Below are 115,343 nucleotides of genomic sequence, written 5' to 3' on the forward strand. Positions count from 1 at the left end.
TTTGAAACACAATCTAAAGAGTTAGAGCAGTTTTTAACCCACAAAGGTAATCCGCAAAAATTTATCTTACCTATTTCAAGTCTTAAAAAAACAGGCTTAAAAGAACTTACTTTTACACTTTTTACTGCTCTTAAAGCATAAATCTTACAAGAGCGATTCATTTTCAAATAATCACTCTTGTAATGTAACAATTTTTTATATAAACATCTACTCCTATATTTTGTTTTAAGCAAAAATGAGAAAATTAAATGTAATGTATTTACTTTTTTGGAGGATTTAAATAATATTCATATTAGGTGCATCACTACTCTGCTTTGAATAGCTTTGTGCTAACAAAAGGGTTGTATCTTTGGAAGTAAATGTGTTTTGGATTCTATTTTAGAATCTTTAGGTATTAAACATTCTCTTTAACGCCCCCCCCCACAGATAAGTTTAAGGGTGCTAAAATGACAGAATCTAAGCCATTATTTTGTTTAGGAAAGCTTGGAGGCGCGGAGTTTTTGGGGATTCAAAAATCTCTGTGGGTGTGCCTTGCTCTGTTATGTGTCCATTTTCCATAAAAATAATGCGACTAGCCACTTCTCTAGCAAAGCGCATTTCGTGCGTTACGCAGACCATACTCATACCCTCACTTGCTAAATCCCTCATCAAATCAAGCACCTCGCCCACCATTTCGGGATCAAGTGCGGAAGTTGGCTCATCAAAAAGCATAATCTCGGGTTTATTCATTAGTGCGCGAGCAATTGCCACCCTCTGTTTTTGCCCACCGCTTAGGCGTGAGGGATAAGAATCTTGTTTATCAAGTAAGCCTATGCGCTTAAGGAGCTCCTGTGCTCGTGTAATAGCCTCATTTTGGCTAAGTAATTTTAAAAATGTGGGCGCAAGGGTGAGATTCTGTAACACATTGAGATTGTTAAATAAATTAAAATGCTGAAACACCATTCCCATTTTTGTTCGCGCCTTATTTATGTCCCAGCTTGAAGTATCTTGCGGGAACAAAATCTTATCATCAAGATAGATTTCCCCACTGCTTGGGACTTCGAGGAGATTTATACATCTTAGTAAAGTTGATTTGCCCGAACCACTCGGTCCTATAATGACGACTTTTTCACCCATTTTGATATGTAGATTAATGTCTGTAAGCACTGGTTTATCATCAAAATACTTGTGTAATTGCTTAATATGTATCACTTGCACGCAACCTTTTTTCGTAGAGTTTGACGAGATAGCTCGCGCATATCACGAGCAAAAGATAGGAGAGGGCGAGGAAAAAATACGGAAACATATATTCGTAGTTTGCCCCGCCTATGCTTTTAAAAGCGTAGGTAAGGTCGTGAACGGTGATGTAGTTTGCTACTGAAGTTTCTTTTAGAAGCGTGATAAACTCATTACAAAGTGCGGGTAAGGCATTTTTGAGTGCTTGAGGAAAGATGATATAGCGCATACTTGCTCGTGCGCTTAGTCCTAAAGCCCTCGCTGCTTCATCTTGCCCCCTATCTACGCTTAGAATCCCACTGCGCACGATTTCGCTCACATATGCACCGCTATTTAAGCCAAAGATTGCTACCGCAACAAGAAGTGCGCTTACGCCCTTTAGCCCAAAAGCGGGGAGAATCACAAAATAGATAAAAAGGAGTTGCACGACAATGGGAGTACCACGAAAGAAACCCACATACGCCTTGAGAAACGCGCACAAGATTTTATGCGGGAGTGGAGGATTCCTATAAGTAATAGCAATCGCCACCAAAGTGCCCACAATCACGCCAATAAAAAGTGCTAAAATAGCGAGAAGCAAGGTCGTGCCAAGCCCCTCCAAAACAAGCTTGTATCCACCATTTGTGATGAGCTGATGAGTGAAAAGAGCGTATTTTTGTGCAAATTCCATTCGTTATTTTCCTGTGTAGTAAGCCTTGATAATATTTTCAAGTGTGCCATCTTGTTTGAGTTCATTTAGAATCTCATTAATAGAATCCCTAAGCTTTGGTTTGTCTTTTGTGATACCAATGGCGTATTTTTCATTGGTGAGTGCGATTTCAATAATTTTCGTTCCGCTATTTGCTTTGACAATCTCGTGTGCAGGCATTTCATCAATAATCACAACATCAATTTGAGCATTTTTCATCGCAATCGCTGCGAGTGCGCCATTTGAAAAGCTTTTTGTGGTGGCATTAGAAAATCCTTCAAACCCCCAATCCGCATCACCTTTAGCGTAAAAAAGCCCTGTTGTGCCTACTTGCACACCGATTCTAAGATTTGGAATCGCCTTAAGCGCACTCACAAGATCTTTTTTTGTGGTAATGTTATCAAAGCGCGTATCATCACTAAGCGTGATAAGCATTTGTGAGGCGTTAAAATAAGTGTTACTGAAGTCAATGACTTTTTCGCGTGTGTCATTTATAGTCAAGCCTGAAAGTGCAATATCTGCGTTGCCTCCGGCAAGTGAAGTAACTACCGAATCAAACTCCATATCCTTAATAACAAGCTTTTTATCAAGTTTTTGAGCAATGACGCGCGCCAAGTCCATATCAATGCCTTTAAATTCCTGTCCCTCGACATACTCAAATGGTGTAAAATTCGCTGCAGTCGCCACGACAAGTTCATCATCTTTACACCCATTGAGCGCAAAGATACCGAATATTGCAAACATCACTGCCACTATGACTCTCAAATAAAACCTTATAAAATATGATACGCGCATATTATCCCTTTAGCCAAAAGTAAAAGCACGTATTCTAATCTTTTTAAACTTAAATTAAAATGGACGTGCGGAGTTTAAGATATAGTGTGCCATATAGTGATAAATCCAAATGTGTTAGAATCTGTAAGGCAAAAAAGGAGCGTAAATGTGGTTGGCAGGGATTGATGAGGCAGGGCGGGGCTGTCTGTGTGGGAGTTTATTTGTCGCTGGTGTGATAGGCAAGGCACATATTATTAAATCTTTTGGTGCAAAGGATAGTAAGAAACTCTCACCTAAGCGGCGTGAGATTCTCTATGAGGCGATGTGTGAGGCGCGAGAAAGGGGCGATTTAGCTTTTTTTGTGGTGGAAATAGATGCAGAGGAAATAGATGCAAATGGTTTAAGTTCCGCTATGAGAAAGGGTATAGAATCTGTGATGAGTGCGATTGGGAATTATGCGCTGGCAGGGCAGATTCTGCAAAAAAGTATCTTTAAGATGGCGCAGGATTCACAGGATTGGCAAGTTTTGCAAGATTCTAAAGAGAGTGTAGATAGAGTAGAACAGGAGAAAGCGCAAGTCAGCGAGAGTAGTCAATGTAATGTGGTACACAATAGCGCAATAGGTGCAAATGAGCTTGTTGTTATAATAGACGGGAATACGACTTTTAAGGCGCAGATTCCGCAATATTTGCTGAATGCAGGGCTAAAAATGCAAACTTTGGTTAAGGCAGATTCGTTATTTGAGGTCGTATCGTGCGCTTCTATCGTGGCAAAGGTGCATAAAGACAGGCAAATGTGTGAAGTAGATAAGATTTATCCCCAATATAAACTTGCTCAAAACAAAGGCTATGGGACTTTGGAGCATAGAAAAAGTATTGTTGAATATGGATATTGCCCTTATCATCGCAAGAGTTTTACATTTTCACTTTGATACACTATGCCTAAAGAATGCTCGGTTTTAACTTTGGTTTAAATTAAAACAATATAGAATCCCAAGAAGTTTTAGCAAGATTTAGAAATTGCAGAGGGGAAGTGGGCTTATGTTGCCAGAGTGGAGTGATAAGTTTAGCGTCCATAATGAGATTATAGACGAGCAGCATCAAAGGCTGTTCGAGTTGGCTCATCGTGCCTACAAGGTAGCGAATAGGCATACTGATAGAGAGCAGATTAGGGGTATAATTGCCGAGTTTTTTGACTATATGAAGACGCACTTTAGAGATGAAGAGCAATATATGCACGCTATTGGTTATTCGCGCTTGGAGGAGCATAAAAAAATACATCGTGCGATTGTAGCTGATATGGCGAGTATGGTAAAAAATGTCCGCTCTACAAATGAAATCAAGGACCAGATTCTTATTATTGCAAAAGATTGGCTTTTGACACATATTTTGCAAGAGGATATGCAAATTGAGAGATTTCGCAAGGCACATACAAAATCAACCGATAAGATATATACTTACATTTGCGCGTGTCCGGGCAGAGAGCATAAGCTTACAGAATCTATGCATATTTTTATTAAAAGTAGTGCGCGAAAAGTGCTATGCAAGGAGTGTCAGCAACCTATTGTGCCTAAAGATACATAAGCACTTCATCTTAACACAAAGGGGCAAGAATGTTACCAGATTGGAGCAATGAATTTAGCGTTCATCACGAGATTATAGACGAGCAGCATCAAAGGCTGTTCGAGTTGGCTCACAAGGCGTATCGTATAGCAAATAGCCAAAGCTCTGCCGAGGAAGTGAAAGGCATTCTTACAGAGTTTTTCAATTATATGAAGACGCACTTTAAAGACGAAGAACAATATATGCATACTATTGGCTACCCGCGCCTCGAAGAACATAGGAAGATTCATCGCACAATCGTGGCTGATATGGCTGGTATGGTAAAACACGTATCCTCGCTTGAAGTGATTAAGGAAATGATTTCTACAATCGCGAAAGATTGGCTTTTGACACATATTTTGCAAGAAGATATGCTGATTGAAAAATATCGCAAAGAGCAGTTAGAGAGTGGGGCGACTTGCGAGGTAAGAGAAGTGAGATACTATTACTATACTTGCGCGTGTCCAGGCAGAGAGCATAAGCTTACAGAATCTATGCACCTCTTTGCTGAACGCTCATCAAATCCTATCACTTGTAAGGAATGTCGCCAACAAATTAAATTTAAAGAAACGCGCGTGATAACCCAGCCCTGATGAGCTACTTTTAGATCGTCATCAAAGATGTGCGGTAGAGCAGATTCTAAACTTAGAATCTGCTTTTTCCTTAGCCCGCTTTGAGGCGGTTTGATTTGGGGTAGCCAAAAAGCTACAAATTTAAAAAATTACAGAATCTACAAACCAATCTTGATATCACTTTTTCCCTGCGTGATGATATTCATATATTCTTTGTAGATTGATTTATAGTTTTGTAAAATAGTATTATTTAGCTCACTAAACCACATCAGCTTGAAATTCTTAAACTGCGCGTTGTAGTAGGTATAGATAAGCTCTGCGCGTGGATTTGAAAGCTTGACTTTGCCGTCCTTTACCTTTGTAATCTCTACACTGCCTAGCATACCAATGCGCTTATTTGTGCCTCTCTGCCCCGAGATGAGATTCCCTAGTGAGTAATACACCAATGTATCGCCTATCCATTCCGCAGGTTGCACCACGTGCGGATGTGTGCCAATGACTAAATCCACACCAAGCTCGGATAGAAGCTTAGCATATTGTTTTTGCTCGGCACTTGGGGCAAAGTCATATTCAATCCCCCAGTGCATTGACACCATTAGAAAATCCACTTTCTCGCGCACCGCGGCAATATCTTTACGCAACATCTCTTTCGTATAGACATTGACAAGATATTCTTTGCCCTTTGGCAATGGAATACCATTTGTGCCATATGTGTAGGCTAAAAGCGCATAGGTGATACCATTTTTTTTCAGAATCTGCACTTGATTGCGCTCGTTGAAACTGCCATAACTTCCTGCTGTGAGCGCGTTTTTACCACGCCAAAATTCAAGCGAAGAGAGCACTGCCTTTTCTCCTCTATCAAGTGTGTGATTATTTGCTAAAGAGACGAGATTAAAGCCTAAGGAGAGCATATTATCGCCAAATTCTTGAGGCGAATTAAACGCCGGATAAGTGCTTAAGCCGAGCTTTGTGCCGCCTAGAATCGTCTCTTGATTATAAAAAGCCAAGTCGTATTTTTTTGCGATTTCAAGCGCAGTAAGCATTTTGCTAAAGTCATAGCTGCCATTTTCTTGTTTTGCATCATTATATACAGAAGCGTGCAGTAGCGCATCTCCTGCCATAATGAGCTTTAATGAGCCATTACCCGCCCCATACACACTTCCACATAGGATTGCGTAGCATATCACTAGCACAGAGAGAAATTTTTTCATTGCTATCCTTTTATTTGAGTTGTGGCATTTTACTTAAAATCTAATGAGATGAAGCTTTTTTGGCTTGATAGGATTCTATGGTATGCAAAATCATTTTAATTTTATCTATATCTTTCACACCCGGCACACTCTCCACGCCCGAGCTAATATCAAGCATTGTAGGAGAGAGGGAAAGAAACTCATTGATATTATCCGCACTAATGCCCCCAGCGATACACAAATATCGCTCTTTAAGATGACAAAGCACATTTGTGTCAATCCTTTTCCCAGAGCCGCCGCCTTGCGCACTTTGAGAATCTACAAGACAAAATGCCCCCTCATAATCAGCGATAAAATCCTCTGCCTTAGCGATATTTTGCACTCCATAGAAGCAAAAAGTTGCCTCTTTAAGCGGGATATGCGCAAATGTATGCGGTGTGAGCGAGTCTAGTCCGTGTAACTGAATCGCATCAATATGCCCCTGCTCATAAAGTGTTTTTGCCTCATTGAGTGCATTTTTATCATCTTTTACAACCACTACGCGCAAAATATGCGGATAAAGCGAGTGCAGAGCCTTACTTATCTCCTTTATGCGCTTAGATTCTATAAATCGTGGGCTATTTTGGGCGAGGATAAAGCCCAGCATAAAAGTAATTTTGTGTTGATATTTTGTTGCCTCTTCCGCGATAAGTAGCGCGTTATCAAGATTTGTGATACCGCAAACTTTAAGCAGGATTTGAGAATCCCCCACCTGTGCAGATTCTATTTTTGTAGATTCTATATTATGGCGCGTGAGCGTGGGGAAAGTGTAGCGATAAAAGCGCGGTTGCTGATTTTTACCGATGAGAAAGGCATTTTTGAGTGATTGTAGGGCGCGAGTTGGATTATTGTGAGCGACAAGATAGCTTCCGCATAAAATCCCACTAAAGCCAAAGCTTCCCACGATAAAGGCGGAGTGGGGGGAGTTTATACCAGATTCAAACATCACTTGCGTGTGGGGCAGGGTGCTTGTGATTGCACTTTTGAGTGCGCACGCCTGAATAATATCAATCTCTAGCGTGTGGAGATTCCGCGCATTTATACCTACTAGCGTGGGATTGAGCGGAGCGATAAAATCAATCTCTTTTTGCGTATGTACTTCAAGCAGCGGCGTAATGCCATATTTGAGGCATTCCTCATAAATTGCTTGAAGGTGTATAAATCCTTTATCCTCATTTATAAACATTGCTGCGATAAGTAGCACCATATCTGCTCCAGCGCGATAGCTTATCTCAATTTCTTGGGGATATTGGATAAAGTCCTTGCGTAAAATACACGCATTAGGATATGCACTCTTAACTGCCATTAAATCCGCTAGAGAGCCTTTAAAATGCCGCTCCTCACAGAGCACAGAGATTGCTCCAGCTCCGCCATTGAGGTAGTCTTGCGCGAGTTTGATAGGCTCATCTATCTTGCTTAAATCCCCGTGCGAAGGCGAAGCGCGTTTAATTTCAGCGATAAAAAATGTGCTATCAAGTTTTGGCTTGATAAGCGGGTGGATTCTAGATTGAGGCACATTATGCCCGAGTGCAAAGCCTTTTTGAGTAATATCTTGCGCTCGCTCTTGTGTGATTTTATGCAGAATCTCAATCATTTTTCTTTCTTGCATTTCTTTCCTCGCATTATTGTCTTAAATCAATGTATTGTGTGGCTCTAAAAAGGCGCATTGTAGCATTTTATTAAAAATAATACGAGAGCGAAAGTGTGCCAGAATAGCTCTTAAAGTCTTTGTAGGATTGCGCATAAAGCCCATAAAGGATTAGGGAGAAATTTCGGTGCAGAGGCACAGAGCCGCCTAAATGCAGTGTGTAGCCTAGCGTATGTGCTACATCATTTTCAAGTGCTACATTACCCACATACGCCTTTGTCTGTGGATTCTGTATAAAGGCGTATTGCACATTGAATCCACCAAAAAGTATGTGTCGCTCTCCAAAATAATAGCGCATTTGCGCACCAAGCTGCGCGGCTAGAGTGTGATTTTGTGCAGCATTGCGCGAGAGGGCAAGTGCGCTTGAAGTGCCCTGCTCCTTGAGCGAATCTTGCAAACCAAGCGTATATTCAAGCCCCAAAAATGGCTTCACATAAAGCTTATTCAGCATAAGCGGATAGCCTAGTGTGCTTTGTAGCCCCATTTCCGCATAAGCAAAATTCGATTCAAATGTGCTTTGATTGATAAATATCTCTCGTTTGCTTTTGTGCGCTGTCCTGCCATAATAGCCAAGCAATGTAAGCTCAAGTCTTGAAAGAAAGAATCTATCATACACGCCCACAAGAAAAGTATTTGAATCAAGATGAGTTTGTGCGTGAGAGATCTTATTTGAACTTTGAGAAGTGCCATAGGTGGCAAAGGCACTCAAATGATGAATTTTCCCTTGTATTGAGGCATTGAGACTTGCGCCATAACTTGGAATGGAGAGGTTGGCACTTGAGCCATTAGCGGCAAAGGGCGTAATACTCACACCTCTTGGCTTATTTGGTGCGTAAAGAAGAGGCAAAGTGTTGCTTTGTAGCATACTCCAAAGGCTAAGACTAGAATCTTGTGTAATAAGCGGTGCGCCAGAGTTATATACATCATCGCTTAGTTGTGTGAGATAGGCTCTATTGCCATAGGTATAAACGCTTTGTGTAGAGGATTGCGCATTAAAGCTAGATTCAAGTGCGTCAAGAATTTGATTTTGCGTTTTTGACACACTGCTTAGAAAGTTATTGATTGCGGCGGTGTTTTTTTTGGATTGAGAGGGAATTGCCCTGCATTGTGGTATTGATAAACTCACTTTTGCGTCCATTGGTAAGAATTTCAAAATTTGTATTGCCTGTAACGCTCCCCGTGATAAGCTGATGAGAGCCTAGATTTGCTCCAGCTATATTAACTTGCACTTTGCCTTGATTCACCAGATTGCCTTCAAGCTTCCCTAGTACACCATTATATGCGCCAAAAATGAGCGTATTACCAGCATTATTTTCCATACCACCTCTTACGATGATACTTCCACCATAGATTTGCACACTAGAGCCACGAGTTTGCATATAATGGTTTAAGGCTTGATTATTTGTAAGCTTACCGCTAATGGTAATTGTCCCGCCATAGTTTATAAGATTCCCAGCACCCGGATTTGCCACATCAAAAATGCCATCGGCAGTTGGGTTGCCTCCATTTTGAAAATCCCCTGTGATATTTATCGTGCCATAATTTACTACCGATGAGAGTGTCAAATCTGTCTTTCCTGCACTTTGGTAGCCGGTATTTTCTACTTTGCCACTTAGTTCAATACTGCCATTGTTTTGGATTGCATTATGGAATCGTATTATGCCTGTATCTACGATGAGTCGTGTATTATTGCCAACGATTGTTTTGCTATTTGCAATGAAATAATCGCCATTGCTCACATTGAGCGTAGAGCCATTGCCAAGATATAAGTCATTTGCAGTTCCAATATAAACTTTTGATGAAGGTCCATATTCACTCGCGGGAATTCTTTGTCCTTTTTGTAAAATCACTTCAAGGGTGGCATTTTCATCAAGGACTAAGCCGCGTTGCACGGCGAGTGTGTGAAAGTCTTCTATGGTAAGCTTTGATTGGGTGCCAATGTGGAATCCTCCTACCATAAATACTGAATTTCTAAAACCATAGGGGTTTTGTGGTGTTTTACCAAAAAAGACAAGCGAGGAGGAACCACCATTAGTTGAGTAGCTAAAATCAAAAGCCCTAGGATTAAAAAAGCCGGGTGTGCCAAAAGTGCAGTATTGATTCCCACAAGTTGCGGTGAGATTATCAAATCTTCTTTCTCCATTTTGTAAAATAATTTGACTTGGAAGATTATTTGTATAATCTCGTGCCACAAGAGAAAGAGGCAGGATAAATAAGCACAAGATTAATGAGTAATATAGAATCTGCAATATTCTATTCATTCTGCCCCCCCCCCCTTAATTTATAAGCCTTATGTAATAATGTGTCATTTTACCCAAATAAATGATAATAAGACTTAACAAAGAACAAAGCAGGAAATACCCTTGATGTTACTAATCTGCATTAAGAAGACAAAAAGTTAAAGACTTCTTTAAATTTTAGCGTGGCTTTAAGTTTGAAGTATTTAGACTTTAAGGGCATAAATATTTTAAAAATGCGAAGGAGAGTTATGAATAAGATTCTAAGTATTGGCTTGTGGGCGGCGGTATCGCTGCTTGGTGCGTGGTGTTTTGGCGTTTTGGCATTACACACGGGAGAGACTATCTCGGCTGTATGGATTGTAGTCGCCGCAGTATGTATTTATGCGATAGGCTATCGCTTTTACTCAAAGTATATCGCATATAAGGTGCTAGGGCTTGATGATAATCGTGCCACACCCGCAGTTGTAAATAATGACGGACGCGACTTTTGTCCAACAAACAAAATCGTGCTTTTTGGACATCATTTTGCCGCTATCGCTGGGGCTGGTCCGCTTGTAGGTCCTATCCTTGCTGCGCAAATGGGATATTTACCCGGTATGATTTGGGTAGTAGTGGGCGTTGTGTTAGCCGGTGCGGTGCACGACTTCACGGTGCTTTTTATCTCTATGCGCCGCAATGGTAAGTCTCTGGGCGAAATTATTAAACTAGAGCTTGGTAAGCCTATTGGCACGATAGCGATGATTGGGATTTTAGGCATTATGATGCTTATTATTGCGATTTTGGCGCTTGTGGTGGTAAATGCTCTGGCTGAATCTCCTTGGGGATTATTTACGATTGCTATGACAATTCCTATTGCGATTTATATGGGGCTTCATATGCGTTATATCCGCCCGGGCAAGATTGGTGAAGCAAGTATATTGGGCTTTGTGCTTTTGCTTTTGGCTCTTTACTTTGGACGCGATGTCGCAGCAAATCCTACTTTGGCGGAGATTTTTACACTTACTCCAGTTACATTGACTTATGTAATGATTGTGTATGGATTCATCGCAGCGATTTTGCCTGTATGGTTCTTGCTCGCACCTCGCGACTACCTTAGCACATTCTTAAAAATCGGTGTAATTGTGCTTATGGCTGGTGGAATTTTGATTGTTAGACCTGAAGTGTGCTTTGAGAGTGTAACAAAGTTTGTAGATGGCACAGGACCTGTGTTTAGCGGGCAGCTTTTCCCATTCCTCTTTATTACCATTGCTTGTGGGGCGATTAGTGGATTCCACGCGCTTATTTCAAGCGGGACAACACCAAAAATGCTAGAAAAAGAATCTCACGCAAGAATGGTAGGCTATGGCTCAATGGTTATGGAATCTGCTGTGGCAGTTATGGCTTTGATTGCTGCGGTGATTCTCACTCCGGGCTTGTATTTCTCTATCAATGTCGCTCCTGCTGGGCTTGGCACGACAGGCATTAAAGATGTAGCAGAGGCAGCGGCTGTCGCGGCACAGACGATTAGTGCTTGGGGCTTTGTGATAACGCCTGAAGAAATTTTGGGTATGGCAAGAGAGATTGGCGAGAATAGCATTCTAAGCAAAACAGGTGGTGCGCCTACATTTGCGATTGGACTTGCTACTATTATTGCTCAAGTGCCTCTTTTTAATCAAGGCTCTGTGGCATTTTGGTATCACTTCGCAATTTTGTTTGAAGCACTCTTTATTTTAACTGCTGTTGATGCAGGAACTCGTGCTGGACGCTTTATGGTGCAAGATGTGCTAGGAAATGTATATAAACCTATCGGTAATATTCACTCATTATTCTGGGGCATTGTGGCAACTTTAATTTGTGTGGCTGGGTGGGGATATATCCTCTATCAAGGTGTTACTGACCCACAAGGTGGAGTAAAATCGCTTTGGACGCTCTTTGGTGTATCAAATCAAATGTTAGCAGGTATTGCATTACTCACCGTTATCACGGTGCTTTTCAAAATGGGTAAAGCAAAACAAGCGTGGGTGGCTATTTTACCTGCTGCTTGGGTGCTTATCAGCACACTATATGCGGGTGTATGCAAACTTCTCCCTGCAAATGGTGAGAGAGTTCACGATGCAGTGAGTCATATCGCACTTTGGCAAAACAATAGTGCAAAAGCTGCTGCTGAAACTGACCCTGCGTTGGCTGAAAGATTTGCGACTATTGCTACAAATAACCTCATCAATGCTTCACTCTGTGCGTTGTTTATGTGCGTTACTATCTTAGTGCTTATTCAATGTGTAAGAATCTGTTTGCGTTGCTCTAAAGGCACAAATGATATTCCACTTGCTGAAACTCCTTATCGCAAGGTAAGCGATTTTCAAGGACAACTAGCAAGTTCGCATTAGAATATGCCCCTTTTGGGGTATAAACCTTTCTTGTTTATTTTGTGAGAATCTTTGCATTTTGCGAGATTCTCGCTTTTCTCTTTTATCTCTTAAATATATTTTCACAAGCGCGTAAAATACTAAAAATATGTGGTGCAAAGTAGGCGAGTTTCTTTGAGGAGCCTACCCATTTTGTGTATGGCTCTAATGGTTTTAAAAGTGTGCGGAGATTTCTAGGGTCAGATTCTAATTTAAGTGCTCCAAAAGCCCAATCAATATATTTTGAAATAAATATGTTGAGTTTGTCTCTCATATCTTTTTCGCTCGGCGGTAATGTATCAATAAAGGCTAAAATACCTAAACATATATAAGCAATAGAATAAGAAAAATAGTATTGTTTTATTTTGAGATTGTTATTAAAGGTATTTGCGATGTCTGCTATATACGCAGGATAGGATTTTAGAGACTCACTTTTACTAAAAGCATAGTCCCCAGTAGAATTTGCTCTTATGCGATAAATATAAAGTGCAGATTTTATAACTTTTATAGAATCTGTCTTTACAAATAAAACCATACCAAACAAGATGTCTTCATTTCTCATATTTGGGCTAAAACGCAAGTTATCACAAAGTGATTTGTGAAACATACCGCCACATACAAACCAAAATAGATTTGCTTCTGTCCATATCTGTGTTGTGGATATATAATCTTTTCCAATATATTTCCTTAAGTGCAAATGATCTAAAAAATTGCCATTTGTGTGCGGGGTTATGCCATCTTCATAGAGTTTTTGCATATCCGTGTATAAGCATTTTTTTATCCCCAATTTCTTGCACACAAGTAGCGATACAATCATTTGTGAGCATATCATCTGAATCAACAAAGTATATATAGCTTATATCATTAGGTGGTGTGTTTGTGTGGGAGAAAATAATGCAAGAATTGATACTATAATCAATAGGTTTAAAGGGGATAGATAGGCTTAGGTTTTTTCTATGCCCCCCATTACACATTCTAGTGGCTCTCCTGTAAAGTAATTGATATTATTTGCGCTTAGGGCATTTGGCTTAAGCGTGGCTTTAAATGCAAAAGTAGGTAGCTTGTGAGATTCTAAATCTTGCCCTGATTCTATGATTGGTGTGAAATTAAAGCCATTGCTTATATATTCTAGCCCCATATTTCTTGCGCTTCCTTGCTCTCCATTGCTTTTGCAAATAAGTGTAATGCGATGATCTTTGTTAAAATATGTTTTTGCAATTTCTATGCTTTTATCACTGCTCCCATCATCTACAAGGATAATATTAAGATTCTTATAGCTTTGATTGATAATAGAATCTAGGCAATCTGCAAGATATTTTTCTACATTGTAGATTGGCACGATGAGTGCTACCTGTGATGCTTGCATAAAAGTCCTTGTATTTATATTTAAGCCTACATAATGATAGCACATAATTATTAAAGGAGCTTATGTGTGTAGTTAAACTTAATACACTATCATTGTGCGTGAGATTCTATGAACGCGGTGGGTTATGAAAGAGACAGAAAAAACGCGCGGCGGGAATTTTTTTAGCCTATGGTGGCAGAAGATTAAGTTGCTCTATAAACGTAGCGATAGGTTCTTGCACTTGCTTGTAGGAATGCCAAGCTATGATAAATATGTAGAACATATGAGAATCCACCACCCTGATGAGATTCCCAAAACGCAAAAAGAATTTTTTGCCGAAGCTTTAGAGGCAAAGTATGGTGCAGGCAGCACAAAATGCTGATAGAGAGATGTCGCAAGGTTTGCGAAAACAAATCTCTCTCCTTAGTAACATTTGGGCGAGATTCTATAAAACTTCTAAGGTATAGAATCAAAGGCAAGAGTTGAGTTTGTATCAAAGTAATTCAGTGAGACTTGGCGTGAAATTGAGTGTGGTAGTTAGAAACTTGTAGAATTTTAGAATCTTAAAAATAAGCGCGAGATTCTAAAGATTTTCAATAAAAGCTTCGTTAGGATTAATCAAGTTTAAATTAGACTTGATTAAGTTTGGGTGAAAACTAAAAGTATTGAGTGCGAGAATATGTGAGGTCAAATGCTAGGCTATATACTAAAACGCCTTATTCTTATTATCCCTACGCTTATAGGTGTTATTAGCATTAATTTCCTCCTTATGCAGCTCTCCCCGGGCGGTCCGGTTGAGCAGACGATTGCAAAGATTGAGCGCGCGGGGCAGGGCAGTGAAGCGAGTGTGGGGCAAAATAGTCTCTATAAAGGCTCGATTGGACTAGATATCGAACTCATTGAGGAGATTAAAAAACTCTATGGTTTTGATAAAAGCCTCGGTGAGCGGTATCTGCAAATGCTATGGAATTTTGCGAAGTTTGAGTTTGGAGAGAGTTTTTACGCGCAAACTGATGTGCTTACTCTCATTATCCAAAAGCTCCCTGTCTCTATATCTCTAGGTGTCTTTAGCACTCTTCTTATCTATCTTATCTCTATTCCACTAGGTATCGCAAAAGCCCTACACAATGGCTCTAAGTTTGATATGATAAGTAGCGTGGTGATTATTGTGCTTAATGCCATTCCGGCTTTTATGTTTGGCGTGGTGGCGATTGTGCTTTTTTGCGGTGGGAGCTATTTTGAGATTTTCCCTTTGCGTGGGCTTGTGAGTGAAAATTTTGATACTTTAAGCACTTTTGGCAAGATAAAAGATTATTTATGGCATTTGTTTTTACCTGTGCTGTGTATTTCTATTGGTGGATTTGCAACTTTGAGTATGCTTAGTAAAAATTGCTTTTTAGAGGAGATTCACAAAAGTTATGTAATATGCGCGCGAGCAAAGGGCGGGAGCGAAAATCACATTTTGTATAGGCATATTTTCCGTAATGCTATGCTTTTAGTGATTAGTGGATTCCCCGCGGTGTTTGTGGGAGCGTTTTTTAGCGGGAGTTTGCTTATTGAGATTATTTTTAGCCTTGATGGCTTGGGGCTTTTAGGCTATGAAAGCGTGGTTAATCGCGATTATCCCGTTGTCTTTGGCACACTCTATATTTTTACTTTTATCGCCTTAGTGCTTGGTATCATCACCGATGTGCTCTATTATTTCATCGACCCGCGTATTCACTTTGGGGGTAAAAATGCCTAAAGTAGTGCAAGATTCACATATAAGCATAGCGCGTATGCGTTGGCATATTTTTAGGCAGAATAAACGCGCCTTTTACTCGCTTATCTTATTTTGCATTTTCTTTATATTGAGTTTTGGAGCAGAGTTTATTGCAAACGACAAGCCCCTTTTTATCTATAAGGATTCTCAAATGTATTTTCCTGTATTTGTGGATTACCCCGAGAGCACATTTGGAGGGGATTTTGAAACAAGCTGCGATTATTTGGATAGCTATGTGAGAGATGAGCTTTTAAAAGATGCTTTTGTCCTCCGCGCACCCATTCCATATAGCTATGATAGTATCGTAATGGATTTAAATGCACAAGCACCCACAGGTCCGGATTCTAAGCATTGGCTTGGCACTGATGATAAGGCGCGAGATGTGGCGGCAAGGCTTATTTATGGATATAGAATCTCCATTATGTTCGCGCTCATTTTGAGCGTGTGTAGTGTGGTAATAGGCGTGTGCGCGGGAGCGATGCAGGGCTATTATGGTGGAATGGTGGATTTGGTGGGGCAGAGACTCATTGAGATTTTCAATGCTGTGCCTATTTTGTTTGTGATTATTATCATATCAAGTATGTTTGAGGCGAGTTTTGGCTGGATTTTGTGTGTGGTGTTAGCTTTTTCGTGGATGATACTTGTGAATCTCGTGCGGGCAGAGTTTCTCAAGGCGCGTAATCTCGAGTATGTCCGCGCGGCAAAGGCTATGAATGTAAGCGATATGCGTATTATGTTCGTGCATATTTTGCCTAATGCGATGAGCGCAACACTCACTTTCGCGCCCTTTATTATGGCTGGAAGTATTGTAACGCTTTCCAGCCTTGATTTTCTAGGCTTTGGTATGCCTGTGGGGAGTGCAAGTCTAGGAGAGCTTCTTGCGCAGGGTAAAAATAATCTCTCTGCGCCGCATTTGGGTATCACTGCGTTTTTTGCCCTGTGCGTATTGCTTTCGATACTTGTTTTTATCGGTGAGGGTTTGCGCGATAGTTTTGACCCGCATATCAAATTACACAGAGATTCTATAAATCTCGCAAACATTACACAGCCTATAAGTGCGGATTTTATAGAATCTACAAATGCCACAAGCGCGGATTCTGCAGGGAATTGTGTAAATACAGAATCCATAAAGGCAAACTATGCTAGAGATTAAGAACTTGAATGCGAGTTTTGCGCACTCTGGGCATTTTAGGCTGAAAAATATCGCGCTAAGTATCGCTCTAAAGGAGAGGGTGGCACTTGTTGGCGAATCTGGCTCGGGTAAAAGTATGCTCGCGCAAATGATTTTGAATCTTCAGCCAAATATTGCAATTCAAAGCGGCGAGATTTGCTTTAATGGCAAAAATGTGTTGAGCCTTAGCCCAAAGCAAATGCGCGTCTTGCGTGGAAATGAGATTGCCTATATTCCACAAGAACCGCTTTCAAGCCTCAATCCTCTCCAAAAGGTAGGAAAGCAGATAATGGAGAGTTTCTATCTCCACGCGCCCGCACTGCAGCCACATTTGCGCGGTAGGGCATTGCAGATAAAGGCGCAGGAGAGGCTCGAAGAGCTTTTATGCTTAGTGGGGCTAGATTCAAAATTCGCACACAGCTATCCATTTGAACTTAGCGGAGGACAAAAGCAGCGCGTGGCTATTGCGATGAGTATTATTAATAATCCCACACTTCTTATTTGTGATGAACCAACAACAGCGCTTGATGTGCTGGTGCAAAAGCAGATTATGGGGCTACTCTCAAACTTAGAACTAAGCGCGATTTTGTTTATTAGCCACGATTTGGGCGTAGTGCGGGACTTTTGCGATAAAGTCGTGGTGATGAAAGATGGAGCGGTGGTGGAGCAAGATAGCACGGAGCATATCTTTAACGCCCCTAGCCACGCTTACACGCGCTTTTTAATAGAATCTCTTACCTTGCCAAAGAGAGAGGGTAAAATATCGCAGAAGATTCAAAGCAACGATAAAGAGGCGTGGAATGGGGAGATTCACAATATAGGGATTCAAGACAAAGACACACAAACGCTTTTAGAAGTAAAGAATCTAAGCGTGGGCGTCTCTATGCGGAAGTTTTTCAAAACTTCTTTTAAAAGCCTTGTCTCAAATGTAGATTTTACTTTGCAAAAAGGGGAGATTCTAGGCATTGCTGGGGCTTCTGGGAGTGGGAAATCTAGCCTCTCGCTTGGGCTTTTGGGGCTTTTACAGACACAGGGCGAGATATATTTTCAAGGGAGATTGCACGAACGGACAAAGGATTTTTATATGTTACGCAATGCTATAAGTATCGTGTTTCAAGACCCTTTCTCCTCGCTCTCGCCGCGTCTAAGTATCGGCGATATTATCGCGGAGGCTTTGGGTGAGGCATTGAGTATGTGTAGGGATAAAGTGCAATGGGCTTTAGAATCTGTGGGGCTAGATTCACATTATATGCAAAGATACCCATTTGAACTTAGCGGAGGACAAAAGCAACGCGTGGCAATAGCGCGTGCTATCGTGCGCAAACCTGCTATCTTGCTCCTTGATGAGCCTACTTCTGCGCTTGATAAAAGCTCCCAAAAGCTTATTTTATCGCTCCTTTTGGAGCTTCAGGCACAACTGAATATGAGCTATATTTTTATCACGCACGATTTGGAGATTTTACGCGCTTTGAGTGATGAAGTGTTGATTTTGCATAATGGGCAGGTGGTGGAACAGGGCGTGAGTAAAGAAGTCTTTGCTAATCCACAAAATGCGTATGCAAAAAGCTTAATTGAGACATTTTTTAATAAGATTTTGGTAGAGAAGTGAGGGGTGATGATAGAATCTAGCTTTGATATATTAAGGGTGCTAAAGTCTCGTGGGCTTTTAGAGGGGAAGCCAAGCTGGTGGTGGGAAGGAGCAGGAAGCTTTGAAGTGGTTCTTGGAGCAATTTTAGTGCAAAATACGCAGTGGGCAAAGGTAGAGCAAATGCTTGAATCTATGGCAAAGGCTGGGATTCTAAGCGGGGATTGTCAAAAAGATTTAGAATCTATGGTGCGGGTGGATTCTATGATTTTACAATCACATATTATTGGTTTGCAGAGACAAAAATCAGCATATATTATCAATATTTCACGCGCGATTATAGCGGATTTTGGGAGTTTTGAAAGTTTTAAGGAAAATGTGGATTTTGAATGGCTTATAGCTCAAAAGGGTATAGGGCGCGAGAGTGCGTATGCAATTTTAAACTATGCTTGTGCGCGTGAGGTAATGGTTGTGGATAGATACACTTACAAGCTGCTTTGTGCGCTTGGTAGGGAAATAGAGGATTATGAGGAATTAAGGGCATTTTGTGAGAATGGGGTAAGAGAGAATCTTAGCGATGTATATGCACTTTATGCGCAGGATAAGGATTTGCAAGATATGAGTTTAGCGCAGATTTTTGCGCGATTTCACGGCAAGATTGTAGAGTTTAGTAAGCTTAAATGCGATATAAAGACACTTAAAGATAAGAAAAGATAAGAAAATTTTTGGAGGGAGTTAATAATGAAAACAATGCAAAAATTTATCCTTTTAGCCATAGTATTTGCTACGCAAGCCTACGCAGTAGTGCATAGCCACTCTGAAATGTCTTGCTTTGATAATAAAGGTAATGTTGCAAAGAATATACCACAGAGACAACAAGCATCACAGCTCCTCATTGTGTAGATGTGCGCTATGATGATTATCCTGCTGGGAAACATTGTATATATAAAAATTCATCAATATCAGCCTTAAGTGATAGGTATAATGAGTTAAGAAAAACACATTTGTTTTTGCCATCAAAACTACCTCAAAATAAAACTCAATTTTACAACAAAGAAAACGCAGTTGAAGTGATTATAGAGCAACCTACAAGCAATCAAATTTTTATTTATTTGGGCTTTGATGGCGATGAGGATAGTCATTTGATTACCTATGATGAATAAACTCACACAACCACACATACTACTTGTGTAGTTATGCCTTGATGTGAGGGAAGGAAGCGACAATAAAAATTTTTTTTGCCTTACACTTTCTTTTGTGTGGGCAGAGTATAGTTGCGATGAGCTCAAATGCACAGATTATAAAGTCGGGCTTGGTGCATTAGCTGGGATTCACAACACTTCTTTACACGACATATCAATACTTGGCGGGACATTATTTTTGGCTAGAATTTGGCTTTGGATTCAATAAATGGCTATAATTTAAAGCGTTTTTTACATAGAGTAGGGTAGAATTTATCTGTTTTATTCAAACTACAAGGAGGAAGGAATGAGAGAAGTGCGATTTGAGGATATTAAGTCCGCTGTTGCTAAGCTTGCCATTAATGCGTGCTGTATCCAAACGCCGGATATTAAACGCGCTTTTAGTGCGGCAAAGGGAAGTGAAAAGTCTGCACTAGGGCAAAATATCCTAGATACGCTCATTGAAAATGGCAAGATTGCGGAAAGCAATATGATGCCTATCTGCCAAGATACAGGTATGAGCGTGGTGTTTGTAGAAATCGGGCAAGATGTGCATATCACAGGAGGCTACCTTGAAGATGCCATTAATGAGGGTATTAAAGAGGGCTATACGAATGGTTATTTGCGTAAATCTGTCGTAGAAGAGCCACTCTATGAGCGCAAAAATACGACAAATAACTCTCCTGCAGTCATTCATACGCGAATAATCAAGGGCGATAAGTTGCATTTAAAAGTTTGCCCTAAAGGCTTTGGGAGCGAGAATAAAAGTGTGCTTAAAATGCTTGTCCCAGCCGATGGCATTGAGGGTGTGAAAAAAGTCTTTACCGAAGCGGTGAAACTCGCAGGTCCCAATGCTTGTCCTCCTATGGTGATTGGCGTAGGTATTGGTGGGACAATGGAAAAAGCAGCAATTTTAGCCAAACAGGCGGCTGTGCGCGAAATAGATTCTAAAAATAAAGACCCACGCTATGCCAAGCTCGAAGAAGAATTGCTTGAAATTGCAAATCAAACAGGCGTAGGACCACAAGGATTAGGTGGCACTACGACTGCGTTTAAAGTCAATGTGGAATGGTATCCTACACACATTGCGGGGCTTCCTGTGGCAGTAAATATCAACTGCCACGCCGCACGACACGCTGATATTGAGCTTTAAGGAGGAAAAAATGGGAGAGCCAAAAAAAATCACTGCACCTATAAGTAAAGAAGTGGCAAAAAGCCTCAAAGCAGGGGAGAGCGTTTTGATTAGCGGGACGATTCTATGCGCTCGTGATGCGGCACATAAGGCATTGACTGAAGCATTAGCTCGTGGAGAAAAGCTCCCTGTGGATTTGAGTGGCGAGACGATTTATTATCTTGGACCCACTCCTGCAAAGCCGGGCAATGCGATTGGTAGCGCAGGTCCTACAACAAGCGGGAGAATGGATAAATATACGCCGACAATCATTGAGCAAGGCATTCACGGAATGATTGGTAAAGGCTATCGCAGCAAAGAAGTCATAGATTCTATGGTTAAGCACGGCGTTGTATATATGGTGGCTGTGGGTGGTGCGGCAGCACTCATTTCAAAATGTATCACTAAATATGAAGTCTTAGCTTATCCTGAGTTAGGACCTGAAGCGGTTGCACGACTTACAATAGAAAACTTCCCTGCGATTGTGGCTATTGATGCGTCAGGCAATAATTACTACGAAGTTGGACAAGCTCCTTATAAGAAAATTTAACATTTTTCTCATAGATTCCTTATATTTTAGGGAATTTATGGGTTACTCTACTATTTTAAGATAAGTCTTTACTTTTTTTGAGAATTCTATCATTTTGGATTGTATTATGCTTAAGTGTTGTCTTCTTTATTTAATAAAATTCAAATTTATTTTTATATTTTTTAATATTTTTGCTATAATTCAAAGTTTAAAAATGTAGTGAGGATACAAAATGAGTTTTTTTCGTTCTTGGAGTATTGGTGCAAAGATTATACTTTGTTTTTCAAGTATATTGGTTGTTTGTATGTTTATTGTTACAACGATTACTGTGATAATTTCTCATAATATTCAAGAAGAAGAATCAAACAAAATGCTTATCAATGCTGCTAAACGTGAGGCAAATTGGGCAGAGGGGATTTTTAATGGAATCTATACTGCTATGAATGCATCAAGAGGGTTTATATTGCGTGATGTGCAAAATGGTGCACAGGCTATTTTAGAAAATGATATTATGGATATGTTTGATAGTAATGAATGGGGAAATTTTGCCTATGTTTATATCACTAAAGATGAGCGATATAAAGGCACAAATATCGCTAATTCCAAGCATAAATTGCCCAATGGTGATTTTATGGTTTTAGCCATTGCTGATGAAAATGACCAAAGCCATGTTATTCAATCAAGTGAATCAATTGCAAATTTTAATAGTGTCAAAAAAACCTTAGAGACAGGGAAAGCAGTGATAGGTTCACCTTCGTGGCAAACTATTAATGGCAAAGAATATTTTGGTGTGGGGATTAACCAGCCTCTTATTGACAAAAAGGGTGTTGTGTATGGGGTTTTAGGTGTGTTTATTGATTTAGCAAGTGTTTCAGCAATACTCCAAGACCAAAAAAACTCTATTTATAAGGGCGACTTTAAAGGGATGTATGCGACAGATTCAACCATTGCTGCTCACGGAAGAAAAGAATTCTTGGGTAAATATTTGCGTGAGGTAAATCAAAGTCCTACAATGAATGAGCTTAAACACGCGATTGAAAATCAAATTGAGGGAATTTTTAGCTATATCAATTCATTAGGCGAGATGAGTTACACCGCTGTGTCAAATATCTATATTGGTGATAGTGATGATATAGCAGCAGTATGGACAATAATTGTTTCGGCTCCGGAGAGTTCTATTTATGATTCTGTTTCAAAGCTTAGAAGTGTAATGGTAGTTGCAAATATTCTTGTTGTCATTTTTGTAACATTCGTCATATTTCTTTATGTTCGCACGCAAGTTGTTGCACGATTAAGAAATATTTCACACTTGCTTTTTGACTTCTTTAAATATATCCGCCACGAAGTGGATACGCTACCAACCTTAATAACTCCAAAGGCAAACGATGAGTTTGGACAAATGGCAAGAGAAATTAACGAAAACATACAAAATGTGCAAGAAGGTTTAGATAAAGACAAAAAAGCAGTGGAACAATCAGTCGCCACAGCCAAGACTATTGAATCTGGCGATTTAAGAGCAAGAATTACAGAAACACCTCATAATCCACAGCTTAATGAACTTAAAGAAGTGCTTAATCATATGCTTGATGATTTACAAACAAAAATAGGAAGTGATACCAATGAAATAGCAAGAGTATTCGATAGCTATACTAAACTAGACTTCACCACAGAAGTAAAAGATGCAAGTGGTAGAGTAGAAGTTGTTACAAATACTCTAGGCGAAGAGATTAGAAAAATGCTCTCTACAAGTGCTGCCTTTGCTCAAACATTAGGTAATGAAGCACAAGGCTTACAAGAAGCAGTGAATAAACTCACAAATCTTACAAACTCTCAAGCAAGTAGCTTAGAACAAACAGCTCAAGCAGTAGAAGAAATTACTTCATCTATGCAAAATGTAAGCAGTAAGACAAGTGAAGTCATTCAACAAAGTGAAGATATTAAAAATGTCATTGGCATTATTAGAGACATTGCAGACCAAACAAACTTACTTGCTCTTAATGCAGCAATAGAAGCTGCACGTGCAGGAGAGCACGGAAGAGGATTTGCTGTTGTTGCTGATGAAGTAAGAAAACTAGCAGAGCGCACTCAAAAATCTCTAGGTGAGATTGAAGCCAATACAAATCTCTTGGTTCAATCTATTAATGATATGGGTGAATCTATTAGAGAGCAAACAACTGGTGTTACTCAAATTAATGATGCTATATCACATTTAGAATCTGTAACACAAGAGAATGTTGAGATTGCTAATGCAAGCTCAGAGATTAGTGAAAGAGTAGATAAAGTAGCTAAAGATATTCTAGATGATGTGAATAAGAAGAAGTTCTAAGCTCTAAGTAGGGCTTAAAAGTTTGCTTGGCTCTAGTAGCTAAGAGTCATCAAAAACTAGGGCTTTATCTAAAGACTTTAGCTCTATGGGCTATGAGCTAATAGATGAAGTTTTAGACTAAAAGTCTCTAGTGGCTCTTATGTCCTCTATGATAGAAAAATTTAAAGCAACCAATTTGCTTTAAATCCCAAAGACTACTCTTGCCCTAGTAAGTATGCTATTGGATAAAAGAAATGCTTAACTCATTAAAATAGGGATTGTGCCTAAGATAGAAAGAGCACTAGCCATAGCTCTTGCGAGATTCTATAAAGATTTAATATTCTTTAGGGTAGAAAGAAAAGAGCAATCTAACCAAAAGAGGCTTTATTATAAAACACACAAAAGATTATCTCAATTCCCCAAACATCATTAGCCATAAACCAAAGTAATAAGATAAGATTGTTAAGCTTCCCAAAACTCATAAAGGCTAAAATAACGATGTATCCCATAAAAACTATAACTAAAATAATTCCTAAAGGGTTTTTATGATGCTTCAAGACTCTTGGGCTTCTTTGAGAAATGCCACTCCATATATTAAGATGAATAAATAATGCTACTTACTCAAAATGGAATTTGTGTGCTATGAGCTTGGCTCTTTGAAAATGCTCCTTATTTAAAGATTCTTATAAGATTTATCAAATCTCACTTCTTTTAGAAACTTTGCCAAAGTATATTAGAATAAGAAAGACATTAAAGCAAATAAGTAAATGCTACTTATTTGCTTTACCTACCTTTTTTTCCTTACCTTACTTCACTTTGACTTTGTTTTTATATAAAAATTGTGGGAGAGGAGTTGAAACTGCATTAATGCAAATTTATTAAATGAAGATGCTTTCAATAAAAAAGCTGTTGATAGGTTTGGTTGTAGCTTTAGGATTATTAATATCTGCTCTTGTGAATACCGAAGCATTTGATGAGATTCCTAGTAATATACCAACAACTAGGACGAGCTTTGATTTTGCCCTCGATTTTTAGTGATTGTTAAACATCGTGATATAGAGATTACTGCTTCCCAAGCGACAGGGAATCTTATAGTAGGATATAAATACGATGTCAGTGTGCGCTATATTTATAACTTCTAAGCATTATAATCTACTTAAGATTTGAGTCTTAAGTAGATTAAAGGAATGGAAGTGCTAGAGTCTTGATGCTTGGGTGGGATTCTATAAAATGTGAAATACCTCTTGAGGCAAAAAGTATAACACTTTATGGATTTAAAATATCCTTTTACACAAAATCGGGGTAAGGTTGCTATATTGACTTACTCTCCAGATTCATACATTTATGGATTCTATACATTGAATCCGGCACTGATAATAATAAAATAAGTAAAAGCACCAAGGAGCGCAGATACTGGCACCGTGATAAGCCAAGAAGCAATAATCTTATTAATAGCACTTCGCTTTACAAGCTCCTGCTTATAGGCTTTTTTGAGTGATTTGCGCTCTTTTCTATCAAGGCGAGGCATTGTGTTAAGACTCTTATTGTTCTTCAAAGCTTCAAGCATTAAGCCTTTTTTCTTAATACTCGCCTTATTGAATCTCTCTAAAAAAGCTTCCACTTCCTGCGCGTCTTTACCCTTGTGTGCTTCGATGATTGTTTGCTGCATCTCGTAGTAACGCTTTTTTAAATACTCTCTTAAGAATCCAACACCAAAAATTGCACCAAGCGCAATGTGTGTTGAGCTGACAGGTAAGCCAAGTTGAGAGGCAAGAAGCACGGTAAGTGCCGCACTCATAGCAATACAAAATGCTCTCATTTTGTCAAGTTCTGTAATTTCGCTTCCAACGGTGCGTATGAGCCGAGGACCATAAAGGGCAAGTCCCAGTGAGATTCCCAAACCTCCAATAAGCATAATCCAAAATGGCACAGGAATTTTAGCAGCGACTGCATCGCTAACCATAGACTGCAGTCCCTCGCTAATAGCCGCGAGTGGTCCAATAGCATTTGCCACATCGTTCGCGCCGTGTGCAAAGCTTAGGAGTGCGGCTGCAAAGATAAGCGGTATTGTGAAAAGCGAGTTTATATCCTCTTTTGTATTGAGGATTGAATCTGCTTTTTTTGCAACAATTGGGCGCACGATAAAAAATGTTATCACCGCTATGACAAATCCAACCCCTGCAGCTATGCCAAAGTCAATTTCTGGCAAGACTTTTTTCAAGCCCTTAATGATGAGATAGAGGCTAAAAGCCCAAGTCATAATGAAAATAAGGATAGGCACAACACGTTTAGCGGCTTCGCGCTTATCTTCTTTATAGGTAATACTTTTTTTGATAATGATGAGGAAAAGCACAGCAATGACGCCACCAAGCACCGGTGAAATTACCCAGCTTGAAGCAATGCGTAAAAGTTCACTCCAATTTACCACTCCAGCTCCACCAGCTACGATACCTGCCCCCAAAATACCTCCTACAAGCGAATGTGTAGTAGAGACAGGTGCACCGATAATAGTGGCGAGATGAAGCCATACCGCAGCAGAGAGTAGGGCGGCTAACATAAGTGCGAGAAAAATTCTAGATTCTGTAATTTGGCTAGCATCTACGATACCGGATTTGATGGTGCTTACCACCTCTCCACCAGCGATGATAGCTCCCATTGCTTCACAAATAGCCGCTATGATAATCGCGCCTACAAGCGTTATGGCTTGAGAGCCCACAGCTGGACCGACATTATTTGCCACATCGTTCGCGCCAATATTCATCGCCATATAGCCGCCTACGATAGTAGCAAACACGAGCAGAAGTGTGTTGTGTCCTGTATGAACAAATATAGCAATGAGCGAAATGACTAAGAAAAATATGAGGACAACAAATATCTTAATGCCGTCTTCGCGATTAAATTTCTGCGCTTTTTCTATGTGCTTTATGTCTTTGAACTCCATAAAACCTCCTTTAGCTTGATTAAATTTGGTTTGGCAACCAGAGAGAGATTTGCGGGATATATGTAATAAGTAGCAAGCCAACCAGCATCACGCAAAGCCAAGGCAACACGGCACTTGTTACATCCTTGAGACTTAGTCCAGTAAGTGAGCTTGCCACAAAAAGATTTAGTCCCACAGGCGGTGTGAGCATTCCTAGCTCCATATTGACAACCATAACGATACCAAAGTGTATGGGGTCAATACCTAAGGCTAATGCGATAGGTAGGAGTAAGGGTGTCATAATCATAATGACAGAGCTTGGCTCCATAAACTGCCCCATAACAAATAGCACGAGATTAACAAGTATGAGGAATGCCCACCAGCTCATATTTTGTGCCACGAGGAATTCGGCGATGAGATGAGGGATTCTCTCATTTGTCAAAAAATGTGCGAAAACGACAGCGAAGCCGATGATGAAAAATATCATCGCAGTGGTAATTGCCGCGTCTAAAAAAACACCATAAAGTTCTTTAAACTTAATGTCTTTATATACAAAAACAGAGATGATAAACGCATACACCGCGCTAATACCCGCGGCTTCTGTGGCGGTGAAAATACCCCCATAAATACCACCAATGATGACAAAAATGATAAGTAAAGCCCAAAACGCTTCGCGGAATTTTTTAAATCTTATTTTAAAGCTTTCAGGTTTGCTTGCTTTGAATCCCAGCCTTTTTGCACCTATGTAGGCATAGAGCATCATCATAGCACCTATCATTACACCTGGGACTATCCCAGCTATAAATAGCTTCTCAATCGATACTTCGGCAGTTACGCCATAGACAATCATTACCACAGAAGGCGGAATAAGAATCCCCAAGCTCCCCGCGGAGGTGACTGCACCCACAGCATAGCTTTTAGGGTAACCAGCGTTTTTAATAGCCACAAACATCACTGAACCAACAGCGATAACGGTTGCAGGAGAGCTGCCACTTACCGCAGCAAAGATGATACAAGCCAAAATCGCACTCATAGGCAACCCACCGGGCAAATGCCCCACAAGCGAAGTAGCAAAGCTAATAATGCGTTGAGCTGAGCTACCTTTGCTCATCAAAGAGCCAGCTAAGATAAACATAGGAATTGCCATAAGCGCAGGTTTCAAGCCATTAAACATAATTTCAGCCGAGCCAACAATATTATATGAAGTAAAAAAGAAAAGCGCACTTATGGCACTTACGCCTAAGGCAATACTTACGGGTACTCCCAAAAGAAGCAACCCAAACAACACAAGCAATAAATATGCGACACTCATTGATAGCCCTACTAATTTTTTATGACTGAATCGTGTATCATTTCAGTTTCTGCGTTTCTTACAACCTTGTCTGCGTCTGTCCAAGATACTTCATAGATTTTTTCAATCGAACGATAAGTTGCGCCAAAAAAAGCAAAAGGTAAACAAAGCAAGAAAATCCATAAGGGCACATTATGCAGAGCCTCGCTCATATAGCCAAGCATATAATTATCATAGCACACCATAATCCCAGCATAAGCCATAAATGCAAGAAAAAGAGAATTGATGATATGTATAGATATTACACAAGCTTTAGCGAGCTTTGGAGGAAATTTATCTAAAAGCATAGTTACGCTAATATGCACACCTTTTCTAAATCCATACGCTGCGCCAAAAAACGCCGACCACAAAAAGCAATAGCGCGCAACTTCCTCTGCCCAAGTAAGTGAGAGCTGGAAAGTATCGGGAAAAAGCCCTGTGAGGTAGCGGCAGAATACATTTATTGCTGTGATAAGCACACCAATGGTTAAGCCCATTACCGCAATAGTTTTATTGATAGAGGCGATAATCTTATCTAAGATAGCAAAGATTCGAAGAACGCGTGGGTTATGGTGAGCCCACACAAATGGTTTAGCAATAAAAGAAAGCATTTTTCAACCTCAATTACCCTTATTCTACTTGCAATACTTTTTCAATCAAGTCTTGTCCCACGATGTTATAAAACTTAGGATAAATAGCCTGCATATTCTCTTTCCAAGTAGCGATTTGCTCGTCTGTGAGGGTAAAAATCTGTGTTTTTGTTGCATCGTCTTTTTTTAGCTTTTCTAATAGAATCTTTTCCTCTTTTTCACTCTCTATGCGTTCAAACTCTGTAGCCTCGTGTAAAGCTTGAGTGAAAATATCTTTTAAATCATCAGGGAGTTGCTTCCAAAATCCATCACTTACAACTACCAAATAACCCAAATAGCCGTGGTTTGAGAGTGTAACAGAGCTTTGCACTTCATAAAACTTTGAGTTATAGAGGTTTGAGAGAGGATTCTCAGCCGCATCGACCACACCGGTAGAGAGTGCAGAATATACTTCGCCAAAAGGTAACACTTGTGGAATCGCACCAATTGCCTTTGTTTGCTCCTCTAGCACTTTTGAGCTCATAATACGCATTTTTTGCCCTTTCGCATCTTCTGGGAGGACAATAGGCTTTTTATTCGTGCTAAATTGTTTAAAACCTGCGTCCCAATAATCTAATGCAACAATGCCCCGCTTAGAAATTATATCTTTTAGAATCTGCCCCACTTCACCATCCATTACCTTATGCAAATGCTCTGTATCGCGGAATAAAAACGGCACATCCCAAATATTAAACTCTTTCGCGATAGGGGTAAATTTTGAAAAGCTCGGTGCTGCCATTTGCACATTATTACGCGTAAGCTCTTGAAAGACTTTATCATCATCAACAAGTTGTGCGCTCGGGAAAACTTCTACCTTGATTTTGCCATTACTTAGTTCCTCTACGCGCTTAGCAAAAAAATCAGCAGCTTGACCTTTGGGTGTGTTTGCGCTCACTACGTGGGCAAATTTTACCTTATAAACATCTTGCTTTGCTTGTTTTTCGCCCTCACCACAGCCTATAAACCCTAAACTTATTGCACTGATTAGGGCTAAAATTGAAAGTTTTTTCATTGCTACTCCTTTTGAGTTTTGTTGCATTCTATATATAAAAAGCATTAAGATTCATTATAAGAGCGGAATTTGATATGAAAATGCGCTTCTTATGTGTGATTTATAAACAATTCTACACTCTTAATTATACGCTATGAGGCAAAAAATGGCATTTGATAAGTATTTGAAAAAATAGGCTAGAATAGGTTTTTCTAGCAATGAAACAAAATAAAATGAAGATTCTTAAGGAGTTATGGTGTTTCCATTTAGTGATGAAGAACTGCAAATGCCCGTTGAAATGGTGATACAGAAGGTTCGACCAACATTAACATTAGATGGTGGCGATATTACTCTGCTTGGTATTAAAGATGCTAAAGTGTATGTGAGGCTTGAGGGTGCGTGTAAGGGCTGTCCAAGTTCAGCAAATACGCTCAAGTATGCTATTGAAAATCGTTTAAAAGAAGAAATTCACCCCGATATTGGCATTGTGAATGTTAGGCACGGAGAAGAAACTACATTATAAAATTTGCGAATCTTGTGGGCAGAAAGCACAGAATAAGCGAGGCAGTATGGAAGCGATAAAATTAACAGATATACGCACAAGACGTGAAGTCAATAAAAACAATAAGAGAGCTTTTGCACTTTTTATACAAAAGCAATACAAACAAGCCTTTGAGCTTTTCTCACACAATTTACAGCTTGATTCGGAGAATACAGAATCACTTATCGGGCTCCTTTTAGCGGATATGGCGCAGGACTTTGAGGAACAAGCTCTAGGCATATATGAGTATTACCAAATTTTACTTTCACAAGAGATAAGCAAGACAAAGGCTAGGGCGCAGATTCTAAAAACAATTCAAAGTCTTGATAAAAGCACAAATAAGATTTTTTCGTTTCTAAGAGGCATAGAGAATCTCCGTGCAGACGCGATTGATGGGATTTTGTATCAGGATTTTAAGCGCATAGCTAAGGATAATTTTAAACGAGCCTTTGAGGATTTGATTTTCAGCACGAAGATTATTTTTACAAACAAGGGTGATTTTTACGAGTTCCTTAATCAATTGGTGGAGAATGATTATCAAGATATGTCGCTTGAGTATATAGAATCTCTTAAGAAAAATATTATGTACGACAAGGAATTTGAGAAAATACTGCAAAAGGTTGGCAATGATATTCACAAAAAACATAAAGCATAGGGGCAAAGTTTATAACGCACTAACCGATGATACACGCGTGATTGAGGCGTTTTTGAGTAATCAAGTAGCGCAAGATGAAAAACTAAAACTCGATTCCTTACTCCTTGTGAAAACCAAGCAAAACACGCCATTTGTGGCAAAACTCCAAGAGCACATAGCCTTGCAAAGCACGGAGGGTGATTTAGAATCTAATGTGGATTCTATGGATTCTCAAGGAGATGAAGTTTCCAAAAAAGGCAAAGTTTGTGTAGATTCTAAGGGGCTTATGAAAACTCCCTGTTCGCAGATTCATATTATAGAGGCAAATGAGCTTTATGATGTGCTTTTTGCCAAATCCGCAATGCAAATCGTAGGGATTACGGGCACAAATGGCAAAACAACAACCGCGGCGATTATCTACTCGATTTTGCTTGATTTGGGCTATAAGGTGGCGTTGCTTGGCACGAGAGGATTTTTTGCAAATGACAAGCAGATAAGGCAAAAGGGGCTGACAACGCCCGGTTTGCTCGAGCTTTATGAGGATTTGTGTATCGCACAAGAAGAGAGTTGTGATTTTTTCATTATGGAAGCAAGTTCGCACGCCATTGAGCAAGAGCGCGTAGCAGGACTTAAGTTTGCCTTGAAGATTCTCACAAACATTACGAGCGACCACTTGGATTATCATAAAAGTATTGAGGAGTATCGCCGAGTAAAAAATAGCTTTTTTGAGGGCGAGGGTGCAAAATTGCTGAATGCTGATGAGCCACACGCGCGATGTGCGGATAAGGAGGCGTTTTACTATGGTGTGGAAAAGAGAGGGCATTTGAATGTTTCTGCCTATGCTTTAGAATCTGGCATAGACGCGCATATCGTGTGGCAGCATAAGAATGAAGTGGATAAAAGCGCGATAGAGGCGCATTTATATGGCAAACATAATTTGTATAATATTCTTGCTGGTATTGCTGGAGTGAAGATTCTCACCCATACATCTTTAGAATCTATTGCCGCGACTTTGGGGAATTTTGGCGGTGTAGGTGGGCGTATGGAAGTCGTGCATACAAAACCGCTTGTGATTGTGGATTTTGCCCATACACACGATGGTATGAAGCAGATTTTTGAAAGTTTTAGGCATCAAAAACTTGCCGTTGTCTTTGGTGCAGGGGGCGATAGAGACAAAAGCAAACGTCCTAAAATGGGTGCGTGTGCGGCATATTATGCCCATAAAATATATATTACAAGCGATAATCCGCGCACAGAATCCCCGCAGAGCATTATAGATGATATTTTAAACGGGATAGAAAGGAGTGAGCGCGTATGTGTAGAGATTAATCGTAAAGAAGCTATACACCGCGCCCTTGATGAACTAGCAGATGATGAAGTGTTGCTGATTCTAGGTAAGGGCGATGAGGATTATCAAATCATCGGCACACAAAAAATACATTTTGATGATAGGGAAGTGGTGAGAGATTATTTTAAAAAAAGTAATGCGAGTAAATAGACGCACATAAGGCTCTTTATAAAAAAGATTTAAAGTCGCAATACGCACTTCTTAAGCTTAAGGGTATTGTAAAACTATGCTACAATACGCACTTATTTTGATACAAGGAGATTTTATGCAATGTCGTAGATATATGAGATATATGAAAAATATCATTAAGATGCCATCTCGGGTTAAAGCTATATACGAGACACAAGACAAATTGCTTCATTCTCTCATCTCGGCACAAATGGTGGCTCATATCGACAAACTTGATGTTGTGCTTGAGCTAGCAAAGAGCTTTAGTAAAGCAGAGATAATACGCAACAAAGAAAAAGCCCTTGCTTATTTCTCACTTATAAATCCCGTGCGCTCACTTTCATTTAATCTTGTGCGTATCGGCGGGCAAACTGATGGTGGGTATGTTCTTTTATAGCCATACCGCAGCAGAGAGTAGGGCGGCTAACATAAGTGCGAGAAAAATTCTAGATTCTGTAATTTGGCTAGCATCTACGATACCGGATTTGATGGTGCTTACCACCTCTCCACCAGCGATGATAGCTCCCATTGCTTCACAAATAGCCGCTATGATAATCGCGCCTACAAGCGTTATGGCTTGAGAGCCCACAGCTGGACCGACATTATTTGCCACATCGTTCGCGCCAATATTCATCGCCATATAGCCGCCTACGATAGTAGCAAACACGAGCAGAAGTGTGTTGTGTCCTGTATGAACAAATATAGCAATGAGCGAAATGACTAAGAAAAATATGAGGACAACAAATATCTTAATGCCGTCTTCGCGATTAAATTTCTGCGCTTTTTCTATGTGCTTTATGTCTTTGAACTCCATAAAACCTCCTTTAGCTTGATTAAATTTGGTTTGGCAACCAGAGAGAGATTTGCGGGATATATGTAATAAGTAGCAAGCCAACCAGCATCACGCAAAGCCAAGGCAACACGGCACTTGTTACATCCTTGAGACTTAGTCCAGTAAGTGAGCTTGCCACAAAAAGATTTAGTCCCACAGGCGGTGTGAGCATTCCTAGCTCCATATTGACAACCATAACGATACCAAAGTGTATGGGGTCAATACCTAAGGCTAATGCGATAGGTAGGAGTAAGGGTGTCATAATCATAATGACAGAGCTTGGCTCCATAAACTGCCCCATAACAAATAGCACGAGATTAACAAGTATGAGGAATGCCCACCAGCTCATATTTTGTGCCACGAGGAATTCGGCGATGAGATGAGGGATTCTCTCATTTGTCAAAAAATGTGCGAAAACGACAGCGAAGCCGATGATGAAAAATATCATCGCAGTGGTAATTGCCGCGTCTAAAAAAACACCATAAAGTTCTTTAAACTTAATGTCTTTATATACAAAAACAGAGATGATAAACGCATACACCGCGCTAATACCCGCGGCTTCTGTGGCGGTGAAAATACCCCCATAAATACCACCAATGATGACAAAAATGATAAGTAAAGCCCAAAACGCTTCGCGGAATTTTTTAAATCTTATTTTAAAGCTTTCAGGTTTGCTTGCTTTGAATCCCAGCCTTTTTGCACCTATGTAGGCATAGAGCATCATCATAGCACCTATCATTACACCTGGGACTATCCCAGCTATAAATAGCTTCTCAATCGATACTTCGGCAGTTACGCCATAGACAATCATTACCACAGAAGGCGGAATAAGAATCCCCAAGCTCCCCGCGGAGGTGACTGCACCCACAGCATAGCTTTTAGGGTAACCAGCGTTTTTAATAGCCACAAACATCACTGAACCAACAGCGATAACGGTTGCAGGAGAGCTGCCACTTACCGCAGCAAAGATGATACAAGCCAAAATCGCACTCATAGGCAACCCACCGGGCAAATGCCCCACAAGCGAAGTAGCAAAGCTAATAATGCGTTGAGCTGAGCTACCTTTGCTCATCAAAGAGCCAGCTAAGATAAACATAGGAATTGCCATAAGCGCAGGTTTCAAGCCATTAAACATAATTTCAGCCGAGCCAACAATATTATATGAAGTAAAAAAGAAAAGCGCACTTATGGCACTTACGCCTAAGGCAATACTTACGGGTACTCCCAAAAGAAGCAACCCAAACAACACAAGCAATAAATATGCGACACTCATTGATAGCCCTACTAATTTTTTATGACTGAATCGTGTATCATTTCAGTTTCTGCGTTTCTTACAACCTTGTCTGCGTCTGTCCAAGATACTTCATAGATTTTTTCAATCGAACGATAAGTTGCGCCAAAAAAAGCAAAAGGTAAACAAAGCAAGAAAATCCATAAGGGCACATTATGCAGAGCCTCGCTCATATAGCCAAGCATATAATTATCATAGCACACCATAATCCCAGCATAAGCCATAAATGCAAGAAAAAGAGAATTGATGATATGTATAGATATTACACAAGCTTTAGCGAGCTTTGGAGGAAATTTATCTAAAAGCATAGTTACGCTAATATGCACACCTTTTCTAAATCCATACGCTGCGCCAAAAAACGCCGACCACAAAAAGCAATAGCGCGCAACTTCCTCTGCCCAAGTAAGTGAGAGCTGGAAAGTATCGGGAAAAAGCCCTGTGAGGTAGCGGCAGAATACATTTATTGCTGTGATAAGCACACCAATGGTTAAGCCCATTACCGCAATAGTTTTATTGATAGAGGCGATAATCTTATCTAAGATAGCAAAGATTCGAAGAACGCGTGGGTTATGGTGAGCCCACACAAATGGTTTAGCAATAAAAGAAAGCATTTTTCAACCTCAATTACCCTTATTCTACTTGCAATACTTTTTCAATCAAGTCTTGTCCCACGATGTTATAAAACTTAGGATAAATAGCCTGCATATTCTCTTTCCAAGTAGCGATTTGCTCGTCTGTGAGGGTAAAAATCTGTGTTTTTGTTGCATCGTCTTTTTTTAGCTTTTCTAATAGAATCTTTTCCTCTTTTTCACTCTCTATGCGTTCAAACTCTGTAGCCTCGTGTAAAGCTTGAGTGAAAATATCTTTTAAATCATCAGGGAGTTGCTTCCAAAATCCATCACTTACAACTACCAAATAACCCAAATAGCCGTGGTTTGAGAGTGTAACAGAGCTTTGCACTTCATAAAACTTTGAGTTATAGAGGTTTGAGAGAGGATTCTCAGCCGCATCGACCACACCGGTAGAGAGTGCAGAATATACTTCGCCAAAAGGTAACACTTGTGGAATCGCACCAATTGCCTTTGTTTGCTCCTCTAGCACTTTTGAGCTCATAATACGCATTTTTTGCCCTTTCGCATCTTCTGGGAGGACAATAGGCTTTTTATTCGTGCTAAATTGTTTAAAACCTGCGTCCCAATAATCTAATGCAACAATGCCCCGCTTAGAAATTATATCTTTTAGAATCTGCCCCACTTCACCATCCATTACCTTATGCAAATGCTCTGTATCGCGGAATAAAAACGGCACATCCCAAATATTAAACTCTTTCGCGATAGGGGTAAATTTTGAAAAGCTCGGTGCTGCCATTTGCACATTATTACGCGTAAGCTCTTGAAAGACTTTATCATCATCAACAAGTTGTGCGCTCGGGAAAACTTCTACCTTGATTTTGCCATTACTTAGTTCCTCTACGCGCTTAGCAAAAAAATCAGCAGCTTGACCTTTGGGTGTGTTTGCGCTCACTACGTGGGCAAATTTTACCTTATAAACATCTTGCTTTGCTTGTTTTTCGCCCTCACCACAGCCTATAAACCCTAAACTTATTGCACTGATTAGGGCTAAAATTGAAAGTTTTTTCATTGCTACTCCTTTTGAGTTTTGTTGCATTCTATATATAAAAAGCATTAAGATTCATTATAAGAGCGGAATTTGATATGAAAATGCGCTTCTTATGTGTGATTTATAAACAATTCTACACTCTTAATTATACGCTATGAGGCAAAAAATGGCATTTGATAAGTATTTGAAAAAATAGGCTAGAATAGGTTTTTCTAGCAATGAAACAAAATAAAATGAAGATTCTTAAGGAGTTATGGTGTTTCCATTTAGTGATGAAGAACTGCAAATGCCCGTTGAAATGGTGATACAGAAGGTTCGACCAACATTAACATTAGATGGTGGCGATATTACTCTGCTTGGTATTAAAGATGCTAAAGTGTATGTGAGGCTTGAGGGTGCGTGTAAGGGCTGTCCAAGTTCAGCAAATACGCTCAAGTATGCTATTGAAAATCGTTTAAAAGAAGAAATTCACCCCGATATTGGCATTGTGAATGTTAGGCACGGAGAAGAAACTACATTATAAAATTTGCGAATCTTGTGGGCAGAAAGCACAGAATAAGCGAGGCAGTATGGAAGCGATAAAATTAACAGATATACGCACAAGACGTGAAGTCAATAAAAACAATAAGAGAGCTTTTGCACTTTTTATACAAAAGCAATACAAACAAGCCTTTGAGCTTTTCTCACACAATTTACAGCTTGATTCGGAGAATACAGAATCACTTATCGGGCTCCTTTTAGCGGATATGGCGCAGGACTTTGAGGAACAAGCTCTAGGCATATATGAGTATTACCAAATTTTACTTTCACAAGAGATAAGCAAGACAAAGGCTAGGGCGCAGATTCTAAAAACAATTCAAAGTCTTGATAAAAGCACAAATAAGATTTTTTCGTTTCTAAGAGGCATAGAGAATCTCCGTGCAGACGCGATTGATGGGATTTTGTATCAGGATTTTAAGCGCATAGCTAAGGATAATTTTAAACGAGCCTTTGAGGATTTGATTTTCAGCACGAAGATTATTTTTACAAACAAGGGTGATTTTTACGAGTTCCTTAATCAATTGGTGGAGAATGATTATCAAGATATGTCGCTTGAGTATATAGAATCTCTTAAGAAAAATATTATGTACGACAAGGAATTTGAGAAAATACTGCAAAAGGTTGGCAATGATATTCACAAAAAACATAAAGCATAGGGGCAAAGTTTATAACGCACTAACCGATGATACACGCGTGATTGAGGCGTTTTTGAGTAATCAAGTAGCGCAAGATGAAAAACTAAAACTCGATTCCTTACTCCTTGTGAAAACCAAGCAAAACACGCCATTTGTGGCAAAACTCCAAGAGCACATAGCCTTGCAAAGCACGGAGGGTGATTTAGAATCTAATGTGGATTCTATGGATTCTCAAGGAGATGAAGTTTCCAAAAAAGGCAAAGTTTGTGTAGATTCTAAGGGGCTTATGAAAACTCCCTGTTCGCAGATTCATATTATAGAGGCAAATGAGCTTTATGATGTGCTTTTTGCCAAATCCGCAATGCAAATCGTAGGGATTACGGGCACAAATGGCAAAACAACAACCGCGGCGATTATCTACTCGATTTTGCTTGATTTGGGCTATAAGGTGGCGTTGCTTGGCACGAGAGGATTTTTTGCAAATGACAAGCAGATAAGGCAAAAGGGGCTGACAACGCCCGGTTTGCTCGAGCTTTATGAGGATTTGTGTATCGCACAAGAAGAGAGTTGTGATTTTTTCATTATGGAAGCAAGTTCGCACGCCATTGAGCAAGAGCGCGTAGCAGGACTTAAGTTTGCCTTGAAGATTCTCACAAACATTACGAGCGACCACTTGGATTATCATAAAAGTATTGAGGAGTATCGCCGAGTAAAAAATAGCTTTTTTGAGGGCGAGGGTGCAAAATTGCTGAATGCTGATGAGCCACACGCGCGATGTGCGGATAAGGAGGCGTTTTACTATGGTGTGGAAAAGAGAGGGCATTTGAATGTTTCTGCCTATGCTTTAGAATCTGGCATAGACGCGCATATCGTGTGGCAGCATAAGAATGAAGTGGATAAAAGCGCGATAGAGGCGCATTTATATGGCAAACATAATTTGTATAATATTCTTGCTGGTATTGCTGGAGTGAAGATTCTCACCCATACATCTTTAGAATCTATTGCCGCGACTTTGGGGAATTTTGGCGGTGTAGGTGGGCGTATGGAAGTCGTGCATACAAAACCGCTTGTGATTGTGGATTTTGCCCATACACACGATGGTATGAAGCAGATTTTTGAAAGTTTTAGGCATCAAAAACTTGCCGTTGTCTTTGGTGCAGGGGGCGATAGAGACAAAAGCAAACGTCCTAAAATGGGTGCGTGTGCGGCATATTATGCCCATAAAATATATATTACAAGCGATAATCCGCGCACAGAATCCCCGCAGAGCATTATAGATGATATTTTAAACGGGATAGAAAGGAGTGAGCGCGTATGTGTAGAGATTAATCGTAAAGAAGCTATACACCGCGCCCTTGATGAACTAGCAGATGATGAAGTGTTGCTGATTCTAGGTAAGGGCGATGAGGATTATCAAATCATCGGCACACAAAAAATACATTTTGATGATAGGGAAGTGGTGAGAGATTATTTTAAAAAAAGTAATGCGAGTAAATAGACGCACATAAGGCTCTTTATAAAAAAGATTTAAAGTCGCAATACGCACTTCTTAAGCTTAAGGGTATTGTAAAACTATGCTACAATACGCACTTATTTTGATACAAGGAGATTTTATGCAATGTCGTAGATATATGAGATATATGAAAAATATCATTAAGATGCCATCTCGGGTTAAAGCTATATACGAGACACAAGACAAATTGCTTCATTCTCTCATCTCGGCACAAATGGTGGCTCATATCGACAAACTTGATGTTGTGCTTGAGCTAGCAAAGAGCTTTAGTAAAGCAGAGATAATACGCAACAAAGAAAAAGCCCTTGCTTATTTCTCACTTATAAATCCCGTGCGCTCACTTTCATTTAATCTTGTGCGTATCGGCGGGCAAACTGATGGTGGGTATGTTCTTTTATAGCCATACCGCAGCAGAGAGTAGGGCGGCTAACATAAGTGCGAGAAAAATTCTAGATTCTGTAATTTGGCTAGCATCTACGATACCGGATTTGATGGTGCTTACCACCTCTCCACCAGCGATGATAGCTCCCATTGCTTCACAAATAGCCGCTATGATAATCGCGCCTACAAGCGTTATGGCTTGAGAGCCCACAGCTGGACCGACATTATTTGCCACATCGTTCGCGCCAATATTCATCGCCATATAGCCGCCTACGATAGTAGCAAACACGAGCAGAAGTGTGTTGTGTCCTGTATGAACAAATATAGCAATGAGCGAAATGACTAAGAAAAATATGAGGACAACAAATATCTTAATGCCGTCTTCGCGATTAAATTTCTGCGCTTTTTCTATGTGCTTTATGTCTTTGAACTCCATAAAACCTCCTTTAGCTTGATTAAATTTGGTTTGGCAACCAGAGAGAGATTTGCGGGATATATGTAATAAGTAGCAAGCCAACCAGCATCACGCAAAGCCAAGGCAACACGGCACTTGTTACATCCTTGAGACTTAGTCCAGTAAGTGAGCTTGCCACAAAAAGATTTAGTCCCACAGGCGGTGTGAGCATTCCTAGCTCCATATTGACAACCATAACGATACCAAAGTGTATGGGGTCAATACCTAAGGCTAATGCGATAGGTAGGAGTAAGGGTGTCATAATCATAATGACAGAGCTTGGCTCCATAAACTGCCCCATAACAAATAGCACGAGATTAACAAGTATGAGGAATGCCCACCAGCTCATATTTTGTGCCACGAGGAATTCGGCGATGAGATGAGGGATTCTCTCATTTGTCAAAAAATGTGCGAAAACGACAGCGAAGCCGATGATGAAAAATATCATCGCAGTGGTAATTGCCGCGTCTAAAAAAACACCATAAAGTTCTTTAAACTTAATGTCTTTATATACAAAAACAGAGATGATAAACGCATACACCGCGCTAATACCCGCGGCTTCTGTGGCGGTGAAAATACCCCCATAAATACCACCAATGATGACAAAAATGATAAGTAAAGCCCAAAACGCTTCGCGGAATTTTTTAAATCTTATTTTAAAGCTTTCAGGTTTGCTTGCTTTGAATCCCAGCCTTTTTGCACCTATGTAGGCATAGAGCATCATCATAGCACCTATCATTACACCTGGGACTATCCCAGCTATAAATAGCTTCTCAATCGATACTTCGGCAGTTACGCCATAGACAATCATTACCACAGAAGGCGGAATAAGAATCCCCAAGCTCCCCGCGGAGGTGACTGCACCCACAGCATAGCTTTTAGGGTAACCAGCGTTTTTAATAGCCACAAACATCACTGAACCAACAGCGATAACGGTTGCAGGAGAGCTGCCACTTACCGCAGCAAAGATGATACAAGCCAAAATCGCACTCATAGGCAACCCACCGGGCAAATGCCCCACAAGCGAAGTAGCAAAGCTAATAATGCGTTGAGCTGAGCTACCTTTGCTCATCAAAGAGCCAGCTAAGATAAACATAGGAATTGCCATAAGCGCAGGTTTCAAGCCATTAAACATAATTTCAGCCGAGCCAACAATATTATATGAAGTAAAAAAGAAAAGCGCACTTATGGCACTTACGCCTAAGGCAATACTTACGGGTACTCCCAAAAGAAGCAACCCAAACAACACAAGCAATAAATATGCGACACTCATTGATAGCCCTACTAATTTTTTATGACTGAATCGTGTATCATTTCAGTTTCTGCGTTTCTTACAACCTTGTCTGCGTCTGTCCAAGATACTTCATAGATTTTTTCAATCGAACGATAAGTTGCGCCAAAAAAAGCAAAAGGTAAACAAAGCAAGAAAATCCATAAGGGCACATTATGCAGAGCCTCGCTCATATAGCCAAGCATATAATTATCATAGCACACCATAATCCCAGCATAAGCCATAAATGCAAGAAAAAGAGAATTGATGATATGTATAGATATTACACAAGCTTTAGCGAGCTTTGGAGGAAATTTATCTAAAAGCATAGTTACGCTAATATGCACACCTTTTCTAAATCCATACGCTGCGCCAAAAAACGCCGACCACAAAAAGCAATAGCGCGCAACTTCCTCTGCCCAAGTAAGTGAGAGCTGGAAAGTATCGGGAAAAAGCCCTGTGAGGTAGCGGCAGAATACATTTATTGCTGTGATAAGCACACCAATGGTTAAGCCCATTACCGCAATAGTTTTATTGATAGAGGCGATAATCTTATCTAAGATAGCAAAGATTCGAAGAACGCGTGGGTTATGGTGAGCCCACACAAATGGTTTAGCAATAAAAGAAAGCATTTTTCAACCTCAATTACCCTTATTCTACTTGCAATACTTTTTCAATCAAGTCTTGTCCCACGATGTTATAAAACTTAGGATAAATAGCCTGCATATTCTCTTTCCAAGTAGCGATTTGCTCGTCTGTGAGGGTAAAAATCTGTGTTTTTGTTGCATCGTCTTTTTTTAGCTTTTCTAATAGAATCTTTTCCTCTTTTTCACTCTCTATGCGTTCAAACTCTGTAGCCTCGTGTAAAGCTTGAGTGAAAATATCTTTTAAATCATCAGGGAGTTGCTTCCAAAATCCATCACTTACAACTACCAAATAACCCAAATAGCCGTGGTTTGAGAGTGTAACAGAGCTTTGCACTTCATAAAACTTTGAGTTATAGAGGTTTGAGAGAGGATTCTCAGCCGCATCGACCACACCGGTAGAGAGTGCAGAATATACTTCGCCAAAAGGTAACACTTGTGGAATCGCACCAATTGCCTTTGTTTGCTCCTCTAGCACTTTTGAGCTCATAATACGCATTTTTTGCCCTTTCGCATCTTCTGGGAGGACAATAGGCTTTTTATTCGTGCTAAATTGTTTAAAACCTGCGTCCCAATAATCTAATGCAACAATGCCCCGCTTAGAAATTATATCTTTTAGAATCTGCCCCACTTCACCATCCATTACCTTATGCAAATGCTCTGTATCGCGGAATAAAAACGGCACATCCCAAATATTAAACTCTTTCGCGATAGGGGTAAATTTTGAAAAGCTCGGTGCTGCCATTTGCACATTATTACGCGTAAGCTCTTGAAAGACTTTATCATCATCAACAAGTTGTGCGCTCGGGAAAACTTCTACCTTGATTTTGCCATTACTTAGTTCCTCTACGCGCTTAGCAAAAAAATCAGCAGCTTGACCTTTGGGTGTGTTTGCGCTCACTACGTGGGCAAATTTTACCTTATAAACATCTTGCTTTGCTTGTTTTTCGCCCTCACCACAGCCTATAAACCCTAAACTTATTGCACTGATTAGGGCTAAAATTGAAAGTTTTTTCATTGCTACTCCTTTTGAGTTTTGTTGCATTCTATATATAAAAAGCATTAAGATTCATTATAAGAGCGGAATTTGATATGAAAATGCGCTTCTTATGTGTGATTTATAAACAATTCTACACTCTTAATTATACGCTATGAGGCAAAAAATGGCATTTGATAAGTATTTGAAAAAATAGGCTAGAATAGGTTTTTCTAGCAATGAAACAAAATAAAATGAAGATTCTTAAGGAGTTATGGTGTTTCCATTTAGTGATGAAGAACTGCAAATGCCCGTTGAAATGGTGATACAGAAGGTTCGACCAACATTAACATTAGATGGTGGCGATATTACTCTGCTTGGTATTAAAGATGCTAAAGTGTATGTGAGGCTTGAGGGTGCGTGTAAGGGCTGTCCAAGTTCAGCAAATACGCTCAAGTATGCTATTGAAAATCGTTTAAAAGAAGAAATTCACCCCGATATTGGCATTGTGAATGTTAGGCACGGAGAAGAAACTACATTATAAAATTTGCGAATCTTGTGGGCAGAAAGCACAGAATAAGCGAGGCAGTATGGAAGCGATAAAATTAACAGATATACGCACAAGACGTGAAGTCAATAAAAACAATAAGAGAGCTTTTGCACTTTTTATACAAAAGCAATACAAACAAGCCTTTGAGCTTTTCTCACACAATTTACAGCTTGATTCGGAGAATACAGAATCACTTATCGGGCTCCTTTTAGCGGATATGGCGCAGGACTTTGAGGAACAAGCTCTAGGCATATATGAGTATTACCAAATTTTACTTTCACAAGAGATAAGCAAGACAAAGGCTAGGGCGCAGATTCTAAAAACAATTCAAAGTCTTGATAAAAGCACAAATAAGATTTTTTCGTTTCTAAGAGGCATAGAGAATCTCCGTGCAGACGCGATTGATGGGATTTTGTATCAGGATTTTAAGCGCATAGCTAAGGATAATTTTAAACGAGCCTTTGAGGATTTGATTTTCAGCACGAAGATTATTTTTACAAACAAGGGTGATTTTTACGAGTTCCTTAATCAATTGGTGGAGAATGATTATCAAGATATGTCGCTTGAGTATATAGAATCTCTTAAGAAAAATATTATGTACGACAAGGAATTTGAGAAAATACTGCAAAAGGTTGGCAATGATATTCACAAAAAACATAAAGCATAGGGGCAAAGTTTATAACGCACTAACCGATGATACACGCGTGATTGAGGCGTTTTTGAGTAATCAAGTAGCGCAAGATGAAAAACTAAAACTCGATTCCTTACTCCTTGTGAAAACCAAGCAAAACACGCCATTTGTGGCAAAACTCCAAGAGCACATAGCCTTGCAAAGCACGGAGGGTGATTTAGAATCTAATGTGGATTCTATGGATTCTCAAGGAGATGAAGTTTCCAAAAAAGGCAAAGTTTGTGTAGATTCTAAGGGGCTTATGAAAACTCCCTGTTCGCAGATTCATATTATAGAGGCAAATGAGCTTTATGATGTGCTTTTTGCCAAATCCGCAATGCAAATCGTAGGGATTACGGGCACAAATGGCAAAACAACAACCGCGGCGATTATCTACTCGATTTTGCTTGATTTGGGCTATAAGGTGGCGTTGCTTGGCACGAGAGGATTTTTTGCAAATGACAAGCAGATAAGGCAAAAGGGGCTGACAACGCCCGGTTTGCTCGAGCTTTATGAGGATTTGTGTATCGCACAAGAAGAGAGTTGTGATTTTTTCATTATGGAAGCAAGTTCGCACGCCATTGAGCAAGAGCGCGTAGCAGGACTTAAGTTTGCCTTGAAGATTCTCACAAACATTACGAGCGACCACTTGGATTATCATAAAAGTATTGAGGAGTATCGCCGAGTAAAAAATAGCTTTTTTGAGGGCGAGGGTGCAAAATTGCTGAATGCTGATGAGCCACACGCGCGATGTGCGGATAAGGAGGCGTTTTACTATGGTGTGGAAAAGAGAGGGCATTTGAATGTTTCTGCCTATGCTTTAGAATCTGGCATAGACGCGCATATCGTGTGGCAGCATAAGAATGAAGTGGATAAAAGCGCGATAGAGGCGCATTTATATGGCAAACATAATTTGTATAATATTCTTGCTGGTATTGCTGGAGTGAAGATTCTCACCCATACATCTTTAGAATCTATTGCCGCGACTTTGGGGAATTTTGGCGGTGTAGGTGGGCGTATGGAAGTCGTGCATACAAAACCGCTTGTGATTGTGGATTTTGCCCATACACACGATGGTATGAAGCAGATTTTTGAAAGTTTTAGGCATCAAAAACTTGCCGTTGTCTTTGGTGCAGGGGGCGATAGAGACAAAAGCAAACGTCCTAAAATGGGTGCGTGTGCGGCATATTATGCCCATAAAATATATATTACAAGCGATAATCCGCGCACAGAATCCCCGCAGAGCATTATAGATGATATTTTAAACGGGATAGAAAGGAGTGAGCGCGTATGTGTAGAGATTAATCGTAAAGAAGCTATACACCGCGCCCTTGATGAACTAGCAGATGATGAAGTGTTGCTGATTCTAGGTAAGGGCGATGAGGATTATCAAATCATCGGCACACAAAAAATACATTTTGATGATAGGGAAGTGGTGAGAGATTATTTTAAAAAAAGTAATGCGAGTAAATAGACGCACATAAGGCTCTTTATAAAAAAGATTTAAAGTCGCAATACGCACTTCTTAAGCTTAAGGGTATTGTAAAACTATGCTACAATACGCACTTATTTTGATACAAGGAGATTTTATGCAATGTCGTAGATATATGAGATATATGAAAAATATCATTAAGATGCCATCTCGGGTTAAAGCTATATACGAGACACAAGACAAATTGCTTCATTCTCTCATCTCGGCACAAATGGTGGCTCATATCGACAAACTTGATGTTGTGCTTGAGCTAGCAAAGAGCTTTAGTAAAGCAGAGATAATACGCAACAAAGAAAAAGCCCTTGCTTATTTCTCACTTATAAATCCCGTGCGCTCACTTTCATTTAATCTTGTGCGTATCGGCGGGCAAACTGATGGTGGGTATGTTCTTTTATGCCCCCCCCCCCGCGCTTAAAAGCAATTCTTCTCCAAAAGTTGTTTCATTAGGCGTATCTGAATCCTCTCCTTTTGATTTAGAAATGGCAGATATGGGTTATGAAGTTCTTGAGTATGATGCAAGTATAGAATCTTCTCCTTATCCCAAACACCCAAACATTAAGTTTTTTAAAAAATTTGTCGGCGCAGCAGAATCTCACAACACAATTACTTTAGAGCAGATTATTAAAGACAATCATTTTGATGAAAATGCCCACAACATTTTGCAATGTGATATTGAAGATGTGGAATGGGAGGTGTTAGAGGGTATTGATATAGCACTTTTAGCGCAATATTTTCCGCAGATTCTATTTGAATTTCATAATTGCTACCCTGATGATGAAGCCCTCACGCAAAGGCGACTAAGCATATTAGAAAAGATAAATAAATATTTTGTGCCTATCCATACACATTTTAATAATAATGCGGAGTTGTTATTTGCGGAAAATTTGTTTTTTTGTCCTGTTATAGAAGTATCATATTTGCGTAAAGACTTAATGCCAAATGATGCAAAGCCCATTGTGGGTAGCGCGACACTTCCGGGCTTAGATTATCCTAATACCCAAAATTATCCAGATATTCCTGTTATTTTTGTTTAGATTCTATAAGAATCTAAGGTGTTTATTTGTGTTGCGCGTGTGTTTGAAAGATTGTTGAGAATTTGCTTAGTTATTTTTCGCGCTCACTTCACGTAAAACCCAACACAAATCCCACAAAAATGACAAGCGCGAGTAAAAATGCACTCAATAGGCGATTAGTCCAAAGAGTAGCAAAGAATACAAAAGCTAAAAGTATGAGTTTCACTCCATCAATCAAGGCAAAATCACCAAGAAAGCTTACAATATCGTGTGTGAAAAATGCGGTAGAATACACGATAGCCCCGAGCATAGCTTGTGTGCTATAAGTGAGAAATCGATAAAATGCGCCGTCTGTATTACCAAGTAATGCGTGATTAGCAAATATGAATGGTAAGATTCTGCATATAAAGATTGTGATTGCTGAAAAAAGTAATAGAATCCAAAACATACTCATTCTTGCTCCTTAGTTTGTGTTTGATGTCGCTTTGTCTTATATTGCTCTTTGTGTCTCGTCATAGGCTAACATTAACATACCTACTATAAAGGGGATAATAAGGAGGTAGTAATGTGAGCTAAAGTGCTATAACAAAAGGAGCTAACAGAAAACCCCAAAAATAGCTTCTACTTCTTTCATATTAGGATAATGTTTCACAGCAAGTCCGGTAAATTGCAATGGTAGCACGAGAGCGATAATTTCCCTTAACTCTGGTGAGTTGAGGGTTGCACCCATACTCGCACCTATGCCCGTGCAGATAAGCGATACAATCCATATAGGTAATCCAAGCCCAACAAAATAAGCAAATGGATATGCGCTCATTGATTTAAACTTCGATATACAGCCACTAAATACAGATGGACAGATAAGAATGCTTGAGAGTGCTAGCCACACAAGACTTTGTTTTTTTGAGATAGGGTGAGAGTGTAGCACTCATAAGCAAAAATCTTGCATTCATCGCCAATATAAGCGGGATAAGAATATTATAGCCCTCTTGATAACTCTGCACAAGGAGAAATTGTAAAGGTGTGGAAAATACACAAACAAAGTAGTAGCAATACTTTCAAAGATTCCTAGAGCATTTGCATAGGCATTAGCACCAACATTCCTGTCTATCCTAAAGTCTAGATTGAATCCAACACCTATTCCCTGCTTGTAAAATGCAAGTGGTTTAATTTGAGTTTTGTTGCCTTTGACATTTTTGCCTGATATAAATCGCGCTTTAGTATTAAACATACTCAAAAATTCCTTATCAGTAAGGTTGGATACAATATCGTTGGTGTGTAGAAAAGTTGTAGGCGTAAAAGTTATGTCTCTACAAACACTTAAAGATAGAAAATCAATATCTAAGCTTTCATAAATATCATCTGAATGCAGTGAAATAGCACCCAATCCCATTCCCTACTCACCAAATAAATGTCCTTCTTTAAATCTGTATTTTGAGGAAGTCCATCAATAAAAAAAGCAAAAATACGGCTTTTAAGATTAAATTGAATGATTTGTGCCAAATCATCTTTTTGAAGATTCAAAAATAGAAAATTCAAAAAAGCTATCTGTTGAAAAGAAGAATTTAAATGTTGATGAGTATCCCACCACTCATCGATTTTCTCACAAAGATAGCTTAAAATTTATGCTTTTTGAATATTCACTTATCATTTCTTCGCGTATTTTATGGATATCTAAATCAAAATAACCCATTTCTTGAATCCTGTGTGCGATATTTCTTATTTTTTCAATGCTTTTTCTACTTCCACAACTTTTTGCCAAGTAGCAATTACAGAATCTGGATTGAGTGAAATAGAGCTAATGCCCTCTTTGACAAGAAATTCAGTAACTTCTGGGTAATCACTTGGAGCTTGCCCACAAATACCAATGTATTTATTATGACGTTTACAAGATTCTATAGCTTTCTTAAACATTGCAAACATTGCGGGATTGCGCTCATCAAAGATATGGCTTACAAGTTGCCCATCTCTATCTACGCCAAGCGTGAGTTGCGTAAGGTCATTTGAACCAATTGAAAATCCATCAAACATACTTAAAAAATCATCAGCCAAAATCACATTTACAGGCAATTCACACATAACATAAATTTCTAAGCCGTTTTTACCAGATTCTAAACCATTGCGCCGCATAATCTCAAGCACTTTCTTACCCTCTTCAGGTGTGCGTAAAAATGGAATCATTACTTTCATATTTGTTAGTCCCATTTCATTACGCACCATAGCTAACGCTTGACATTCCCACTCGAATGCAGTGCGATATTGGTCAGAGTAATACCTGCTTGCTCCACGATAACCTAGCATTGGATTTTCTTCGTGTGGCTCATATCCCATTCCACCAAGCATACCACGATATTCATTTGATTTAAAGTCGCTTGTGCGCACGATAACAGGATTTGGATAGAATGCCGAACAAATCATACCAATACCTTCAGCGATTTTTTTCATAAAGAAATCTTTTGGATTCTCATATCCGCTCATAATCTTTTCAATCTCTGCTTTTTCCTTTAAGCCTTTTGTGTTGCCATTTTGGATATCAAGGAGAGCAAGAGGGTGTGCTTTGATTTGATTAAGCACGATAAGCTCCATACGCGCCAAACCTACGCCGTGATTTGGAATCTGTGAGAAACCAAAAGCTTTTTCAGGGTTACCCACATTCATATAAACTTTTGTTTTTGGAGTGCCGAGATTGTCAAGCTCAATACTCTCAATTTCATATTCGTGGATACCATCATAGATATAGCCCTCTTCACCCTCTGCACACGAAATAGTTACCTCCATACCGCTATATAGTCTATCAGTTGCACCGATCGCACCAACAATAGCTGGCACACCGATTTCTCTAGCAACAATCGCCGCGTGGCAAGTGCGTCCGCCACGATTTGTAATTACCGCAGCTGCCTTTTTCATTGCTGGTTCCCAATCAGGGTCAGTGTTATCAGTTACGAGAATCTCACCCTCTTTAAAGCTATCCATATGCTCTATGTCATTGATAATACGCACTTTACCTGTGCCAATTTTGCTTCCAATCGCTTTACCTACAAGGATAACTTCCTTTTTAATTTCGGGATTAACGAACTTAAACTTTTCTAGCTTTTGCCCATCACTTTTTTTGCTCTTTTGGCTTTGCACGGTTTCTGGGCGGGCTTGAACGATGAAAATTTCGCCACTATCGCCATCTTTTGCCCATTCCATATCCATAGGGCGATATTCTCCCGCCTCTTTTGTGTAATGCTCCTCAATTTTTATCGCATAACGCGCAAGTGTGAGAATATCTGAATCTGTAATAGAAAAAGTTTTCATCTCGCGTTGAGTTGTTTTGATATTTTTTGTAGGGTGTTCGCTTCCACGCGGTGCATAAACCATTTTTTGGTGTTTATGCCCTAATTGTCGCTTAATGATAGGGCGCTTACCCTCTTTAAGTGTAGGTTTAAATACATAAAATTCGTCAGGATTAACTGTGCCGCCTACGACATTTTCGCCAAGCCCCCAAGATGAGGTAATAAATACCGCATCTTTGAATCCTGTCTCTGTATCAATACTAAACATCACCCCTGCACTTCCTTTATCCGCGCGCACCATTTTTTGCACTCCCACAGAAAGGGCAACTTTAAAGTGGTCAAACCCCCTTGAAGCACGATAACTTACCGCTCTATCAGTAAAAAGTGAAGCAAGGCAAGATTTGACATAGTGTATAAGCTCTGTTTTACCTTTCACATTGAGATATGTATCTTGTTGTCCTGCAAAACTTGCATCGGGCAAATCTTCAGCAGTTGCAGAGCTGCGCACGGCTACATCAGCATCTTTCATACCATATTCTTCACTTAGTCTTTTATATGCTTCGAAAATCTCTTCGCGCAAATCAGCAGGAAAAGGTGTGCCAAAAATAAGCTCACGAATTTTTTTAGAACGCGTTTTAAGTACATCAATTTCAGTTACATCAACGCCATCAAGCAAATCAATAATTTTTTGTCGTATGCCACCAGAATCGAGCAAATACCAATATGCTTCGCTTGTGATAGCAAATCCATTAGGGACTTTAATACCCTCACCCACAAGCTCTTGAAACATCTCTCCAATACTTGCATTTTTGCCACCAACGATTGGCACATCTTTATTATTCAGCTCTTTAAAAAACTTAATATACTTCATTTTGCGCTTTCTCCTTATCGTGCATTTAAAGCGCGTAAATTGTATTTAATCAAAGTTTATCGCAAACTTAAATTTCAGCTTTTTAATATAACTTTTGAGTTCAGTTTGTCGCATTCTTTACCATAAAGCAAAAAAAAGCTAACTTATGATAAAATTCGCGCTTTTTTATGGTTTTAAGGCTTGAGCTTATGCAGATAGCAGATTTATAAACATTGTGTGCGAGGTAGAGAATGGCAGACATTACACATCTTTTGGGTGAGATTGCAGAGATTGATGAGGCACTTAAGACTCACAAGCTCTCACAATCAGATTATGATGAGATAGTGAAGATTTTAAATCGTGCGCCAAATCTCATAGAGTTAGGCATTTTTTCGGCTATGTGGAGTGAGCATTGTAGCTATAAATCGAGCAAGAAATATTTGCAGGGTTTTCCTACGAGTGCGCCTTGGGTCGTGCAAGGTCCCGGTGAAAATGCGGGTGTAATTGAGATTAGTGATAATCTATGTGCGATTTTCAAAATAGAATCCCACAATCATCCGAGTTTTATTGAACCTCACGCGGGGGCAGCTACGGGAGTAGGGGGCATTATGCGTGATGTATTCACAATGGGTGCGCGTCCTGTGGCGATGCTAAACTCCATACGATTTGGCGATGTGAATGATAAAGGTGCATTAGGGCGCAAACATCGCTATTTACTGCGTGGCGTGGTAGAGGGCATAGGGAGTTATGGAAATTGTATGGGTGTGCCTACCATTGGCGGAGAAATGAGTTTTGAATCTTGCTATAATGGTAATATCTTAGTAAATGCATTTTGTTTAGGATTAGTCAAAAAAGATGAGATTTTTTATGGAAAAGCTGAAGGGATAGGGAATCCTGTTATTTATGTAGGGAGTAAGACAGGACGTGATGGGTTAGGTGGAGCAGTGATGAGCAGTGATAGTTTCAGCTCTACTTCAAAGGCTGTGCGTTCCGCGGTGCAAGTAGGCGACCCGTTTGCAGAAAAACTTTTGCTTGAAGCGTGTTTAGAGCTTTTCAAGCAAGATTTAATTGTTGGGATTCAAGATATGGGCGCGGCAGGGCTTACAAGCTCGAGCTTTGAAATGGCGGGGCGCAGCGGTAGCGGAATGATTATGCACCTTGATAAAGTGCCTATGCGCGAAGAAGGAATGAATCCTTATGAATTGATGCTAAGCGAATCTCAAGAGAGAATGCTTATTTGCGCTAAAAAAGGTTGTGAGCAACAGGTATTAGATATTTTTGCCAAATGGGAAGTAGATGCAGCAATTATTGGAGAAGTTACAAAAAGTGGCATTATGGAGCTTTTTTGGCACGGAGAGAAATGTGCGGAGATTCCAATTAAAGAGCTAAGCGAGAACGCGCCAATACTTGATATGCCTGTGCGAGAAATCCCAACCCAAAAGGATAAAGCAGATAGCATTAAGACAGATTTAGGCACACAAGAGATTTTTTGCAAACTGCTTTCTAGCGTGGAAATTGCAGATAAACAATGGGTATATAGTCAATATGATAGCAGTGTGCAAAGCAACACTATCACTCCTGCAGGAAGTGGCGATGCGAGTATGATACGCATAAAAAATAGCAATATAGGTTTAAGTATGAGTGTGGATTGCAATCCGCGCTATTGCTATCTTAATCCGCAAGAGGGCGCAAAAATCGCGGTAGCAACTTCAGGGCGAAACTCAATCGTCAATGGCGCGAAACCTTTAGCGATTAGTAATTGCCTCAACTTTGGCTCCCCACACAATAAAGAGGTGATGTGGAGCTTTAAAGAGGTGTGCGAGGGGATTAAGGAAGCGTGTAAGATTCTCAATACTCCTGTGGTGAGCGGGAATGTCTCATTACACAATCAAAGTGATGGCATAGATATTTACCCCACGCCCAGTATTGTGAGTGTAGGTATGATAGATGATGTCAAAAAGGCTTTGCCTTCGTCTCTTCAAACACAAGGAAATACGCTCGTTTTGCTAGGTGAGGTAAGGGCTGAATTTGGCGGCTCACTTGTGCAAAAGCTGTGTGAGGGGCGTATATATGGGGCAATACCACACATAGATTTACAAAAAGAACTCGATTTATGGAATCTTATGCTAGAAGCGCGTGATAGTGGGATTCTAAGTGCGGCAAAAGATGTGGGTGAGGGCGGAGTAGCTATAAGCCTTGCTAAAATGGCTCTATGCAATGATAAAGGGAATCTTGTAGGCTGTAATGTGCATACGAGCTTACCCTCTCACTTGCTTTTTGCGCCCTCTCAAAGCTGCATTATTGTAGAGGTTGTAGGCGAGAATCTCCCTACACTTATGAATCTCGCTAAAAAGCATAAAATACCTTTGAATGAGATAGGCTGCGTGGGCGGGGATATTTTTTGCGTTGATGAGATTAATATTAGCCTTGAAGAGATGAGTGAGCTTTATTTTAAGAGCTTTGAAAAGATGATAGAGCAGGATTTGTGAAGATTCTATATTTTTTTATTGCTTTTATATGGGCTAGTGTAGCTTTAGCAGAGGGGAATGCTGTAATAAATGAAGAGCCAAACCCCTTTAGGTTCCCAAAAAATGGTGAATATTATTTAGAGCGCAATACGGAAGTTTTAGAATCTTACTTAGAACAAGTCAAAAAGCAAACTTTAGAGAAAGATTATCCTCTTTATTCCTCACGTCCTGCGCGTCCTATTGTAGAATATAGTGCCTATCGCACACTCTCACAGCAAGATAAAGAGTCTTTGCGCGGTGGCATTGTGCTTATAGGGGCTTTTATTAATGAATTTATTAAATACAGCCATTTGGGCGGTGTAGGCATTGGCGCAAGGCTTACCCCAAATGATGAGCATATATTTTATCTTAATTTTGATGGACGATATTTGACAGATATGGAATTTTTTGGCATAGGGCGCAAGATTTATGCTTACTGCGTATTGCCGCGATTTGATAAGTGCATTATGCTCGGCATTGGGGAGGAGTGGTAGGATTCTAATTTTTAAAACTAATGAATTTTTAGTCTTTATAGTTATCGCAACCTTTTTGATTCCCCATATCACAAGCTTTGCCAAAGAGCTCTCTTGCTTTAGCTTTATCTTGCCTCACACCTTTTCCATAAGTATAAAAAACTCCCAAATTATTACAAGCCCCTGCTTCACCCATATTACAAGCCTTTGTATATAATTCTCTAGCCTTGATATAATCTTGCCTTACGCCTTTACCCTCGCTATAGAGCAAACCTAAACTAAAACAAGCAGAGCCATTGCCCATATCGCAACTTTTAGCATATAGCTCCCTCGCCTTGAAATAATCCTGCCGAACTCCTTTATACCCTTCGTCATAAAGTAATCCTAGATTATAGCAACCAACACGATTATCCATATTACAAGCTTGTGTATAGAGTTCCACTGCTTTTGTATAATCTGTCATTACTCCTCTGCCATAGGCATACAAAACACCGAGATTCACACAACCTATACTATTACCCTCATCGCAAGATTTGCTAAAAATTGCTTTTGCCTTTGCATAGTCGTGCTTGACATTTTCACTCCAAGCATAGAGTAAGCCTAAGTTGTTGTAATCTAGACTTTTATCCATACTATAAGCTTACTCAAAAATTCATATGCGATTCTATCATCTTGTAAAACACCATCACCACGATAATACATCTCACCTAATTGATAACAACCCTTTGCTGTGCCTAAATCACAGCTTTTGGTGAAAAAAACTTTAGCTTTATTGAAGTCTTGCTTGACATTTTTACCTTGATAGTATATTAAACCTAGATTACCACAACTTGCTCCACTTCCTAGCTCACAGCCTTTGATATAAAGCGTTTGTGCTTTTGCAAAATCTTGCTTCACACCCATACCTTTATCATATAAAATACCTAGATTTGTGCAAGCTGAAGCTACACCCCTTATACTCTCACACGCCTTAGTATAAAATTCTCTTGCTTTTATATAATCTTGCTTTATACCATATCCATAATAATACATATCTCCCAGCGCAGTGCAACCCATAGGTTTATACATTAAGTCTGTAACGGGAATACCACCACTTTTTCCTGCGGTTATTTTATGATTACAAACTTGAGTAAAAATCTCTTTAGCCTTTAGAGAATCCTGATTTGCACCCTCACCTTTTCCATATAAAAGTCCTAGATTATAGCAACTCCCAATTTCACCCATATTGCAACTTTTTGTGGTATATTCTATTGCTTTTATATAATCTTGCTTCACACCTTTGCCCTCATAATATAATTGACCCAAAGACATACAGCCCAAAGCACCCTCATCACCTAACTCACAAACTTTCTCAAATAATTCTCTAGCTTTATTGTAATTTTGTTTTACACCTTTACCCTCATAATACAGAACGCCCAAAATAAAGCAACCTCTGCTATCTAAATCACAACCTTTGGTAAAATATGGTGCTGCTTGAGTGTAGTTTGCTTCATCAAAAAATTCAAAGCCTTTTGCCATACAATCCTCTGCATTACCACAATCTACTTGAGAATCTACACTCAAATGAGCACAACCACAAAACCATAAAACACAGATAAACAAGAGCAAACAACGCATAATTTCCCCCACAACAATTTAATAAATGCTAAAAGTTAGATTCTACTGATATTTGTCTTATCTTATTCTAAAGATTGAATCAAGGCAAGGGCATTGTGATAGATATTTTGATATTTAATCTCTAAGGGCGAATCTTGTATTTTACACTGCCATAGAGAGCTGATGACAGCGCACATATCAGCATTTTTTAGCAAATGTATATTTTGAGTGCTAATTCCCCCGATAGCACAAATGGGAATGTTTAAACTTGCTTTGGCAGATTCTAGAATCTCTAAAGGTGCAAGAGGGGCATTTGGTTTCGTAGGAGAGGCAAAAAACGCTCCAAAAGCGACATAATCCACACCAAGAGATTCTAAATCTTTTGCTCTCTGCACATCTGCGTAACTTGAAGCACCTAAAATTCCTTTGAAACTTTCTCTTGCTTGAGCGATTACCCCATCATCTTTACCTAAATGCAAAGCAGGAGCGTTTAGTTTTAAGGCGAGATTCAATCTATCATTCATCACAAAAAGCGCATTATATTTCTCACACAATGCCATAAGCTCTTTTGCCTTAGGATAAAGCCAAGAATCACTATGGCTTTTATCACGCAACTGAAAGATTTTCACCCCTGCTTTAAGAGCGGATTCTAAACATTGAGGCAAAATCTCATAAGGAGTGAGAATCTCATCTGAAATCGCATAAATGCCTTGTAACTTAGGATTCATAACTTCTTATCCATTATACATTTCCCAAATGGGTGCTTCAAACACATCAGGGATATTTTTAAGCACTTCAAAAGGCGTAAATCGCTCTTTATAGCCCATACAATAATGGTCTTTTATCCAATAGCCCGGATAGAAGTATTTGAGCCCATTTTCTTTGCCGATTTGGATTTGCTTAAGAATATTGAGTGTGCCAAGGCTATAAGCGGCAAAGTCGTGGTCATAGTAAAAATACACCGCTGTGATACTATCAAAAAGCGCATCGACAAGCCCCACGCCTATAAGTTGGGAATCTAAAAAGTATAAAAACTCATAGCCAAAGTCCTGATGTCCATCGACAAACATATCCATATAAGATTCTGGCGTGGTTGGAGTGTATTCCCAGCCTTTTTTATCACGCATCACACGATGATAGCGATTATAAAGTTCTATGTGTGCTTGAGTTATAGTGGGTTTTTGTATGTAAATATCAATATTTTGAGCTTTTTTTAGCAATCTCTTGTGATTTCTGCTAAAAGTGAAATCATCAATTAAGGTGCGTATTGAAATGCAATCGGTGCAGCCTTCACACATAGGCGTAAAAAAATAATTCCCAAAGCGTCTCCAACCACGTTCAAGTAGTCCATAGTAGAATGTCGGTGTTACATTTTGGATATGAAAATACCGAAACAAACTCTGCTTTGAATCTATATAGCTGCAAGTCTTTTGCTCAGAGTAAAATTCAACCAATCGCATCATTTAATATGCTCGTAATTTTTCTTAAATGTGCTGACTTTGAGGAGATAGCGTCTGCCTTCATCAGATGGGAGTTTAGAGCGCAAGGTATCATAGACTTTAGACGATGAGAGGGCATTTATACGATTAAAAGCTTGATTTTTGTCATTATGAAAAGTCCTTAACACACTTCCGGCTCCTGCATTATATGCGGTAATAACACAATATTCTTGACTTTGTTTATCTTTGACATTTGGCAAATAGCGATTAAAAAGTATGCTTAAATACGCTACGCCATATTCAATATTTGTTTCGGGGTTAAAGAGCATTTGCTTTGTGGGTTGCCCCTTTTTGCCATTTATGAGCTCATATGCGTCTGCTCCTGCAGTGCTTGGCACAATTTGCATTAGCCCATAAGCAGGTGCAGCACTCACTGCATAAGGGTTAAAATTAGATTCAGTTTGGATAATGCCTAGCACGAGCGCGGGAGAGATATTATACTTATGCGCGTATTTACGCACAAGCTCTTCATATCTATGCTCGCTTTTACTTTGATAATCTCCCACCATTTGCAAATCCACATAATCCACGCTCTTACCATTGCTATCCTTACGCGTTTTGAGGTGATTTTCTATTAAATATTTCGCATATCTATCCGCGCGCCACTGCGTGAGAATATCCTGTCCCTCATTATCTTTTACAAGCCCGGCTAAAAATGGCTTACCCTCGATTTTAAAATCCGCGCTTGAGTATAAATCTACATTGCTAGGATTCTGTGGCATTAAGAGTGTGTTTGAAATCGCCTTTTCTAGCGCGATAGCCCCCGCTAAGCTCTCTATGCGAATCGCGCCATTAGCAAAATTTATGCTTGTTTTTATCTTGTATTGGTTTGAGTATTTTACATAGGTTTGTGCGCTGGGCAGGGATATATCCTCATTTGCCCACTGCTTTGCGACATTGCCACTAAGGGTTTGGGTAATTTTATTGTATTGCTTTTTGGCTTCTTGGATATTGCGTAAGAGTGCCTTATTGTCATTTGCATAGGAACGGAGCTGATTCCCCGCAATTTGCCTTATTGCATAGTGTGGATCATCATTTATGTCCACATAGGTATTGTTAGTAGCACAGGATTGCAAGAGGCAAAGTATGCTAAGTGCGACACAAAAGCTAAGGAAATAGCGCATAAATGCACGAATACGAGTTAAGAGACTAGAGAAGGCGCAAAGATGGAAAGCACATTGGCAACAAAAAGAGGCAAAAATAGACAAAACATACTCCATTACTAAAATCAAAACTTTGCGCTTTATCAAGCTAAAGTTGCGGATTCTATCGTAAAAAGTTAAGATTTTATCCATTTTGAGGCTTTTAAGAGATATGAATCGAGAAGCAAGCAGGGGCAAATCGCACGGCTTTTAGAGAATCTCGTGTAAATAAATCCATCTTGCATAGAATCTTTACAAATTTAAGTTTTCTTTAACTATAATCCACATTATTATTTAGTCTGGATTCTAAATAATAATGTCTTGAGGTAAGCTTCTGCGCTTTTTTTGAAGCTTTTATGAGGGAGTTAGGCAAACAAGGCTGTTAAGTATTATAAGAGATTTGATAAATTGTTTATCAAGTATAAATTTGATACTGATATGTAAAGGATACTATAAACTAAAGAATAAGCGCGATTGAGGGCGTATTGAGCGGATTTTACAGATATAAGAGATGAAAGGCGGGAGATATGGAAATTGTTTTTGGTCCGGTGCATTCTAGGCGATTTGGTCGCTCACTCGGCGTTGATTTATCGCCACAGGGGAAGCAATGTAATTTTGACTGCGTGTATTGTGAGCTACAAGGGGCTAAGAGCGTGGATTTTATGTCGCATATTGTGTCTGTTGGCGAGATTGTATCAGCTGTAAAAGCGGCACTAGAAGTTCATCAATGCGATGTTTTGACGCTTACTGCAAATGGTGAGCCAACGCTCTATCCGCATTTACAGGAGTTAATTAGCACTCTTAATGAGATTGTGCCAGATTCTATAAAATTACTTCTTTTGACAAATGCTTCGCTGTTATGGAAAAAACAGGTACGTGAGGCATTACAGAATCTTGATATTGTGAAGTTTTCTTGTGATAGTTTGGAGGAGAAAGCATTTAAGCGCGTGGATAGACCGCATTCTAGCCTTTCTCTAGCACAAATCAAAGAGGGTATAGCGCGTTTTTGTACGGAATTTAAAGGCGAGATAGTCGCCGAGGTGCTTTTTGTCAAGGGTATAAACGATAGCCTAGCTCAAGCTAAGGAGGTTGCTGCGTTTTTGGCGAGTTTGCCACTTCATCGTGTAGATATAGGCAGTATCGACCGCCCACCAGCCTACAAAGTCGAGGCGGTGAGTGAGGAAACACTCGCAGAACTCGCGCAGTGCTTTTATGCGTATAAGAATTTGCAAGTGAATCTCCCTAAACGCGCTCACGCGGTTGATTTAGAATCTCGTGCGGATTCTAAAAAAGATTTAGAATCTCAAGCAGGTTTAGAGGCTTCACAATCGCGTAAATATTACACACACGAGCAGCTTTTGGGCTTACTTAAGCGGCGACCTTTGAGCGTGATTGATACGCATAATATGCTAGATTCTAAAACTTTAGCACTCTTAGATGAGCTATGCCAAAAAGGCGTTATAAAGCAGCGCAGAGTAGGGCTAGATACATTTTATCAAGTTGTGGAATGAAAATTAAAAAAAATTGATTATAATACCGCGCTTTTGCATTTTTGTTAAAAGCCGTTATGGGTTCTATAAATTATTGCAACATCATAGAATCTTAATACGCACAATACTTAAGGAGTAAAATATGTTTGAACTACGCACATTACCTTATGGCACAAACGAATTTAGCGGATTCCTCACTGAAGAGGCGTTTTCCTATCATCACGGCAAACATCACCAAACCTATGTGAATAATCTCAATAATCTCATCAAAGGCACAGAGTTTGAAAAAGCTGAGCTTGGCGACATCGTTCTTAAATCTAGCGGCGGTATGTTTAATAATGCAGCGCAAGTGTATAATCACGATTTTTATTGGGACTGCATAAGCCCAAAGACAAGCGATTTAAGCGCGGAACTAAGTGCGGCGATTAATGCAGAGTTTGGCTCACTTGAAGGGCTAAAAGAAAAATTCATCGCTTCAAGCACTACGCTCTTTGGCTCTGGCTGGAACTGGCTCGTGTATAACCCACAAAACAAAAAGCTTGAAATCGTGCAAACAAGCAATGCTGCTACACCTGTAACTGAAGGCAAAGTGCCGCTTTTGGTGGTAGATGTGTGGGAACACGCTTACTATATCGACCATAGAAATGCGCGTCCTGCGTATTTGGAGGCATTTTGGAAGCATATTAATTGGGCTTTTGTGTCTGTTTCTTATAAATGGGCGATTGAGCGCGGGATTGAATCATTCAAGTTTTATGCTAATGAGCTTCACCCCGTAAAATAATTCCTCAACTCTCCGCAATCTCCCCCTTAGCCACATTGGTTTAAGGGGTTGTGATTGCATTTTATGCTATCCTTGCTCTTACACTTACATTTTTTTACTTACAAAGGTATGTTATGACGGCACAAAGTGTTTTACGCTTTATTACGGATTCTCTAAGCGAGGATTTAGGCAGGGGCGATTTGTATGAATTATGCACACCGACAAAGAATGCTAAAGCCTATATTTTAGCTAAAGAGGAGGGAATCTTTTCAGGCGAAGTGTATCTCCGCGCACTCATTGAGTATTTTAACCTTACACTTATAGATTCATATAAAGATAGTGAATCTTTTGAAAAAGGAGCGTATTTGGCAAAAATAGAGGGGGATTACATAAAGATTTTGCAGGTTGAACGTGTATTACTGAATATTCTCGCCCATAGTAGCGGGATTGCCACGCTCACACATCGCTATATAGAGGCGATAAAAGATACTTCGGTAAAGCTCCTTGATACGCGCAAAACCCGCCCATTGTTGCGGGAGCTGGAGAAATACTCTGTGCGCAATGGTGGGGCGCATAATCACCGCTTTGGGCTTGATACAATGCTAATGCTTAAAGATACGCATTTAGCGCATATTGGGGATTTGAAAGAGGTTATTAGCACTGCTATGGAGAGACTGCCATTTATGTGTCCCATTGAAGTGGAATGCGAGAATCTTGACAGGGCAAAAGAAGCTATAAATGCCGGTGTTGATGTGATAATGTGCGATAATATGAATATAGCACAGATTCAAGAAGTAGTCGCTTATCGCAATGCCAACGCCCCGCATATCACGCTTGAAGCAAGTGGCAATATCAGTCTTTCAAATATACGAGAATACGCCCTAAGCGGCGTGGAAGCTATCAGCATAGGCTCTCTTATTCATCAGGCACAATGGCTGGATTTAAGTCTTAAGATTGAAAGCTAGGACTTGTGTCGTGCTAAGATTTGATTTTCTATCCGCCTTGCACTGCTTTAATATGTGTAATGCGTGTGTGAATCTAAGCATAAAGAGCAGGATAAGCCAATGCTAGGCTTTGATAGAGAATCTTACTTTCTTTCATTGCTGCAAAAAAGTGGTATCACAAAGGGCGTGGGTGATGATTGCTGCATTTTAGATTGTAATGCCTCGCCTTATCATTCCACATTTTGCCATTCTCCATATTCCCGCTACACTCCACCTCCGCGCGTAGCGCACAAAGCCCACATACACGCACAGGATATAACATCTTTTCTTGTTGGTGCGGATAGTTTTTGCGAGGGTGTGCATTTCCTTATGAAGTGGTTTTCGCCCTATGATATTGCCTACAAAGCTTTTTTAGTCAATTATTCCGACATCATAGCGATGAATGCCACGCCTCTTTATGCGACTTTGAGCGTGGCATTGCCTAAGTCGTGGCAAAAGGCGGAGATAAAGGATTTTGTGCGTGGCATAGAGACATTTTGTCGCTCACATTCTATTAAACTTATTGGCGGAGACACCATAACCGCGCTTTCTTTGCAGATTCATATTACACTTTTTGCTAAAAAATCTAAGCACACGCTTTATCGCGATAAGATTCCATTACATAGCCTCCTTTGCTACACAAGCGATAGGTATCCTAGAGATTCTATCACTCAAATATCAAAAGTGCTAAAAAACTTGCTTAATACCCATAAATACGAGGGGTTTAAAGCTAAAAATACGAATATTAATACAGAATCTACAAGCATAAAACCTCGTTTGAAAGCCAAAGGTAGATTTTTGCGCCCCACTATCCGCACGGGTTTCATAAGAGAATGCGCCCCATTTCTTAGGGGCGGTATGGATATTTCAGACGGAATCTTAAGCGATATTGTGCAACTTTGCACGATAAATCGGCTAGGATTCAAGGCATATTTTCCCATTTTTGCACCGCGCTTTAGGCATTTGCTCCATAGCGGAGAAACTTATGAAATGCTCCTTGCTATTGCCCCAAAAGATAGGCTTAAGATTCAAAAAAGAGCCGCAAAGCACAGGATTAGAATCCACACCCTTGGCAAACTCACACGCAAAAAATACATACTGCCACGGCGCAAGATATGGCATTAATACAACTTGATTTTTGTTGGATTTCAAGGTAATAAGTCCGCAAAAAAGGCTCATAAAGGCTTTAGATTCTAAATTTTAAGGAGATTTCAAATGACTATCATACTTGCCACAGGAAATAAGCACAAAATCCGCGAATTTGAGGCAATGCTAGGCGATACAGACGCGCAAGTGTATGCGTATGAGGAGATATTAGAATCTTTAGAGATTGTAGAAAGTGGCGCGAGTTTTAGTGAGAATGCCACACTTAAGGTAAAGGCTATTTATCAAGCCCTATATGCAAAATATATACAGGATTCGCAAAATACAGAATCTAGACTTACGCAAAACACACAAACTCAAGGGCAGGGCGTAAATACAGACTTTGCAAACTCGCAGAATCTAGCATATTCAGCAATGTATCCCCTCAAAGCTCCCCTTGCTATTATCGCTGAAGACAGCGGTTTATGTGTCCCCGCACTCAATGGAGAGCCGGGCATTTATAGCGCAAGATATGCGAGTTTTAAGCATTTTAATACGCATTTAGATTCGGCGCAATCACAAGAACTGCCTACGATGAGTTTAAATACCTCCCACATCGCGCACAATAGCACCGATAGTGAGAATCTCCAATGCCTTATAGAGCATATCGCCCCATTTGCGCCAACTCCTGCGTTTTTTACCGCGCATATCGCCCTTATTTTTGTAGAATCTTTGCCATTGCCACCCATAGAGCAATGCTATATTGAATGTTTCGAGGGGCGTTTAGAGGGCATAGCCATAAGTGAAGCGAGGGGTACGGAAGGCTTTGGTTATGACCCTATCTTTGTGCCTTTAGATTTAAATCCGCATAAGCAGACTTTAGCAGAATTTACTCCAAGTGCTAAAAATGCCATATCTCATCGCAAACGAGCCATTTCAGCTTGTCTCAAATATCTACATTTGTAGTCATTTCAATCACAAACCTAAGCCTATTTTAAGATAAAAATAAACTCTTTGTGGATATAATGCACGGGTTTATGATCTATCACAAAAGGAAAAATTTATGTTAAGGACAACGACTTCAAAAATCTCTATCACACTTTGTGGCGCGCTTCTTATGGCAGCTTGCACGACAAATCCTTACACAGGCGAATCGCAAATTAGCAAGACTGCTATTGGCGCAGTGGGCGCGGCAGCAGTGGGCGCAGGGATTGGCGCATTGGCAAGCAAGAAAGACAGGGCAAAAGGTGCGGCTATTGGCGCGGGTGTTGGCGCATTGGCAGGTGGCGCAGTGGGCGGATATATGGATATACAAGATAAAAAGCTCCGCGAAGAGTTGCAAGGCACAGGCGTGAGTGTTACTAAAAATGGCAATGAAATTACCCTTAATATGCCCGGCGATATTACATTTAAGAGCGGGAGTGCGGACTTAAGCGTGGATTTTTACAAGGTGCTTAATTCTGTGGCAAAAGTGCTGAATAAATATGACAAAACAATCGTTTCTGTTGTTGGATTCACAGATAATACAGGCAGTGCGGCAAAAAATCTTACTCTTTCACAGCAAAGAGCTCAAAGCGTAGCGGCATATTTGCAAAGTCAAAAAGTCAAAGAAGCACGATTTGTGATTGAAGGGCTTGGCGAAAGTGAGCCTATTGCTTCAAATAAAACTGCAGAGGGACGCGCAAAAAATCGCCGCGTTGAAATCTCACTTACTGCGATTACAAAATAACACAAACCTTCTAGCCTTTTGGCTAGGGGCGACCACATAATGATAAAGCCATTCAAACGATTTTTTTCACTTGTATGTTTTATATGCGCGGTGATGTGTATTCTATGCGTGGGATTCTATCCGCATTTATCATTTTTACTCTATATTGCTTTTATGCTGCAAACTTGTGCTCTTTTTGTCTATACTTATGATATTTTAAAAATCAAAAAACAAGCCACGATTAAAGCCTACTACAAGCTAGATTCTATCTTTCATCGCTATTTTGGACGCTTTTTTGTCGCGAAGATTCTAAGTTTTGGCGTTGCCCTTATTGGGAGCGTGTCGCTGTTTTTTATGCTCCTTTTTCCTAGCGGGAGCGATATACTCATTTTCTGCCTTCTTGTACCTTGTAGCGTGTATGGATTCAAAATCGTGCATATGATTTGTAGCGCGAATATAAGCATTGAATTTGCCACCACATTAGCAAAAAAATACACCGCTCTTATCGCTGCTGTCTTAGCTGTTGTATTCGAGCTTATGCTTAATGGCATAGCACCTTTAGAATCTAGTGCGCCGCAAGGAGATGTGTATGCGCATTATCACGCGCTTATACAGAGCTACAATATCGCGCAAATGCACTCGCATTTTTGGCAGGAACTCTTTGGTTTCGTGCTACTCAAAAAATCTTTCCTTGATGTGCTGTATCTCAATGTCGCCGATAGCTATTTGCGCTTTGGGCTTATTATGTTGTTTGCGTGTGGGCATTTTGCCTCATTTGCGAGTTTCGCACTTTTGTGCGTGGGGGGAATCTCCCCAAATGGCGCGCAGGACACAATCGTGCAAGATTCTAAGAATACACACGATAATTTTACATCTCAAGCATTAGATACAAAAATATTAGCGTCTAATACGCCCACAATACCGCAAGATACGCTAGATTCAAAATTTTCTAGCACTCAATGTGCTAAAGTGCAAGATTTCACACAAACCCGCGCCTTTAGGCAATTTTTCGCTATGGTGTTTTTCCTTATTTTTGTCTATATCGCCTTTAATATCAGTATCCACCTCCAACCCTTAGCAAAGTCTAAGAATCTCCCACCGCTCATAAGCTCACAGATTCTAAAAGACAATGAGCAATATATTCAAATCAGTTTGCAAGGCACACACAATCTCATTAGCACGAGTGATTTGCCCTCGTTAGAGCGTAAAATCAAGGAGAATCTAGCAGATTTTGAATCTGGTATAAACGCCGATACAGAGCAGATTTTAAATGCTTATCTCGCGCAAAAAGAAAAAATCATTGATGAATATTCAAGCTGGTATTTTAGTGTGCGTGGCGAATATACAAGGCTTTTTTATGCTGCTATTGGCAAGGGCGAGGATATAGCCCAAGAGCAGTTTATCTTTTTGCTTAAAACCTATACGCCTTATGATTTACAAGAGAGGCTAAACGCGCTTTATGATACGCATTTTTCTGCGCTCAAAACGCGTTTAGAGCAGACTTTTGGCTTTTTCACGCTGCATAGAAACCCCACAAACGCGCATATCACACAAGCTATATCTTTTGATGAGTTTAGCAAGGGCTTAGAACTCCTCAATCCTCGCGCAAGTGATGGCGTGGCAGCCCTACTAAGCGCAAGTATAGTGGGGGCGATGATTCTTAAAGCCTCGGGCAAAGCCGTTGCTAAAACCGGAGCAAAAGTGATAGGCAAAAGCGTGGCAAAAAAAAGCTTGAGTGGTGCGATAGGTGCGGGTGGTGGCTCACTTTTGTGTGGGGGCTTTGCGCCTTTGTGTGCGATAGGATTCTTTGTGGCGAGTGATTATGCGATTAATAGTGTTGATGAGATAATAAACGAGGAGGACTTCAAGGACAAAATGCGTCAAGGCTTTGCTTCGTGGGAGTCTCAGCTAAAAACAAGCCTGATTGATTATAATTCGCAACTCTCTTATCAAATTTTAGAGAATCTAGGGATAGCAGAAATTTCTAAAAGCCAAGATTCTAAAAATGATGTAGATTCTAAAGCGCACGATATGGGGGTGTAGCTGCAAATGCGCATAAGTTTTAGAATCTTCTACAACCAAATCCACGACAAAAAAGGAGTGAGTGAGTGAAAGAAATGAGTTTTTTTACTTTCATAGGTTCTAGCGTGTTTTTTGCCCTCATTATCATAGTGGCAAACTATTCCGTGCAGTATCCAATTTTAGGCTCTCCGCTGACCTATGGTGCGCTCACTTATCCCATTAGTTTTTTGCTTATGGATATTTTGAGCGAGAAATACAGCAAAGCCCAAGTATTAAAAACGCTTTGGGTGGGGCTATTCCTAGCTTTTTTCCCCTCACTTTTTATGAGTGAGCCACGCATTGCCATAGCGAGTGTATGTGCTTTTATTGTCTCACAAAATCTTGATGTGCATATTTTCTTTTATCTTAAAAATCGCTTTCCAAGCCTGTGGTGGCTACGCAATAATGCAAGCACAATGATTTCACAATTCATTGACACGATGATTTTCTTTCATATTGCATTTTTATTTATATATCCTTGGGAGCAAGTTATAATGATGCTTTTAGCAGATTTTTGTATAAAAGTCTTTTTAGCTCTTTGTGATACGCCATTGTTTTATATATTGGCAATACGCAAATATAAGCAGCCAAAAATTACTACAAAATGAGGTAGAATATGAATCTTTCAAACAAATTTTCACGACTTTTTGGGCGATTTGCCTCTTGTGAATTTCCGTCTTTTTTGCAGCATTTTATCAATAGTGTGTATGTAAAGATTTTTGATATAGATTTGAGTGAGTTTGCACTAGCCTCTAGCTATACTTCGCTTAATGCACTTTTTACCCGCTCTCTGTCTAAACCTAGAGCGATAAATCCTAATCCCATTGTGCTTATCGCTCCTTGTGATTCGCTTATTACGCAAATGGGCAAGACAAGCGATAAATACGCCTTGCAGATTAAAGGTATGGAATATTCTGTTGAAGAGCTTTTAGGACAGAAGCTTGATAGGGAGTTTTATTATATAAATTTTTATCTCTCACCAAGAGATTATCATCGCTATCACGCGCCTTGTGATATGCAGATTTGTGAAATGCGCTATTTTGGCGGAGAGCTGCTGCCGGTCAATCTCCCTTCTTTGCAAAAAAATCAAAACCTTTTTGTGAGAAATGAACGCGTAGTCGTGGTAGCAAAAACATCAAGCAATAAATGGATTTATTTTGTTGCTGTTGGTGCGCTCAATGTCGGCTCTATGGTAATGCATTGTGAGCCTAAGATTCAAAGTAATGCCAAAGCGCATAATACAACCTATACCTATACTACGCCCATAAGCGTGAAAAAAGGCGAGGAATTAGGTATGTTTAAAATGGGTTCAACCATTGTGCTTTTTATGGAACAAATGATCCCCGATATAAATATTAATCAAAAAGTAAAATTTGCCCAAGATTTAGGCACTTATGCGTAGAATCTAATATAAGGAATAATATGTCTAGCACACTTCATAATCTAATCACAGATGAAATCAAAACATTACTTCATAAGCTTGAAGCGCTACTTGTAGCACATTATTATCAAAAAGATGAAATTGTTGCCTTGGCAGATTTATGTGGAGATAGTTTGGAGCTTTCCCGCAAGGCTTCAGCAAGTGAGAAAAATCTCATTGTATTTTGTGGCGTAGCATTTATGGGACAAAGCGTTAAGGTGCTTGCTCCACAAAAGCGTGTGATTATGCCTCGTTTAGCGTGTTGTTCTATGGCAAGAATGATAGATAGTGATTATTATGATGAAAGTATTGCTCTTTTGCAATCCTATGGCTTAAGTAAAGATTCTATCTTTCCTATTACTTATATTAATTCAAATGCTGATGTTAAAGCAAAAGTTGCTCAAATGGGAGGGCTTGTTTGCACAAGTGCAAATGCTCATAAGATTTTTAATTTTGCAAAGGAGCAGGGCAAAAAGATATTTTTTCTCCCTGATAAATGTCTGGGAGAGAATCTCGCTCGTTTAAATAGCAAAAAATCCGCGATATTGGGCACAGATGACAAAGAAAAAGTGCTTAGCGCTGATGTGATTTGCTATGATGGATTCTGTTCTGTGCATCAGCTTTTCACGTCACAAGATATTACCTTTTATCGTGAAAAATTTGCAGATATTAAAATTGTCGTGCATCCTGAATGCGACCCGAGTGTCGTAGAACTTGCTGATTTTGTTGGCTCGACAAGTCAAATCATTGCTTATGTGCAAAATTTGCCTTTGGAGCAAAAAGTGGCAGTAGGCACAGAATTTAATCTTGTCAATCGTTTGCGTCCTAAATATAATGGCAAACAAACAACCTTTGTCCTTAGCTCAAGTAAGCCTCAATGTCCCACAATGAATGAAACAACTCTTGAAGATGTGCGTGATGTGCTTCTTGCTTTTGAAGATAATAAGCCTATTAATGAAGTGTTTTTGGATAATGAGATTCAAAAATGGGCAAAAATCGCCCTTGATAGAATGCTTGAACTCTCTTAAAAAGATAAAAGTAATTTTACCTTTTGTAACATACTTTTTTAAACTTAGAAAAAAACAAAAATTAAAAATTATTCATTAAATAATTTTTATTAAAAATATAGTGTTCCAATTTTTTAAGGAGGATTTATGCAGTTGAAATTTCTTAGAAACTTGTTGCTTTCTCTTGCATTTTTAGGCGCAATAACTTCTTTAAGCCTTGCCGCTGATTGTGAAGAAACTAACTGCTCAAGCTTTCGCATAGGTGTGGGGGGAGCGTATCATACCTTAGATGGCAAAGGAGCAAATAACATAAGTAGCACAGGTGGCTATCTCTCTTTTGCAGCACGTGGCACTCTCAAACAAAGGCTTATGAGCGAACTTAGCGGAAAAATAGGCGTAGGGAGCGCAAAAGCAAGTGGAGCATACTTCGTAACTCTTGACGAAAAGCCTCTTTCAGTTTTTACAGAGGCTTCTTTTAAGATTGGTTTAAATATTTCAAGCAAACACCTTCCTTTGTTTGTCAATGCTGTATATGGTTGGGATAATTTCTCTACAAATACAAAAGATAAAGGAGTGGGGCTTTCACGCGAATTAGGCGGGGTAGAGCTTGAAGGATTCTTACCTACTCGCAATAATTCAAAGATAGAATATCTCGTAGGTTACTATCATTTCTTTGCGGGAAATTATCTTTTGCAAAATGATGTAAGCTCAAAGCTTGGGGGTACAAACTATATGATTAAGGCAAGTTTGGGCTATGCGAGCAATATTACGCCAAATCTAGGATTTTATATTAAAGCTATTGGCAAATATGAAAATATGAGCGATTCAAAACTCACAGCTACAAATGTTAATTATCCTGCAAGCACTAACTATGTGGGTATGATAGAGCTTGGGCTTGAATTATAATAGATTCTATAAGGATTAGAATCTAATCCTTATAGACAAGATTCTTATTTCTCACAAAAATCAGTAGGCAAACTTTTAGGCGAGATTTGCGCTTCATCTATGGGTGTAAAATCTCCCCTTTTATAATGCTCTATGGCACACACGCCAATCATTGCTGCATTATCAGCACAAAAAGCAAGGTCAGCGAGATGAAGCTGTTTATTATACTCCTCACAAAGCTCATTTAGGGTGGTGCGTAGGTATGTATTTGCACTTGCTCCTCCTACAATAGCAAAATGTTCTAAATCTTGTGCCTGCGCGCTTTGAAAATATAATCTTACTTTGCGCACGATATGTTCACACGCGCTTTGTTGGAATCCTGCACAGATACTTCCTCTATCTTTGGGGCTAAGAGGTTGGGGTAGAGCTTGAATGGCAAGTCTTACGGCATTTTTTAAACCCGAAAAGCTAAATTGTAGTTTTTGATTATGCAAAAGTGGCACAGGAAAATTATGAGGCGCAATATGTGGAAAGTCGCGCATAAAAGTTGTAGCATAAGATTCTATAATAGGACCACCCGGATAACCTAATCCCAAATATTTAGCTACTTTATCAAAGCTTTCCCCAAAGCTATCATCAAGGCTTTGAGCGATAAGGCTTATGGCATTAAAATCGCGCATATGGAGAATCTGTGTATGCCCGCCAGATACAAGCAAAATGCCAAGAGGTTGGGGTAGAGAGGTGTTTTTAGGGAGAATGGCTTGTATATCTGAAGTGGCTTTATGAATCAAAAGCGAATAAATATGTCCCTTAAGGTGATTAACACAAATAAGCGGCACTTGCAAACCAAGACAAAGTGCCTTTGCCATCATCAAACCTTCAATGAGTGTTACACTTAGTCCCGGACGCGTGGTTACCGCGACTGCTTTAATAGGAGATAAATCGTTATTGAGAAATGCTTTGAGCTTTTTTAGAATCTCTGGAAGTCTTTGAGCGTGAAGTCTTGAAGCAATTTCTGGCACAATCCCACCATAAGTGCTATGTTCTTCATCTTGAGAAAGTTTGATATGATAAAGAAGCGAAGCATCATTAATGCTCGTTAGGGCAAGTGAGCTATCATCGCAGCTTGATTCTATGCTTAAGATCATAAGCAAATTCCTTAAAAATTCCAAAGTATGCTAAGATTATACATAAGAAGTTTAAAGGATTATCTATGAAAAAAATCAAATATAGACTTAAGGCGGAATGGGAGGAACAAATAGCTATATTAATGGCTTTTCCGCACAAAAATAGCGATTGGGCAATACATATTGAGGTAGCTCGAGAATGTTTTGTGCGTATTATAGAGCAGATTCTATATTTTGAATCAGTAATACTTTGTGTGGATATTAATGATGATGAGGGAATGGCATTATTGCACACACATTTTAAAAAACATATTACATTTGCTCAAAATGAGACATTTAAATCGTATAATCAACAATATGGGCTTCATATTGTTCGTGTGCCCACAAATGATACTTGGGCGAGGGATTTTGGAGGTATTAGCGTGGAAGCAGAGGGGGGCATAGCCCTATTTGATTTTGTCTTTAATGGTTGGGGGCTAAAATATCCTGCAAATTATGACAATCAAATTACGCAAAATATTGTTTGTGAAGCTTTCAAAAATACTCATTTATCGCCACTTGTAAAAAGAATTTTTTCATCTTATCGTCCCATAAAAACTGATATGATTCTTGAGGGTGGCAGTATAGAAAGCAATGGGGCAGGGGTATTGCTTACTAATACACAATGTCTCCTTGAAAAAAATCGCAATCCTCATCTTAGCCAAGATGAAATAGAATCTAAGCTTAGAGAGTATTTTGGATTAGATTCTGTATTGTGGCTTACACAAGGCTATCTTGCAGGAGATGATACAGATAGTCATATTGACACACTAGCGCGTTTTATTAGTGAGGATACGATTGCTTACATCACTTGTGATGATAGGCAAGATGAGCATTTTGAATCTCTTAAGAGTATGGAGGCGGAACTACGCGCTTTAAAACAATCTAATGGAGAGCCATATAAGCTTATTCCTCTGCCTTTTACAAAGGCTATCTATGATGAGCAAGGACAAAGGCTACCTGCAAGTTATGCGAATTTTTTGTTTGTCAATGGGGGCTTGCTCGTGCCAACTTATAGGGATAAAAATGACGCAAAAGCACTTGAGATTCTAAGCAAAGCATTGCCAAAGCATAGGGTAGTGGGCGTGGATTGTCGCTCACTCATTCTATGGCACGGCAGTTTGCATTGTGTCAGTATGCAGGTGTATGGCTCATAATATTTCGCAAAATAATCCTGTTTCTACTGAAATAGTATAATCAATAGGCTTATGTATAGAAAAAGTATAGCCGAGATTCCACGATTCTATCAAAGGCTTAATCTCAAAGAAATCATTTAAGGAGTGATAAATACTATAAATAAGCATTGTAGGTTTTTGAGTGCAAATAGTCTCTTTTGCGCCCTTTAAAAACTCCATTTCAAAGCCTTCAATATCTACTTTAATAAAACCTACTTGAATCTTGTGCTCTGCTACATAGCTATCAAGGGTAATGATTTCTACCTCCTCATTTTCATCTTTATCATTTGCGTGTGGGGAGGGATTAAAAGATGAAGAACCACCATTAACACTAATTGTCATTTTGCTTGGTGCGCTCCCTAAAGCTTTTTTCACAGGCACAATACGTGCAGCCTTATTTATTGCAATAGTTTCAAGCATAAGTTCATAATTTTGTGTCGTAGCCTCAAAGCTATGCACTTTATTGTGAGTGTATTCTTGTAAGATGAGGGCACTATCCCCGATATATCCACCTACATCAATAATATCCTTATCTTTTAAAGAATCTAAATTTTTAAGCTTATCTAAGCCGTGCCGATACCAAAAAACTTCAATGCCGTGTCGCTTGGGTAGGAAATAACCATTCCAACAATACAGATTTGGCGCGATATGAAAGATATTTGGGAAAAAGTCATTTTGTAGCGAATCTAATGCTTCCACCTCTTTTTTTGAAAGAGCAAAATATAACTTCAAAGGGTGTGCGTCTGCCTCTAATGTGCGTGAAATGATACGATAAATTAAATCTGTGCTTTCTTTATCCAAACCTTGCGTAAGGTGTATAATTCTTTCTGTTGATGAAGTTTCTTTAAGTGTAGGGATAGAATCTTGAAACCAAAGATTTAGATAAATATGATGAAAACGGAGTAGTTTTTTGTAATTTTTCGTCTTTCTTACTTTAATACCACAGATTCTAAGCGTATAGTCTAATATTATCCTCCCCCGTAGCATTATAAGCATTGCGGTAGGTTTTCTTTTGGATGATAAGTGGAAAATTAAAAACAAGCAGAGAGATCACATTGTTTTTATGCACAAGCGGGAAGCGACATACCTTACGCACAAGAGTAGCGTTTGTATAATCATAAAATTTCATCTTTGCTCCTTTGATGTTTCTTATTAAAGAGAAGCTAAATGTGCTTTTAGGGTAGGGAAGCACAATTCATTGGCAAGTGCTTCTACTTTTTCATTGCCGCATAACTCACGCACTATTTCAAGTGCAAAAACTGAAGCGGTGGCGGGTGCGGTGGAAGTGAAGAATATTGCCACTTTTGACAACAGCGGTATCTTTTCTATTTTTATTACTCATTTCAGCCTCACAGCCCGGATAGCAAGTAAATTCACCCTCAAGCACACCTGCCTTGTCTAACACAATAGGGGAGGCACAAATCGCCGCTATGAGCTTTTGCTCTTGCTTGAAAGTTGTCAGCCACAATTTGATAAGCTCGTTATTGGCAAGATTTTGCATACCAACATAGCCTCCAGCCAACACAATAGCGTGAAAATCAGCATATTCTAGCTCGGGTAGGACAGAATCCGCTTCAATCACAATATGATGCGCTCCCAAAACGCGTTTATGTGAATCAAGACTTGCGAGTGCCACACGCACACCTGCACGGCGCAAAATATCCACCACGGATACTAGCTCAATCTCCTCAAATCCCTTAGCAATCGGCACTAAAACATTTTTCATTTCCAAGTCTCCTTGATTTTTGACTTCATTTTTCACGCATTATAGCATTAAAATATAATATTTTATGGCACAAAGCAAGAGAGGAATATAAAGATGGGTATTTTGGGGTTTATATAAAAAAGTTTGAAAAGTATAGTTTTCATAACTAAAATATGATACAATCCACAACAACAACTCAAAAAAAGAGGCTCAATGTGAAATACCCACTCAATTATAAAGACCATTTTAATGCGACATTGCTGTTTTGGATTACACGATTTATCCGCTATAAGCTCACCACGCTTTCTAATCACCAAGTCTATGACAAAGAGAATGTGCTTGAAGCGATTAATCTCTTAAGTAATGATGAGATACTTTCCATTGAAGCGCTAGATTCTATCTGCAAGAGTGTGCGTAAAGCCGGAATGATAGGGATAAACACCTACTCTACCCCGCTACTTAAGCTCTACATATTTCTTACCCAAAGCAGAATCCCCGCTCTTAAGAAAATGGAGGAGATTGACGAGGAGGTTTTAAGCGATTTTTTAAGCGTGGAGACAAGCACCCTCTCAAATGCAAGTAAGAAAAATTATCGTATTGCGCTCATTGGGCTTTTTGGCTATATTGATAAGCAAAATGAGAGTGAGGGCAGCTCGTATGTGTATGACATCACGCTTAAAATTAGTGCGCTGCAGGGCAAAGCAGGAGCGAAGCTCCCTGCGTATTTGAGCCAAGATGAGCTAGAACACTTTTTGAAAGCCATTGATGAGGCGCAGCTTGGAGCAAAGGTTACAGCGCGTAATAAGCTCATTATCAAACTCATCGTCTATACCGGAATCCGCGTGAGCGAAGCACTCAATCTCCGCAGAAAAGATATTTTTCCACATCTTGACTACTATCTTGTGCAGATTCGGGGTAAGGGCAATAAGCCACGTGTGGTGATGATAAGTCAAAGCCATATCCAAAGCCTACTTGATTCGTGGCTTACGCAACGCCCAAGCTTCGCTCCTAAGCACGATTTGCTTTTTTGTAATGCAAAAGGCGAGGCACTCACGCAAAGCTATATTTATAGAAATGTGGAAAATATCCTCTTACAAGCGGGAATCCGCAAGGAAAAAAATGGAGCGCATATGCTGCGCCACTCCTTTGCCACCCTGCTCTATCAGCAAAAACACGATTTGGTGATGGTGCAAGAAGCATTGGGACATTCGGATTTAAACACAAGTAGAATCTATACGCATTTTGATAGCGAGCGACTCCGCGAAGTCGCTGAAGTAATGGATAATCTTAACAAAAAGGAGAATCATCAATGAATAGATTTATAAAATCAAATATGCAACATAATCTTGTAATCTGTCTTATTGGTATATTTGCACTTGGATTGTGGCTCTATGATAAAGTCGTATATGGCGATGTATTTCGCCTTATGCTTGTCGCACTTGGGCTTTTTTGGTTTATTCAAAAGCAATTTCAGCACTTGAAATATCTCATCATCGTGGCAATAGTAATTTTAGGCATAGCCTTTGCGTGTAAGCTACTTTTTGCTTATCTCGCTCATCATTATGGTGATATAGAGTGGTTACAAGGCATACTAGAAATTGCTAAACGCCCTATTAATGGAAAGTTTAAAGGATTCCCAAGCGGACATACCACAGCTGCTTTTACAACGTCTGCGTTGATGTGGCACTTTATGGGTAAGAAATGGGGTATATTTGCTTTTATTTTAGCTTGTTTTGTGGGATATTCGCGTATTTTGAGCTTATGGCATACGCCTTTACAAGTTTTAGCAGGAGCTATTCTTGGCTTTATAGGGAGTTTGATACTCATTTATTGTATTGATAAATATTTTAAAAAATATATTGACAAATAGCGTGAAAAAAAAATATAATTCGCACCCTATCCACATCTTATGGGGCTGATTGGCTTTCGACAGGAATGAAGAGGCTTAGGTGCATGTGAGCCGGCACGCTCTCAAACTACCACATTTTTTAAACGCAAACAACGCAAATTACGCTCCAGCTTACGCAAGAGTCGCGTAAGTTTATCGCTTTTTGGAGCCGAGCATAGTATTTCTTTCTAGCGGAAAGCTATCCTCGTCATCTTTGCTAGATGCTCTTTTGCTTTTACCTATGGCAAGGGAAAAGATTTAGGTTGCTTGTGGATTCTATCTTGGGACATTGGATAGCCACAAAAAGACTTCAATGTCTGCTAAACATGTAGATTCTTAAGAAGCTCTCATTTTTGGACTGGGGTTCGACTCCCCACAGCTCCACCATAATTTCTCTATTTTGTATTAAGATTCAAAGTTATAAAGCTTTTAATTGCTATGATGCGTTTTACAAGATAAGGCGTGGAAAAGATAAAGCACAAACCAAAGAAATAATTTAGTAAGGTTTGTGATATAGGCAAACAAGAAAGGCGCAATATTGTGTAAGAATTTAATACCTAAAATAAATAAGCCATAAAATTTCTTGGTAATATGCGCATTTGGCAGGGCATTTCACCTTGCTTTAGTGAATCTGGGCTGCTTTTCGGATTCTATATGCCTTTGAGCGACAAGCACTTGAGCAAGTTTTTGCACTTTTGCTTCCAATAAATGGTTTATGGCACACCTGGCAATCTTTTTTTGCTTTATCAAGACTTTTAAGCAATGATACGACTTCACTATGAGAAAGTGAATGCTTACAATAAGGACATTCCATAAAAACTCCTTTGTCTTTAAGAGATTGATTATTATCACAGCTACTTAAATTACATTATGATAGTAACAAAAAAATGCTACAAAAATGTAAAAAAAAATATTTTATAAAATATAACACTACATTTTATAAAATGTGATAGACTCCACGCTTCATTTTGCATATTTTATTCTAAAGGTTTTGACAATGACACATATTCGCTCTGCTTCTGTGCCTTCAGTTTTTAGTATGGCTGCGTTTTCAGGCATTATAAGTGCGGCTTTTGTAAGCATAAGTTTTGCTGATGAAAACACCCAAAATATGACTTCTGTTAAACTTTCACCAATTACTTCTCTAGCTCACCCTATTAGTAATGCTAATGTTAGTGTTGTAGATGATACTTTTATCACAAATACCCAAGCAAAAGACTTGCGTGAGGTTTTCAATAAAAGCGCAGAAATTCAAGTTGGCGGTAGCTCACAAATCGCACAAAAGCTCTATATTCGTGGCTTTGAGGATAGAATGTTTCGTATTAGGATTGATGGCATTACGCAAGGGGGGAATCTCTTTCACCACCAAGGCAATCTCCTCTTTGACCCATTCCTTGTAAAAAATATTGAAATAGAAAAGGGTTTAGCAAATGTAGAATATGGCGCGGGAGCATTAGCCGGAGGGATAAATATTACAACAAAAAATGCCTTTGATTTACTTGGTGCAAATCGTAGCTACGGGGCACATTTTACATTCGGCGGGCAAAGCAATAGAGGCATTGGCACTTCACTTGCAACCTATGGTAAGATAAAAGAAAAACTCGGGCTAGTCGCAAGTTATAGTTTTGATGATGTGCCATATTATCGTGCAGGTAATGGTGATAAAGTCCCCTCTTCTCCTGCAAAAAACCATAATGCGCTTTTTAAGCTTACATTCTTGCCAAAGGAAAATCACTCATTTAATGTGAATTATCACTTTAATAATGTCGGCGCGGTTGCTCCCTATGGCGCAAATGTGATTCTATCCCCAAATCCACAGCTTTATGATAATACCCTCTTGTCTCACTCCACGAGCGCACAATATGATTACGCGCTTGGCGAGAATTTCCACGCGCATATCAATGCCTACTATGCAAATAAGAATCTCAAGCTTTTACCGCAAGGCGCGTTACAAGCGCAAGATTCACACGAAGGTGCTATGGATTTAAATCTTGTGAATCTCGGCTCTGATGTGATTTTGAGGAATTATTTTGGCGGGGCAAAGCATTCTATAAAATATGGATTCAATTATCAGCTGATACTCACAAAGGCAAAGGATTTAGATGACCACGCACTACTTAGTAATAACACAGGGCACGAAAAAGGTGCGATTTATGGGGGCTTTATCGGTGCGAATTTTAATCTGCTAGAATCTTTAAACTTAGAGTTAGGTTCGCGCTATGATAGCTTTATATATGAAGATAAAGTTGGCAAAACGCACAATACACAAGGATTCAGTCCCTATGCCACGCTCTTTTTTGCACCCACAAATGAGTTGAGCTTCAAACTCACACAAAACTACAATACGCGCGGGGCTACGCCTATGGACGCTTCGCTGCTTGGGAATCCACATATCATTATTAAGCCTCTTAAGGCGGAGGGAATGCACAATACGGAATTTGATATAGACTATGACAATAGCCTTTTTAGCGCGCATATCGGGCTTTATCATCAGTATCTTAAAAATTTCATCAATAGCTATGCAAACGAAGGTAATCACACAGGTAGCGGGCATTCGCACGATGATAGCTTCCGTCAAAATATGGACTCACATATACGCGTTTTGGGTTATGAAGCAAATGTTGGGCTAGACTTTGACTTTTTAGATGTGCATTTAGGTATCGCGCAAAACTTCCCCACATACAATGGCAAAACAATTACCGATACCTTTGAGCTTATGGCAGTGAGCGGGAGAAGCTATTATTTCAGTGCGGGATTGCGCCCCTTTAAGAGTGTGCCACAATTTCATATCTTATGGCTTAGTCGCTTTGGCGAAGGTATAAACTATCAGGGCTATAATATGTATTATAATGGGATAGATTCAGTGAGTAAAAAGGGCTATGACACGCATAATATCTATCTTAGCTATAATGTGGGAACGCATTTAAGTCTGCGTTTGGCATTCTTAAATATTACAAATAAAACCTATGTGAATCCTTATAGTCCGCTCAAAGAGCTTTTTTCAAATGGTAATGGCAACACACCACTTTACGAATCCGGATTTAATACAAAGGCACAAATCGCACTTTCGTTTTAATCATCCTAATAAGACTATTCTACCAAGCCTTGCGTATTTAAACTTATTATAAGATAAGTATCGTTATCATTATGTGAATAAAGGATTATATTTATCCACATAACCTGATACAAAAGGCTTATATGATGAAAAGTATCTCACATACGATTCTAATCCCCACTCTCACAAGTATGACTTTCATAAATATGACATTAGCAGATGAGGACAATAGCTCAAAATCTATCAATCTCTCGCCTTTGGTTACCACAGCCCAAGCAGTCAGCCACACAAATGTAAGCGTCATTGATAGCGAGTTTATTACCAACACTCAAGCGAGAGATTTGCGCGAGGTTTTCAATAAAAGTGCAGAAATTCAAGTTGGCGGTAGCTCACAAATCGCACAAAAGCTCTATATTCGCGGCTTTGAAGATAGAATGTTTCGTGTGAGACTTGATGGTATTACACAAAGTGGGAATCTACTCCATCATCAAGGCAACCTCCTCTTTGACCCACTCCTTGTAAAAAATATTGAAATAGAAAAGGGTTTAGCAAATGTAGAATATGGCGCAGGTGCATTAGCCGGAGGGATAAATATCACTACAAAAAATGCCTTTGACTTGCTCGGTGCAAATCGCAACTATGGGGCACATTTTAATATTGGAGGACAAACAAATAAAGGTGTGGATACTTCACTTGTAACCTATGGCAAGATAAAAGAGAATCTTGGGCTAGTGGCAAGTTATAATTTTGATGATGTGCCCTATTATCGTGCAGGTGATGGAAATAAAGTCTCATCATCTCCTGCAAAGGCACACAACGCACTTTTTAAGCTCACTTTTTTGCCAAAGGAAAATCACTCATTTAATGTGAATTATCACTTTAATAATGTCAATTCTGTATCGCCCTATGCCGCAAATATCCTCACACTCGGTGCTTCACCCCAACTCTATGCAAGCAAGCTTTTCGCCCATTCTGTAAGCACGCAATATGATTATTTGCTTGATAAATCTTTTCATCTGCAATGGAATGCTTATTATTCACGTAAAAATCTCTTGCTTTCTCCCACAGGGATACGCACAAATGTTGATTACGAAGACCCAAGAGACTTGCTTTTATCAAATCTAGGCAGTGATGTTATTTTGAGGCATTATTTTGGTGAGAGGAGGCATTCCCTCAAATATGGGCTAAACTATCAGCTTATAAGCACAGAAGAGCGCAATATCACTCCTGAAAATCTCAAAAATAACAATCGGGCAAATGAAAAGACTGTAATTTATGGGGGCTTTATCGGTGCGAATTTTAATCTTTTAGAATCTTTGAGCCTAGAGCTTGGCTCACGTTATGATAGCTTTATACATACAGACAAAGTGGGTAAAACACACAATACACAAGGATTCAGTCCTTATATCTCACTGCTTTATATGCCTATAAATGAATTAAGCTTTAAGCTCACACAAAACTATAACACGCGAGGAGTTATGCCTATGGACGCCTCAATTCTTGCTGACCCTAGTGTCATCATTAAACCTCTCAAGGCAGAGGGAATGCACAATACAGAATTTGATATAGACTATGACAATAGCCTTTTTAGCGCACATATTGCGCTTTATCATCAATATCTTAAAAACTTTATTAATACTTATGTCAATAATGCAAGTAATACCGCCATTCACGGAGACGAGGGATTCTCGCGTCAAAATATGAATAGCCCTATACAGATTCTAGGCTATGAAGCAAATGTTGGGCTAGACTTTGACTTTTTAGATGTGCATTTAGGTATCGCGCAAAACTTCCCCACATACAATGGCAAAACAATTACCGATACCTTTGAGCTTATGGCAGTGAGCGGGAGAAGCTATTATTTCAGTGCGGGATTGCGCCCCTTTAGCTCTCTACCACATTTTAAGATTCTATGGCTTAGTCGCTTTGGCGAAGGTATAAATTATCGGGGCTATAATATGTATCGTGGGGAGTTAGCCTCTATCAACAAAAAGAGCTACGATGTGCATAATATCTACCTTACTTATGATGTCAAGTCGCATTTAAGTCTGCGCTTAGCATTCTTAAATATTACAAACAAAACCTATGCTAATCCCTACACTCCGCTTAATGAGCTTTATTCAATGGATTCAGGTAATACACCTCTTTATGAGCCGGGCTTTAGCACAAAAGCACAAATTGCACTTTCATTTTAAGTAAATCACAAATCTTTTGGTATAATCGCTACTTTGACTACATAATTAAAGGAGTGATTATGAATCTAAGTAAAGTATCAGTGGGTGAAAATCCAAATAAAGTCAATGTCATCATTGAAATCCCTTATGGTTCAAATATCAAATACGAAGTTGATAAAGATAGCGGTTTAGTTGTCGTAGATAGAGTGATGTATGGTGCGATGTTTTATCCTGCTAATTATGGTTTTGTCCCCAATACACTCGCAGATGATGGCGACCCTGTTGATGTTCTTGTGCTTAATCCCTACCCGCTTCAAGCCGGAAGTATGATTGCTGTGCGCCTCATCGGTGTGCTTATTATGGAAGATGAAAGCGGAATGGACGAAAAACTCCTATCCGTGCCTGTTTCAAAGATTGATCCTAGTTTTGATAAGATTCAGTCTTATGTTGATTTACCGCGTATCACTCTTGATAGAATCAAAAATTTCTTTGAAACCTACAAAACCCTAGAGCCAAACAAATGGGTGAAAGTCAAGGATTTTAAAGATAAAAATGTCGCTCAAGAGATTTTAGACAAATCAATCAAGGCATACAAGGGCTAGAATCTTGCTTGATTCTAGCAATATTTTTCTTTAAGGAGGCGTTATGTTTCAAAAGATTCTCATTGCTAATCGTGGCGAAATAGCTGTGCGTATTATCCGCGCTTGTAGGGATTTAAACATTAAAAGTGTTGCTATATATGCGAGGGCGGATAGAGATTGTTTGCACGTGAAAATGGCTGATGAAAACTATGAGATTAGCGATGACCCGCTCAAAGGCTATCTTGACGCGGATTTGATAGTCGAAGCCGCTTTGCGCTGTGAAGCTGATGCAATTCACCCCGGCTATGGATTTTTAAGCGAGAATGCCGCCTTTGCCAAAAAGGTGCAGGAAGCAGGGATTACTTGGATTGGTCCAGATTCACTCACCATTGCTAAAATGGGCGATAAAAATGCTGCAAGAGAGATTATGCAAAAAAATGGTATCCCTATTGTGCCGGGCACCGAGCCGCTGAATAAATGCTCTATGCGCGAAATAGCCAAACTCGCACAAAAAATCGGCTACCCTGTGATACTCAAGGCAAGTAGCGGTGGCGGTGGTCGTGGCATACGCGTGGTAGAAAAAGAAGAGCATTTAATGGAATCTTTTGAAGCTTGCAAACGCGAGGCTATGGCATTTTTCAAAAATGATGATGTTTTTATGGAAAAATATATTGTGAATCCGCGCCACATTGAGTTTCAAATCCTCGCTGATAATTATGGTAATGTGATACACTTGCTGGAGCGCGATTGTAGTATTCAACGCCGACATCAAAAGTTGATTGAAATCGCCCCTAGCCCATTTATTAGCGATGATTTACGCCGTAGAATGGGTGCGGCGGCAGTGGCAGCAGCGAAAGCGGCGCATTACACAAATGCTGGAACGGTGGAATTTTTGCTCGATGAAAACAATGTTTTTTATTTTATGGAGATGAATACGCGCATACAAGTTGAGCACGGCGTTACAGAGGAGATTACAGGTTATGATTTGATAGGAAGACAGATTCGTATCGCCCAAGGAGAGATTTTAGACCTCACACAGCACGATATACGCGCTCAAGGCTTTGCGATAGAGGCGAGAATCAATGCCGAAGATGTGGCAAATGACTTTGTGCCAAATCCGGGTAAAATCACCACTTACTATCCTGCCCTAGGACCTTTTGTGCGTGTGGATAGCTGTATTTATAAAGATTATGTTATTCCACCCTTTTATGATTCTATGGTAGCAAAGCTCATTGTGAAAGCTTCAAGCTATAATCTTGCAGTAAATAAACTCTCGCGAGCTTTGAATGAATTTACCATTAAAGGCGTGAAAACAACAATTCCCTTTCTCATTAATATTTGTAATGATAAAGACTTTAGGCGAGGATATTTTGATACTTCTTATATTGAAAGTAAAATTAAAGAGCTTATGCCCGAACCAGATGCGAAGCCTGAAGATGATGTAGTAAGTGTCATTGTCGCTGCTCTAAGTGCGCGATATGGGGCATAAAAGCAATGAAAAACATTTATCAAAACACGAGTTTTTTAGATAAGCGCGCGTGTGAAAAATACCACCTTACCAGCGAGATTCTTATGGAAAATGCTGCCTGCGCTTTAGAATCTCTCATTGTTTCTTTAACGCATAAGGGAAGCGTGATTACGATTTTATGCGGTGGTGGTGATAATGGCGGCGATGGTTATGCATTAGCTAGGCGTTTAAGCGGGGATTATCAAGTAAGAATCTATCAAGTAAAAGAGCCAAAGTCCCCTCTTTGCGTGCAAAACTATGAGCGAGCTACCCAATGTGAGATTAAGTTTATCAAAAAGATTTTGCCCTGTGATGTGGTGGTGGATTGTGTCGTGGGGAGTGGATTAAAAGGCACGCTAGATTCTGAAATTTGCGATGTTTTAACCACAGCACAAAAATGTGCGCGTATCAACATTGCATGTGATGTCCCAAGTGGGCTAAGTGAGCAAAATGATGGCTTTGTATTTAAGACTCATCACACGCTTTGTATGGGCGCGATTAGCCTTGCGTGTTTAAGCGATAGAGCAAAGGACATTGTAGGGGAGCTACATATCGGTAAGCTCGGGCTAAGTGCTAACCATTATCAAATTAGCTCAAATATCAAATTATTAGAAACAAGCGACCTCGCTTTGCCTCTGCGTAGGGAGAATAATACGCATAAGGGCAATTATGGATTTTTGGCAGTTTTTAGTGGGGAAAAAGTAGGCGCAAGTATCCTTAGCGCACAGAGTGCTTTAAGCTTTGGCGTGGGACTTGTGAGTCTCATTACAGATGAGGAGAGATTCATACCTCCAGAAATTATGCAAGAGCAGAATCTGCCTACAAAGGCAAGTGCTATCGCGTTGGGTATGGGGTTAGGTATAGATAAAAGTGCAAAGATTTTAGAAAATTTATGTGAAAGCCCCCTACCCTGCGTGATTGACGCGGATTGCTTTCATACACCAATGATTAAAACTTTTTTAGATAAAAGCCTCAAGCAGCGGACATTGGATTTTACGCGAGAGATTGTGCTTACCCCTCACCCCAAAGAGTTTGCTTCGTTGCTTCAAATATGCGATTTGGGTGAGTATAACCCGCAAAAAAAAGTGGATTTTATGTTAAATTTCACGCAAAAATATCCGCATACCACACTTTTACTTAAAGGGGCAAATGTCTTTATCGCGCAGGGACAGGAGCTTTATATCAATCCTCTTGGGACAAGTGCGCTTGCAAAAGGTGGAAGTGGCGATGTGTTAAGTGGTATTATAGGCTCACTCCTTGCACAGGGGCAAAATGGATTAAACAGCGCAATACAAGGCTCACTCGCGCATAGCCTAAGTGCAAAAGTGGCTTTAAAGCATAATGCCTCATACGCGCTCACCCCGCAGATTCTCATAGAATCTTTAAGACTTCTACACACTTTATAAAGGATTTTTATGGATACATTGCATATAGGTTCACATCAATTTACCTCTCGTCTCATCGTGGGCAGTGGGAAATATAAGGACTTCGCCACGACTAAAGAGGCGACTTTGGCAAGTGGTGCAGAGATGATTACCGTGGCGGTGCGGCGGGTAAATATAATGGATAACAAAAGTGAGAATCTACTCGAGACTTTTAAGGATACACAGATTCAATTCTTGCCAAACTCCGCTGGGTGCGTCAATGCTAAGGAAGCCATTACACTTTTTCGCTTGGTGCGTGAGGCGACAGGCATTAGCTTTATCAAGCTTGAAATCATCGGCGACACGCAAAAGACGCTCTACCCTGATGTGATAGAAACGCTCCAAGCCACCGAGATTCTTGCTAATGAGGGCTTTTGCGTGTTGGCTTATACAAATGATGATCCTATTATGGCAAAGAGGCTAGAAAATGCCGGAGCAAGTGCGGTTATGCCCCTTGCTGCGCCTATTGGCAGTGGGCTTGGGATTCAAAATCGCTACAATATAGGATTCATCAAAGAGGCGATTAAAGTGCCTGTGATTGTTGATGCGGGGGTAGGCTGTGCGAGTGATGCAAGTATCGCTATGGAGCTAGGAGCTGATGCGGTGCTTACAAATACCGCAATCGCTCAAGCACAGAATCCTATTCTTATGGCGGAGGCGATGAAATACGCAGTGAAAGCTGGAAGAGCAAGTTATCTCGCAGGACGCATACCTCGCAAAGCCTATGCAAGTGCAAGTTCTCCGCTTGAGGGAATGGCGCAACTTAGCTAGATTCTAAAATTGAGTTAAAAAGCACCAAAGCGGTGCAAAAAAGCTATAAGTGATATGACAAACAGCACGATAAAAACAAGAACATACAAAAAAGAAGCGTATATGAAAGATGAGATTTTTACACAAGAGCCAAATAAGCAATTTGAGTTTGATGAGCAAGTGGCGAGTGTTTTTGATGATATGCTTGAGCGTTCAATCCCGCATTACAAGGAAGTGTTAGGGCTTATCGTGGATTTTTGCGCTATGAATATGGCAGAATGTGAAACAAGACGCATTTATGATTTGGGTAGCTCCACAGGTAGCACGCTTCTAGCCCTGCACCAGACGCTTAATGCGCAGGATTCTAGCATTCATAGCCAACAAGTGCTAGAATCAAATTGGCAGCTCATCGGCATTGATAATTCTCGTGCAATGGTGGAAAAAGCAAGGCTTAAAGCCCAAGCTTATGGGGTGGAGATTAGCTTTGAGTGTGCGGATTTACTTGAGTATCAATTTGAATCTTGCGCGGCGGTGCTTGCCAATTATATTTTGCAATTTATCCGCCCAATACAACGTCAAAGCCTCCTTCAAAGGATTTATGATTCTTTGGATAAGGGCGGAGTTTTGATTGTGAGTGAGAAAATGAGCTCTCCGCATAGAATCCTTGATAAGCAGATGATTGAACGTTATTTACGCTATAAGCGTGAGCAGGGCTATACGCAAGGCGAGATTAGTAAAAAACGCGAAGCATTAGAGAATGTGCTCATTCCCTTTAGCCTTGAGGAAAATCTCACGCTTTTACGTAATGTGGGCTTTGAATACGTGGAGGTGCTGTTTAAATGGGTGAATTTTGGCACTTTGATTGCTAAAAAGTAATAAATATTTATATTTTATATGTATTTATTTTATGCAAACTAAAATTATAAAAGAAAAATAATGTAATTTATTGTAACTTATTTTAAAATTTTACTAAAAACTCTAAAAATTATTATTCAAAAAAAAAAAAAAATGCGTGATATGATAATAGTAAAAACAAAAAGGAGAAACAATGAAACAAGAAGATAATGTTTCAAAACTTACCCCACAGGAACTTGAAGAGTTAAGTAATTGGCTATGGAATAATTGCGATGATTGCGGACTAATGCTTGAAGATATGACAGATTCTTTACGATATTGCGATGAAAATCCTGCAGATTTAGACCCTAGCGAACTTGAAGATTGGCTTTTGGAAACAAGACTATTTGCACTTGATGACAATTGCCCTAAGGGAATAAAAGATTTACCAAAAACATTAGGTGCATTAAAGGGCTTACAAGCCATTGTAGCACAGAGACAATCCATTCAAAGCATTCCTAAAGAAATATGTGAAATCAAGGGTTTAGAAGTTTTGGATTTATTTGATAATGAACTCACACAAATCCCACAAGAAATTGGCAAACTAGAATCTTTAAGAGAACTTTACTTAGGTGAAAATAACATTACATCTTTGCCAGAGAGTATAAAAAATCTACAATCTTTAGAAATTTTATGTTTGAATGACAATCCCATAAAAGCTTTACCAGAGTGGCTAAGCGAGTGTAAGAATCTAAAATGTATCGAAGTAGATGATGATGTGGAGATTCCCTCCTGTATTGATAGCACCCTTATCAATGCCGATTATGAAGGCTATAGCAGCTATGATTATAGATAATCCTCTGCTATAATGGTGTTAATTCATCATAACCAAGCACGATAAGAGGCTTTAGGAGGAGAAGTGGCAAAGATTGATAAGAGTATAAGCAAAGAATTAGAATCTTATTTTAAAGCATTAGCCAAAGCAAAGGGATTTAAAACTTACTCAAATTGGATTTTGTATAAACGCAATGGAGATGATTTTATTAGTGTGCATTATGAGTTATTACATAGGCGTCCAGATACATATCATACAGGCATTTGGAGTGTAGAGATTAAAGGCTATGAGATGGATAGACTCTATTGGGAAATTACAGAAGCAGAAGAATGCTTAACTTACAAAAGTGATGCTTTGAGGGCAAATGGTTCTTTTGTTGTGTCAAGCGAAAATATAGGAGCAGAAAAAAGCTTTTATGTAATCCCTTGTAAAAAGCCCTTTGATGAAGCCCAAATAACAACTATCAAAGAAAAACTCCCCTTAATGCTAGAGTATATCCAATCTTGTATTGATACCTTTTATGCAACATATCGCAATTTTGATGAATATGTGCAGCATCTCCAAGACCAAAATGAGAAAAACTTACGATATAAAGTATTTTCTCTACTTGCTAAAGGAGATATTTTGAGTGTGCTTAATATTGCGCAAGAACAAGCAGCCATTGAGAAGCAAGAGTTAGGTAAAAATGAAATAGGCTTTTGGGGAATGTTGCTGAATTTTTTACATAAAAATGGAGAAAAAACGAACCTAAGCTTAGCAGAGAGATTCAAAATGCGTTTTAAAAATTTGACATATGTTGAAAGAATGTAAAGAATGAAACTTGCCTTGCTTTTAATTATAATTATATGTAGCTTTGCGCAAGGCAAAGATTCTCTAATTGAAGATAAAATGCGTAATATTGGGCTTTTTGCACTTGAAGAAATAGATAAAGATACTTTTATCACGCGCCTTGTTTATGATAGTAAAGAAAACTTTATGAAAACAAATATCTATACACCTTTTTCTTTACACAAATGCTATCTCCATAAAGATATGAAAGAGCATATGCAAAAACTTGCCAAGATTCTAAGGCGTAAAAATTTAAAGCTTATTGTGTATGATTGTTTCCGTCCGCAAGCCGCACAAGAGCTTGCTTGGAGCATTGTGCCTGATACGCGCTATGTCGCTCACCCAAAGAAAGGCTCAAATCACTCAAGGGGGATTGCCATTGATGTGGGCTTAGCTCAAGGAAATGGAGAAGCTTTAAGTATGCCAAGCGCATTTGATGAATTTAGCCCTAAAGCGTGGCGTGATTATATGTGTCCGCAATCCCAAACACAAAATTGCACTCATCGTAACAAACTCCAAGAGATAATGAGCCAAGCTGGATTAAAGAGTATAAAAACAGAATGGTGGCACTTTGAGCTTCCTATAAGTAATAAACACGACTATCCTATTCTTTCTCTCCCATAGAATCTACTCAACTATTCGTGGCGCAGCGCATCAATAGGATTAAGCTTTGAAGCTCTCCTTGCGGGAAGATAACCAAAGAGAACACCAATAAAAGCCGAAAATAAAAAGGCAATGATAGCCGTTGGAATATCAAAAATAAAAGGAATTTCCATATAATAACTTAGGCTCAATGAAGCAAAAAATGCCCAAATAATTCCAATTATTCCTCCAAGTGAGCTTAAGGTAATAGATTCTATTAAAAACTGCATAAGCACTTCACTCTGCAATGCACCAATAGCCATACGCGTTCCAATTTCTTTGGTGCGCTCTGTTACGGAAACGAGCATTATATTCATAATACCAATTCCCCCTACAACTAAGCTTACTCCCGCAATTAAACCTAAAAATGCGGTAAGTCTCTTTGTGGCAGAAGTAAGCGTCTCATTAGAATCAATATTATCTTTCACACGCAGCAAATGGCTTTAGCAGCGTAGAAATGCTGTTTAAATGGGTGAATTTTGTTTGCAAAGAAGTAGTATTACAAAGAGTTTAAAAATTATATAATCCCTGTTTGGTAAATTTTAGAATCTTTAACTTATTTTTATAAGGGAGGAAATACTTACAAGTGTGGGTTTTGACAATACTTTTAATGCAGCTTACGCGGCTTAGCGCATTATTTTATATAGCTTCTAGCACCCTTATATGCCTTATTCCAATAATTTGAATCTAATCGTGCTTTACTGACAACCTTACCCCTGCTGGGCGCGTGGATAAATTCGTTATCACCTATATATATACCTACGTGATTAACTCTTTTGCCCCTATTTGTGATAAAAAACACCAAATCACCCCTTTGTAGCTTGGCTTTTTGTATCAAATCTCCGCTGTGATATTGCTCATAAGAGGAGCGAGGTAACACTATACCATTGAGTTTATAAACTGCGCTTGTTAACCCACTGCAGTCAAATCCAGCCTCCGAAGTCCCACCCCATTTATAAGGCACACCTAAATATTGATGTGCGCTCTCCACGATATCTTCACGCACACCTTTGCTTTTTTGTGTCTTTGATTTGGATTTTTTGTTGATAGCGTATTTTTGCGGAGAAACAATAAAAAAATCCCCTATTAAGCCACTTTTGTGGTATTTTTGCGCATTCTCCCTAGCAATCTCTATGCTTTGGTAATTGCCAAAGCGCACTTTATATAAGCCATTCTCTTTAAATAAAAACGCATCAAGTCCCTTGTCATTGAGTGAATCCACATAATTTCCTGCATTTTCCACATTATTAAAGCTCCCTACCTGCACACTATAAGAAAGTGCTTTTGGCTCACCTAAAGACGCACAAGAGGCAAAAAATAAAGCGAATAATACATAAATGAAAGCTTTTTTCATCATTTTAATCCTTTCTTTTTCTAAACATAGTACATTGTTGTGTTTTCTTGTCTCGCAAAATTTTAACACTTTTTCTTTTTGCTTTCTAAAACAATTCTGGGCTTAAGAATCTTAGCCCCAAAGATACCCAGCTCTGCCCTCCTTTAAAGGCATTACCATAAGTGCCATCGAGCTGAATCCTATCCTGTAAGAGCCAGATTCTAAGCCCAATTTGAAATTTCAAATCATCTGTGCGCTCATAGAGACCTTCGCCTAAAACCCATAACCTTTGGGATACCTGCTGCTCTAATCCTAAGCCGATATGATAAATATGCGGCTCATTTTCGTTGCGCTTCAATCGGTAGCCAAAGTTTGAATGTAAAAGCAGAGTGTTATCCAAAAATGCTGCGCTCACAGGTAAATAGATATAATGGTCGTTGCGATATTTAGAATACAAAAAATTATAGGTATTGCCTATTACCACGCCGTAGGCATATCCTTTTTCTTCTAAATCGTTAAAAATCTTTTTTGCGCCCATTACAAGCTGCTGTGTTCTAAATCTCTCCTCTATACCATTTATGGGGGCATTACTTATCATTACGCCCATACTAATTTCAAGATTCCAAAACATATTGCAGCCCGGTACTGCCCAATACTCGCCTATTGTGCCATCATATAACCCCCAAGTTTCCAGCTGACAGGAGCGTTTATCCACCACGCGTGCATCATCGGTAATCATAGGGCGCGCTGCATAAACCACACCTAAACTCCATAGCAACACAACACAGATTCTAAAAAACATCTTGCCCCCTCAAAAGGTTGTGAGATTTTATAGAATCTTATAGCTAAAAGTTTTAAACACTCCCATTAAAAATTCTCTCCAAACCAACTTGCCACATCACTGCGTATAGTTTGTCGCAACTGAATTCCAGCAATAAAATCATCTTTGAGCGCCTTACTTAAAAGACTTAAAGCACCATTGCGAAATTTGCTTAAATAAGGGTGATCAATCTGCGCCCAATCTCCTAAAAACACTATCTTGCTTCCCTCGCCTATGCGTGTGCCAATAAGCTTAATTGTCGCATTTGAGGCATTTTGCACTTCATCAAAAATTACAAATTTATTGCCAATACTAATACCGCGCGCGTGAGCTATATCTACTACTTCAATCTTATGCTTTTGCAAAAAGTATTCTGTCGCATCTTGCTTTTGCACACCATTGACCTCGCCGCGATACTCAATACGTTTTGCCAAAGACTGCTCTTGTAGTTTATCGATGGTGAAATTAATCGCACCATAAAGTGGATACATAAAATAACCGAGTTTTTGCCCCTCATCACCCTTGCGATAGCCAAGCTCTGCTTCTTTATCATTTGCAGTAATAGTGTTACGCATATATACTATACCATCGACCACGCCATTTTTTACTAATGTAATTCCAGCTTGAAGCGCAATAAGCGTTTTTCCACTTCCTGTTGAACCTGTGGCAATTGTAAGGTTATTTTGTGGGTATGTAAGCAGGGCATAGAGCATTTTTTGCTCGAGATTTATAGGCATAATATAGGGCTGATGAAGTTTTAGAATCTCATCAAGTTTTAGCTCTATAAACTCCTGTCCCACTTTCAAGCCAAAAGTTTTTTTGCCTGTTTTATACAGCGCACTATCGGTATTATCAAGTTCATCGACTTGTATCAAGCTCCATTGTGTGAGATTCATAAAGTCTTCAAGTTCTTTGAGTTTTGTTGATGGCTCGTCCTTGTGTATTTCAAAATATGCCCAAAAGTCAATATCGTTTGGATTTTCAACCTTGTCGCGAAAGAGTGATTGTGCGCTTATACCCTGCGTCTGCGCGCGCACCTTAAGCGAAATATCATTGGTAAGAAGTGTGAGACGATAATCCTTAGCAATTTCAATCAGTTTAGAATCATTATAACTATGTTCTTGTGGCTTTATCTTGTATGTGGAGCGATAAATCAAAGTGAGCGGGATACTCATATCGCCAAGGCGAAAATATATAGTCTGCATATAATCCTGTGCAGTATTGCCTTGCACGCCATTATGATTTGGATTTGCAGATCCTATGTTATTTGCTCTTATGTGTGGAGTTGCAGTAGATTTTGCAACATAAGAGTGTGTAAGGTGTGATTGTGGATTCTGTGAAATTGTAATGTCTGCGCTGTGATTTAAAATCTCCTGCGACGTCTCATCGCTATCGCTATTAATACAACGAAAAAATTCACGCGCGAAGAAGCCTGTTTCATTTTGCAAATCTTTCTTTTTATCAAGCTCCTCTATCACTACCTCCGCAATAAAAAGCGCATTTTGTGAATCCTGCCACAAATAAACGATGTTTTGCGTATCATCAAGGATAATGGAAGTATCGAGTAAATAACTTTTTCCGCTCAATCAACTCTCCCTTAAAACGCCTCCATTAACGCTATCCACAAAATCCATAGTCTTAACAACCGAATCTATAAGTCCTTTCATCTCTTTGCTGTGATTGTCATTACTTGCAATTTTTGCAAATTCATCGAAATCGAGTTTTGGTGCGTGATTTTTTAAATAATCCATAGCCACCTGTTCATTAGAGTTGATTAACCCCTGCTCTCTAAGTATGGAAGATAACCTATCAAAAGAACCTTTACTGCTAAAACCTCCCTCGAGCTCTCCACCGATTTCACGCGCCTTTTGCAGCTCCTGTGATGGAGAGAATCTATCTTCAATGCGCCTTGTGATGTCTGCGCTTTGGAGTGATTGCACACTTCTATCGGTATTGTTTATAGAATCCACACCATTTGGCTTTTGCTCACTTTCTTTGCTATTAACATTTTGAGGCTGATTTTGAACATTATAAATGTTTGCAAGCATTCCTTGTACACCGCTATGATTAACTTTTGTAATATCCATTGCCTACCTCCCTTTCTAAATATTTTTAATAGCTTATTTCAAGCAAACATCATTCCTAAAAGTCCCAGCTAGAGCGTGGCTTGTCTGTTGTGCTTTTTTCATCTTTTTGCGAATCTTGTAAAACTTGTGAATTTTGCAGATTCTCTAAATCCTGTGAATCCCCTTGCGTCTCTTGCGAACTTCGCCTATCTTGTGCCAAAGGCTTAAGAAGTGTGTAGGCTTCATCAATCTCCTTAATGCGCGAAAGCGAGGTATCACGGAAAGTCTTATTAATGTTTTTACTATCAAAGATATTTTGCTTAGCATTTTTGATTAAATCGTGATATTTTTGCTCTAAATCCCGCTTGTTTAAATCTTTTGAATCCTGAAGAACAAATATTGCCGTAGCCTCTTTCTCACTCATAGTTTTTGCTTGTGCATAAATTTGTTTAAAAGACTCATATAGCGCGTTAAAATCATCATTTGCTAGCTCAAAAAACGCCGCAATATCGATAATACAATCTTCTTCATCTTCGCTCAAAACGCCATCGGCATAAGCAAGGGCAAACAAAAATTCCACTACTTTAAGACGTTTTTTATACTCGCCCTTTGTGAGTGCTACATATTCCTCACATAACTCATCAATTAACTCATCAATCTGGATTGTAGTGTCGTGATTTTTTTGCTCCATCACTATTTTGCTTAATTCTTCTTTACTTAACTTTGGATTTTTAGATTCTGATGCCATATCTGTAAGTATTCCATCAAGCAATTCTTTTTTGAGCGGACACGTTTTCATCTTACTCCACACGATAAAATTACCTAAAATAGCTGCCAACACAGAAAATTCGTTTGATTTTGCCTTCTCCACAACACTCACTTGCTCGTAAGCATTTTGAAAATTTATGTTTGTATCCTCAAGCTGCTTTGGGTAAGACTGCTGATTAATGGGGTTTTTAAGATAATCTTGCAATGTATTGTAAAGAAAATACACTACCACTCCAGCAATAAGTAAAAGTAAAATTTCCATTACATAATATCCTTTAATGTGTAGTTTTATGTGATTGTAGCAAAAATCACTTTGTGAATCAACGCTTATTTATGCGCTTTTCAAAATCTTTCTTGAGACGCTCTTCTTGCTCTCTAGTGCTTTGTTTTAGTCGTTTTAATTCTTCCATACGTTCATTTTCAAGCGCAATTTTGCGTTCCCTACTATCGCGAATTTTCTGCATAAATTCCTCACGTTTTTTTGGATCTTGGTAGCGAATAGGCTTCATAAAAAGCATTCCCAAAATGATGAGGAAAAACACCAATGCCATTGCCGCATCTTCACCACCAAAATGATACCAAGTCGCACCAATGACTGCCGCAAAAAGAAATTTCCAAAAAAGTTGCATTAAAACATCTCCACCTTTTGCTTATGGTATGTGAATCCAAGAGTATTTCTATCCTCCTGTCCTAAAGCGAGTAACAATATTTGAGGTAATAACAGCACAGGAATAGCAATATTATCGCGATTACAAGCCTTGCAAATCTTAGCACGATTAGAATCTAGCATAGCAAACTGACTAAGTGAGTATGAAAGTATGAAATCCACGCCTAAATCTGCTAAATCAAAAAATAATCGCGCACTATTTGCATATGCAACCTGTGGATTCACTTGCAGTAAGTGTGCGTAATATTGATTAGCAAGCGGTGTCTCGAGCACCTTTAAGCCAACTTGGTTGTAAATTCTATGATTTGTGCTTTTTGGCACATAGGCTTGATACCCACCACGCACGATTGCAGTGAGAAATTGTGTGAATCTTTTTTGGATTAATGGGCTAATATCAATGCTATTAAGCAAATCGGGTAAGTAACACATTTGCACCTTGCTATCGTAAAGGAGATTAAATTGATGTAAATATTGCGTTTCTATCTCACGCATAATATGACTATGGGATTCTATAAAACTCTTTGCATAAAAGGCATTTGCATATGCGTCTTCCTCGACAAAAACAAGTGTAGCATCTGCAGCATTTGCAAGAGCGAGATTGTAAGCGACATTGCGCAATAAATCGTTTTTTTGTGCTAATCTAGCCCAATACCCACCGCAATCAAACAAACCTTGTGCTTGTAACGAAGCAGGAGAAATCACCTCTAAATTCAGTGCAGCAAACAAAGCTTTTGTAGTAGAGAGCAATCCTTGCGGATTTAGCGCACTATCGTATTTATCGTAGATGATATATTTCATAGTTTATCCTTTTCGTCCGCACTTCAAAGTCGTTAGAGCTTTTATCTGCTTACTCTCATAAGAAAATACAATATCCCTCATCAATTCCCATATCTCCTCATCAAGCGTATTTGCGCGTGGATAAACCATATCTGCGAGGCTCACAAAATATAAGATTCCGCCATTTTTATCTAAAAGCCATTTTGTAAAAAACTGCATTTTGTGTGGGTGACGCGAGATAAGCCACTTGAGATAAAGAAAAAACCCATCACCTAAATAATCCTCATTCTCCATAGATGTGATAAGATTCAATATTAAGTATTTGCCTAGTTCCTTTTTTTCCACTTCACTTATAAAATCAGCCTCTGTAAAAAATGTATCATACTTACGCCACAAAGCATCTTTATTAAGGAGCAAATCTTTGTTAGCATAATATATACTCAATGGCTCGATTTGCCATTCTGTGCCAAATCTCTGCACTAATTCTGTAATGCTCATATCCTCGAAAATTACTATATGATTAATACGCAATGCTAAATATGTCTTGTCATAACCATAATCGCCTATTTCATCGTGCAAAAAAGTAAGCAAATGAGAAAGTTTATGTTGAGAACTAAAGGTAAAAACAAGCTTTGTATAATAAGGCAGATAATCCACACCCGCTTGGAATCTAAAGACTTCAAGATTCACTTTATCCATAAAGACTCCTTAATGAAGCAAACTTCTTAATATTTTCATCATAAAAGGCAGATTCTAGCATATTTCACTTATGCCCTCCCTTAAAAGGTTAATTATTTTTTAAAAATTTACTATTCTCTGGATTTGAAGTAAAGGCAAGACGTGAATGCTCCAAGCCCTCTTCCTGCACAGAAGCTATCTCATTGAGCTCTTCAGCTGAAATATCATAAAAAAATGGGTGGCTTACATTTGTAAAAAGCGAAATATCACGCAACAAATCACTATCGTGCAAATAAATAAGCACAACACCTTCATAGGCGATATGCACCAAAGACACCATATTCTCACTGCCAAATCCAGCTTCAAAATCTATGCCATCTTTTTGCAACACAATGCTTTCAAAGCTATATCCGGTAAGCACAAAAGTCGCCACATCGCCAAAAGTGCTACTAATGTGTTCGGGTAGCACAGGGTCAAAATGCGTGTGTTTCATATCACACATTATGTTAAAGCCAACGCCTTTTTCAAGCAAAAATGTCAATATATCTTTCAAATGAGCGAGTATGAGTGTTTTAAACGCAGGTGAAAACAGAATCTTTTGCATTTATAAGCTCCTTAAATTCTGTAAGCATTTTCTGCACCTCATTCATTCCAATTAACCAAAATTTATCGCTCTCTAGATTCAAACCAAAAGTGCTAATCAAATCTTTAGGGCTTTTGCTCCCGCCGAGCGAGAGGAATTGTATATACTTTTGTATGAATTTCGCCTTGCCTTGTGTTGTTTTTTGGGATTTATACAAACCAAAGAGTGCCAAAACAAGCAACTGCCCATAGCTATATGCATAGCAATAAAATGGCGAGTGTATGAAATGCGGGATATAGCACCACCAGCCCTCATAATTCTTGCTTAAACTCACGCTTTTACCAAACATACGCTCGTTTTCTTCTTTCCATATTTCATCAAACTGCTCAGGCTTTAACTCATCGCTTTGCGCGTGAATTCTGCGCTCAAAATGTGTCATCACAACCTGTCTAAAGAGTGTGGAGAAAATATCCTCTAGCTTCCCTGCATAGAGCGGGATTAGCTCCTCTCTACTCAAGGTTGCCTTGAGAGTATCAAAAAGGAGCATTTCTGCAAACACAGAGGCTGTTTCAGCTGTGGTAAGTGGTGTATCCATATTAAGATAACCCTGTGTTTTAGAAAGCTCTTGATGAATCATATGCCCAAATTCATGAGCAATTGTGAAAGCATCTCGGCGAGATTCTGTATAGTTTAGCAACACATAAGGGTGCGCACTCGGCACACTGCCGTGACTAAATGCCCCGCCTCGCTTATGTGGTGCAGGATGAGAATCTACCCAACCTTTTCTTAAGGCTTTCATTGCAATACTTTTAAATTCCCCACTAAATTGCCCAAAGGATTTTAGCACGAGGTTAATCGCCTCATTATAAGAGAGATTATGCGCTTTGCTTTCAATAGGTGCGTATCTATCATAGTCTTTTAACTCTTTTATACCAAGCAGTTTTGCTTTTATCTCATAGTATTCACTTACAAGCGGATAATGGGTGCTTGTTACTTCGATGAGTTTATCCACACTTTTTTGTGTTGCGGCATTTGAGATGTGGCGGAAAGATTCTGGTAATTTATACCCGCGTAGCTGTGTGCTAATATGCAAATCCTTTCGAACCATATTAAGAATATAAGCTAAAAGATGTCGAGATTTATAAAGCTTTTTTGTAAAGATTTTTTGCGCTTCTTTACGCACTTCGCGTTTATGATGATGAAGCAAACTTAGAATCTCCTCCTCATTGAGCTTTGATTTATGTCCTTTTTGTGATTTTTTTGCCTCTTTAAAATGCGTTTTAGAATCCTTACTCTTTGGTACTTTGAAGCTAAGATTTGCTAAATGCTCATCAAATAGGCGCGAAAACGCATTTACACCCACCGGAGAAGTGCTCAAAAGCACTTTTTCCTCTGCTAGAGAGAGCTGATACTTATCTTGCTCAATAAGCTTTTGTAAAAAATATTCATATTGAGGTGCGTGAGCGATAATCTCATCGCGCTTTTGACTGGGAAGATTGCAAAATTCTAGCTCAAAAAACAACACGAGATTCTGCATCTGTGTAGTTTGCATTTCATATTTTGCATACATATCACCTTGCGTGGTATCCTTTGCAAAGCGCAAAAACACATAAGTCATAATGCGCGAAAATCCCTCCAATACCGCTTCATACTCCTTTAATACCTCGCAAAAGAAATCCGACCTAATGGTATTTAGCTTTTGCTCATAAGCCTTTGCAAACTGCTTAGTTCTGCGTGTGTGTGCGCTCATAAATCGCTCCAAATGCTCCTCGTTCCTAAAAAGTGCGTTAAGTTGCCATTGCGAAGATTCCACTCTCATTGTTGCTCCTTTTTAAATTGTCCTATCCTCTTTCTCTTCTTGTATAAGCGTGAGGGCTTTAAGAAAACTGATATTATTCATCTGCATACTTGAAGCCATATTTTTGAGAGTAAGTGTTTTTGAGCTAAACTCACTCTCACCTATTACGATTACAAACTCGTATCCCTTTGTATTAGCATAACCAAACTGCTTTTTGAGCTTATTGATCTCTGGATAAACTTCAATAGGCACTTTTGAGCGGCGGAAAGTCTCGGCAAGTAAATGTGCATAGCCAAAATAAGACCTATCCATACATACAATAAGTGCGCATGCAGAAGTCGCATTCATATGCAAAAGCCCCAATTCTTCCAGCGCAGCCAAAAGTCTATCTAGCCCAATACTCGCGCCCACACCGCTCATTCTCTCCTTAGAAAAAGTGCGAGTGAGATTGTCATATCGCCCTCCGGAGCAGACACTTCCTATACTTTTTAGTGCATTTAGAGTCGTCTCATACACAATTCCTGTGTAGTACCCAAGTCCTCTAGCGATTGAAAAGTTAATGCGATAAGTATCTCTATCCATTTGTAATGGCGCGAGCACCTCATATAAGGCTTTTAAATCATCAATACCCCTTTTAATAGATTCATTAAACTCACTCATAAATGCAATTTGCTTAAAAAAGTTCTCACTATCGCCCTGTTGCTTGATTGAAGTATATTCTAGCAGTTGTTCAACCTGTTTGCCACTTAATGATAATTCCTTCTGTAGTTCGGCAGCCACGCCATCCTTGCCAATCTTATCAAACTTATCGATAATCCTTAGCGCACTATTTATATCTTTATCATTTACAATACCGCAATATTCACAGATTCCATCGAGGATTCCGCGATGATTAAGCCAAATGGTAAATTCATCTATACCAAGCTGGTTGAGTGAAGCATAAATCACTTGCAAAATCTCTGCATCACACGAGGTACTATCACTTCCTATAAAGTCAAAATCACATTGTGTAAATTCCCTATATCGCCCTCTTTGTGCCCGTTCTCCGCGAAACACGCTCCCTATAGCAAAACGTTTAAAGGGCAAATTCACTTCATTTTTGTATTGCGAAATAAATCGCGCTAAAGGCACGGTCAAATCAAATCTTAACGCCACATCGCGCCCCCCGTGGTCCGTAAAACGATATAATTCTTTTTGAATCTCATCACTTCCTTGTTTCACAAGCACATCAGCATATTCTAAATGCGGTGTTTCAATAGGCACAAAACCAAACTTCATAAATACATCACTTAATTGATTGAGTAAAAGTGCCTTTGCTAGGGCTTCCTTAGGTAGTCTATCTTTAAATCCGCTCAATGTGCGAGGGGTAACCAACGCCATTTTGCATTCCTCCTTAAACTTTTTACAATATTTCAACATATTAAAAAGCACTCATTTTATCTTAAAAATCTTTTATTTTAGCTACATTGAACGCTATTTTGGTAAAATTTCCACACTTCATAGCAGATTTTTAGCTTTTTAACTTTACAATAACACTCAAAACATCATCATAAATTTAAGATTCTTAAAAAATAACAAAAATTTTGTGGAGCAAAAATGTCTTTAGCGCAAGATACTATCCCTACTCATTCTGTCAAAAGCATACTTCTGCGTTTGCCAAATTGGTTAGGTGATAGTGTAATGGTCTCTCCTGCATTTGAATGGCTTAAACAAAGCTTTAAAAATGCAGATTTTACGCTTGTAGGCACAAAGGCAAGTTGTGGAATCTATGAGCGAGATTCGCGCGTAAAGCATATTTTTATTGATGAAAGCAAAAGTGCGAAATGTAGAATCTATGCTATCAAAAAACTTGCTAAAAATGTAGGTATACACGATATTTCAATTACATTTGCAAATACCTTTTTTTCCGCACTCTTCTTATTTTTTAGTAAAAGCAAGGTGCGTATAGGCTATGCTAAAAACGCTAGAAGTTTTCTCTTAACCCACGCCCTGCCCTTACACCACATCAAAGGCACACATCAGGTGCATTTATACCTCAAACTCATCGCGCCTTTAGAATCTGTGCAACAACAAGCTTACAAGGCTTATCAAGATATGCTTGATAGTGAAAACGAAGCGGAATTTTTGCCCCAAGATAGTGTGCAGCTACACCAATGGTTGGAGCGCATAGAGCAGCTGCTCCTTGACTACAAATCTGCCCCCTCATTGCCATTTAGGCTAGATTTGCTCCCTATTCTCGCTAAAAAGCCACTTAGCCTTATCTCATATCCTTTGAATCTCGCCACGCAAAACACACAAGATTCACAAAATATCGCCATAGGTATAAATCCCGGAGCAGCTTTTGGCAGTGCAAAATGTTGGGAAAAGTCCTATTTTGTGGAGATTATTAAACATTTTCTCACACTCTCTTATGATGTGTATCTTTTTGGCTCAAGCGATACCAAAGGCACGAACGCGCAAATTGCGGATTCTATCGCTTCTCATTCCAATGCACGATTTTTTCACAACCTCACAGACAAGACAAATCTCAATCAGCTTATTGATTATATTAACGCAATGAATGTCTTTATCACCAACGACAGCGGTCCTATGCACATTGCCGCCGCACTCAAAGTGCCTATGGTAGCGATTTTTGGTCCTACAAATATCAAAGAAACCGCACCATATAAGCCCACATCGCTAAAAAAATTACCTTTTTTACTCCACACAAATGATGATTCTATAGATTCTCAATTTATAGAATCTAGCGCACAGGATAAAGACAGGGCAACTATCACTGCACAGGATTCACAGCAGGTTTCACAAGATTCACACCACGCGCAAAACCCTTATGAATCTTGTATTTTACTCTGCAAATATGTGCCTTGCTCACCTTGCAAGAAGCGTGAATGCCCCTTGAAACATCATAATTGTATGAAGCTTATCACACCGCAAGAAGTTATCACTTATACAATGAATCTGCTAAAAAACAATGAAAAAAGGCTAAGCAATGATACTTGAGACACAAACTTCAACACCCTTACAAAACTACAAGATTCTAAGCAATACCATTACGCCTCGCCCTATCGCGTGGGTTAGCACGAGCTTTCCAAATGGCACGATAAATCTCGCTCCATTTAGTTTTTTTGCGCCTTTGAGTGTGAATCCACCTATTTTTGCGATTTGTATGATGCAAAAGAGTGATGGCACCCACAAAGATAGCTATAAAAACATACTTGATACGCGCAAAGCCACAATCAGTATGTGTGAATCTACCCACCTAAACGCCCTACATAGCACGAGTGCGGAGCTAGGCTATAATATGAGTGAGGCGGTGGAGTTTGATATAGAGCTTGAAGTGCTAAAATCTGGCTTTCCTCCTGTGCCAAAGGGTGTGAAAGTCGCCTTTATGTGTAATTTATATGATGTGCTGGAGCTTGGGGAGAATAAAAGTGTGCTTTTAAAGGTGGATTCATTTTATATTGCTGATGAAATTTATCAACAGGATTTAAAATTTTTGCCTCATTTTATCGGGCGCGTAGGACGTATATACAAGCTTCCGGGCGCAGAACTCATTCCCACAGAGCATACACCCAAAGACACAAATGCCCTAGCGACTTATGCGCAAAATCAACATTTGCAGACACAGCCTATACAGGTAGAGCAAGGGAGAGATGATGAGTAAAAATACACCTCTTTTTTCTATTATTGTGCCCATTTATAATGTGCAATCCTATCTTAAAGAATGCCTAGATTCGCTCTTAGAACAAAGTTATAAAGATTTTGAAATTATACTCATTAATGATGGCAGCACTGATAAAAGCGGAGAAATAGCACAAACTTACGCAGAATCACATTCATTTATTACTCTTGTTCATCAAAATAACGCTGGACAAAGCATTGCGCGGAATGAAGGTTTAAAAAAAGCCAAAGGTCAATACATTGTCTTTGTGGATTCTGATGATAGAATAGATTCTAAAGCTTTAGAATATTACGCCCAGTGTTTTAAGAATGACCCTACATTAGATATTATCTATACAGAGTTTAATCTTATTAGCGATGAGGGACATTCACTTGGTTATCAAAAATTTTGGTTTAATATGAGCACTTTAGCAGGGCAAACAAAAAGTGGCGATGAACTTTTACAAACGCTTTATGAACAAAAGGCTGTGCTTTTTACCTATACTTGGCAAGGAGCAATTGCAAAAAATCTTTTGCAGCAGTATGCAATAAAATTTTGTGAGGATATCTTTCATCAAGATATACTTTTTGGATTAAAATGCTTTAGCTACGCTAAAAAGGTATTTTTAAGCCCAAAACGATTTTATGACTACCGACAATCTTTGCTTTCAACTACAAGAGGGGGGGGGATATGAATAAATTTCTCAAAAGTGCCAAAAGTTATGCCATTACTGCTCATAAAATTGTTACTTTTAGTGAAAATGTTAAAAAATATGTGAGCAATGAAACCTATGCTTTTTATTACCGTTGTATTCGCACCTTGCTTAAACGCATAATGCGCATTTTAAATAACCTACCTTGGAGTGATGAAAAAGCTGATATTATTCAAAGCATTAAACCCCTTTATACCTATGCACCTTATCGCACAAAATTTTCAATGAATTTTCCACACTTTAGTGCCTTTGCTACAAAAGCACTCTCTTATCTTAAATTTAAAAAGGACTAATATGCCTCTTTCACTTCTACAAGAGCTCATCAAGCGTCCAAGTATCACACCTCAAGAATGCGGGATTTATGAGATTATCCTTGATAAATTAAATTCTCTCATACAAAAGGAACATATTGATACATTCATCATTGAGCAAGAAAAAGAGGGGGTAAAAAATCTCTTTTATCTTATTGCACCTAAAGGTGCAGACAAATCAAATCTGCATCATTTTTGTTTTGCAGGACATATTGATGTTGTGCCAACGGGAGAGGGTTGGGAGTTTGAACCATTTTGTGGGACACAAGATGAAAAGTATATCTATGGACGAGGCACACAAGATATGAAAGGAGGCGTAAGTGCCTTTATATGTGCCGTTTGTAATATTTTAGAATTCCATAATACTTCTTCATTACCCATTATGCTCTCAATCCTTCTTACAAGTGATGAAGAAGGAGAGGGAATCTATGGCACAAAGTTTATGCTTGAAGAGCTTAAAAAACGCGATTTGCTTCCTCATAGCTGCATTGTCGCAGAACCTACAAGCATAAATCGCACAGGCGATATGCTTAAAATCGGTAGACGTGGCTCAATCAATGGCACACTCATCATTGAAGGCAAACAAGGACACGTCGCCTATCCACAAAAATGTATCAATCCCATAGAACTATTAGGGAGCAAGCTTGGTGCATTAGCAGGCATAGAATTAGATAATGGGGATTCTCATTTTGCGCCGAGCAAACTTGTAATTACCGATATTCGAAGCGGTATGGAAGTTGTAAATGTAACACCACAGAATCTCAAAATAATGTTTAATGTGCGTAACTCACCTTTAAGCAATGAAGATTCTATTCGCACATACATTAAGGAAGTTTTTAAAGAAATCCCTTATGAGCTTTCTTTAAAAACAAATTCCTTGCCATTTATTACAGATTCTCAAAGTGCGCTGATTGCCTTACTCCGTGAGAGTATTAAGCGCGTAGCCGATATTACTCCCTCTTTAAGCACAAGTGGTGGCACGAGTGATGCACGATTTTTTGCACAATACGGCATAGATGTCGTAGAACTTGGTGTGCCAAATGATAAAATCCATGCCATCAACGAGCGCGTGAAAATAAGTGATGTTTCCACATTGCACGATGTTTTTGTAGATTTTTTGCAATCATACATAAAGAGTGCTAAAAATCCGCACAACGCACCGCTTGTGTGAAAACATAAGAGGTAAATTTATAAAGGAGTGACAATGGCAATTATTGGCAAACTTACACATTTAGATTGGTTTTTTAAAGCATACCCTGCACTCAATGAGGCAAGGGAATATATGCTTAATGCGCTAGATTCTACAAATGAGATTCACAAAAGAATCATAAGTCTTAAGTTAGAAAATGAGGAGCGCAAAGAAATAACTTATCCACTCTCGCAAAATGTCCGTGCAATCGAGCAAACCTATCGTTTAAAAAGCGCGAAAAATGCCTTTTTTGAAACGCATCGTGCTTTTATTGATTTTCAGCTTGTAGTTGAGGGCTATGAGTTTATGAGGATTGGCGATAGAGAGAGCTTCGAGGTGCAAATCCCCTATGATGAGCGCAAGGATTTAATCGTATATAACAACCTTTTTCCGCATTTCTATACAGAATCTAGCACTTTAAATAAAAATCTGCTAAAATCTCAATCAAAGCTCCCGCTAAAAACAGATTCACACATACCTTATCGCACAAATTTACTTTTACGCGCTGGAGATTTGGCGATATTTTTTCCCGAAGATACTCACGCGGGAGGCTTAGAGCTAAGCAAAGATTCAAATAGCAATACAAGCCCTACATCTCAATATGCACAAGTCAAAAAAAGTGTGCTTAAAGTGCCTGTATGTCTGCTTGGTTTATAGCATTATTCAATCTCGTTTTGCCCTTAAAATATGTCCCAAAAACAAAAGCGCGTTTGCAATGAAAAGCTTTTAGATTCTAAATTTATAGAATCTAAAAGCCTCATATTCCTAAGATATTAAAACTTTATAAGTGCGAGAAACTCCTGCTCATTGAGCGTTTTTACACCTAGAGATTGTGCTTTTTCCAATTTGCTCCCCGCCTTGTCTCCATAAATCACAAAATCCGTCTTTTTACTCACGCTTGAGGCAATTTTTGCACCCTTAGATTCTAAAAGTGCGCTTATCTCATCTCTAGGGCTAGAAAGCGTGCCTGTAAGCACAATCGTTTTATTGTAAAAAGTATGATTTTTGTCATATGTGATAATCTCCACGCAAGGAGTGATGATAGATATTAACTCCTCTATAAGTGCCTTATTTGCGACATTAAACTCTACAAGTGAGCGTGCCATTTCCTCGCCAAAACCATCTAGTGAGAGTATAGAATCTAACTCTAGTTTAAAAGTATCTAGCCCAAAATGTTGAGCGAGTTTCTTACTCGCACCCTCGCCGATATGCTCGATTCCAAGCGCATTGATAAAACGCCATAGCTCCACGCCTATGGTATCTCGTATAGAATCTATAAGATTTTGAGCGCGTTTTTCTTTCCAGCCTTCAAGTTTAAGGAGTTGCTCCAAAGTTAAACTATAAATATCCTTAATGCTTCGTATCATCGCATTTTCGTAGAGTTGGATAACGATTTTTTCACCCAATCCGTCAATATTAAGTGCCTTTTTAGAGGCAAAGTGAATAATAGATTCTATCACCCTAGCTTCACAGCTAAGATTTTGGCATTTGATGAAAATCTCCTCAATCAACAATTCCTCGCCACACACAGGGCAATGTGTAGGTTTAGTAATGGGCTTTTGTGAGCCATCACGCAATGCGGTAAGGGGCTTTATGATTTTAGGTATCACATCGCCACTGCGGATAATAATCACTTCATCGCCTAAACGAATGTCTTTGCGCTCAATTTCACTAAAGTTGTGTAAAGTTGCGCGCGAAATCATCGCTCCCTCAATCTCCACGGGCTTAAGCTCCGCCACAGGCGTGATAAGTCCTGTGCGTCCTACTTGTAAAGTTACAGATAGAATCTTAGAGCTTTTCTCCACTGCGGGAAATTTATACGCACAAGCAAAACGAGGTGATTTTATCGTCCAGCCAAGCTCCTGCTGCAAGGCAATCTCATCAAGCATAATCACCATACCATCAAGCATTATGGGATAATTATTGCGTTTTGAAACAAGCTCACGATACAATGTTGTAATCTCCTCCATATTCTTGCAATGGCGCAAAAAAGGCACAGGTGCAAAGCCGAAATTCCCTATCTCCTGTAATGCCGCATAGAAACTAGAAAATTTCTCAAGCCCCGCGCCAATACCCCAAGGCATAAAGCGCAGTTTGCGTTTGGCTGTGATTTTAGAATCTAGCTGTCTTAAGCTTCCTGCTGCGGCATTGCGTGGGTTTGCAAAAAGGCTAAGATTCTGTTCTAATCGCTCGTTATTTATCGCCTCAAAATCATCTTTTGTGATGATAACTTCCCCGCGCACCTCAATGTCATCTTTAAATGCAATCTCAAGCGGCACACTTTGAATCGTCCTCGCATTTTGTGTTACAAGCTCCCCTTCTATGCCATTTCCTCTTGTAGTGGCACTTATGAGTTTTCCACCACGATAAAGGAGGTTAAGACTTGCCCCATCAAATTTAGGAGAGCAAGTAAAAGTCGCTTGGGCTCGGCTTTTATAGATTCTTTGAATCCACGCACTCAAATCCTCATCATTAAACATATCATCTAAACTCCACATACGCACCAAATGCGTATTTTTGCTAAAAGATTCTAAAGGTGTATCGCCTACGCGCTGTGTGGGGGAGCTGGGGTCCATAAGAGCGGGATTAGTCTTTTCAAACTCTAGCACCTTGTGATAGAGTGTGTCATATTGTTCGTCAGTGGCAATTGGCTCATCAAGCACATAATAATGGTATGCCATTTTTTTGAGAATCTGCACTTGGCTTTTATACTCATCTTTTGTTGTAACAATATCCACGCGATTTATCCTTAAATTTTGAAGTTTATAATGCTTATTTTATGTATTTTGCGATAGAATTGTATCATTTTAGTTTTAAGTTTTGGAGGTAGGCTTTGGCAAAAGCACAAGAATCAATCGACAAAACCACTTCGCTCCACCTCAACAACGAAGTGCAGTTTTTATGCTTCACACTCGAAGAAGAAAAAGATGGCACAAATCAACTCTATGCAATGAATGTGTTTAAAATACGCGAAATTATTTACTATGACAACGAGCTTACTGAAACTGCAGGGGATAATAGCGGTGTTGTGCTAGGCTACCTCACGGTGCGTGATGAGACAATTCCTCTTGTAGATATGAGACGATGGCTCTATTATAGCAAAGAAGATCCAGATAGAGACTTGAGGGAATTTTCACTTAATACTAGAAAAAGTCTTGTAGTTATTTGTAATTTTTCTAACAATACCGTTGGGCTTAAGATTATGGGTGTAAGGCGCATTATCCACAGAAGTTGGCAAGATATTGATACTGGCTCGAATCTCGGCATAGATAGCGATATGAAGATTACGGCTACTACAAAGTATGATGATGGCTCAGTGATACAAATCCTTGATGTAGAAAGAATGCTTACCGAAGCTTTCCCATCAGTAGGTGCTGCGGACGAGCTAGAACTCAATGATTTGGGCAAAATTGTAACCGATAAAATTGTGCTTTTGGCAGAAGATTCTAAACCTGCGGCAAAATCTCTCCAAAAAATCATCGAAACGCTTGATATAGAATACTTTACTTTCCCTAATGGCAAGGCTTTGCTTGATTATCTCCATAATCCGGGAGTGGCTGCAAGAATAGGTGCTATCATTACAGATTTAGAAATGCCTATTATATCGGGCTTTGAAGTGCTTAAAAATATCAAAGAAACGCCAGCGACTTGCCATATACCCGTAATTATTAATTCATCAATGAGTAGTGATAGCAATCATCAAATGGCGGAGCGTCTCAAAGCGGATGGATTCATAACCAAATCTAATCCAGCAGAAGTCGAACAAGCCCTACGCAAGCTTCTTACAGATATGGATTTTTAATCAAATATTTCACTTATAAAAGGCAAAACTATGTTACGAACTCATTTGTGCGCAGAATTAGGAACAGAACATATCGGGCAAGAAGTGCAAGTTTGCGGCTGGTGCAATACTTACAGAGACCACGGAGGTGTAGTTTTTATTGATTTGCGCGATAAAAGTGGTATTGTCCAACTTGTATGCGACCCAAGCACTCAAGCTCACACTATCGCTTCAAGTGTGCGCGATGAATATGTACTCGTTGCAAAAGGTAAAGTAAGAGCAAGAGGTGCAGGACTTGAAAACCCAAAGTTAAAGACAGGTATGATAGAAGTCGTGCTAAACTCACTTATTATTGAAAATAAATCCCCAACCCCACCCATTGCCATAGGCGATGAAAATGTAAATGAGGAGCTAAGGCTTAAATATCGTTATTTGGATTTGCGCTCACCTAAAGCATATAATATATTCAAAATCCGCTCTGATGCAGCTATTGCTACACGTAATAGTTTGCAAAAAATGGGCTTTTTAGAAGTAGAAACGCCTATACTTACAAAAGCCACACCTGAAGGGGCAAGGGATTATCTTGTGCCCTCACGCGTTCATCAAGGTGAGTTTTACGCACTACCCCAAAGCCCACAGCTTTTTAAACAACTCCTTATGATGAGTGGCTTTGACAAATATTTTCAAATCGCAAAATGCTTCCGCGATGAGGATTTACGCGCTGATAGGCAGCCTGAATTTACGCAAATTGACATTGAAATGAGTTTTTGTGAGCAAGAGGATATTATTAGTGTAGCAGAGAATCTACTTAAAGATATTTTTAGTGCGTGCGGTAGGGAGATTGAAATACCTTTTATGCGTATGCCTTATGCACAAGCTATGGAATCTTATGGAAGCGACAAGCCCGATTTACGCTTTTGTATGCCGCTTGTAGAGGTGGGAGATTTGTTTATAGAATCAAGCAATGAGATTTTTAAAAATATCGCACAAGATTCTAAAAACAATCGCATTAAAGCTCTATGCGTCAAAGGTGGAGATACATTCTTTTCACGCAAAAGCTTAGGCGAGGCGGAGGATTTTGTGCGTAAGTTTGGTGCAAAAGGGCTAGCCTATATTCAAGTAAAAGAAAATGAACTCAAAGGTCCTTTAGTCAAATTTATCTCGCAATCTGCACTCAATGAGCTTGTATCGCGCGTAAAAGCAGAGGTTGGCGATATTATTTTCTTTGGCGCAGGAGCTAAAAAAATAGTATGGGATTATATGGGGAGATTGCGTCTTAAAGTTGCTGAAGATATGAAGCTTATTAATGAAAATGAATATAAATTCTTATGGGTGGTGGATTTTCCTATGTTTGAAAAAGATGAGGGTAAAACAAAAGCCCTACATCACCCTTTTACAATGCCAAAAGATTTAAGCAAAGATGATGTAGAGGAGATAGAATCTATTGCCTATGATGTTGTGCTCAATGGCATTGAGCTTGGCGGGGGAAGTATTAGAATCCATAAAGATTCTATCCAAAAGCAAGTTTTTGAGTTACTTGGCATTAGCGATGAGGAGGCAAAAGAGAAATTTGGCTTCTTGCTTGAGGCATTAAGCTTTGGTGCACCTCCACACGGGGGCATTGCTATTGGATTTGATAGACTGATAATGCTTTTAAGCAAGGCGCAAAGTATCCGCGATGTTATCGCATTCCCCAAAACACAAAAGGCGACTTGTCCCCTTACTCAAGCTCCAAGTATAGTGAGCAATGAACAGCTTAAAGAACTTCATATCCGCGTAAAAAATGAACTAAAATAAGGAGGCAATATGAAACTTTATAGTGTTGCTTATATACCACAAAGTTATGAAGTCTTAGGGCTTGTCAAAGGCTCAATGGTGCAGTCAAAGCATATAGGACGCGATATTATGGCGGGGCTTAAGGGCATTGTCGGTGGCGAGATTAAAGGCTATACCGAAATGCTTAATGACGCACGAAATATCGCTACTGAACGTATGATAGAAGAAGCACGCGCCCTTGGAGCAAATGGCATTATCGGTATTTCTTATGTCACTTCATCGCTTATGTCAAATACTTCAGAAGTGCTTGTATATGGCACTGCGGTAAAGATATTATCCTAATATGAAGCTTTTAGAGTGCTAATCCATTGAAATCCTACAAGCCCTCAACTCCCGCAGAGCCAAGCTCCAATGATACAAAGAACAGTGAGAGCGAACGCAAATTCTTCTTTGCTCTCTTTATCTTTATTTTCTATATTGGGGCGTGTATCCTCTTCGTGCTTCTCTATCGCCGCTTTATAGCCCAAGTGCCTATTGACCATCATAGCTTTGTTGAGTTAGTAGGCAGAGCGATAGTGCTAAGCAAGTATCTTATAGCTGTCAATCTGCCTGTGCTGTTTCTTTTTAATCCCAAAATGCAAAGAAGCCATATCGTATTTGGAGTGTGTCTTGCTATTATTATAGTTTTTGTTCTTACAGGATTACATATCACACTTACATTGAGTGTGCAGATTGTTATGATTCCGTGGTTTGTAATATGGCAAAGCTTTGCTATTGTTGGTAGCACACTTAAAGATTTTTTTAAGCACACGCCTCATCTTAAGGCTACGCTTGTGTTTTTTACCATATTAAAAATTATCATAGGTTTTTGCCTTGGGGCACTCTTTTTTGTCCTATGTATCATCTTGCAAATCTATAATTTTGACGGATATGATTTTAGCGGACTAAATTATGGAATCCCTTATCATAAACAAACAATGTTTCAAAGTTTTGGCTTTTAGAATCTTTGGTGCAGATTCTAGCTTTTTAATTTTTGTAAATCTTTTTTGTCTTATTTGTTTCTTTTATTCTTGTTTTTTGAGGCAATGCGCTTTTATAAAGCACAAAGCCTATGCTTCTTTAGATTCTTATCTTAGAAGTTAAAAATATAACGCAGTCCAAGATTATAGTCATATGAAGCTGTCATTTTGATTTTGTTGCCTTGATTATCTCCATCAAAAATAGTAGTTTTTGTAAATGGCACGCGAGCAGCAATTTCTAGCCCATAATGCTTAGCAAACACACTACGCAAACCAAAATTTAAACCTGCACTAAAAGCAGTTTTTTTAACATTTTTTGAATCTGCAATATCCTTACCAATATCTTTACCCCAAGTATTTGCACCTGCTCCAGCTCCTAAGAAAAAACCAAGGTTTGCATTAGGGCGAGCGATAAAATTATAGAGCATATCAATATTTACTCCATAATCCATTAGAGTTCCTCTAAATTTTTGACCCACATCTTTTCCAATTGTATTTACATTTATATAGTAGCGCAATCCAAAGTTAGGAGTAAAGAATTGCTTATAACCAGCAATAAATGCAAAGGTTATGCCATTATAATCTTTCTTACTAATAGTGTCTCCACTAGCATTTAAAATTTTAATATGAGGAGTTCCATAACCTACGGCATTACCTCCAAACACACCACTCTCTTCAGCCACAAGCGGCGAAGCCACAAAAAATAAAATTACAGCCAACCTTGCAAACAATTTTTTTGTTTTCATTGTCAAACCACCCTTTTTTATTTTACAAATGCATAAGCGCTATTCTACCCCCCCCCCCCCCCCCCGATTTTGCTTAAAAGCAAAAGGTTTTTTGAGGTTTATCTATTTTTTTAGAGAAAAAGTAACATTATTTGATAATTTTTATATTTCTATTCTATGCTTGCATTTGAGACATTCACGCACTTGTTTTTTGCGATATTCACGCTCTACGCTTATTCCGCCACATTGCGGACATTTCTCTTTGATAGGCTCAAATTTTGAGATAAAAGTGCATTTTGGATAGCCATTACACGCGATAAATACGAATAAAAATTTTATGGGTGGGGATTATCTATGGATACTTTCATCAAAGCAAAATTTACACTAACAAACTGCCTCGATTTAAAAGTATTGTTTTTGGGATTTAATATCTTTGCAAGTAGCACCAATTTGGGCTACTCATATTGCTGAAACTTATTACTAAGATCCTATGATAGATTCTTAAAACTATTTTACCTTTTCTAAATATTCGCCTGTCTCGGTATTTACCTTGATTTTCTCTCCCTCTAGCACGTGGAAAGGCACTTGCACCACCACACCAGTTTCAAGTGTAGCAGGTTTTTTGCCTCCGCTACTCGTATCGCCTTTGAAGTTTGGTGCAGTCTCGGTAATCACAAGCTCCACCACAAGTGGCACATCGACAGAAATTGCCTTATTATTGTGGAATAGAACCTGCGCATTCATACCATCAATAAGCCATTTTGCCGCATCGCCTACTTGTTCATCGTTTAGCCCTATTTGCTCATAGGTAGCGGTATCCATAAACTGAAACACACCATCATCGTGGTATAAAAACTGCATTGTGTTTTCTTGTAAATTTGGTTCTTCGCATTTATCCCCTGCGTGAAAAGTTTTTTCAATCACTTTGCCATCAAGAAAAGATTTGATTTTTGCCCGCACAAATGCCGCGCCTTTGCCGGGTTTTACGTGCTGATACTCGGTGATTCTATATGGAATCCCATCAATTTCAATCTTTAGTCCTTTTTTGAGTTCGCTCATTCCTATTGCCATTTTGTATCCTTTGAAGTAGTAAAATTGTTCAAAAGCGCGTATTATAGCATTTGAGTAAATTTTTTTCAATTGTAGGGATTTAGACATACTTAAGATTTGTTGAGGGGGATATGCTTACCATAGGGGCAAAAAGATTCCTGCACCTAGGTTGAGCGAAGCAGTGCTTACAAAATCTTCGCTTGGTTTGCCATCAAACATAAATCTGTATGTCCCCTCTATAAAGAATATATGATTTAATGAAAAAACAATTCCAATTTCCCAAAAAAAGGATAAGTGTTTTTAAGCTCTTTGTTAATCACAAATCCACCCATGGCTATACATTCTTGAGCCATAATCAGTTAAAGCACCTCCACCGATAAAGAGTGCGCCATTACTATTTTTATTATAATAGCCCCGACCAACCCTTATATTCCAACCGAGCAATTTTTGTTCAAAGTTTAATCCACTGAGATAAACACCCTCCCAACTGCAGGAGCCGTAGCGATCACCAGTGCATTGAAAATCGTGTTCGCTATCAATTGTCGTAAAGCTATAGTTACCATAAAGGATATTTGCATTTAAATATAAACCGCTTGTTCGTTGCAAAAAGACACCTGCTTTTAGTATATATGGGATTATAAACGAAATCAAATCTCCAGATTTAATACTCTTACTCAAACGAATTGTGCCACTATTGTTGCCATTAGAGATATAAGGTATAGGAACCATATATTTGCAGTTCCTATACCCACATCACCCCCTAAAACAAATCCAAAATGCCAGTCTCTGTTTATTCTTTTTAGTTCTTTATGCTTCTTTTTTGTATATTTCGCACTATCACAAGAGGTATTATTTCCAAGTTTGCAGGCTTTGTTAAAAAACTCATATGATTTTTCATAATCACCTAAATCAAAAGCTTCATTTGCTAATTTGTTACAATCAACCACATCGCCTCCATCACAAGTTCCCTCACCTAGCCTTTTAAAATTTCCTGCTTGCGCTTTTTTCACAACCTTTGAGATATGCCCCTCATCATCCCATGCAACACGTCCAGTTTTTAAATCTGTAAGAATAAAAAGAAAGTCATAATCTATTCGTATATTTTCCCAGCCTAAGATTCCCATTCGCTCGGCGATGTGCTTTCTTGCAATTTTAGTTCTTTACATTTTCTAATCGCCTAAATCCTTATAGTAAAATAAAACGCGTATTATAACAGAAAATCATCGATTTTATCGTGCGTGGGCTTTAAAAAAGCCACTCACACATAGTTTGTGTTGTTCTTGTCGCAGCTAAATAGCACAAAATGGCATTTGTAGAGTTTCCGCAGTTTTTGAACGACACTCATTAAAACGAGTGATATTTTCCTCCATAGAGCGTCCATATGAGGGTACCATTTGCGTAAGTTTTTCTCGCCAATCACTAGAGTTCATCTTATCACCAAAGCATCGTTCAAGCACCTGAAGCATAATATTCACCACGGTTGAAGCACCCGGAGACGCACCGAGCAACGCCGCCAAAGTGCCATCTTGTGAGGTAATCACCTCCGTGCCAAATTGCAAACTTCCTCTGCCATTCGCGTCTTTTTTGATGATTTGCACTCTTTGCCCGGCAAACATCGCTCGCCAATCTTTAAACTCCGCCGCAGGAATAAACACATTGAGCTTTTTCATTCTCTGTCTATCCAGCATTAGAATCTGCTTAATGAGATACACTGTCAAAGGCACATTATCAATTCCCGCCTGAATCATAGGCAAGAGGTTATTTGCGCGCATAGACAAAGGGAAGTCAAAAAAACTGCCGTGTTTCAAAAACTTTGTATTAAATCCCGCATAAGGTCCAAAAAGTAATTCTTTCTTGTCATTAATAATGCGCGTATCCAAGTGTGGCACAGACATAGGTGGGTCGCCAATAGAGGCTTTACCATAGATTTTAGCGTGGTGCTTATCGATAATATCGCGATTTTTACATACGAGCCATAGCCCACCTACAGGGAATCCACCATAACCCCTACCCTCAGGTATCCCACTCTTTTGCAATAATGGAAACGAACCACCACCAGCACCCAAAAATACAAACTTCGTCTTCACTTGTTTTTTTGTGCCATTTTGCTTATCAAGCACATCCAAAAGCCAAGCGTTGCCATCTTTATTAATATCACAGACTTTATGATTTACATAGACATCAAATCCATCTTTTTGGCTAAGCTTGTCCTTAAATTGTCGCACAATCTCGCCAAAATTGACATCACTACCCTCCTCCATATAGGTAACCGCTATACTCTGCTTGTCATCTCGCCCCTCTAGGAGAAGTGGCGCCCATTGTTTGATTTGATCTCTATCCTCGGAATAGTGCATATTTGAAAAAAGTGGGCAAGTTTTGAGCGTTTCATAACGTTGTTTCAAAAAAGACACGATATCATCTACGACAAAGCTAAGATGTGGCACAGGATTCAAAAAAGTTTTAGGCTCTTTGAGAATCCCAACCCGCACACAATATGCCCAAAACTCTTTGCTAAGCTCGTATTGTTGATTAATACTCACAGCCTTTGTAATATCAATACTACCATCTGCCTTTTTAGGTGTGTAGTTTAACTCACAAAAAGATTGATGTCCTGTCCCTGCGTTGTTCCAACACATACTGCTCTCCAACGCCACATCTTCAAGCATTTCATACACGCTTATATGCGCAGAAGGTTGAAGCTCCTTTATCATCGCCGCTAAGGTGAAGCTCATCACACCCCCACCAACCAAAACTATGTCTGCATCTTCACCCATTCTAACCCCTTTCTAAATGCCTATGTGGTATAATAACCAAATCTTTTCTGTCCGCTTTATAAAATGTTTATAAAAAGTAAAATAAAACTATACTTTAGTTACCAAAATCGCTTTTTTATTCTTAATGTTACATTTTTTAGAATCTGCCACTAAAATCTTAACGAATATACCTAGGGCAAAATTCAAAAAACTCATAACACATACGCGAAGCACAACACCAATTAAAATGTGCAGAAGCATATTTTGCAAATCTTTTAGGATTTTATCCCTACATAAAGTGTAGAAATATTTGCACTATATCCTTTCATAAAATAGCTTGTGATGGCACGAGTTTGGAGCTTTTTCTGTAAGGTTTGAGCACTCACAAAATCCTTTATGGAATTTGGCAGGTACTGATATGCGGCGTGATTATGCGAAATCAATCCCCCCACCAAAGGCAGAATCTTGCGTGTATAAAAGCGCATTAACCGCTGCAAAATCCCAACATTTTCATCATTCATAAATTCCAAAATGACGAGCACCCCGCCCTTTTTCAGCACACGCGCAAATTCATCGAGAGCAGAATCTAGTGCCACGACATTGCGCAAACCATAGGCAATTGATAGAATATCCACGCTTTCAGATTCTATATTGAGTGCTTTTGCTTCGCCTATTTCAAGTTTTAGCTTTTCATTGAGTGGAGCAAGCTTTTCTTTTGCGACATCAAGCATACCTTTTGAAGGATCAATGCCGCGCATTTGTTTTATTTGTTTATGTGCTTTTTTTGCCTGATTGTCCCAATGCCACAACATATCGCCGGTGCCACACGCCACATCAAGCACACATTCTATTTCATCTTTGCCTAATGCTTCAAACGCCTTTTTGCAACCCGTTACACGCCAAGTTACATCAATACCCAAGCTCATTACGCGATTTGCTCTATCATAGCTTGGTGCAATTTCATTAAACATATTCACAATTTGCTCTTGTTTATCACTCATCTTATGCCTTATTTAGAATCTAGATTCTTTTTTATACTCTCTTTTGAATCTGTGTCTTATGCTCACTCACAAACGCTCTAAGCTCATCAATCTGTGCGTTAGTCTGCACACTAGAAGTGCCACCAAGTGTATTTCGCGCGTTCATCGAGGATTCTAAATCCAGCACAGATTTTACCCCCGCCTTAATGCGTGAATCAACTTTTAGAATCTCACTCTCATCTAAATCGCTCAAATCCACACCCTTGCTTTCAGCTAAAGCCACCACGCGCCCGGTGATATGATGCGCATCGCGGAATGCTACATTACATTCACGCACTAAAAAATCTGCCAAATCAGTAGCGCTTATATGTCCTTTTTTTGCCATTTTAGCCATATTGTCAGTGCAGACACTCATAGTATCAAGACATTCTTTAGCGATTTTAAGACATATGCTTACATTTTTAAGCGCATCAAATACTCCCTCTTTATCCTCTTGCGTATCTTTATTATAAGCTAAAGGTAAGCCTTTCATCACGCTTAGTAAGCCCATAAGCGCACCATATACACGCCCACTCTTACCGCGCAAAAGTTCGGGGACATCGGGATTTTTTTTCTGCGGCATAATCGAACTTCCTGTCGCATACGCATCACTTAGGGTAATAAAGGCAAATTCTTGAGTGCTCCATAGCACAAGCTCTTCAGCCACACGAGAAAGGTGCATCATCACCATAGAAAGGCTATAAAGCAT

The 115,343-nt window shown here is 39.3% G+C and carries 120 protein-coding genes, 1 other RNA gene and 2 pseudogenes (2 of these 123 only partly in view); 67 read left to right on the top strand and 56 right to left on the bottom strand.

Annotated features, from left to right (window positions below):
• Positions 1-141 carry the final stretch of a GTPase ObgE gene (gene obgE / locus BN2458_RS04265; RefSeq protein WP_058122050.1) on the top strand. Its footprint begins 882 nt before the window's first position, so the window shows 141 of its 1,023 coding nt (coding positions 883-1,023); its start codon lies off the left edge, out of view; its stop codon occupies positions 139-141.
• 315 nt (positions 142-456) lie between these two features.
• On the opposite strand, the gene BN2458_RS04270 is transcribed toward obgE, so the two are convergent.
• The 3 genes from BN2458_RS04270 to BN2458_RS04280 are packed head-to-tail and all read right to left on the bottom strand — an operon-like array spanning position 457 to position 2,668.
• Positions 457-1,191: an amino acid ABC transporter ATP-binding protein gene (locus tag BN2458_RS04270; protein ID WP_034327218.1), complete on the bottom strand. Its 735-nt coding sequence runs from the start codon at positions 1,189-1,191 to the stop codon at positions 457-459.
• Positions 1,178-1,885: an amino acid ABC transporter permease gene (locus BN2458_RS04275; RefSeq protein WP_034327219.1), complete on the bottom strand. Its 708-nt coding sequence runs from the start codon at positions 1,883-1,885 to the stop codon at positions 1,178-1,180. Before BN2458_RS04275 ends, BN2458_RS04270 begins: the two co-directional genes overlap by 14 nt.
• Positions 1,886-1,888: 3 nt before the next feature.
• Positions 1,889-2,668, bottom strand: a complete 780-nt coding sequence (locus BN2458_RS04280) for a transporter substrate-binding domain-containing protein (RefSeq protein WP_231944857.1) — start codon at positions 2,666-2,668, stop codon at positions 1,889-1,891.
• Between the two features lie 175 nt (positions 2,669-2,843).
• On the opposite strand from BN2458_RS04280, the gene BN2458_RS04285 reads away from it, so the two are divergent.
• The 3 genes from BN2458_RS04285 to BN2458_RS04295 all read left to right on the top strand — a co-directional run bounded on the left by BN2458_RS04285 (position 2,844) and on the right by BN2458_RS04295 (position 4,871).
• A complete protein-coding gene (locus BN2458_RS04285) occupies positions 2,844-3,608 on the top strand; it encodes a ribonuclease HII (RefSeq protein WP_034342832.1) in 765 nt (254 codons plus the stop codon).
• An 88-nt stretch (positions 3,609-3,696) separates the two neighbouring features.
• Positions 3,697-4,260 (top strand): hemerythrin family protein, encoded by a 564-nt coding sequence (locus BN2458_RS04290; protein WP_231944858.1) that lies wholly within the window; start codon positions 3,697-3,699, stop codon positions 4,258-4,260.
• A gap of 29 nt (positions 4,261-4,289) precedes the next feature.
• Complete coding sequence (locus BN2458_RS04295) at positions 4,290-4,871, top strand: hemerythrin family protein (RefSeq protein ID WP_034327222.1); 582 nt, start codon at positions 4,290-4,292, stop codon at positions 4,869-4,871.
• A 137-nt stretch (positions 4,872-5,008) separates the two neighbouring features.
• On the opposite strand, the gene BN2458_RS04300 is transcribed toward BN2458_RS04295, so the two are convergent.
• The 4 genes from BN2458_RS04300 to BN2458_RS10380 form a co-directional block, all read right to left on the bottom strand.
• On the bottom strand, positions 5,009-6,061 hold the full coding sequence (locus tag BN2458_RS04300) for a CapA family protein (protein ID WP_034327224.1): 1,053 nt from the start codon (positions 6,059-6,061) through the stop codon (positions 5,009-5,011).
• Positions 6,062-6,101: 40 nt separating this feature from the next.
• The gene (gene trpF / locus BN2458_RS04305) at positions 6,102-7,688 is read right to left on the bottom strand and encodes a bifunctional indole-3-glycerol phosphate synthase/phosphoribosylanthranilate isomerase (protein WP_231944859.1); all 1,587 of its coding nucleotides are present in this window, start codon (positions 7,686-7,688) and stop codon (positions 6,102-6,104) included.
• Positions 7,689-7,758: 70 nt separating this feature from the next.
• On the bottom strand, positions 7,759-8,853 hold the full coding sequence (locus BN2458_RS04310; RefSeq protein ID WP_231944860.1) for an autotransporter outer membrane beta-barrel domain-containing protein: 1,095 nt from the start codon (positions 8,851-8,853) through the stop codon (positions 7,759-7,761).
• Positions 8,783-9,988, bottom strand: a complete 1,206-nt coding sequence (locus tag BN2458_RS10380; protein ID WP_231944861.1) for a hypothetical protein — start codon at positions 9,986-9,988, stop codon at positions 8,783-8,785. Before BN2458_RS10380 ends, BN2458_RS04310 begins: the two co-directional genes overlap by 71 nt.
• A gap of 227 nt (positions 9,989-10,215) precedes the next feature.
• Here BN2458_RS10380 and BN2458_RS04315 point away from each other — a divergent pair, with 227 nt between their 5' ends.
• Positions 10,216-12,333: a carbon starvation CstA family protein gene (locus BN2458_RS04315; RefSeq protein ID WP_058122051.1), complete on the top strand. Its 2,118-nt coding sequence runs from the start codon at positions 10,216-10,218 to the stop codon at positions 12,331-12,333.
• Between the two features lie 82 nt (positions 12,334-12,415).
• Here BN2458_RS04315 and BN2458_RS04320 read toward each other — a convergent pair whose 3' ends face one another.
• The 3 genes from BN2458_RS04320 to BN2458_RS04330 are packed head-to-tail and all read right to left on the bottom strand — an operon-like array spanning position 12,416 to position 13,717.
• Positions 12,416-13,108, bottom strand: coding sequence for a hypothetical protein (locus tag BN2458_RS04320; protein WP_034342138.1), 693 nt, complete (start codon positions 13,106-13,108; stop codon positions 12,416-12,418).
• Positions 13,092-13,325 carry a hypothetical protein gene (locus tag BN2458_RS04325; RefSeq protein WP_034342137.1) on the bottom strand — a complete coding sequence of 78 codons (234 nt, stop codon included), beginning with the start codon at positions 13,323-13,325 and terminating at the stop codon, positions 13,092-13,094. The genes BN2458_RS04320 and BN2458_RS04325 overlap by 17 nt, the downstream gene beginning before the upstream one ends.
• A complete protein-coding gene (locus BN2458_RS04330; RefSeq protein ID WP_034342136.1) occupies positions 13,295-13,717 on the bottom strand; it encodes a glycosyltransferase family 2 protein in 423 nt (140 codons plus the stop codon). Before BN2458_RS04330 ends, BN2458_RS04325 begins: the two co-directional genes overlap by 31 nt.
• A 124-nt stretch (positions 13,718-13,841) precedes the next feature.
• On the opposite strand from BN2458_RS04330, the gene kcuS reads away from it, so the two are divergent.
• The 12 genes and pseudogenes from kcuS (at position 13,842) to BN2458_RS09920 (ending at position 24,435) form a co-directional block, all read left to right on the top strand.
• Positions 13,842-14,078: a KCU-star family selenoprotein gene (gene kcuS, locus BN2458_RS04335; protein WP_052082031.1), complete on the top strand. Its 237-nt coding sequence runs from the start codon at positions 13,842-13,844 to the stop codon at positions 14,076-14,078.
• 309 nt (positions 14,079-14,387) lie between these two features.
• On the top strand, positions 14,388-15,440 hold the full coding sequence (gene yejB, locus BN2458_RS04340) for a microcin C ABC transporter permease YejB (protein ID WP_034342131.1): 1,053 nt from the start codon (positions 14,388-14,390) through the stop codon (positions 15,438-15,440).
• A pseudogene (locus tag BN2458_RS04345) lies at positions 15,433-16,464 on the top strand (ABC transporter permease); the annotation flags it as partial. The gene yejB and the pseudogene BN2458_RS04345, both read left to right, overlap by 8 nt.
• A gap of 133 nt (positions 16,465-16,597) precedes the next feature.
• Positions 16,598-18,238 (top strand): ATP-binding cassette domain-containing protein, encoded by a 1,641-nt coding sequence (locus BN2458_RS04350; protein ID WP_034342128.1) that lies wholly within the window; start codon positions 16,598-16,600, stop codon positions 18,236-18,238.
• Positions 18,239-18,247: 9 nt separating this feature from the next.
• A complete protein-coding gene (locus tag BN2458_RS04355; protein WP_173644094.1) occupies positions 18,248-18,931 on the top strand; it encodes a 3-methyladenine DNA glycosylase in 684 nt (227 codons plus the stop codon).
• A 24-nt stretch (positions 18,932-18,955) separates the two neighbouring features.
• Entirely contained in the window at positions 18,956-19,117 is a 162-nt protein-coding gene (locus BN2458_RS09915) for a hypothetical protein (RefSeq protein WP_156407281.1), read from the top strand.
• 2 nt (positions 19,118-19,119) lie between these two features.
• Positions 19,120-19,377: a hypothetical protein gene (locus tag BN2458_RS04360; RefSeq protein WP_034328093.1), complete on the top strand. Its 258-nt coding sequence runs from the start codon at positions 19,120-19,122 to the stop codon at positions 19,375-19,377.
• A gap of 43 nt (positions 19,378-19,420) precedes the next feature.
• A complete protein-coding gene (locus BN2458_RS04365; protein ID WP_034328095.1) occupies positions 19,421-19,624 on the top strand; it encodes a hypothetical protein in 204 nt (67 codons plus the stop codon).
• Between the two features lie 78 nt (positions 19,625-19,702).
• Positions 19,703-20,548, top strand: coding sequence for a fumarate hydratase (locus BN2458_RS04370; RefSeq protein ID WP_034342126.1), 846 nt, complete (start codon positions 19,703-19,705; stop codon positions 20,546-20,548).
• Positions 20,549-20,558: 10 nt separating this feature from the next.
• Positions 20,559-21,116 (top strand): Fe-S-containing hydro-lyase, encoded by a 558-nt coding sequence (locus tag BN2458_RS04375; RefSeq protein ID WP_011116632.1) that lies wholly within the window; start codon positions 20,559-20,561, stop codon positions 21,114-21,116.
• A gap of 211 nt (positions 21,117-21,327) precedes the next feature.
• Positions 21,328-23,421 (top strand): methyl-accepting chemotaxis protein, encoded by a 2,094-nt coding sequence (locus BN2458_RS04380; RefSeq protein ID WP_058122052.1) that lies wholly within the window; start codon positions 21,328-21,330, stop codon positions 23,419-23,421.
• Positions 23,422-24,282: 861 nt separating this feature from the next.
• Positions 24,283-24,435 carry a hypothetical protein gene (locus BN2458_RS09920; protein ID WP_156407282.1) on the top strand — a complete coding sequence of 51 codons (153 nt, stop codon included), beginning with the start codon at positions 24,283-24,285 and terminating at the stop codon, positions 24,433-24,435.
• Between the two features lie 316 nt (positions 24,436-24,751).
• On the opposite strand, the gene BN2458_RS04385 is transcribed toward BN2458_RS09920, so the two are convergent.
• The 4 genes from BN2458_RS04385 to BN2458_RS04400 are packed head-to-tail and all read right to left on the bottom strand — an operon-like array spanning position 24,752 to position 29,291.
• Positions 24,752-26,341: an inorganic phosphate transporter gene (locus BN2458_RS04385; protein WP_034326544.1), complete on the bottom strand. Its 1,590-nt coding sequence runs from the start codon at positions 26,339-26,341 to the stop codon at positions 24,752-24,754.
• Between the two features lie 19 nt (positions 26,342-26,360).
• Positions 26,361-27,632: a TRAP transporter large permease gene (locus BN2458_RS04390; protein WP_034326546.1), complete on the bottom strand. Its 1,272-nt coding sequence runs from the start codon at positions 27,630-27,632 to the stop codon at positions 26,361-26,363.
• 11 nt (positions 27,633-27,643) lie between these two features.
• Positions 27,644-28,261, bottom strand: a complete 618-nt coding sequence (locus tag BN2458_RS04395; RefSeq protein WP_034326548.1) for a TRAP transporter small permease — start codon at positions 28,259-28,261, stop codon at positions 27,644-27,646.
• Between the two features lie 19 nt (positions 28,262-28,280).
• Complete coding sequence (locus tag BN2458_RS04400; RefSeq protein ID WP_034326550.1) at positions 28,281-29,291, bottom strand: DctP family TRAP transporter solute-binding subunit; 1,011 nt, start codon at positions 29,289-29,291, stop codon at positions 28,281-28,283.
• 235 nt (positions 29,292-29,526) lie between these two features.
• Between BN2458_RS04400 and BN2458_RS04405 the strand changes: the two genes are divergently transcribed.
• From BN2458_RS04405 to BN2458_RS04420, 4 genes are all read left to right on the top strand, one after another.
• Entirely contained in the window at positions 29,527-29,793 is a 267-nt protein-coding gene (locus BN2458_RS04405; protein WP_034343924.1) for a NifU family protein, read from the top strand.
• Entirely contained in the window at positions 29,762-30,466 is a 705-nt protein-coding gene (locus tag BN2458_RS04410) for a hypothetical protein (protein WP_231944862.1), read from the top strand. Before BN2458_RS04405 ends, BN2458_RS04410 begins: the two co-directional genes overlap by 32 nt.
• The gene (locus BN2458_RS04415) at positions 30,438-31,943 is read left to right on the top strand and encodes a UDP-N-acetylmuramoyl-L-alanyl-D-glutamate--2,6-diaminopimelate ligase (protein WP_034343926.1); all 1,506 of its coding nucleotides are present in this window, start codon (positions 30,438-30,440) and stop codon (positions 31,941-31,943) included. The genes BN2458_RS04410 and BN2458_RS04415 overlap by 29 nt, the downstream gene beginning before the upstream one ends.
• 115 nt (positions 31,944-32,058) lie before the next feature.
• Positions 32,059-32,358, top strand: coding sequence for a hypothetical protein (locus BN2458_RS04420; RefSeq protein WP_058122053.1), 300 nt, complete (start codon positions 32,059-32,061; stop codon positions 32,356-32,358).
• Here the strand turns inward: BN2458_RS04420 and BN2458_RS04425 are convergent.
• The 4 genes from BN2458_RS04425 to BN2458_RS04440 are packed head-to-tail and all read right to left on the bottom strand — an operon-like array spanning position 32,353 to position 35,725.
• Positions 32,353-32,775, bottom strand: a complete 423-nt coding sequence (locus tag BN2458_RS04425) for an inorganic phosphate transporter (protein ID WP_058122054.1) — start codon at positions 32,773-32,775, stop codon at positions 32,353-32,355. The genes BN2458_RS04420 and BN2458_RS04425 overlap by 6 nt on opposite strands.
• Before the next feature lie 19 nt (positions 32,776-32,794).
• Positions 32,795-34,066 carry a TRAP transporter large permease gene (locus BN2458_RS04430; protein ID WP_034326546.1) on the bottom strand — a complete coding sequence of 424 codons (1,272 nt, stop codon included), beginning with the start codon at positions 34,064-34,066 and terminating at the stop codon, positions 32,795-32,797.
• 11 nt (positions 34,067-34,077) lie between these two features.
• Positions 34,078-34,695: a TRAP transporter small permease gene (locus BN2458_RS04435; RefSeq protein WP_034326548.1), complete on the bottom strand. Its 618-nt coding sequence runs from the start codon at positions 34,693-34,695 to the stop codon at positions 34,078-34,080.
• 19 nt (positions 34,696-34,714) lie between these two features.
• On the bottom strand, positions 34,715-35,725 hold the full coding sequence (locus BN2458_RS04440; protein ID WP_034326550.1) for a DctP family TRAP transporter solute-binding subunit: 1,011 nt from the start codon (positions 35,723-35,725) through the stop codon (positions 34,715-34,717).
• Positions 35,726-35,960: 235 nt separating this feature from the next.
• Here BN2458_RS04440 and BN2458_RS04445 point away from each other — a divergent pair, with 235 nt between their 5' ends.
• The 4 genes from BN2458_RS04445 to BN2458_RS04460 all read left to right on the top strand — a co-directional run bounded on the left by BN2458_RS04445 (position 35,961) and on the right by BN2458_RS04460 (position 38,792).
• Positions 35,961-36,227 (top strand): NifU family protein, encoded by a 267-nt coding sequence (locus BN2458_RS04445; protein ID WP_034343924.1) that lies wholly within the window; start codon positions 35,961-35,963, stop codon positions 36,225-36,227.
• The gene (locus BN2458_RS04450) at positions 36,196-36,900 is read left to right on the top strand and encodes a hypothetical protein (RefSeq protein WP_231944862.1); all 705 of its coding nucleotides are present in this window, start codon (positions 36,196-36,198) and stop codon (positions 36,898-36,900) included. Before BN2458_RS04445 ends, BN2458_RS04450 begins: the two co-directional genes overlap by 32 nt.
• The gene (locus BN2458_RS04455) at positions 36,872-38,377 is read left to right on the top strand and encodes a UDP-N-acetylmuramoyl-L-alanyl-D-glutamate--2,6-diaminopimelate ligase (RefSeq protein ID WP_034343926.1); all 1,506 of its coding nucleotides are present in this window, start codon (positions 36,872-36,874) and stop codon (positions 38,375-38,377) included. Before BN2458_RS04450 ends, BN2458_RS04455 begins: the two co-directional genes overlap by 29 nt.
• A 115-nt stretch (positions 38,378-38,492) precedes the next feature.
• Positions 38,493-38,792 (top strand): hypothetical protein, encoded by a 300-nt coding sequence (locus tag BN2458_RS04460; protein ID WP_058122053.1) that lies wholly within the window; start codon positions 38,493-38,495, stop codon positions 38,790-38,792.
• On the opposite strand, the gene BN2458_RS04465 is transcribed toward BN2458_RS04460, so the two are convergent.
• From BN2458_RS04465 to BN2458_RS04480, 4 genes are read right to left on the bottom strand one after another with little or no spacing between them, the layout of a single operon-like run.
• A complete protein-coding gene (locus BN2458_RS04465) occupies positions 38,787-39,209 on the bottom strand; it encodes an inorganic phosphate transporter (RefSeq protein WP_058122054.1) in 423 nt (140 codons plus the stop codon). The genes BN2458_RS04460 and BN2458_RS04465 overlap by 6 nt on opposite strands.
• Positions 39,210-39,228: 19 nt before the next feature.
• Positions 39,229-40,500, bottom strand: a complete 1,272-nt coding sequence (locus BN2458_RS04470; RefSeq protein WP_034326546.1) for a TRAP transporter large permease — start codon at positions 40,498-40,500, stop codon at positions 39,229-39,231.
• 11 nt (positions 40,501-40,511) lie between these two features.
• On the bottom strand, positions 40,512-41,129 hold the full coding sequence (locus tag BN2458_RS04475) for a TRAP transporter small permease (RefSeq protein WP_034326548.1): 618 nt from the start codon (positions 41,127-41,129) through the stop codon (positions 40,512-40,514).
• 19 nt (positions 41,130-41,148) lie between these two features.
• Positions 41,149-42,159, bottom strand: coding sequence for a DctP family TRAP transporter solute-binding subunit (locus BN2458_RS04480; RefSeq protein WP_034326550.1), 1,011 nt, complete (start codon positions 42,157-42,159; stop codon positions 41,149-41,151).
• 235 nt (positions 42,160-42,394) lie between these two features.
• Here BN2458_RS04480 and BN2458_RS04485 point away from each other — a divergent pair, with 235 nt between their 5' ends.
• From BN2458_RS04485 to BN2458_RS09725, 5 genes are all read left to right on the top strand, one after another.
• Positions 42,395-42,661 (top strand): NifU family protein, encoded by a 267-nt coding sequence (locus BN2458_RS04485; RefSeq protein ID WP_034343924.1) that lies wholly within the window; start codon positions 42,395-42,397, stop codon positions 42,659-42,661.
• On the top strand, positions 42,630-43,334 hold the full coding sequence (locus BN2458_RS04490) for a hypothetical protein (protein ID WP_231944862.1): 705 nt from the start codon (positions 42,630-42,632) through the stop codon (positions 43,332-43,334). The genes BN2458_RS04485 and BN2458_RS04490 overlap by 32 nt, the downstream gene beginning before the upstream one ends.
• Positions 43,306-44,811 carry a UDP-N-acetylmuramoyl-L-alanyl-D-glutamate--2,6-diaminopimelate ligase gene (locus tag BN2458_RS04495; RefSeq protein ID WP_034343926.1) on the top strand — a complete coding sequence of 502 codons (1,506 nt, stop codon included), beginning with the start codon at positions 43,306-43,308 and terminating at the stop codon, positions 44,809-44,811. The genes BN2458_RS04490 and BN2458_RS04495 overlap by 29 nt, the downstream gene beginning before the upstream one ends.
• A gap of 115 nt (positions 44,812-44,926) precedes the next feature.
• Positions 44,927-45,244 (top strand): hypothetical protein, encoded by a 318-nt coding sequence (locus BN2458_RS09720; RefSeq protein ID WP_052082229.1) that lies wholly within the window; start codon positions 44,927-44,929, stop codon positions 45,242-45,244.
• Positions 45,204-45,863 (top strand): hypothetical protein, encoded by a 660-nt coding sequence (locus tag BN2458_RS09725; protein WP_231944863.1) that lies wholly within the window; start codon positions 45,204-45,206, stop codon positions 45,861-45,863. The genes BN2458_RS09720 and BN2458_RS09725 overlap by 41 nt, the downstream gene beginning before the upstream one ends.
• 88 nt (positions 45,864-45,951) lie before the next feature.
• Here the strand turns inward: BN2458_RS09725 and BN2458_RS04510 are convergent, their stop codons facing one another.
• The 4 genes from BN2458_RS04510 to ppsA all read right to left on the bottom strand — a co-directional run bounded on the left by BN2458_RS04510 (position 45,952) and on the right by ppsA (position 49,991).
• Complete coding sequence (locus BN2458_RS04510; protein WP_052082230.1) at positions 45,952-46,296, bottom strand: AzlD domain-containing protein; 345 nt, start codon at positions 46,294-46,296, stop codon at positions 45,952-45,954.
• A gap of 141 nt (positions 46,297-46,437) precedes the next feature.
• A complete protein-coding gene (locus BN2458_RS04515; protein WP_052082231.1) occupies positions 46,438-46,770 on the bottom strand; it encodes a hypothetical protein in 333 nt (110 codons plus the stop codon).
• 21 nt (positions 46,771-46,791) lie between these two features.
• Entirely contained in the window at positions 46,792-47,229 is a 438-nt protein-coding gene (locus BN2458_RS09925) for a hypothetical protein (protein WP_138117660.1), read from the bottom strand.
• Between the two features lie 332 nt (positions 47,230-47,561).
• Entirely contained in the window at positions 47,562-49,991 is a 2,430-nt protein-coding gene (gene ppsA / locus BN2458_RS04530) for a pyruvate, water dikinase (protein WP_034326559.1), read from the bottom strand.
• Positions 49,992-50,221: 230 nt separating this feature from the next.
• Here ppsA and purL point away from each other — a divergent pair, with 230 nt between their 5' ends.
• Together purL and BN2458_RS04540 are read left to right on the top strand one after the other, a co-directional pair.
• Complete coding sequence (gene purL / locus BN2458_RS04535; protein ID WP_034326560.1) at positions 50,222-52,459, top strand: phosphoribosylformylglycinamidine synthase subunit PurL; 2,238 nt, start codon at positions 50,222-50,224, stop codon at positions 52,457-52,459.
• Positions 52,456-52,971 (top strand): hypothetical protein, encoded by a 516-nt coding sequence (locus BN2458_RS04540; protein ID WP_052082233.1) that lies wholly within the window; start codon positions 52,456-52,458, stop codon positions 52,969-52,971. Before purL ends, BN2458_RS04540 begins: the two co-directional genes overlap by 4 nt.
• A gap of 28 nt (positions 52,972-52,999) precedes the next feature.
• Here the strand turns inward: BN2458_RS04540 and BN2458_RS04545 are convergent, their stop codons facing one another.
• The 5 genes from BN2458_RS04545 to BN2458_RS04565 all read right to left on the bottom strand — a co-directional run bounded on the left by BN2458_RS04545 (position 53,000) and on the right by BN2458_RS04565 (position 57,340).
• Positions 53,000-53,581 carry a tetratricopeptide repeat protein gene (locus BN2458_RS04545; RefSeq protein ID WP_052082234.1) on the bottom strand — a complete coding sequence of 194 codons (582 nt, stop codon included), beginning with the start codon at positions 53,579-53,581 and terminating at the stop codon, positions 53,000-53,002.
• The gene (locus BN2458_RS04550; protein ID WP_052082235.1) at positions 53,566-54,567 is read right to left on the bottom strand and encodes an SEL1-like repeat protein; all 1,002 of its coding nucleotides are present in this window, start codon (positions 54,565-54,567) and stop codon (positions 53,566-53,568) included. Before BN2458_RS04550 ends, BN2458_RS04545 begins: the two co-directional genes overlap by 16 nt.
• A gap of 62 nt (positions 54,568-54,629) precedes the next feature.
• The gene (gene thiE / locus BN2458_RS04555) at positions 54,630-55,274 is read right to left on the bottom strand and encodes a thiamine phosphate synthase (protein ID WP_034326563.1); all 645 of its coding nucleotides are present in this window, start codon (positions 55,272-55,274) and stop codon (positions 54,630-54,632) included.
• Between the two features lie 6 nt (positions 55,275-55,280).
• Complete coding sequence (locus tag BN2458_RS04560) at positions 55,281-56,006, bottom strand: arginyltransferase (protein WP_034343946.1); 726 nt, start codon at positions 56,004-56,006, stop codon at positions 55,281-55,283.
• Entirely contained in the window at positions 56,006-57,340 is a 1,335-nt protein-coding gene (locus BN2458_RS04565) for a murein transglycosylase domain-containing protein (protein WP_231944864.1), read from the bottom strand. The genes BN2458_RS04560 and BN2458_RS04565 overlap by 1 nt, the downstream gene beginning before the upstream one ends.
• Positions 57,341-57,714: 374 nt before the next feature.
• Between BN2458_RS04565 and BN2458_RS04570 the strand changes: the two genes are divergently transcribed.
• The 11 genes from BN2458_RS04570 (at position 57,715) to BN2458_RS04620 (ending at position 68,605) form a co-directional block, all read left to right on the top strand.
• Positions 57,715-58,698, top strand: coding sequence for a radical SAM protein (locus BN2458_RS04570; protein ID WP_034343927.1), 984 nt, complete (start codon positions 57,715-57,717; stop codon positions 58,696-58,698).
• A gap of 121 nt (positions 58,699-58,819) precedes the next feature.
• A complete protein-coding gene (locus BN2458_RS04575; protein WP_034326568.1) occupies positions 58,820-59,458 on the top strand; it encodes a superoxide dismutase in 639 nt (212 codons plus the stop codon).
• A gap of 113 nt (positions 59,459-59,571) precedes the next feature.
• On the top strand, positions 59,572-60,402 hold the full coding sequence (nadC, locus tag BN2458_RS04580; RefSeq protein WP_034326605.1) for a carboxylating nicotinate-nucleotide diphosphorylase: 831 nt from the start codon (positions 59,572-59,574) through the stop codon (positions 60,400-60,402).
• Positions 60,403-60,465: 63 nt separating this feature from the next.
• Positions 60,466-61,545, top strand: a complete 1,080-nt coding sequence (locus BN2458_RS04585; RefSeq protein ID WP_231944865.1) for a thiamine-phosphate kinase — start codon at positions 60,466-60,468, stop codon at positions 61,543-61,545.
• A 90-nt stretch (positions 61,546-61,635) separates the two neighbouring features.
• Entirely contained in the window at positions 61,636-62,469 is an 834-nt protein-coding gene (locus tag BN2458_RS04590) for a non-canonical purine NTP pyrophosphatase (protein WP_034326573.1), read from the top strand.
• Positions 62,470-62,566: 97 nt separating this feature from the next.
• Positions 62,567-63,232, top strand: a complete 666-nt coding sequence (locus BN2458_RS04595) for an OmpA family protein (RefSeq protein ID WP_034326575.1) — start codon at positions 62,567-62,569, stop codon at positions 63,230-63,232.
• Between the two features lie 39 nt (positions 63,233-63,271).
• Positions 63,272-65,254 carry a hypothetical protein gene (locus BN2458_RS04600; RefSeq protein WP_064504560.1) on the top strand — a complete coding sequence of 661 codons (1,983 nt, stop codon included), beginning with the start codon at positions 63,272-63,274 and terminating at the stop codon, positions 65,252-65,254.
• Between the two features lie 74 nt (positions 65,255-65,328).
• The gene (locus BN2458_RS04605) at positions 65,329-65,880 is read left to right on the top strand and encodes a queuosine precursor transporter (RefSeq protein WP_052082240.1); all 552 of its coding nucleotides are present in this window, start codon (positions 65,329-65,331) and stop codon (positions 65,878-65,880) included.
• Positions 65,881-65,888: 8 nt separating this feature from the next.
• Positions 65,889-66,674, top strand: a complete 786-nt coding sequence (locus BN2458_RS04610; RefSeq protein ID WP_034343930.1) for a phosphatidylserine decarboxylase — start codon at positions 65,889-65,891, stop codon at positions 66,672-66,674.
• Positions 66,675-66,694: 20 nt separating this feature from the next.
• Positions 66,695-67,720, top strand: coding sequence for a quinolinate synthase NadA (gene nadA, locus BN2458_RS04615; RefSeq protein WP_052082236.1), 1,026 nt, complete (start codon positions 66,695-66,697; stop codon positions 67,718-67,720).
• A 126-nt stretch (positions 67,721-67,846) separates the two neighbouring features.
• Positions 67,847-68,605: a hypothetical protein gene (locus tag BN2458_RS04620; protein ID WP_034343932.1), complete on the top strand. Its 759-nt coding sequence runs from the start codon at positions 67,847-67,849 to the stop codon at positions 68,603-68,605.
• A 44-nt stretch (positions 68,606-68,649) separates the two neighbouring features.
• Here the strand turns inward: BN2458_RS04620 and tsaD are convergent, their stop codons facing one another.
• The gene (tsaD, locus tag BN2458_RS04625; protein ID WP_058122055.1) at positions 68,650-69,732 is read right to left on the bottom strand and encodes a tRNA (adenosine(37)-N6)-threonylcarbamoyltransferase complex transferase subunit TsaD; all 1,083 of its coding nucleotides are present in this window, start codon (positions 69,730-69,732) and stop codon (positions 68,650-68,652) included.
• 65 nt (positions 69,733-69,797) lie between these two features.
• Between tsaD and BN2458_RS04630 the strand changes: the two genes are divergently transcribed.
• Entirely contained in the window at positions 69,798-70,907 is a 1,110-nt protein-coding gene (locus BN2458_RS04630; RefSeq protein ID WP_034343934.1) for an agmatine deiminase family protein, read from the top strand.
• Here the strand turns inward: BN2458_RS04630 and BN2458_RS04635 are convergent.
• From BN2458_RS04635 to BN2458_RS04645, 3 genes are all read right to left on the bottom strand, one after another.
• Positions 70,902-71,912, bottom strand: coding sequence for an FkbM family methyltransferase (locus BN2458_RS04635; RefSeq protein ID WP_231944866.1), 1,011 nt, complete (start codon positions 71,910-71,912; stop codon positions 70,902-70,904). The genes BN2458_RS04630 and BN2458_RS04635 overlap by 6 nt on opposite strands.
• Positions 71,875-72,054 (bottom strand): hypothetical protein, encoded by a 180-nt coding sequence (locus BN2458_RS04640; RefSeq protein WP_034343939.1) that lies wholly within the window; start codon positions 72,052-72,054, stop codon positions 71,875-71,877. The genes BN2458_RS04635 and BN2458_RS04640 overlap by 38 nt, the downstream gene beginning before the upstream one ends.
• 117 nt (positions 72,055-72,171) lie before the next feature.
• Entirely contained in the window at positions 72,172-72,651 is a 480-nt protein-coding gene (locus BN2458_RS04645) for a DJ-1 family glyoxalase III (protein WP_231944867.1), read from the bottom strand.
• A 194-nt stretch (positions 72,652-72,845) separates the two neighbouring features.
• Here BN2458_RS04645 and BN2458_RS04650 point away from each other — a divergent pair, with 194 nt between their 5' ends.
• The 3 genes from BN2458_RS04650 (at position 72,846) to ssrA (ending at position 74,905) form a co-directional block, all read left to right on the top strand.
• On the top strand, positions 72,846-73,943 hold the full coding sequence (locus BN2458_RS04650; RefSeq protein WP_034328177.1) for a tyrosine-type recombinase/integrase: 1,098 nt from the start codon (positions 72,846-72,848) through the stop codon (positions 73,941-73,943).
• Complete coding sequence (locus BN2458_RS04655; protein ID WP_231944868.1) at positions 73,940-74,500, top strand: phosphatase PAP2 family protein; 561 nt, start codon at positions 73,940-73,942, stop codon at positions 74,498-74,500. Before BN2458_RS04650 ends, BN2458_RS04655 begins: the two co-directional genes overlap by 4 nt.
• Before the next feature lie 41 nt (positions 74,501-74,541).
• Positions 74,542-74,905: a transfer-messenger RNA gene (gene ssrA / locus BN2458_RS09585) on the top strand.
• Positions 74,906-75,140: 235 nt separating this feature from the next.
• On the opposite strand, the gene BN2458_RS04660 is transcribed toward ssrA, so the two are convergent.
• Entirely contained in the window at positions 75,141-75,332 is a 192-nt protein-coding gene (locus BN2458_RS04660; protein WP_034328179.1) for a hypothetical protein, read from the bottom strand.
• A 183-nt stretch (positions 75,333-75,515) separates the two neighbouring features.
• Here BN2458_RS04660 and BN2458_RS04665 point away from each other — a divergent pair, with 183 nt between their 5' ends.
• From BN2458_RS04665 to BN2458_RS04710, 10 genes are all read left to right on the top strand, one after another.
• Positions 75,516-77,594 (top strand): TonB-dependent receptor plug domain-containing protein, encoded by a 2,079-nt coding sequence (locus BN2458_RS04665; protein ID WP_082628718.1) that lies wholly within the window; start codon positions 75,516-75,518, stop codon positions 77,592-77,594.
• Positions 77,595-77,719: 125 nt separating this feature from the next.
• On the top strand, positions 77,720-79,768 hold the full coding sequence (locus BN2458_RS04670) for a TonB-dependent receptor plug domain-containing protein (protein ID WP_052082125.1): 2,049 nt from the start codon (positions 77,720-77,722) through the stop codon (positions 79,766-79,768).
• A 59-nt stretch (positions 79,769-79,827) separates the two neighbouring features.
• Positions 79,828-80,349 (top strand): inorganic diphosphatase, encoded by a 522-nt coding sequence (gene ppa, locus BN2458_RS04675; RefSeq protein WP_034328182.1) that lies wholly within the window; start codon positions 79,828-79,830, stop codon positions 80,347-80,349.
• Between the two features lie 43 nt (positions 80,350-80,392).
• Positions 80,393-81,817, top strand: a complete 1,425-nt coding sequence (locus BN2458_RS04680; RefSeq protein ID WP_034328184.1) for an acetyl-CoA carboxylase subunit A — start codon at positions 80,393-80,395, stop codon at positions 81,815-81,817.
• 5 nt (positions 81,818-81,822) lie between these two features.
• A complete protein-coding gene (locus BN2458_RS04685) occupies positions 81,823-83,241 on the top strand; it encodes a bifunctional ADP-dependent NAD(P)H-hydrate dehydratase/NAD(P)H-hydrate epimerase (RefSeq protein ID WP_034328187.1) in 1,419 nt (472 codons plus the stop codon).
• A gap of 9 nt (positions 83,242-83,250) precedes the next feature.
• Positions 83,251-84,030 (top strand): thiazole synthase, encoded by a 780-nt coding sequence (locus tag BN2458_RS04690; RefSeq protein WP_034328189.1) that lies wholly within the window; start codon positions 83,251-83,253, stop codon positions 84,028-84,030.
• Positions 84,031-84,132: 102 nt separating this feature from the next.
• The gene (cmoA, locus tag BN2458_RS04695; protein ID WP_034342940.1) at positions 84,133-84,885 is read left to right on the top strand and encodes a carboxy-S-adenosyl-L-methionine synthase CmoA; all 753 of its coding nucleotides are present in this window, start codon (positions 84,133-84,135) and stop codon (positions 84,883-84,885) included.
• A gap of 172 nt (positions 84,886-85,057) precedes the next feature.
• Positions 85,058-85,699: a leucine-rich repeat domain-containing protein gene (locus BN2458_RS04700; RefSeq protein ID WP_034343185.1), complete on the top strand. Its 642-nt coding sequence runs from the start codon at positions 85,058-85,060 to the stop codon at positions 85,697-85,699.
• Between the two features lie 63 nt (positions 85,700-85,762).
• A complete protein-coding gene (locus tag BN2458_RS04705; protein ID WP_034343182.1) occupies positions 85,763-86,488 on the top strand; it encodes a hypothetical protein in 726 nt (241 codons plus the stop codon).
• Positions 86,489-86,491: 3 nt separating this feature from the next.
• A complete protein-coding gene (locus BN2458_RS04710; RefSeq protein WP_052082149.1) occupies positions 86,492-87,130 on the top strand; it encodes a M15 family metallopeptidase in 639 nt (212 codons plus the stop codon).
• A gap of 11 nt (positions 87,131-87,141) precedes the next feature.
• On the opposite strand, the pseudogene BN2458_RS04715 reads toward BN2458_RS04710, so the two are convergent.
• The 12 genes and pseudogenes from BN2458_RS04715 to hisS all read right to left on the bottom strand — a co-directional run.
• Positions 87,142-87,552: pseudogene (locus tag BN2458_RS04715) on the bottom strand (ABC transporter permease); the annotation flags it as partial.
• A 230-nt stretch (positions 87,553-87,782) separates the two neighbouring features.
• On the bottom strand, positions 87,783-88,505 hold the full coding sequence (locus BN2458_RS04720; RefSeq protein WP_231944870.1) for an NlpC/P60 family protein: 723 nt from the start codon (positions 88,503-88,505) through the stop codon (positions 87,783-87,785).
• Between the two features lie 82 nt (positions 88,506-88,587).
• On the bottom strand, positions 88,588-89,283 hold the full coding sequence (locus BN2458_RS04725) for a hypothetical protein (RefSeq protein ID WP_034327955.1): 696 nt from the start codon (positions 89,281-89,283) through the stop codon (positions 88,588-88,590).
• Between the two features lie 65 nt (positions 89,284-89,348).
• On the bottom strand, positions 89,349-90,887 hold the full coding sequence (locus tag BN2458_RS04730; protein WP_034327954.1) for a PhoH family protein: 1,539 nt from the start codon (positions 90,885-90,887) through the stop codon (positions 89,349-89,351).
• Positions 90,888-91,388, bottom strand: a complete 501-nt coding sequence (locus BN2458_RS04735) for a hypothetical protein (RefSeq protein ID WP_034327952.1) — start codon at positions 91,386-91,388, stop codon at positions 90,888-90,890.
• 55 nt (positions 91,389-91,443) lie between these two features.
• A complete protein-coding gene (locus tag BN2458_RS04740) occupies positions 91,444-92,397 on the bottom strand; it encodes a TerB family tellurite resistance protein (protein ID WP_034343180.1) in 954 nt (317 codons plus the stop codon).
• A gap of 58 nt (positions 92,398-92,455) precedes the next feature.
• A complete protein-coding gene (locus tag BN2458_RS04745; protein WP_034327946.1) occupies positions 92,456-92,764 on the bottom strand; it encodes a hypothetical protein in 309 nt (102 codons plus the stop codon).
• On the bottom strand, positions 92,764-93,600 hold the full coding sequence (locus tag BN2458_RS04750) for an HdrB C-terminal domain-containing protein (protein WP_034327944.1): 837 nt from the start codon (positions 93,598-93,600) through the stop codon (positions 92,764-92,766). The genes BN2458_RS04745 and BN2458_RS04750 overlap by 1 nt, the downstream gene beginning before the upstream one ends.
• A gap of 3 nt (positions 93,601-93,603) precedes the next feature.
• Positions 93,604-94,278, bottom strand: coding sequence for a DUF5644 domain-containing protein (locus BN2458_RS04755; protein ID WP_034327940.1), 675 nt, complete (start codon positions 94,276-94,278; stop codon positions 93,604-93,606).
• 88 nt (positions 94,279-94,366) lie between these two features.
• A complete protein-coding gene (locus tag BN2458_RS04760; RefSeq protein WP_034327937.1) occupies positions 94,367-94,861 on the bottom strand; it encodes a hypothetical protein in 495 nt (164 codons plus the stop codon).
• The gene (locus tag BN2458_RS04765; RefSeq protein WP_173644095.1) at positions 94,830-96,653 is read right to left on the bottom strand and encodes a M3 family oligoendopeptidase; all 1,824 of its coding nucleotides are present in this window, start codon (positions 96,651-96,653) and stop codon (positions 94,830-94,832) included. The genes BN2458_RS04760 and BN2458_RS04765 overlap by 32 nt, the downstream gene beginning before the upstream one ends.
• Positions 96,654-96,671: 18 nt before the next feature.
• On the bottom strand, positions 96,672-98,012 hold the full coding sequence (hisS, locus tag BN2458_RS04770) for a histidine--tRNA ligase (RefSeq protein WP_173644096.1): 1,341 nt from the start codon (positions 98,010-98,012) through the stop codon (positions 96,672-96,674).
• 222 nt (positions 98,013-98,234) lie between these two features.
• Here hisS and BN2458_RS04775 point away from each other — a divergent pair, with 222 nt between their 5' ends.
• From BN2458_RS04775 to BN2458_RS04800, 6 genes are read left to right on the top strand one after another with little or no spacing between them, the layout of a single operon-like run.
• Positions 98,235-99,638, top strand: coding sequence for a glycosyltransferase family 9 protein (locus BN2458_RS04775; RefSeq protein WP_058122056.1), 1,404 nt, complete (start codon positions 98,235-98,237; stop codon positions 99,636-99,638).
• Positions 99,628-100,302 (top strand): flavin reductase family protein, encoded by a 675-nt coding sequence (locus tag BN2458_RS04780; RefSeq protein ID WP_081951476.1) that lies wholly within the window; start codon positions 99,628-99,630, stop codon positions 100,300-100,302. Before BN2458_RS04775 ends, BN2458_RS04780 begins: the two co-directional genes overlap by 11 nt.
• On the top strand, positions 100,295-100,993 hold the full coding sequence (locus BN2458_RS04785; RefSeq protein WP_052082148.1) for a glycosyltransferase: 699 nt from the start codon (positions 100,295-100,297) through the stop codon (positions 100,991-100,993). The genes BN2458_RS04780 and BN2458_RS04785 overlap by 8 nt, the downstream gene beginning before the upstream one ends.
• Positions 100,990-101,304 carry a hypothetical protein gene (locus BN2458_RS04790; RefSeq protein WP_034343174.1) on the top strand — a complete coding sequence of 105 codons (315 nt, stop codon included), beginning with the start codon at positions 100,990-100,992 and terminating at the stop codon, positions 101,302-101,304. Before BN2458_RS04785 ends, BN2458_RS04790 begins: the two co-directional genes overlap by 4 nt.
• Before the next feature lies 1 nt (position 101,305).
• Entirely contained in the window at positions 101,306-102,493 is a 1,188-nt protein-coding gene (dapE, locus tag BN2458_RS04795) for a succinyl-diaminopimelate desuccinylase (protein ID WP_034343172.1), read from the top strand.
• Positions 102,494-102,526: 33 nt separating this feature from the next.
• Positions 102,527-103,168 carry a YhcH/YjgK/YiaL family protein gene (locus BN2458_RS04800; protein WP_034343170.1) on the top strand — a complete coding sequence of 214 codons (642 nt, stop codon included), beginning with the start codon at positions 102,527-102,529 and terminating at the stop codon, positions 103,166-103,168.
• Positions 103,169-103,284: 116 nt separating this feature from the next.
• Here the strand turns inward: BN2458_RS04800 and ligA are convergent, their stop codons facing one another.
• Positions 103,285-105,243, bottom strand: a complete 1,959-nt coding sequence (gene ligA / locus BN2458_RS04805; protein WP_034343374.1) for an NAD-dependent DNA ligase LigA — start codon at positions 105,241-105,243, stop codon at positions 103,285-103,287.
• A gap of 101 nt (positions 105,244-105,344) precedes the next feature.
• Here ligA and BN2458_RS04810 point away from each other — a divergent pair, with 101 nt between their 5' ends.
• Genes BN2458_RS04810 through BN2458_RS04825 form a run of 4 tightly spaced genes read left to right on the top strand, consistent with a single transcriptional unit; the run spans position 105,345 to position 109,069 of the window.
• Positions 105,345-106,313, top strand: coding sequence for a chemotaxis protein (locus BN2458_RS04810; RefSeq protein WP_034343168.1), 969 nt, complete (start codon positions 105,345-105,347; stop codon positions 106,311-106,313).
• 30 nt (positions 106,314-106,343) lie between these two features.
• Positions 106,344-108,089: an aspartate--tRNA ligase gene (aspS, locus tag BN2458_RS04815; RefSeq protein WP_034343167.1), complete on the top strand. Its 1,746-nt coding sequence runs from the start codon at positions 106,344-106,346 to the stop codon at positions 108,087-108,089.
• Positions 108,090-108,098: 9 nt separating this feature from the next.
• A complete protein-coding gene (locus tag BN2458_RS04820; protein ID WP_034327278.1) occupies positions 108,099-108,410 on the top strand; it encodes a YbjQ family protein in 312 nt (103 codons plus the stop codon).
• 26 nt (positions 108,411-108,436) lie between these two features.
• Positions 108,437-109,069: a hypothetical protein gene (locus tag BN2458_RS04825; RefSeq protein ID WP_052082147.1), complete on the top strand. Its 633-nt coding sequence runs from the start codon at positions 108,437-108,439 to the stop codon at positions 109,067-109,069.
• A 131-nt stretch (positions 109,070-109,200) separates the two neighbouring features.
• On the opposite strand, the gene BN2458_RS04830 is transcribed toward BN2458_RS04825, so the two are convergent.
• From BN2458_RS04830 to argH, 7 genes are all read right to left on the bottom strand, one after another.
• Positions 109,201-109,833, bottom strand: a complete 633-nt coding sequence (locus BN2458_RS04830; RefSeq protein ID WP_058122057.1) for an outer membrane beta-barrel protein — start codon at positions 109,831-109,833, stop codon at positions 109,201-109,203.
• 486 nt (positions 109,834-110,319) lie between these two features.
• The gene (gene efp / locus BN2458_RS04840) at positions 110,320-110,883 is read right to left on the bottom strand and encodes an elongation factor P (RefSeq protein ID WP_034327277.1); all 564 of its coding nucleotides are present in this window, start codon (positions 110,881-110,883) and stop codon (positions 110,320-110,322) included.
• Between the two features lie 291 nt (positions 110,884-111,174).
• A complete protein-coding gene (locus tag BN2458_RS04845) occupies positions 111,175-111,540 on the bottom strand; it encodes a hypothetical protein (protein ID WP_034327276.1) in 366 nt (121 codons plus the stop codon).
• Positions 111,537-111,986 (bottom strand): tetratricopeptide repeat protein, encoded by a 450-nt coding sequence (locus BN2458_RS04850; RefSeq protein WP_034327274.1) that lies wholly within the window; start codon positions 111,984-111,986, stop codon positions 111,537-111,539. Before BN2458_RS04850 ends, BN2458_RS04845 begins: the two co-directional genes overlap by 4 nt.
• Positions 111,987-112,151: 165 nt before the next feature.
• A complete protein-coding gene (mqo, locus tag BN2458_RS04855) occupies positions 112,152-113,636 on the bottom strand; it encodes a malate dehydrogenase (quinone) (RefSeq protein WP_034327273.1) in 1,485 nt (494 codons plus the stop codon).
• A gap of 254 nt (positions 113,637-113,890) precedes the next feature.
• A complete protein-coding gene (gene ubiE / locus BN2458_RS04860; protein WP_034327271.1) occupies positions 113,891-114,616 on the bottom strand; it encodes a bifunctional demethylmenaquinone methyltransferase/2-methoxy-6-polyprenyl-1,4-benzoquinol methylase UbiE in 726 nt (241 codons plus the stop codon).
• A 31-nt stretch (positions 114,617-114,647) separates the two neighbouring features.
• Positions 114,648-115,343, bottom strand: partial view of an argininosuccinate lyase gene (argH, locus tag BN2458_RS04865; protein ID WP_034327269.1) — the end only. The gene runs 711 nt beyond the window's last position; 696 of the gene's 1,407 nt are visible here — the last part of the coding sequence; the start codon falls outside the window, past its right edge; its stop codon occupies positions 114,648-114,650.

The organism is Helicobacter typhlonius (genome assembly GCF_001460635.1).
Lineage (GTDB): Bacteria > Campylobacterota > Campylobacteria > Campylobacterales > Helicobacteraceae > Helicobacter_C > Helicobacter_C typhlonius.

Excerpts from the sequence above, each read along its gene's own strand:
- ppa (WP_034328182.1), top strand. The coding sequence starts at position 79,828 with ATGAATCTAAGTAAAGTATCAGTGGGTGAAAATCCAAATAAAGTCAAT.
- BN2458_RS04430 (WP_034326546.1), bottom strand. The coding sequence starts at position 34,066 with ATGAGTGTCGCATATTTATTGCTTGTGTTGTTTGGGTTGCTTCTTTTG.
- BN2458_RS04775 (WP_058122056.1), top strand. The coding sequence starts at position 98,235 with ATGTCTTTAGCGCAAGATACTATCCCTACTCATTCTGTCAAAAGCATA.
- BN2458_RS04330 (WP_034342136.1), bottom strand. The coding sequence starts at position 13,717 with ATGCAAGCATCACAGGTAGCACTCATCGTGCCAATCTACAATGTAGAA.
- BN2458_RS04610 (WP_034343930.1), top strand. The coding sequence starts at position 65,889 with ATGAATCTTTCAAACAAATTTTCACGACTTTTTGGGCGATTTGCCTCT.
- BN2458_RS04425 (WP_058122054.1), bottom strand. The coding sequence starts at position 32,775 with ATGGAGTTCAAAGACATAAAGCACATAGAAAAAGCGCAGAAATTTAAT.
- BN2458_RS04660 (WP_034328179.1), bottom strand. The coding sequence starts at position 75,332 with ATGGAATGTCCTTATTGTAAGCATTCACTTTCTCATAGTGAAGTCGTA.
- trpF (WP_231944859.1), bottom strand. The coding sequence starts at position 7,688 with ATGCAAGAAAGAAAAATGATTGAGATTCTGCATAAAATCACACAAGAG.
- BN2458_RS04285 (WP_034342832.1), top strand. The coding sequence starts at position 2,844 with ATGTGGTTGGCAGGGATTGATGAGGCAGGGCGGGGCTGTCTGTGTGGG.
- BN2458_RS04550 (WP_052082235.1), bottom strand. The coding sequence starts at position 54,567 with ATGCGTTGTTTGCTCTTGTTTATCTGTGTTTTATGGTTTTGTGGTTGT.
- BN2458_RS04460 (WP_058122053.1), top strand. The coding sequence starts at position 38,493 with ATGCAATGTCGTAGATATATGAGATATATGAAAAATATCATTAAGATG.
- BN2458_RS04495 (WP_034343926.1), top strand. The coding sequence starts at position 43,306 with ATGATATTCACAAAAAACATAAAGCATAGGGGCAAAGTTTATAACGCA.
- BN2458_RS04760 (WP_034327937.1), bottom strand. The coding sequence starts at position 94,861 with ATGCAAAAGATTCTGTTTTCACCTGCGTTTAAAACACTCATACTCGCT.
- BN2458_RS04590 (WP_034326573.1), top strand. The coding sequence starts at position 61,636 with ATGACTATCATACTTGCCACAGGAAATAAGCACAAAATCCGCGAATTT.
- nadC (WP_034326605.1), top strand. The coding sequence starts at position 59,572 with ATGACGGCACAAAGTGTTTTACGCTTTATTACGGATTCTCTAAGCGAG.
- BN2458_RS04605 (WP_052082240.1), top strand. The coding sequence starts at position 65,329 with ATGAGTTTTTTTACTTTCATAGGTTCTAGCGTGTTTTTTGCCCTCATT.
- BN2458_RS09920 (WP_156407282.1), top strand. The coding sequence starts at position 24,283 with ATGAAGATGCTTTCAATAAAAAAGCTGTTGATAGGTTTGGTTGTAGCT.
- BN2458_RS04400 (WP_034326550.1), bottom strand. The coding sequence starts at position 29,291 with ATGAAAAAACTTTCAATTTTAGCCCTAATCAGTGCAATAAGTTTAGGG.
- BN2458_RS04560 (WP_034343946.1), bottom strand. The coding sequence starts at position 56,006 with ATGCGATTGGTTGAATTTTACTCTGAGCAAAAGACTTGCAGCTATATA.
- BN2458_RS04325 (WP_034342137.1), bottom strand. The coding sequence starts at position 13,325 with ATGTGTAATGGGGGGCATAGAAAAAACCTAAGCCTATCTATCCCCTTT.
- BN2458_RS04850 (WP_034327274.1), bottom strand. The coding sequence starts at position 111,986 with ATGGGAATCTTAGGCTGGGAAAATATACGAATAGATTATGACTTTCTT.
- BN2458_RS04740 (WP_034343180.1), bottom strand. The coding sequence starts at position 92,397 with ATGGAAATTTTACTTTTACTTATTGCTGGAGTGGTAGTGTATTTTCTT.
- BN2458_RS04545 (WP_052082234.1), bottom strand. The coding sequence starts at position 53,581 with ATGGATAAAAGTCTAGATTACAACAACTTAGGCTTACTCTATGCTTGG.
- BN2458_RS04645 (WP_231944867.1), bottom strand. The coding sequence starts at position 72,651 with ATGAAAAATGTTTTAGTGCCGATTGCTAAGGGATTTGAGGAGATTGAG.
- BN2458_RS04275 (WP_034327219.1), bottom strand. The coding sequence starts at position 1,885 with ATGGAATTTGCACAAAAATACGCTCTTTTCACTCATCAGCTCATCACA.
- BN2458_RS10380 (WP_231944861.1), bottom strand. The coding sequence starts at position 9,988 with ATGAATAGAATATTGCAGATTCTATATTACTCATTAATCTTGTGCTTA.
- BN2458_RS04320 (WP_034342138.1), bottom strand. The coding sequence starts at position 13,108 with ATGCAAAAACTCTATGAAGATGGCATAACCCCGCACACAAATGGCAAT.
- BN2458_RS04790 (WP_034343174.1), top strand. The coding sequence starts at position 100,990 with ATGAATAAATTTCTCAAAAGTGCCAAAAGTTATGCCATTACTGCTCAT.
- BN2458_RS04300 (WP_034327224.1), bottom strand. The coding sequence starts at position 6,061 with ATGAAAAAATTTCTCTCTGTGCTAGTGATATGCTACGCAATCCTATGT.
- purL (WP_034326560.1), top strand. The coding sequence starts at position 50,222 with ATGGCAGACATTACACATCTTTTGGGTGAGATTGCAGAGATTGATGAG.
- BN2458_RS04745 (WP_034327946.1), bottom strand. The coding sequence starts at position 92,764 with ATGCAACTTTTTTGGAAATTTCTTTTTGCGGCAGTCATTGGTGCGACT.
- BN2458_RS04635 (WP_231944866.1), bottom strand. The coding sequence starts at position 71,912 with ATGCTACGGGGGAGGATAATATTAGACTATACGCTTAGAATCTGTGGT.
- mqo (WP_034327273.1), bottom strand. The coding sequence starts at position 113,636 with ATGGGTGAAGATGCAGACATAGTTTTGGTTGGTGGGGGTGTGATGAGC.
- BN2458_RS04600 (WP_064504560.1), top strand. The coding sequence starts at position 63,272 with ATGATAAAGCCATTCAAACGATTTTTTTCACTTGTATGTTTTATATGC.
- efp (WP_034327277.1), bottom strand. The coding sequence starts at position 110,883 with ATGGCAATAGGAATGAGCGAACTCAAAAAAGGACTAAAGATTGAAATT.
- BN2458_RS04510 (WP_052082230.1), bottom strand. The coding sequence starts at position 46,296 with ATGAGTATGTTTTGGATTCTATTACTTTTTTCAGCAATCACAATCTTT.
- BN2458_RS04385 (WP_034326544.1), bottom strand. The coding sequence starts at position 26,341 with ATGGAGTTCAAAGACATAAAGCACATAGAAAAAGCGCAGAAATTTAAT.
- BN2458_RS04480 (WP_034326550.1), bottom strand. The coding sequence starts at position 42,159 with ATGAAAAAACTTTCAATTTTAGCCCTAATCAGTGCAATAAGTTTAGGG.
- BN2458_RS04780 (WP_081951476.1), top strand. The coding sequence starts at position 99,628 with ATGATACTTGAGACACAAACTTCAACACCCTTACAAAACTACAAGATT.
- BN2458_RS04665 (WP_082628718.1), top strand. The coding sequence starts at position 75,516 with ATGACACATATTCGCTCTGCTTCTGTGCCTTCAGTTTTTAGTATGGCT.
- kcuS (WP_052082031.1), top strand. The coding sequence starts at position 13,842 with ATGAAAGAGACAGAAAAAACGCGCGGCGGGAATTTTTTTAGCCTATGG.
- BN2458_RS04735 (WP_034327952.1), bottom strand. The coding sequence starts at position 91,388 with ATGGATATTACAAAAGTTAATCATAGCGGTGTACAAGGAATGCTTGCA.
- cmoA (WP_034342940.1), top strand. The coding sequence starts at position 84,133 with ATGAAAGATGAGATTTTTACACAAGAGCCAAATAAGCAATTTGAGTTT.
- BN2458_RS09915 (WP_156407281.1), top strand. The coding sequence starts at position 18,956 with ATGAAAACAATGCAAAAATTTATCCTTTTAGCCATAGTATTTGCTACG.
- BN2458_RS04440 (WP_034326550.1), bottom strand. The coding sequence starts at position 35,725 with ATGAAAAAACTTTCAATTTTAGCCCTAATCAGTGCAATAAGTTTAGGG.
- BN2458_RS04725 (WP_034327955.1), bottom strand. The coding sequence starts at position 89,283 with ATGTTTTTTAGAATCTGTGTTGTGTTGCTATGGAGTTTAGGTGTGGTT.
- BN2458_RS04450 (WP_231944862.1), top strand. The coding sequence starts at position 36,196 with ATGTTAGGCACGGAGAAGAAACTACATTATAAAATTTGCGAATCTTGT.
- BN2458_RS04565 (WP_231944864.1), bottom strand. The coding sequence starts at position 57,340 with ATGGATAAAATCTTAACTTTTTACGATAGAATCCGCAACTTTAGCTTG.
- BN2458_RS04315 (WP_058122051.1), top strand. The coding sequence starts at position 10,216 with ATGAATAAGATTCTAAGTATTGGCTTGTGGGCGGCGGTATCGCTGCTT.
- BN2458_RS04395 (WP_034326548.1), bottom strand. The coding sequence starts at position 28,261 with ATGCTTTCTTTTATTGCTAAACCATTTGTGTGGGCTCACCATAACCCA.
- aspS (WP_034343167.1), top strand. The coding sequence starts at position 106,344 with ATGTTACGAACTCATTTGTGCGCAGAATTAGGAACAGAACATATCGGG.
- yejB (WP_034342131.1), top strand. The coding sequence starts at position 14,388 with ATGCTAGGCTATATACTAAAACGCCTTATTCTTATTATCCCTACGCTT.
- BN2458_RS04830 (WP_058122057.1), bottom strand. The coding sequence starts at position 109,833 with ATGAAAACAAAAAAATTGTTTGCAAGGTTGGCTGTAATTTTATTTTTT.
- BN2458_RS04750 (WP_034327944.1), bottom strand. The coding sequence starts at position 93,600 with ATGAAATATATCATCTACGATAAATACGATAGTGCGCTAAATCCGCAA.
- BN2458_RS04380 (WP_058122052.1), top strand. The coding sequence starts at position 21,328 with ATGAGTTTTTTTCGTTCTTGGAGTATTGGTGCAAAGATTATACTTTGT.
- BN2458_RS04685 (WP_034328187.1), top strand. The coding sequence starts at position 81,823 with ATGAAAAACATTTATCAAAACACGAGTTTTTTAGATAAGCGCGCGTGT.
- BN2458_RS04465 (WP_058122054.1), bottom strand. The coding sequence starts at position 39,209 with ATGGAGTTCAAAGACATAAAGCACATAGAAAAAGCGCAGAAATTTAAT.
- BN2458_RS04490 (WP_231944862.1), top strand. The coding sequence starts at position 42,630 with ATGTTAGGCACGGAGAAGAAACTACATTATAAAATTTGCGAATCTTGT.
- BN2458_RS04295 (WP_034327222.1), top strand. The coding sequence starts at position 4,290 with ATGTTACCAGATTGGAGCAATGAATTTAGCGTTCATCACGAGATTATA.
- BN2458_RS04700 (WP_034343185.1), top strand. The coding sequence starts at position 85,058 with ATGAAACAAGAAGATAATGTTTCAAAACTTACCCCACAGGAACTTGAA.
- tsaD (WP_058122055.1), bottom strand. The coding sequence starts at position 69,732 with ATGATCTTAAGCATAGAATCAAGCTGCGATGATAGCTCACTTGCCCTA.
- BN2458_RS04370 (WP_034342126.1), top strand. The coding sequence starts at position 19,703 with ATGAGAGAAGTGCGATTTGAGGATATTAAGTCCGCTGTTGCTAAGCTT.
- BN2458_RS04620 (WP_034343932.1), top strand. The coding sequence starts at position 67,847 with ATGCAGTTGAAATTTCTTAGAAACTTGTTGCTTTCTCTTGCATTTTTA.
- BN2458_RS04755 (WP_034327940.1), bottom strand. The coding sequence starts at position 94,278 with ATGGATAAAGTGAATCTTGAAGTCTTTAGATTCCAAGCGGGTGTGGAT.
- BN2458_RS04350 (WP_034342128.1), top strand. The coding sequence starts at position 16,598 with ATGCTAGAGATTAAGAACTTGAATGCGAGTTTTGCGCACTCTGGGCAT.
- BN2458_RS04595 (WP_034326575.1), top strand. The coding sequence starts at position 62,567 with ATGTTAAGGACAACGACTTCAAAAATCTCTATCACACTTTGTGGCGCG.
- dapE (WP_034343172.1), top strand. The coding sequence starts at position 101,306 with ATGCCTCTTTCACTTCTACAAGAGCTCATCAAGCGTCCAAGTATCACA.
- ubiE (WP_034327271.1), bottom strand. The coding sequence starts at position 114,616 with ATGAGTGATAAACAAGAGCAAATTGTGAATATGTTTAATGAAATTGCA.
- BN2458_RS04570 (WP_034343927.1), top strand. The coding sequence starts at position 57,715 with ATGGAAATTGTTTTTGGTCCGGTGCATTCTAGGCGATTTGGTCGCTCA.
- BN2458_RS04720 (WP_231944870.1), bottom strand. The coding sequence starts at position 88,505 with ATGATGAAAAAAGCTTTCATTTATGTATTATTCGCTTTATTTTTTGCC.
- thiE (WP_034326563.1), bottom strand. The coding sequence starts at position 55,274 with ATGAATCCTAAGTTACAAGGCATTTATGCGATTTCAGATGAGATTCTC.
- BN2458_RS04455 (WP_034343926.1), top strand. The coding sequence starts at position 36,872 with ATGATATTCACAAAAAACATAAAGCATAGGGGCAAAGTTTATAACGCA.
- BN2458_RS04375 (WP_011116632.1), top strand. The coding sequence starts at position 20,559 with ATGGGAGAGCCAAAAAAAATCACTGCACCTATAAGTAAAGAAGTGGCA.
- BN2458_RS09720 (WP_052082229.1), top strand. The coding sequence starts at position 44,927 with ATGCAATGTCGTAGATATATGAGATATATGAAAAATATCATTAAGATG.
- BN2458_RS04800 (WP_034343170.1), top strand. The coding sequence starts at position 102,527 with ATGGCAATTATTGGCAAACTTACACATTTAGATTGGTTTTTTAAAGCA.
- ppsA (WP_034326559.1), bottom strand. The coding sequence starts at position 49,991 with ATGAAGTATATTAAGTTTTTTAAAGAGCTGAATAATAAAGATGTGCCA.
- BN2458_RS04690 (WP_034328189.1), top strand. The coding sequence starts at position 83,251 with ATGGATACATTGCATATAGGTTCACATCAATTTACCTCTCGTCTCATC.
- BN2458_RS04435 (WP_034326548.1), bottom strand. The coding sequence starts at position 34,695 with ATGCTTTCTTTTATTGCTAAACCATTTGTGTGGGCTCACCATAACCCA.
- BN2458_RS04655 (WP_231944868.1), top strand. The coding sequence starts at position 73,940 with ATGAATAGATTTATAAAATCAAATATGCAACATAATCTTGTAATCTGT.
- BN2458_RS04640 (WP_034343939.1), bottom strand. The coding sequence starts at position 72,054 with ATGAAATTTTATGATTATACAAACGCTACTCTTGTGCGTAAGGTATGT.
- nadA (WP_052082236.1), top strand. The coding sequence starts at position 66,695 with ATGTCTAGCACACTTCATAATCTAATCACAGATGAAATCAAAACATTA.
- BN2458_RS04680 (WP_034328184.1), top strand. The coding sequence starts at position 80,393 with ATGTTTCAAAAGATTCTCATTGCTAATCGTGGCGAAATAGCTGTGCGT.
- BN2458_RS04390 (WP_034326546.1), bottom strand. The coding sequence starts at position 27,632 with ATGAGTGTCGCATATTTATTGCTTGTGTTGTTTGGGTTGCTTCTTTTG.
- BN2458_RS04670 (WP_052082125.1), top strand. The coding sequence starts at position 77,720 with ATGAAAAGTATCTCACATACGATTCTAATCCCCACTCTCACAAGTATG.
- BN2458_RS04415 (WP_034343926.1), top strand. The coding sequence starts at position 30,438 with ATGATATTCACAAAAAACATAAAGCATAGGGGCAAAGTTTATAACGCA.
- BN2458_RS04710 (WP_052082149.1), top strand. The coding sequence starts at position 86,492 with ATGAAACTTGCCTTGCTTTTAATTATAATTATATGTAGCTTTGCGCAA.
- BN2458_RS04820 (WP_034327278.1), top strand. The coding sequence starts at position 108,099 with ATGAAACTTTATAGTGTTGCTTATATACCACAAAGTTATGAAGTCTTA.
- BN2458_RS04575 (WP_034326568.1), top strand. The coding sequence starts at position 58,820 with ATGTTTGAACTACGCACATTACCTTATGGCACAAACGAATTTAGCGGA.
- BN2458_RS04420 (WP_058122053.1), top strand. The coding sequence starts at position 32,059 with ATGCAATGTCGTAGATATATGAGATATATGAAAAATATCATTAAGATG.
- BN2458_RS09725 (WP_231944863.1), top strand. The coding sequence starts at position 45,204 with ATGGTGGGTATGTTCTTTTATGCCCCCCCCCCCGCGCTTAAAAGCAAT.
- BN2458_RS04785 (WP_052082148.1), top strand. The coding sequence starts at position 100,295 with ATGAGTAAAAATACACCTCTTTTTTCTATTATTGTGCCCATTTATAAT.
- BN2458_RS04630 (WP_034343934.1), top strand. The coding sequence starts at position 69,798 with ATGAAAAAAATCAAATATAGACTTAAGGCGGAATGGGAGGAACAAATA.
- BN2458_RS04410 (WP_231944862.1), top strand. The coding sequence starts at position 29,762 with ATGTTAGGCACGGAGAAGAAACTACATTATAAAATTTGCGAATCTTGT.
- BN2458_RS04470 (WP_034326546.1), bottom strand. The coding sequence starts at position 40,500 with ATGAGTGTCGCATATTTATTGCTTGTGTTGTTTGGGTTGCTTCTTTTG.
- BN2458_RS04475 (WP_034326548.1), bottom strand. The coding sequence starts at position 41,129 with ATGCTTTCTTTTATTGCTAAACCATTTGTGTGGGCTCACCATAACCCA.